This is a genomic window from Pseudomonas sp. FP2294, assembly GCF_030687625.1.
Taxonomy (GTDB): domain Bacteria; phylum Pseudomonadota; class Gammaproteobacteria; order Pseudomonadales; family Pseudomonadaceae; genus Aquipseudomonas; species Aquipseudomonas shahriarae.
In genome coordinates this window covers 1,769,784-1,885,126 of record NZ_CP117441.1, presented here as the reverse complement: position 1 = coordinate 1,885,126, position 115,343 = coordinate 1,769,784, and the positions used below count along the sequence as shown (strand labels likewise).

102 protein-coding genes (2 of these 102 cut by a window edge) are annotated in these 115,343 nt (G+C 61.1%); 49 read left to right on the top strand and 53 right to left on the bottom strand.

Going from position 1 to position 115,343, the window contains the following annotated elements; translation table 11 throughout:
- The 13 genes from rfbA to mtnA form a co-directional block, all read right to left on the bottom strand.
- A protein-coding gene (gene rfbA / locus PSH73_RS08490) for a glucose-1-phosphate thymidylyltransferase RfbA (protein ID WP_120732343.1) crosses the window boundary here: on the bottom strand, window positions 1-392 show its start. The gene continues 502 nt to the left of window position 1, outside the view; the window shows 392 of its 894 coding nt (coding positions 1-392); it begins with the start codon at window positions 390-392; its stop codon lies off the left edge, out of view.
- 506 nt (window positions 393-898) lie between these two features.
- Window positions 899-1,069 carry a hypothetical protein gene (locus PSH73_RS26995; RefSeq protein WP_198792383.1) on the bottom strand — a complete coding sequence of 57 codons (171 nt, stop codon included), beginning with the start codon at window positions 1,067-1,069 and terminating at the stop codon, window positions 899-901.
- 680 nt (window positions 1,070-1,749) lie between these two features.
- Entirely contained in the window at window positions 1,750-1,983 is a 234-nt protein-coding gene (locus PSH73_RS08480; RefSeq protein WP_120732339.1) for a lipopolysaccharide assembly protein LapA domain-containing protein, read from the bottom strand.
- 25 nt (window positions 1,984-2,008) lie between these two features.
- Window positions 2,009-2,305: an integration host factor subunit beta gene (ihfB, locus tag PSH73_RS08475; protein WP_032888918.1), complete on the bottom strand. Its 297-nt coding sequence runs from the start codon at window positions 2,303-2,305 to the stop codon at window positions 2,009-2,011.
- Window positions 2,306-2,634: 329 nt separating this feature from the next.
- Window positions 2,635-4,329: a 30S ribosomal protein S1 gene (gene rpsA / locus PSH73_RS08470; RefSeq protein ID WP_029298694.1), complete on the bottom strand. Its 1,695-nt coding sequence runs from the start codon at window positions 4,327-4,329 to the stop codon at window positions 2,635-2,637.
- Window positions 4,330-4,450: 121 nt separating this feature from the next.
- Window positions 4,451-5,140 (bottom strand): (d)CMP kinase, encoded by a 690-nt coding sequence (cmk, locus tag PSH73_RS08465; RefSeq protein WP_029298696.1) that lies wholly within the window; start codon window positions 5,138-5,140, stop codon window positions 4,451-4,453.
- Complete coding sequence (locus PSH73_RS08460) at window positions 5,137-7,347, bottom strand: bifunctional prephenate dehydrogenase/3-phosphoshikimate 1-carboxyvinyltransferase (RefSeq protein ID WP_264083209.1); 2,211 nt, start codon at window positions 7,345-7,347, stop codon at window positions 5,137-5,139. Before PSH73_RS08460 ends, cmk begins: the two co-directional genes overlap by 4 nt.
- Before the next feature lie 28 nt (window positions 7,348-7,375).
- A complete protein-coding gene (hisC, locus tag PSH73_RS08455; RefSeq protein WP_120732337.1) occupies window positions 7,376-8,488 on the bottom strand; it encodes a histidinol-phosphate transaminase in 1,113 nt (370 codons plus the stop codon).
- 9 nt (window positions 8,489-8,497) lie between these two features.
- A complete protein-coding gene (gene pheA / locus PSH73_RS08450) occupies window positions 8,498-9,592 on the bottom strand; it encodes a prephenate dehydratase (protein ID WP_025113086.1) in 1,095 nt (364 codons plus the stop codon).
- A complete protein-coding gene (serC, locus tag PSH73_RS08445; protein WP_305462224.1) occupies window positions 9,592-10,677 on the bottom strand; it encodes a 3-phosphoserine/phosphohydroxythreonine transaminase in 1,086 nt (361 codons plus the stop codon). Before serC ends, pheA begins: the two co-directional genes overlap by 1 nt.
- A gap of 227 nt (window positions 10,678-10,904) precedes the next feature.
- Window positions 10,905-13,559, bottom strand: coding sequence for a DNA gyrase subunit A (gyrA, locus tag PSH73_RS08440; RefSeq protein WP_057439222.1), 2,655 nt, complete (start codon window positions 13,557-13,559; stop codon window positions 10,905-10,907).
- A gap of 332 nt (window positions 13,560-13,891) precedes the next feature.
- A complete protein-coding gene (locus PSH73_RS08435; RefSeq protein WP_305462222.1) occupies window positions 13,892-18,823 on the bottom strand; it encodes a membrane-targeted effector domain-containing toxin in 4,932 nt (1,643 codons plus the stop codon).
- A gap of 149 nt (window positions 18,824-18,972) precedes the next feature.
- Window positions 18,973-20,049: an S-methyl-5-thioribose-1-phosphate isomerase gene (mtnA, locus tag PSH73_RS08430; protein WP_057439224.1), complete on the bottom strand. Its 1,077-nt coding sequence runs from the start codon at window positions 20,047-20,049 to the stop codon at window positions 18,973-18,975.
- A 109-nt stretch (window positions 20,050-20,158) separates the two neighbouring features.
- Between mtnA and PSH73_RS08425 the strand changes: the two genes are divergently transcribed.
- From PSH73_RS08425 to PSH73_RS08405, 5 genes are all read left to right on the top strand, one after another.
- Complete coding sequence (locus PSH73_RS08425) at window positions 20,159-21,490, top strand: TRZ/ATZ family hydrolase (protein WP_057958895.1); 1,332 nt, start codon at window positions 20,159-20,161, stop codon at window positions 21,488-21,490.
- Window positions 21,491-21,553: 63 nt separating this feature from the next.
- Window positions 21,554-22,252 (top strand): bifunctional 2-polyprenyl-6-hydroxyphenol methylase/3-demethylubiquinol 3-O-methyltransferase UbiG, encoded by a 699-nt coding sequence (gene ubiG, locus PSH73_RS08420; RefSeq protein WP_003172645.1) that lies wholly within the window; start codon window positions 21,554-21,556, stop codon window positions 22,250-22,252.
- Between the two features lie 4 nt (window positions 22,253-22,256).
- Window positions 22,257-22,928, top strand: coding sequence for an N-acetylmuramic acid 6-phosphate phosphatase MupP (gene mupP / locus PSH73_RS08415; RefSeq protein WP_057439225.1), 672 nt, complete (start codon window positions 22,257-22,259; stop codon window positions 22,926-22,928).
- 137 nt (window positions 22,929-23,065) lie between these two features.
- The gene (locus tag PSH73_RS08410; RefSeq protein ID WP_032863166.1) at window positions 23,066-23,806 is read left to right on the top strand and encodes a YciK family oxidoreductase; all 741 of its coding nucleotides are present in this window, start codon (window positions 23,066-23,068) and stop codon (window positions 23,804-23,806) included.
- Between the two features lie 1,218 nt (window positions 23,807-25,024).
- Window positions 25,025-25,951, top strand: a complete 927-nt coding sequence (locus PSH73_RS08405; protein ID WP_057445202.1) for a GGDEF domain-containing protein — start codon at window positions 25,025-25,027, stop codon at window positions 25,949-25,951.
- A 22-nt stretch (window positions 25,952-25,973) separates the two neighbouring features.
- On the opposite strand, the gene PSH73_RS08400 is transcribed toward PSH73_RS08405, so the two are convergent.
- From PSH73_RS08400 to PSH73_RS08370, 7 genes are all read right to left on the bottom strand, one after another.
- Window positions 25,974-26,732 (bottom strand): TenA family transcriptional regulator, encoded by a 759-nt coding sequence (locus PSH73_RS08400; RefSeq protein WP_178112260.1) that lies wholly within the window; start codon window positions 26,730-26,732, stop codon window positions 25,974-25,976.
- Window positions 26,733-26,811: 79 nt separating this feature from the next.
- A complete protein-coding gene (locus tag PSH73_RS08395) occupies window positions 26,812-29,271 on the bottom strand; it encodes an EAL domain-containing protein (RefSeq protein WP_057958893.1) in 2,460 nt (819 codons plus the stop codon).
- A gap of 95 nt (window positions 29,272-29,366) precedes the next feature.
- On the bottom strand, window positions 29,367-31,172 hold the full coding sequence (locus PSH73_RS08390; RefSeq protein WP_120732334.1) for an ABC transporter ATP-binding protein: 1,806 nt from the start codon (window positions 31,170-31,172) through the stop codon (window positions 29,367-29,369).
- Window positions 31,165-31,767, bottom strand: a complete 603-nt coding sequence (locus PSH73_RS08385; RefSeq protein ID WP_169961215.1) for a DsbA family protein — start codon at window positions 31,765-31,767, stop codon at window positions 31,165-31,167. The genes PSH73_RS08390 and PSH73_RS08385 overlap by 8 nt, the downstream gene beginning before the upstream one ends.
- Before the next feature lie 36 nt (window positions 31,768-31,803).
- Window positions 31,804-32,745, bottom strand: coding sequence for a rhodanese-related sulfurtransferase (locus PSH73_RS08380; protein ID WP_057440777.1), 942 nt, complete (start codon window positions 32,743-32,745; stop codon window positions 31,804-31,806).
- Between the two features lie 118 nt (window positions 32,746-32,863).
- A complete protein-coding gene (locus PSH73_RS08375; RefSeq protein ID WP_057958890.1) occupies window positions 32,864-33,163 on the bottom strand; it encodes a BolA family transcriptional regulator in 300 nt (99 codons plus the stop codon).
- Window positions 33,164-33,166: 3 nt separating this feature from the next.
- Window positions 33,167-33,682, bottom strand: coding sequence for a DUF2059 domain-containing protein (locus PSH73_RS08370; RefSeq protein ID WP_057958889.1), 516 nt, complete (start codon window positions 33,680-33,682; stop codon window positions 33,167-33,169).
- A gap of 193 nt (window positions 33,683-33,875) precedes the next feature.
- On the opposite strand from PSH73_RS08370, the gene PSH73_RS08365 reads away from it, so the two are divergent.
- Window positions 33,876-35,264, top strand: coding sequence for a class II fumarate hydratase (locus PSH73_RS08365; protein WP_057440775.1), 1,389 nt, complete (start codon window positions 33,876-33,878; stop codon window positions 35,262-35,264).
- A 1-nt stretch (window position 35,265) separates the two neighbouring features.
- On the opposite strand, the gene PSH73_RS08360 is transcribed toward PSH73_RS08365, so the two are convergent.
- From PSH73_RS08360 to PSH73_RS08345, 4 genes are all read right to left on the bottom strand, one after another.
- Window positions 35,266-36,225 (bottom strand): DMT family transporter, encoded by a 960-nt coding sequence (locus tag PSH73_RS08360; RefSeq protein WP_057958888.1) that lies wholly within the window; start codon window positions 36,223-36,225, stop codon window positions 35,266-35,268.
- Window positions 36,226-36,803: 578 nt separating this feature from the next.
- On the bottom strand, window positions 36,804-37,988 hold the full coding sequence (locus PSH73_RS08355) for a thiolase family protein (RefSeq protein ID WP_057958887.1): 1,185 nt from the start codon (window positions 37,986-37,988) through the stop codon (window positions 36,804-36,806).
- Window positions 37,989-38,089: 101 nt separating this feature from the next.
- Window positions 38,090-39,607: a polyphosphate:AMP phosphotransferase gene (gene pap / locus PSH73_RS08350; protein ID WP_305462218.1), complete on the bottom strand. Its 1,518-nt coding sequence runs from the start codon at window positions 39,605-39,607 to the stop codon at window positions 38,090-38,092.
- A gap of 102 nt (window positions 39,608-39,709) precedes the next feature.
- Complete coding sequence (locus PSH73_RS08345; RefSeq protein ID WP_057958885.1) at window positions 39,710-40,126, bottom strand: NEL-type E3 ubiquitin ligase domain-containing protein; 417 nt, start codon at window positions 40,124-40,126, stop codon at window positions 39,710-39,712.
- A gap of 197 nt (window positions 40,127-40,323) precedes the next feature.
- On the opposite strand from PSH73_RS08345, the gene mnmC reads away from it, so the two are divergent.
- The gene (gene mnmC / locus PSH73_RS08340) at window positions 40,324-42,321 is read left to right on the top strand and encodes a bifunctional tRNA (5-methylaminomethyl-2-thiouridine)(34)-methyltransferase MnmD/FAD-dependent 5-carboxymethylaminomethyl-2-thiouridine(34) oxidoreductase MnmC (protein WP_057958884.1); all 1,998 of its coding nucleotides are present in this window, start codon (window positions 40,324-40,326) and stop codon (window positions 42,319-42,321) included.
- An 8-nt stretch (window positions 42,322-42,329) separates the two neighbouring features.
- On the opposite strand, the gene PSH73_RS08335 is transcribed toward mnmC, so the two are convergent.
- Both PSH73_RS08335 and PSH73_RS08330 read right to left on the bottom strand, forming a co-directional pair.
- Complete coding sequence (locus PSH73_RS08335) at window positions 42,330-45,122, bottom strand: NEL-type E3 ubiquitin ligase domain-containing protein (protein WP_305462217.1); 2,793 nt, start codon at window positions 45,120-45,122, stop codon at window positions 42,330-42,332.
- A 33-nt stretch (window positions 45,123-45,155) separates the two neighbouring features.
- Complete coding sequence (locus PSH73_RS08330) at window positions 45,156-47,150, bottom strand: dermonecrotic toxin domain-containing protein (RefSeq protein WP_305462215.1); 1,995 nt, start codon at window positions 47,148-47,150, stop codon at window positions 45,156-45,158.
- A gap of 309 nt (window positions 47,151-47,459) precedes the next feature.
- On the opposite strand from PSH73_RS08330, the gene PSH73_RS08325 reads away from it, so the two are divergent.
- From PSH73_RS08325 to PSH73_RS08310, 4 genes are all read left to right on the top strand, one after another.
- Window positions 47,460-49,232, top strand: a complete 1,773-nt coding sequence (locus tag PSH73_RS08325; protein ID WP_115127813.1) for an N-acetylglutaminylglutamine amidotransferase — start codon at window positions 47,460-47,462, stop codon at window positions 49,230-49,232.
- Window positions 49,233-49,235: 3 nt separating this feature from the next.
- The gene (gene ngg, locus PSH73_RS08320) at window positions 49,236-50,981 is read left to right on the top strand and encodes an N-acetylglutaminylglutamine synthetase (RefSeq protein ID WP_128593835.1); all 1,746 of its coding nucleotides are present in this window, start codon (window positions 49,236-49,238) and stop codon (window positions 50,979-50,981) included.
- Window positions 50,982-51,134: 153 nt separating this feature from the next.
- The gene (locus PSH73_RS08315) at window positions 51,135-52,319 is read left to right on the top strand and encodes an osmoprotectant NAGGN system M42 family peptidase (protein WP_120732323.1); all 1,185 of its coding nucleotides are present in this window, start codon (window positions 51,135-51,137) and stop codon (window positions 52,317-52,319) included.
- A gap of 59 nt (window positions 52,320-52,378) precedes the next feature.
- Window positions 52,379-52,606, top strand: coding sequence for a YheU family protein (locus PSH73_RS08310; RefSeq protein WP_003192759.1), 228 nt, complete (start codon window positions 52,379-52,381; stop codon window positions 52,604-52,606).
- On the opposite strand, the gene csrA is transcribed toward PSH73_RS08310, so the two are convergent.
- Window positions 52,603-52,797, bottom strand: coding sequence for a carbon storage regulator CsrA (csrA, locus tag PSH73_RS08305; RefSeq protein WP_057440758.1), 195 nt, complete (start codon window positions 52,795-52,797; stop codon window positions 52,603-52,605). The genes PSH73_RS08310 and csrA overlap by 4 nt on opposite strands.
- A 174-nt stretch (window positions 52,798-52,971) precedes the next feature.
- Window positions 52,972-53,787, bottom strand: coding sequence for an SDR family oxidoreductase (locus PSH73_RS08300; protein ID WP_057440755.1), 816 nt, complete (start codon window positions 53,785-53,787; stop codon window positions 52,972-52,974).
- A 330-nt stretch (window positions 53,788-54,117) separates the two neighbouring features.
- On the opposite strand from PSH73_RS08300, the gene PSH73_RS08295 reads away from it, so the two are divergent.
- On the top strand, window positions 54,118-54,270 hold the full coding sequence (locus PSH73_RS08295; RefSeq protein WP_032863216.1) for a DUF3309 family protein: 153 nt from the start codon (window positions 54,118-54,120) through the stop codon (window positions 54,268-54,270).
- Window positions 54,271-54,339: 69 nt separating this feature from the next.
- Here the strand turns inward: PSH73_RS08295 and PSH73_RS08290 are convergent, their stop codons facing one another.
- The 5 genes from PSH73_RS08290 to PSH73_RS08270 form a co-directional block, all read right to left on the bottom strand.
- Window positions 54,340-56,427 (bottom strand): LTA synthase family protein, encoded by a 2,088-nt coding sequence (locus tag PSH73_RS08290; RefSeq protein WP_120732321.1) that lies wholly within the window; start codon window positions 56,425-56,427, stop codon window positions 54,340-54,342.
- Window positions 56,428-56,821: 394 nt separating this feature from the next.
- A complete protein-coding gene (locus PSH73_RS08285) occupies window positions 56,822-57,013 on the bottom strand; it encodes a PLDc N-terminal domain-containing protein (protein ID WP_015885097.1) in 192 nt (63 codons plus the stop codon).
- A 67-nt stretch (window positions 57,014-57,080) separates the two neighbouring features.
- The gene (locus tag PSH73_RS08280; protein WP_057440752.1) at window positions 57,081-57,611 is read right to left on the bottom strand and encodes a hypothetical protein; all 531 of its coding nucleotides are present in this window, start codon (window positions 57,609-57,611) and stop codon (window positions 57,081-57,083) included.
- 41 nt (window positions 57,612-57,652) lie between these two features.
- Entirely contained in the window at window positions 57,653-58,168 is a 516-nt protein-coding gene (locus PSH73_RS08275) for an ankyrin repeat domain-containing protein (protein WP_057440749.1), read from the bottom strand.
- 110 nt (window positions 58,169-58,278) lie between these two features.
- Window positions 58,279-60,105, bottom strand: a complete 1,827-nt coding sequence (locus PSH73_RS08270) for a long-chain-acyl-CoA synthetase (protein WP_169989370.1) — start codon at window positions 60,103-60,105, stop codon at window positions 58,279-58,281.
- A 350-nt stretch (window positions 60,106-60,455) separates the two neighbouring features.
- Between PSH73_RS08270 and PSH73_RS08265 the strand changes: the two genes are divergently transcribed.
- Complete coding sequence (locus PSH73_RS08265) at window positions 60,456-60,734, top strand: DUF3509 domain-containing protein (RefSeq protein WP_029300345.1); 279 nt, start codon at window positions 60,456-60,458, stop codon at window positions 60,732-60,734.
- 52 nt (window positions 60,735-60,786) lie between these two features.
- Here PSH73_RS08265 and PSH73_RS08260 read toward each other — a convergent pair whose 3' ends face one another.
- The 4 genes from PSH73_RS08260 to aroC form a co-directional block, all read right to left on the bottom strand.
- Complete coding sequence (locus PSH73_RS08260) at window positions 60,787-61,098, bottom strand: response regulator transcription factor (RefSeq protein WP_081044200.1); 312 nt, start codon at window positions 61,096-61,098, stop codon at window positions 60,787-60,789.
- A gap of 212 nt (window positions 61,099-61,310) precedes the next feature.
- The gene (locus PSH73_RS08255) at window positions 61,311-61,856 is read right to left on the bottom strand and encodes an acireductone dioxygenase (RefSeq protein WP_057440742.1); all 546 of its coding nucleotides are present in this window, start codon (window positions 61,854-61,856) and stop codon (window positions 61,311-61,313) included.
- A 46-nt stretch (window positions 61,857-61,902) separates the two neighbouring features.
- Window positions 61,903-63,051, bottom strand: a complete 1,149-nt coding sequence (locus PSH73_RS08250) for an MFS transporter (protein ID WP_115127808.1) — start codon at window positions 63,049-63,051, stop codon at window positions 61,903-61,905.
- A 10-nt stretch (window positions 63,052-63,061) separates the two neighbouring features.
- The gene (aroC, locus tag PSH73_RS08245; RefSeq protein WP_057440738.1) at window positions 63,062-64,153 is read right to left on the bottom strand and encodes a chorismate synthase; all 1,092 of its coding nucleotides are present in this window, start codon (window positions 64,151-64,153) and stop codon (window positions 63,062-63,064) included.
- Window positions 64,154-64,295: 142 nt separating this feature from the next.
- Between aroC and PSH73_RS08240 the strand changes: the two genes are divergently transcribed.
- Window positions 64,296-65,258, top strand: coding sequence for an alpha/beta hydrolase (locus tag PSH73_RS08240; RefSeq protein ID WP_305462211.1), 963 nt, complete (start codon window positions 64,296-64,298; stop codon window positions 65,256-65,258).
- 100 nt (window positions 65,259-65,358) lie between these two features.
- Complete coding sequence (locus PSH73_RS08235) at window positions 65,359-66,162, top strand: hypothetical protein (RefSeq protein WP_057958876.1); 804 nt, start codon at window positions 65,359-65,361, stop codon at window positions 66,160-66,162.
- A 137-nt stretch (window positions 66,163-66,299) separates the two neighbouring features.
- Here the strand turns inward: PSH73_RS08235 and prmB are convergent, their stop codons facing one another.
- Window positions 66,300-67,208 carry a 50S ribosomal protein L3 N(5)-glutamine methyltransferase gene (prmB, locus tag PSH73_RS08230; protein WP_057440732.1) on the bottom strand — a complete coding sequence of 303 codons (909 nt, stop codon included), beginning with the start codon at window positions 67,206-67,208 and terminating at the stop codon, window positions 66,300-66,302.
- 239 nt (window positions 67,209-67,447) lie between these two features.
- Here prmB and PSH73_RS08225 point away from each other — a divergent pair, with 239 nt between their 5' ends.
- The 5 genes from PSH73_RS08225 to PSH73_RS08205 all read left to right on the top strand — a co-directional run bounded on the left by PSH73_RS08225 (window position 67,448) and on the right by PSH73_RS08205 (window position 70,220).
- Window positions 67,448-68,038 (top strand): cysteine hydrolase family protein, encoded by a 591-nt coding sequence (locus PSH73_RS08225; protein ID WP_057440730.1) that lies wholly within the window; start codon window positions 67,448-67,450, stop codon window positions 68,036-68,038.
- A 140-nt stretch (window positions 68,039-68,178) separates the two neighbouring features.
- Window positions 68,179-68,499: a hypothetical protein gene (locus PSH73_RS08220; protein ID WP_057440727.1), complete on the top strand. Its 321-nt coding sequence runs from the start codon at window positions 68,179-68,181 to the stop codon at window positions 68,497-68,499.
- A gap of 76 nt (window positions 68,500-68,575) precedes the next feature.
- Window positions 68,576-69,133: a Smr/MutS family protein gene (locus tag PSH73_RS08215; protein WP_057959044.1), complete on the top strand. Its 558-nt coding sequence runs from the start codon at window positions 68,576-68,578 to the stop codon at window positions 69,131-69,133.
- 67 nt (window positions 69,134-69,200) lie between these two features.
- The gene (folE, locus tag PSH73_RS08210) at window positions 69,201-69,746 is read left to right on the top strand and encodes a GTP cyclohydrolase I FolE (protein WP_057440723.1); all 546 of its coding nucleotides are present in this window, start codon (window positions 69,201-69,203) and stop codon (window positions 69,744-69,746) included.
- Between the two features lie 102 nt (window positions 69,747-69,848).
- Window positions 69,849-70,220, top strand: coding sequence for a glutathione S-transferase N-terminal domain-containing protein (locus PSH73_RS08205; protein ID WP_057959043.1), 372 nt, complete (start codon window positions 69,849-69,851; stop codon window positions 70,218-70,220).
- Window positions 70,221-70,342: 122 nt separating this feature from the next.
- On the opposite strand, the gene PSH73_RS08200 is transcribed toward PSH73_RS08205, so the two are convergent.
- Both PSH73_RS08200 and PSH73_RS08195 read right to left on the bottom strand, forming a co-directional pair.
- Window positions 70,343-70,945 carry a glutathione S-transferase family protein gene (locus tag PSH73_RS08200; protein ID WP_057440718.1) on the bottom strand — a complete coding sequence of 201 codons (603 nt, stop codon included), beginning with the start codon at window positions 70,943-70,945 and terminating at the stop codon, window positions 70,343-70,345.
- A gap of 10 nt (window positions 70,946-70,955) precedes the next feature.
- On the bottom strand, window positions 70,956-72,122 hold the full coding sequence (locus PSH73_RS08195; protein WP_057959042.1) for a PLP-dependent aminotransferase family protein: 1,167 nt from the start codon (window positions 72,120-72,122) through the stop codon (window positions 70,956-70,958).
- An 81-nt stretch (window positions 72,123-72,203) separates the two neighbouring features.
- On the opposite strand from PSH73_RS08195, the gene PSH73_RS08190 reads away from it, so the two are divergent.
- From PSH73_RS08190 to PSH73_RS08180, 3 genes are all read left to right on the top strand, one after another.
- On the top strand, window positions 72,204-72,635 hold the full coding sequence (locus tag PSH73_RS08190) for a MarR family winged helix-turn-helix transcriptional regulator (RefSeq protein ID WP_115127729.1): 432 nt from the start codon (window positions 72,204-72,206) through the stop codon (window positions 72,633-72,635).
- Window positions 72,636-72,858: 223 nt separating this feature from the next.
- A complete protein-coding gene (locus PSH73_RS08185; RefSeq protein WP_178112265.1) occupies window positions 72,859-74,190 on the top strand; it encodes an NCS2 family permease in 1,332 nt (443 codons plus the stop codon).
- 63 nt (window positions 74,191-74,253) lie between these two features.
- Window positions 74,254-74,880, top strand: a complete 627-nt coding sequence (locus tag PSH73_RS08180) for a LysE family translocator (protein ID WP_057440711.1) — start codon at window positions 74,254-74,256, stop codon at window positions 74,878-74,880.
- A 170-nt stretch (window positions 74,881-75,050) separates the two neighbouring features.
- On the opposite strand, the gene uraH is transcribed toward PSH73_RS08180, so the two are convergent.
- Window positions 75,051-75,404, bottom strand: a complete 354-nt coding sequence (gene uraH / locus PSH73_RS08175; protein ID WP_057440709.1) for a hydroxyisourate hydrolase — start codon at window positions 75,402-75,404, stop codon at window positions 75,051-75,053.
- A 418-nt stretch (window positions 75,405-75,822) separates the two neighbouring features.
- Between uraH and puuE the strand changes: the two genes are divergently transcribed.
- The 8 genes from puuE (at window position 75,823) to PSH73_RS08135 (ending at window position 82,977) form a co-directional block, all read left to right on the top strand.
- Entirely contained in the window at window positions 75,823-76,749 is a 927-nt protein-coding gene (puuE, locus tag PSH73_RS08170) for an allantoinase PuuE (protein WP_057440707.1), read from the top strand.
- Window positions 76,746-77,261 carry a 2-oxo-4-hydroxy-4-carboxy-5-ureidoimidazoline decarboxylase gene (gene uraD, locus PSH73_RS08165; RefSeq protein WP_057440705.1) on the top strand — a complete coding sequence of 172 codons (516 nt, stop codon included), beginning with the start codon at window positions 76,746-76,748 and terminating at the stop codon, window positions 77,259-77,261. Before puuE ends, uraD begins: the two co-directional genes overlap by 4 nt.
- 41 nt (window positions 77,262-77,302) lie before the next feature.
- The gene (gene alc / locus PSH73_RS08160; RefSeq protein ID WP_200660198.1) at window positions 77,303-78,298 is read left to right on the top strand and encodes an allantoicase; all 996 of its coding nucleotides are present in this window, start codon (window positions 77,303-77,305) and stop codon (window positions 78,296-78,298) included.
- A 120-nt stretch (window positions 78,299-78,418) separates the two neighbouring features.
- Window positions 78,419-78,922 carry an ureidoglycolate lyase gene (locus PSH73_RS08155; RefSeq protein ID WP_169989419.1) on the top strand — a complete coding sequence of 168 codons (504 nt, stop codon included), beginning with the start codon at window positions 78,419-78,421 and terminating at the stop codon, window positions 78,920-78,922.
- Between the two features lie 51 nt (window positions 78,923-78,973).
- Entirely contained in the window at window positions 78,974-80,272 is a 1,299-nt protein-coding gene (locus PSH73_RS08150) for a urate hydroxylase PuuD (RefSeq protein ID WP_057959037.1), read from the top strand.
- A gap of 136 nt (window positions 80,273-80,408) precedes the next feature.
- Window positions 80,409-81,755, top strand: coding sequence for a nucleobase:cation symporter-2 family protein (locus PSH73_RS08145; protein ID WP_057440700.1), 1,347 nt, complete (start codon window positions 80,409-80,411; stop codon window positions 81,753-81,755).
- Between the two features lie 44 nt (window positions 81,756-81,799).
- Complete coding sequence (locus PSH73_RS08140; RefSeq protein ID WP_147283328.1) at window positions 81,800-82,195, top strand: hypothetical protein; 396 nt, start codon at window positions 81,800-81,802, stop codon at window positions 82,193-82,195.
- On the top strand, window positions 82,192-82,977 hold the full coding sequence (locus PSH73_RS08135) for an outer membrane protein OmpK (protein WP_057440698.1): 786 nt from the start codon (window positions 82,192-82,194) through the stop codon (window positions 82,975-82,977). The genes PSH73_RS08140 and PSH73_RS08135 overlap by 4 nt, the downstream gene beginning before the upstream one ends.
- 116 nt (window positions 82,978-83,093) lie before the next feature.
- On the opposite strand, the gene PSH73_RS08130 is transcribed toward PSH73_RS08135, so the two are convergent.
- The gene (locus PSH73_RS08130) at window positions 83,094-84,248 is read right to left on the bottom strand and encodes a patatin-like phospholipase family protein (RefSeq protein ID WP_120732315.1); all 1,155 of its coding nucleotides are present in this window, start codon (window positions 84,246-84,248) and stop codon (window positions 83,094-83,096) included.
- 35 nt (window positions 84,249-84,283) lie between these two features.
- A complete protein-coding gene (locus PSH73_RS08125) occupies window positions 84,284-85,216 on the bottom strand; it encodes a lipid A biosynthesis lauroyl acyltransferase (RefSeq protein WP_057440694.1) in 933 nt (310 codons plus the stop codon).
- A 117-nt stretch (window positions 85,217-85,333) separates the two neighbouring features.
- Between PSH73_RS08125 and minC the strand changes: the two genes are divergently transcribed.
- From minC to PSH73_RS08090, 7 genes are all read left to right on the top strand, one after another.
- On the top strand, window positions 85,334-86,071 hold the full coding sequence (gene minC / locus PSH73_RS08120; RefSeq protein WP_115127724.1) for a septum site-determining protein MinC: 738 nt from the start codon (window positions 85,334-85,336) through the stop codon (window positions 86,069-86,071).
- Window positions 86,072-86,272: 201 nt separating this feature from the next.
- A complete protein-coding gene (minD, locus tag PSH73_RS08115; RefSeq protein ID WP_057440689.1) occupies window positions 86,273-87,085 on the top strand; it encodes a septum site-determining protein MinD in 813 nt (270 codons plus the stop codon).
- Window positions 87,086-87,088: 3 nt separating this feature from the next.
- Window positions 87,089-87,343, top strand: coding sequence for a cell division topological specificity factor MinE (minE, locus tag PSH73_RS08110; RefSeq protein ID WP_003175252.1), 255 nt, complete (start codon window positions 87,089-87,091; stop codon window positions 87,341-87,343).
- Between the two features lie 96 nt (window positions 87,344-87,439).
- Window positions 87,440-88,075: an RluA family pseudouridine synthase gene (locus PSH73_RS08105; RefSeq protein ID WP_057440687.1), complete on the top strand. Its 636-nt coding sequence runs from the start codon at window positions 87,440-87,442 to the stop codon at window positions 88,073-88,075.
- 135 nt (window positions 88,076-88,210) lie between these two features.
- Window positions 88,211-89,500 carry a M18 family aminopeptidase gene (locus PSH73_RS08100; RefSeq protein WP_029300406.1) on the top strand — a complete coding sequence of 430 codons (1,290 nt, stop codon included), beginning with the start codon at window positions 88,211-88,213 and terminating at the stop codon, window positions 89,498-89,500.
- A 307-nt stretch (window positions 89,501-89,807) separates the two neighbouring features.
- A complete protein-coding gene (locus PSH73_RS08095) occupies window positions 89,808-89,984 on the top strand; it encodes a hypothetical protein (RefSeq protein WP_162947716.1) in 177 nt (58 codons plus the stop codon).
- 72 nt (window positions 89,985-90,056) lie between these two features.
- On the top strand, window positions 90,057-92,234 hold the full coding sequence (locus tag PSH73_RS08090) for a mechanosensitive ion channel family protein (protein ID WP_057959033.1): 2,178 nt from the start codon (window positions 90,057-90,059) through the stop codon (window positions 92,232-92,234).
- Here PSH73_RS08090 and PSH73_RS08085 read toward each other — a convergent pair.
- On the bottom strand, window positions 92,210-92,923 hold the full coding sequence (locus PSH73_RS08085) for a UTRA domain-containing protein (RefSeq protein ID WP_057959032.1): 714 nt from the start codon (window positions 92,921-92,923) through the stop codon (window positions 92,210-92,212). The two genes, PSH73_RS08090 and PSH73_RS08085, sit on opposite strands and share 25 nt — an antisense overlap.
- A 349-nt stretch (window positions 92,924-93,272) precedes the next feature.
- Between PSH73_RS08085 and PSH73_RS08080 the strand changes: the two genes are divergently transcribed.
- The 6 genes from PSH73_RS08080 (at window position 93,273) to PSH73_RS08055 (ending at window position 98,605) form a co-directional block, all read left to right on the top strand.
- Window positions 93,273-94,340, top strand: coding sequence for an ABC transporter substrate-binding protein (locus PSH73_RS08080; protein ID WP_057440683.1), 1,068 nt, complete (start codon window positions 93,273-93,275; stop codon window positions 94,338-94,340).
- Between the two features lie 158 nt (window positions 94,341-94,498).
- Window positions 94,499-95,305: an alkaline phosphatase family protein gene (locus PSH73_RS08075; RefSeq protein ID WP_057959031.1), complete on the top strand. Its 807-nt coding sequence runs from the start codon at window positions 94,499-94,501 to the stop codon at window positions 95,303-95,305.
- Window positions 95,302-96,147 carry an ABC transporter permease subunit gene (locus PSH73_RS08070; protein ID WP_057959030.1) on the top strand — a complete coding sequence of 282 codons (846 nt, stop codon included), beginning with the start codon at window positions 95,302-95,304 and terminating at the stop codon, window positions 96,145-96,147. Before PSH73_RS08075 ends, PSH73_RS08070 begins: the two co-directional genes overlap by 4 nt.
- Complete coding sequence (locus PSH73_RS08065) at window positions 96,134-96,934, top strand: ABC transporter permease (RefSeq protein WP_057440678.1); 801 nt, start codon at window positions 96,134-96,136, stop codon at window positions 96,932-96,934. Before PSH73_RS08070 ends, PSH73_RS08065 begins: the two co-directional genes overlap by 14 nt.
- A complete protein-coding gene (locus PSH73_RS08060; protein WP_057445233.1) occupies window positions 96,931-97,920 on the top strand; it encodes an ABC transporter ATP-binding protein in 990 nt (329 codons plus the stop codon). The genes PSH73_RS08065 and PSH73_RS08060 overlap by 4 nt, the downstream gene beginning before the upstream one ends.
- 31 nt (window positions 97,921-97,951) lie before the next feature.
- Window positions 97,952-98,605 (top strand): HAD family phosphatase, encoded by a 654-nt coding sequence (locus PSH73_RS08055; protein ID WP_120732310.1) that lies wholly within the window; start codon window positions 97,952-97,954, stop codon window positions 98,603-98,605.
- 149 nt (window positions 98,606-98,754) lie between these two features.
- Here PSH73_RS08055 and PSH73_RS08050 read toward each other — a convergent pair whose 3' ends face one another.
- Window positions 98,755-99,717, bottom strand: a complete 963-nt coding sequence (locus PSH73_RS08050) for a zinc-binding dehydrogenase (RefSeq protein ID WP_198792477.1) — start codon at window positions 99,715-99,717, stop codon at window positions 98,755-98,757.
- Between the two features lie 138 nt (window positions 99,718-99,855).
- Here PSH73_RS08050 and PSH73_RS08045 point away from each other — a divergent pair, with 138 nt between their 5' ends.
- Together PSH73_RS08045 and PSH73_RS08040 are read left to right on the top strand one after the other, a co-directional pair.
- Complete coding sequence (locus PSH73_RS08045) at window positions 99,856-101,937, top strand: carboxy terminal-processing peptidase (protein WP_169989423.1); 2,082 nt, start codon at window positions 99,856-99,858, stop codon at window positions 101,935-101,937.
- A gap of 118 nt (window positions 101,938-102,055) precedes the next feature.
- Window positions 102,056-103,813, top strand: coding sequence for a bifunctional diguanylate cyclase/phosphodiesterase (locus PSH73_RS08040; RefSeq protein ID WP_057440674.1), 1,758 nt, complete (start codon window positions 102,056-102,058; stop codon window positions 103,811-103,813).
- A gap of 9 nt (window positions 103,814-103,822) precedes the next feature.
- On the opposite strand, the gene PSH73_RS08035 is transcribed toward PSH73_RS08040, so the two are convergent.
- The 5 genes from PSH73_RS08035 to PSH73_RS08015 all read right to left on the bottom strand — a co-directional run bounded on the left by PSH73_RS08035 (window position 103,823) and on the right by PSH73_RS08015 (window position 106,627).
- On the bottom strand, window positions 103,823-104,209 hold the full coding sequence (locus PSH73_RS08035; RefSeq protein WP_057440672.1) for a tetratricopeptide repeat protein: 387 nt from the start codon (window positions 104,207-104,209) through the stop codon (window positions 103,823-103,825).
- Window positions 104,210-104,581, bottom strand: a complete 372-nt coding sequence (locus PSH73_RS08030) for a hypothetical protein (protein WP_057440671.1) — start codon at window positions 104,579-104,581, stop codon at window positions 104,210-104,212.
- Window positions 104,578-104,916 (bottom strand): helix-turn-helix transcriptional regulator, encoded by a 339-nt coding sequence (locus PSH73_RS08025; RefSeq protein WP_115127719.1) that lies wholly within the window; start codon window positions 104,914-104,916, stop codon window positions 104,578-104,580. Before PSH73_RS08025 ends, PSH73_RS08030 begins: the two co-directional genes overlap by 4 nt.
- Window positions 104,917-105,013: 97 nt before the next feature.
- Entirely contained in the window at window positions 105,014-105,469 is a 456-nt protein-coding gene (locus PSH73_RS08020) for a YkvA family protein (RefSeq protein ID WP_032863275.1), read from the bottom strand.
- A gap of 429 nt (window positions 105,470-105,898) precedes the next feature.
- The gene (locus PSH73_RS08015; RefSeq protein ID WP_057959025.1) at window positions 105,899-106,627 is read right to left on the bottom strand and encodes an FKBP-type peptidyl-prolyl cis-trans isomerase; all 729 of its coding nucleotides are present in this window, start codon (window positions 106,625-106,627) and stop codon (window positions 105,899-105,901) included.
- Between the two features lie 258 nt (window positions 106,628-106,885).
- Here PSH73_RS08015 and PSH73_RS08010 point away from each other — a divergent pair, with 258 nt between their 5' ends.
- Both PSH73_RS08010 and PSH73_RS08005 read left to right on the top strand, forming a co-directional pair.
- On the top strand, window positions 106,886-108,694 hold the full coding sequence (locus PSH73_RS08010; protein WP_120732306.1) for a di-heme-cytochrome C peroxidase: 1,809 nt from the start codon (window positions 106,886-106,888) through the stop codon (window positions 108,692-108,694).
- 29 nt (window positions 108,695-108,723) lie between these two features.
- Window positions 108,724-109,857, top strand: a complete 1,134-nt coding sequence (locus tag PSH73_RS08005) for a catalase family protein (protein WP_120732304.1) — start codon at window positions 108,724-108,726, stop codon at window positions 109,855-109,857.
- A gap of 46 nt (window positions 109,858-109,903) precedes the next feature.
- Here the strand turns inward: PSH73_RS08005 and PSH73_RS08000 are convergent, their stop codons facing one another.
- From PSH73_RS08000 to PSH73_RS07990, 3 genes are read right to left on the bottom strand one after another with little or no spacing between them, the layout of a single operon-like run.
- Window positions 109,904-110,872: a LysR substrate-binding domain-containing protein gene (locus tag PSH73_RS08000; RefSeq protein ID WP_169989425.1), complete on the bottom strand. Its 969-nt coding sequence runs from the start codon at window positions 110,870-110,872 to the stop codon at window positions 109,904-109,906.
- A 50-nt stretch (window positions 110,873-110,922) separates the two neighbouring features.
- Window positions 110,923-112,932 (bottom strand): CocE/NonD family hydrolase, encoded by a 2,010-nt coding sequence (locus tag PSH73_RS07995; RefSeq protein WP_305462204.1) that lies wholly within the window; start codon window positions 112,930-112,932, stop codon window positions 110,923-110,925.
- A gap of 27 nt (window positions 112,933-112,959) precedes the next feature.
- Entirely contained in the window at window positions 112,960-114,543 is a 1,584-nt protein-coding gene (locus PSH73_RS07990) for a BCCT family transporter (RefSeq protein ID WP_305462202.1), read from the bottom strand.
- A 646-nt stretch (window positions 114,544-115,189) separates the two neighbouring features.
- Here PSH73_RS07990 and PSH73_RS07985 point away from each other — a divergent pair.
- Window positions 115,190-115,343, top strand: the 5' portion of a protein-coding gene (locus tag PSH73_RS07985) for a hypothetical protein (RefSeq protein ID WP_198800033.1). The gene runs 41 nt beyond the window's last position; the window shows 154 of its 195 coding nt (coding positions 1-154); its start codon is at window positions 115,190-115,192; its stop codon lies beyond the right edge, outside the window.

Sequence of the window (115,343 nt, the reverse complement as noted above, 5' to 3'; positions counted from 1 at the left end):
TGGGACATGGCAGATCGCAAGTTATCGGAAAAGTGCTGGCCGTAGAAAATATTGTCGCCAAGGATCAGGCAGCAAGGATCCTCACCAATAAACTCCTCGCCAATCAGGAAGGCCTGGGCCAATCCGTCAGGGCTGGGTTGCTCGGCATAGCTGAGCTGGATGCCGTACTGGCTACCGTCTCCCAGGAGCTTTTTAAAGCAAGGCAGATCTTCCGGGGTAGAGATGATCAAAATTTCGCGCATGCCAGCCAGCATCAACACGGACAGCGGATAGAAAATCATCGGCTTGTCGAAAATAGGCAACATTTGCTTGGATACACCCAGTGTCAGCGGGTGCAAACGCGTCCCGGAGCCGCCAGCGAGGATGATGCCTTTACGCTTGATGTCCGTCATATTTGTAAGACTTCCTTAAATATCTGCATTACACCAAGCCACACATGTTTGAGCAGGTGAAAAATAGAGCGTAGCTTCTCGGTATTGAGCTGCAATTTCAATGTCTGTGGCCGGCAATTCGAAGTCACCAATATAAAAATTTAATCTCTTCGGGGGAGAACTCTCACCTGCAACTGCTTCCTGCACGCCGCAGACAACCCTCTGCGCCAAGAATGACCGAATGAGCCAGGCTGATCGAATCGCGTAATTATGATCCATCCACTGCCGGTGGCTGCCGTTTTTTTATGAATCAGATGCCAGCAGCAACGGCTGACCCTGGACATCAGCCGAGATGTGAGGGCGAAAACTGCTTATCCCGCTGGGCTATAGACAACAAGTTGCAGGCTAGTTTCCTTATAAAATAAAATCCTGCATTGCCTGGGGAAGACATTGCGGATCGACGGCTTGTTCAAACCTGCATCGCTACCCACCTGGGTTGGCGAGCCGGGCTCCTTCGCACGAGCCGGCTACACCCCCGTCTGGAACAGGTCCGCGTTTTCACGACGATCGGAACGCTCCGTGGCAATCGCGTAATAGGTGAAACCATTCAGAATGGCGACGCCATCAACGCCTCTCGAATAAATCATCACAAGCTTGATATAAGCACTGAGGAAGTCGACCTTCTTGGGATCGGGCAAAATGAGCTCAATAGGGTCACGATTAAACTCCTCGAAACTCTGCCTCAAGGTCCGGCCAGGCTGCTCAAAGGCCTCGAACAGCTTCTGGTTTGAGCGGAAAACCCCAAGTGAGTATCGGAGGATTTCAATGAAGCCCCCACTCTGACGAGAGCGTCACCAGAAGGAAGCGTATAAATCTCGGAGCGATTCAAAACATTCAGTCCGTTAATTGCAGCCGGGCGCAACATACTACTGACTTCGTATTGAGGAGGCGCAGCAAGACCATGACTCACTCTTTCCGCTTCCAGATAGCCTGAGAACGTGCAACAAGGTCAATCTCTCCGGACCAAAAAATCGGGGGCGCGCGGAAGCTCCTACGCACAACAAAACCCTACCCTCAAAGAGAAACTGCGGGCTCGTTATGCAGACGACCTTGTGGTTTTTTATATTTATGAGGGGCGACCAAATAGCCCAGCTTCGCTGCCAGGCAGATGCCACACAAAATGACCGCAATCTCGTCGTAGATTGCAAAACTAGACATGCCTGCAGGCAATTCCTATTTCGCGACTCAATTGCACGATAAATGATTATAGGGAGCCCTAAAGCCATTACTTCCCGACGGCACAGCAGCGCTCAACGCATCGCAGCCCGTAGCACCAGCGCGCTACAGGCGACAGACGGTCTCCACCACGAGATCAACCCTACAACGCTGGGGTCTGACGTTTTCTGGGTCGAATCAGCAAGCCGAGGACCGGCCCCACCAACATCCCAACAATCAACGCCAACGTCACAAACACCGACACCGGCAGCTCCGGCGTAGACCACCCCAAGAACGCCAGGGCGACGTCTTGCTGGTTTTCCAGTACGAATGCCAGGATCGCCAAGGCGACGATCAGCACTATCAGTACCAGGGCGACGCGCTTAACACCGCGCATAAACTTCTCCTATCCCCAAAAAAGCTCAGACGCCGTCTTCTTCGTCTTCGTTCACTCGATCACGCAATTCCTTGCCCGGCTTGAAATGGGGCACGAATTTGCCGTCAAGGCTGACCGACTGGCCGGTTTTTGGGTTGCGGCCCACGCGTGGTGCGCGGTAGTGCAGCGAAAAGCTACCAAAGCCGCGGATCTCTATTCGGTCACCCGTGGCCAGGCACTGGGACATTTGTTCAAGCATGGTCTTGATGGCCAACTCCACATCCTTGGATGAGAGCAGCCCTTGATGGGTGACAATTCGTTCGATCAACTCCGACTTCGTCATATTTTTCCCTTCTTTTTCAAGCAGCTAGGAAAAGCGCTCCGAAGGTTTTAGCATGACCAGATGAATTTGAACAGCCTGTGGCTTGACTTATCTTGCGTAAACTATGGCAGCCCTCACAGAATCCGCGATAACAGCAGATAGCCCCCAGGAAGCCACAGCAGACGTCTTACCGACAAACCGCTGTCAGTGCCGGAATCAGCAACCCTAAGCCCGTACGCAGCCTCAGCCCGCCCCCATTGCATAGACCAATCGCACCCAAGGGCAAAACCCAAATTCCAGACACAAAAAAGGGCGACCGAAGTCGCCCTTTTTCTATGGTCTGACAGAACTTAGTTCTGTTTTTCCATCTGTGCACGCAACAGGTCGCCCAGAGTGGTCGGACCCGAAGCAATGTCAGAGGTAGCTGGCTTGTCGCGCAGGCTCTGGATTGCTTCTTTCTCTTCGATCTCGTCTTTCGACTTGATGGAGAGTTGGATTACGCGGCTCTTGCGGTCAACGCTGATGATCTTGGCTTCTACTTCCTGGCCTTCTTTCAGAACGTTACGCGCGTCTTCAACGCGATCACGGCTGATTTCGGAGGCTTTCAGAGTCGCTTCGATATCGTCACCCAAAGTGATGATGGCGCCTTTAGCGTCAACTTCCTTCACGATGCCTTTAACGATTGCACCCTTGTCGTTCTCTTGAACGTACTCGGAGAACGGATCGCTTTCCAGTTGCTTGATACCCAGGGAGATGCGCTCGCGCTCTGGGTCAACCGACAGGATAACGGTGTCCAGCTCGTCGCCCTTCTTGAAACGACGAACAGCTTCTTCGCCAACTTCGTTCCAGGAGATGTCGGACAGGTGAACCAGGCCGTCGATACCGCCGTCCAGACCAATGAAGATACCGAAATCGGTGATCGACTTGATGGTGCCGGAGATTTTATCGCCCTTGTTGAACTGGCCAGAGAAATCTTCCCATGGGTTAGATTTGCACTGCTTGATGCCCAGGGAGATACGACGACGCTCTTCGTCGATGTCCAGAACCATAACTTCCACTTCGTCGCCGACTTGTACGACTTTCGAAGGGTGGATGTTCTTGTTGGTCCAGTCCATTTCGGAAACGTGTACCAGGCCTTCCACGCCTTCTTCCAGCTCTGCGAAGCAGCCGTAGTCGGTCAGGTTGGTAACACGCGCGGTTACGCGAGTGCTTTCTGGGTAACGGGCTTTGATAGCAACCCATGGATCTTCACCCAGTTGCTTCAGGCCCAGGGAAACACGGTTGCGCTCGCGATCGTATTTCAGAACCTTGACATCGATCTCGTCGCCAACGTTGACGATTTCGGAAGGATGCTTGATGCGCTTCCAAGCCATGTCGGTAATGTGCAGCAGGCCATCGACGCCACCCAGATCGACGAATGCGCCGTAATCGGTGAGGTTCTTGACGATACCTTTGACTTGTTGGCCTTCCTGCAGGGATTCCAGCAGAGCTTCACGCTCGGCGGAGTTCTCTGCTTCCAGGACGCTGCGACGGGAAACGACAACGTTGTTGCGCTTCTGGTCGAGCTTGATGACCTTGAATTCGAGCTCTTTGCCTTCCAGGTGCGTGGTGTCGCGCACTGGACGAACGTCAACCAAAGAACCTGGCAGGAACGCACGGATGCCGTTAACGTCGACTGTGAAGCCGCCTTTAACCTTACCGTTGATAACGCCCTTGACCACTTCTTCAGCTGCGAAGGCTGCTTCCAGAACAATCCAGCATTCAGCGCGCTTGGCTTTTTCACGGGAGAGCTTGGTTTCACCGAAGCCGTCTTCAACCGAGTCCAGAGCAACGTGAACTTCGTCACCGACATTGATAGTCAGGTCGCCAGCGTCGTTGTAGAACTGCTCAAGCGGGATGAGTGCTTCAGACTTCAGACCAGCGTGAACGGTTACCCAGCGAGCTTGGTAATCGATATCAACGATAACACCGGTGATGATGGAGCCAGCCTGAAGATTCAGGGTTTTTAGGCTTTCTTCAAAGAGTTCCGCAAAGCTTTCGCTCATTTTAATTCCTGTTGATAAGGGCGAAGAATACGCCCATCTGCCACACCCCAGACGGTGTGGGTTACGTTCATATAAGAGAAGAAGCGCAGGTCTAGGACTGGTCCCCTGCACTTCCTCTAAGTCATCCGGCGATATCGCGCAGGGCGATTTCACTCAAGATGCGTTCCAGCACCTGCTCGATGGACAATTCCGTGGAGTCCAGCTGTATGGCGTCAGCCGCCGGTTTGAGCGGGGCTACCGCACGCTGGGTGTCACGCTCATCGCGCGCACGAATCTCATCTAGCAGACTCGACAGACTAACACCATCCACCTTGCCCTTCAACTGCAAGTAACGGCGGCGTGCCCGTTCCTCGGCGCTGGCCGTCAGGAAAATCTTCAGCGGCGCCTCGGGAAACACCACGGTGCCCATGTCGCGACCATCGGCCACCAGGCCCGGCGGCTCCTGGAAAGCCCGCTGGCGCTGGAGCAATGCATCACGCACGGCAGGCAACGCAGCAACCTGGGACGCCCAGGAGCCGACCTGCTCGTTGCGCAGATCATCCGTCACATCATCCCCTTCCAGGATAATGCGCAGGGAGTGACCTTCGGTCGCACCGACGAACTGCACATCCAGGTGCGCCGCCAGCAGCACCAACGAGGCTTCGTTGGTCAGGTCGACGCCGTGATTGCGCGCCGCGAAAGCCAGCAGGCGATACAACGCCCCGGAATCCAGCAGGCACCAACCCAGGCGCTTGGCCAACAGGCCCGCGACAGTGCCTTTGCCAGAGCCGCTTGGCCCGTCGATGGTAATCACCGGTGCTTTGATATTCACAATTGAGCCTCTTGGGCAACACGCATGCCGACTTGGGCAGACAGTGTAAGAAAATTCGGAAAAGATGTAGCTACGTTGGCACAGTCATGGATACGAATCGGCGCAGTGGCGCGCAGGGATGCCACGCTGAATGCCATGGCAATCCGATGATCGCCGTGGGCATGCACCTCACCACCGGTCATGCCGCCGCCATCAATGATAATCCCATCAGGGGTCGGCACACACTTCACCCCCAGCGCCAGCAGACCGTCGGCCATCACCTGGATGCGATCGGACTCCTTGACCCGCAACTCTTCGGCGCCACGCAATACCGTGCGCCCTTCGGCGCAGGCAGCGGCGACAAACAACACCGGAAACTCGTCGATAGCCAGGGGCACCAGGGCCAGGGGAATCTCGATACCCTTGAGCCGTGCGGCGCGCACACGCAGGTCTGCAACCGGCTCGCCGCCCACTTCACGGGGGTTTTCCAGGGTAATGTCTGCCCCCATCAGGCGCAGGATATCGATCACCCCGGTGCGGGTCGGATTGATCCCCACATGCTCCAACAACAACTCGGAACCCTCGGCAATCGAAGCCGCCACAAGGAAAAACGCCGAAGAGGAAATATCGCCCGGCACCTCAATGCGGGTTGCCACCAACCCATGACCTGACTCAACCGCTGCCGTCGCCCCCTTAACCTCCACCGGGCAACCAAAACCGCGCAACATGCGCTCAGTATGATCGCGGGTGGGCGCAGGCTCGGTCACCGCCGTCCGGCCTTCGGCGTATAGCCCCGCCAGCAACAGGCTGGATTTGACCTGGGCACTGGCCATCGGCAGCGTGTAATTCATACCCTTGAGCACCTGCCCGCCACGAATAGTCAGCGGCGGCTGCCCCTGGGGCCCGGTCTCGATCACCGCACCCATTTCTCGCAACGGCTTGGCCACACGATTCATCGGGCGCCTGGACAGCGAGGCATCACCGGTCAGGACGCTGTCAAAACGCTGCGCCGCCAATAAACCGGACAACAGACGCATGGACGTACCCGAGTTACCGAGATAAATCGGACCCGGCGCAGGCTTCAAGCCGTGCAGGCCAACGCCATGGATAGTCACCCGCCCATGGTGCGGGCCCTCGATCACCACGCCCATGTCGCGGAACGCCTGCAGGGTCGCCAGGGCATCTTCACCCTCGAGAAACCCTTCGACCTCGGTAATACCCTCCGCCAGCGACCCGAGCATGATCGAGCGATGGGAAATGGATTTATCCCCCGGCACCCGGATATTGCCGCTCAACTGCCCGCCCGGATTGGCGACAAACACCACATCATCCGCATTGGCGGCAGCATCCATATACGCCCGGCGCGCGAGAATCTTGCTGAAGTGCTCCCGCGCCACTCGCGCCCGGGTAAAGACGCCCAGCAACTGGTGCCCATCTCCCGCATCGACCGCGTCGCGCAAGGCGTCGAGGTCACTGCGAAAGGTGTCCAGGGTGCGCAACACGGCCTCGCGGTTGGCGAGAAAGATGTCGTGCCACATCACCGGATCGCTCCCGGCAATTCGCGTGAAATCGCGAAAACCGCCGGCGGCGTAACGGAAAATCTCCAGGTTCTCGTTGCGCTTGGCCAGAGAATCCACCAGGCCAAAAGCCAGCAGATGCGGCAGATGGCTGGTCGCCGCCAGCACTTCATCATGGCGCTCGACCTGCATATGCTCGACATCCGCGCCCAGTTCGCGCCACAGCCGATCCACCACGGCCAGGGCCGCCGGGTCGGTTTCTGCCAGCGGCGTGAGGATCACCTTGTGCCGCCGGAACAGCTGGGAGTTGGACGCTTCCACCCCACTCTGCTCGGAACCGGCAATCGGATGCCCCGGCACGAACCGCGCCGGCATGCCGCCAAACGCCAGGCGCGCCGCGCGCACTACATTGCCCTTGGCGCTGCCGACATCCGTGAGGATCGCCTGCCCCAGATCCATGCCGGCCAACAACGCCAACAGTTTTTCCATGGCCAGGATCGGCACCGCCAACTGAATGACATCAGCGCCCTGGCAGGCAACGGCCAAGTCCGCCTCACAGCGGTCCACCACCCCCAGCTCTACCGCCAACTGGCGCGATTGCGGGTCCAGGTCCACACCGACCACTTCGCCACACAGGCCGCTTTCGCGCAGGCCCTTGGCAAAGGAGCCGCCAATCAATCCCAGACCGACCACCACCAGGCGACCGATCACAGGCACAGCAGGTTGCATTGCAATCACATCAACCACGGGCCAGGACCTTGGCCAACGCCTCAAGGAAGCGACTGTTTTCAGCCGGCAAACCGATGGTGATGCGCAAGTGGTTCGGCATGCCGTAATTGGCCACCGGACGCACGATCACGCCTTCGCGCAGCAGACCCTGGAAGACCGGGGCGGCCTCTTGGGCGAGATCCACGCAGACAAAGTTGCCCTTGGACGCAATCCAGCTCAGACCCAGTTCGCGGAAGCCTTGCTGCAGCTGCTGCATGCCGCTTTCGTTGATCCGTCGCCCCTCTTCCAGGTACTCGGCATCCTTGAGCGCCGCACAAGCCGCCGCCAATGCCAGGCTGTTGACGTTGAACGGCTGGCGCACGCGATTCAGCACATCCGCGACGACGGCTGTGGATAACCCGTAGCCGACCCGCAGCGACGCCAGGCCGTAGGCCTTGGAGAAGGTGCGCGATACCAGCAGGTTCGGGTAGGCCGCAAGAAAGTCCAGGCCGTCGGGCAGGTCGCCGCCCTCGGCATACTCGATGTAAGCCTCGTCCAACACCACCAGCACATGCTCAGGCACATCCTGCAGGAACTCGTTCAGCGCGTCGGCACCGAACCAGGTACCGGTCGGGTTGTTCGGGTTGGCGATAAACACCACGCGGGTCTGGGCATCGATGGCCGCCAGCATGGCCGGCAGGTCATGCCCCCAGTCCTTGGCCGCAATCACCCGCGCCTCGGCACCGACCGCCTGGGTGACAATCGGATACACCGCAAACGCGTGCTCACTGAATACCGCGTTCAGGCCAGGGGCCAGATAGGCACGCGCCACCAGCTCCAGGATGTCGTTGGAACCGTTGCCCAGGGTGACCTGGCTCAACTCGACCCGGCAGCGCTCGGCCAACAGGGACTTGAGCGCAAAGCCGTTACCGTCGGGGTAACGCGTCAGCTCCGCCAGTTCTTCACGGATCGCCGCCAGCACCTTGGGGCTTGGGCCCAACGGGTTTTCATTACTCGCCAGCTTGACGATCTTCGCCGGATCCAGATTCAACTCGCGCGCCAACTCGTCCACAGGCTTGCCCGGAACGTAAGGCGAGAGTTGTTGCACGCCCGGCTGCGCCAGGGCGAGGAAGTTGCCACTCATGTCAAAGCCTCACAAAACCGCTTTCGGGTAAGAGCCCAGCACCTTGAGTGCCACGGCTTCCTGACTGATTTTCTCCAGCACACTCTTGACCAGCGGATCACGGTGGTGGCCGACGAAGTCGATAAAGAACACATAGGTCCATTTACCGCTGCGCGAAGGACGCGTCTCGATGCGTGTCAGGTCTATCCCGTTGTCGTGGAACGGCACCAGCAGTTCATGCAGCGCGCCAGGCTTGTTGCTCATGGAGACAATGATCGAGGTCTTGTCGTCGCCGGTTGGAGGCACTTCCTGGTTGCCGATCATCAAAAAGCGCGTGGAGTTATCCGGGCGATCCTCGATTTTCTCGGCCAGGCGCGTCAGGCCGTACAGGCCAGCCGCCATATCCCCGGCAATCGCCGCCGAGTTCCACTCACCCTTGACCCGCTTGGCCGCTTCGGCGTTGCTGGACACCGCCACGCGCTCGACATTCGGGTAATGGGCATCCAGCCACTTGCGGCACTGGGCCAGGGACTGGGCGTGGGAGTAAATGCGGCTGATGCTGTCGGTCTTGGTGTTTTCACCCACCAGCAAATGATGGTGAATACGCAGCTCGACTTCGCCACAGATCACCATGTCGTGTTCAAGGAAGCTGTCGAGGGTGTGGTTGACTGCGCCCTCGGTGGAGTTTTCCACCGGCACCACACCAAAATTCACTGCGCCAGCGGCCACTTCACGGAACACTTCGTCGATGGCGGCCATCGGCTTGCTGATCACTGCGTGACCGAAGTGCTTCATGGCCGCCGCCTGGGTGAAGGTCCCCTCGGGGCCGAGGTAAGCCACTTTCAAGGGCTGCTCAAGGGCCAGGCACGAAGACATGATCTCGCGAAACAAGCGCGCCATTTCTTCATTGCCCAGCGGCCCCTGGTTACGCTCCATCACGCGCTTGAGCACCTGGGCTTCGCGCTCCGGACGGTAAAATACCGGCACTTCGCCTTCAGCCAGGGAGGCCATCTTGACCCGCGCCACTTCCTGGGCACACCGCGCCCGCTCACTGATCAGCTCCAGGACTTTGGTGTCCAGGGCGTCAATGCGCACACGCAGGGCCTTGAGTTCTTGCTCAGACATTAGCCGTGTTCCTTTTCGAACTCTGCCATGTAGGCCACCAGCGCCTTGATGGCATTGATGTCGACGGCGTTGTAGATCGAGGCGCGCATGCCGCCTACCGAACGATGGCCCTTGAGGTTCAACAGGCCACGCTCGTCGGCACCGGCCAAAAATGGCTTGTCCAGGCGGTCGTCGGCCAGGCGGAACGGCACGTTCATCCACGAGCGGGCGCTCAGGCTGATCGGGTTGCTGTACAGGCCGCTGGCGTCGATGAAGTCGTACAGGGTGCGCTTCTTCTCTTCGTTGAGCTTGCCCATGGCAGCCACACCGCCCTGCTCCTTGAGCCACTCGAACACCAGGCCCGAGAGGTACCAGGCAAAGGCCGGCGGGGTGTTGTACATCGAGCCATTGTCGGCCGCGACCTTGTAGTTGAGCATGGTCGGGCACACCGAGCGGGCACGCCCGAGCAGGTCTTCACGGATGATGTTGACCAGGATGCCGCTTGGACCGATGTTCTTCTGTGCGCCGGCGTAGATCATGCCGTAGCGCGACACATCCATCGGGCGCGAGAGAATGTCCGAGGACATGTCGCACACCAACGGGACATCACCCACTTCAGGCACCCAGTCGAATTCCAGGCCGCCGATGGTTTCGTTCTGCACGTAGTGAACGTAGGACGCGTCCTTGGACAGCTTCCACTCGTTCTGGCCTGGAATAGCAAAATAATCGTAAGGCTTGGCCGTACCGGCCACGTTGATATTGCCGTAGCGCGAGGCTTCTTCAATGGCCTTCTGCGACCAGATACCGGTGTCGATATAGTCGGCAGTCCCGTCTTCGGGCAACAGGTTCAGCGGCAATTGGGCAAATTGCTGGCTGGCGCCGCCCTGCAGGAACAGCACCTTGTAGTCCGACGGAATGCCCAGCAGGTCACGCAGATCCTGCTCGGCCTTGGTGGCAATGGACACGAACTCATCGCTGCGATGGCTCATTTCCATGACCGAGAGGCCTTTGCCATGCCAGTCGAGGAGTTCACCCTGCGCACGCTGCAGGACTGCTTCAGGAAGTGCCGCGGGACCAGCACAGAAGTTATAGGCTCTCTTGCTCACATCCAATCTCGCTCTGATCTGGTGGTCACATAATTCGTGTTCGACACATAACCCCATGTGGGAGCGGGCGTGCTCGCGAAGGCGGCGTGTCAGGCCACACATGCGCTGACTGATACACCGCCTTCGCGAGCAAGCCCGCTCCCACAAGGGAATGCGCAGTATTGCAAATTTTCAAAGGGGACAAATAACAAGGGGGCGAATCTTCATCCGCCCCCTTGGTTGCCCGCTTATTCCTGCGGTTCTTCTTCGTCTGCGGCAGCATCGAGGGTTGGCTCGTCGACGCTGTCATCGCCGGCTGCGATCACCTCGCCATCGAATTCCTCGCCTTCCAGCTCCTCGCCTTCGACTTCCGATGGCTCCTGGACACGCTCCAGACCCACCAGGGTCTCGTCGCTGGCCAGCTTGATCAAGGTCACGCCCTGGGTGTTACGGCCCAGGCTCGATACTTCATCAACACGGGTACGTACCAGGGTGCCCTGGTCGGAAATCAGCATGATTTCCTCGCCATCGAGCACCTGGACCGCGCCGACCAGACGGCCGTTGCGATCGTTGCTGACCATGGCGATAACACCCTGGCCGCCACGCTTGTACTCGGGGAACTCGCCGATGGCGGTACGCTTGCCATAACCACGGGCCGAAGCGGTGAGGATCTGGCTGCCTTCTTCCGGGATCAGCATGGAAATCAGCTTCTGCCCTTCCGGCAGACGCATGCCGCGCACACCACGGGCGGTACGGCCCATGGCACGCACGTCGGATTCCTTGAAGCGTGTCACCTTGCCGCCGTCGGAGAACAGCATGACTTCACGCTCGCCATCGGTAATGGCTGCGGAAATCAGTACGTCGCCTTCGTCCAGCTCCAGGGCGATCAGGCCCACGCTGCGCTGGCGGCTGAAGGATTCCAGCGGGGTCTTCTTCACAGTACCCTTGGCGGTGGCCATGAAGATGAAGTGACCTTCGGTGTATTCCTCGACCGGCAGCATGGTGGTGATGTATTCATCAGTGTCCAGCGGCAACAGGTTGACCAGCGGACGACCACGGGCGGCGCGGGACGCTTCCGGGATCTCGTAGGTCTTGAGCCAGTACACCTTGCCCTTGCTGGAGAACAGCAGCAGCGTGGTGTGGCTGTTGGCTACCAGCAGGTGAGCGATGTAGTCCTCATCCTTGACGCCCGTCGCCGACTTGCCTTTACCACCACGACGCTGGGCCTGGTATGCAGCCAACGGCTGGGTCTTGGCGTAGCCACCGTGGGAAATGGTCACCACGCGCTCTTCTTCCGGGATCATGTCACCCAGGGTCAGGTCGAGGCGCGCATCAAGGATTTCAGTGCGGCGCACGTCGCCGTATTCGGCGCGGATCACTTCCAGCTCTTCGCGGATCACTTCCATCAGGCGCACGGCGCTGTTGAGGATGCGGATCAGCTCGCCGATCTGGTTGAGGATTTCCTGGTACTCGGCCAGCAGCTTTTCGTGCTCGAGGCCGGTCAGGCGGTGCAGGCGCAGTTCCAGGATAGCCTGGGCCTGTTCCGGCGACAGGAAGTACTTGCCATCGCGCAGGCCGTATTGCGGGTCCAGGGTCTCCGGACGGCACGAATCGGCACCGGCACGTTCAACCATCGCTACTACCGCGCTGGATTCCCATGGCATCTTGATCAGTGCTTCCTTGGCTTCCGACGGCGTCGGCGAAGCCTTGATCAGGGCGATGACCGGGTCGATGTTCGACAGTGCAACCGCCTGGCCTTCCAGGATGTGCCCACGTTCACGGGCCTTGCGCAGTTCGAACACGGTACGGCGAGTAACCACTTCGCGACGGTGACGGACGAAGGCTTCCAGCAGATCCTTGAGGTTCAGGATGCGCGGGCGACCGTCGATCAGGGCCACGACGTTGATACCAAACACGCTTTGCAGCTGGGTCTGGGCGTAGAGGTTGTTGAGGATCACCTCAGGCACTTCGCCACGACGCAGCTCGATCACCACGCGCATACCGTCTTTGTCAGACTCGTCGCGCAGTTCAGTGATGCCTTCGAGTTTCTTCTCTTTAACCAGCTCGGCGATCTTCTCGATCAGACGCGCCTTGTTCAACTGGTAAGGCAGCTCGGTGATGACGATCTGCTGGCGGCCACCGACCTTGTCGATGTCTTCGATCATCGAACGGGCGCGCATATAGATGCGGCCACGACCGGTACGATAGGCTTCGATGATGCCGGCGCGACCGTTGATGATTGCGGCGGTCGGGAAGTCCGGGCCGGGGATGTACTGCATCAGCTCATCGACGGTCAGCTCAGGGTTGTCGATAAGCGCCAGGCAACCGTCGATGACTTCACCGAGGTTGTGTGGCGGGATGTTGGTGGCCATGCCCACGGCGATACCGCTGGAGCCGTTGACCAACAGGTTGGGAATACGGGTCGGCATGACCGCCGGGATCATTTCGGTGCCGTCGTAGTTCGGCACCCAGTCCACGGTTTCTTTATGCAGGTCGGCTAGCAGCTCGTGCGCCAGCTTGGTCATGCGTACTTCGGTGTATCGCATGGCTGCGGCGTTGTCGCCGTCCACCGAACCGAAGTTGCCCTGGCCGTCTACCAGCAGGTAGCGCAGGGAGAATGGCTGGGCCATCCGTACGATGGTGTCGTACACCGCAGTGTCGCCGTGAGGGTGATACTTACCGATCACGTCACCGACAACACGGGCAGATTTCTTGTACGGCTTGTTCCAGTCGTTACCCAGCTCGCTCATCGCGAACAGCACACGCCGGTGCACGGGCTTCAAGCCATCGCGCGCATCAGGCAGTGCCCGCCCGACAATTACGCTCATTGCGTAGTCGAGGTAGGACTGTTTCAGCTCGTCTTCGATATTGACCGGGAGGATTTCTTTGGCCAGTTCGCCCATGAGAAGCCTGATTCCTTTTTCGGGTGAAACCTCGTCGCGTCCATATGAGACGAACGAAGCTCGCCGCTGCCGGCAAAGTGCCTGACAACGACTTACGACAAATCAACGAGTTATGACACGGATCTGCACGTTATAGGTAGCCCCTCGGGGCGACCCTGGAAACCGCCGAATGTTATCACAATCGCCGCCACGCACCTATCCCCCTGATGCGCATGGAGTGTAGTTAGTTGACCAGTGACAGGCTGAATGGAGCCGAGAGGCGCTCAGAGACCCAACGGCCTCGCAATTGAGCCCGCAATTGGCTGTATTTCGCCGCGCAAACGCCAATAGGCCTATAAATTGTCAGGCCCTTCAGGCCGACGCGCAGGAGAATGGGTGACATCCAACTCAATTTCCACATCCGGCGCAGCCGCCCCTGAAAACCATCCGCGCCTGCCCGGCGCCCTGAGAACCGTGGGCTGCCCGGCCCTGGCGTCGCTGATGCGCACGCCAATCCCCCCGGTAAGCTCGGCAATTCCCGGCACGCCGTCGGTGGTATTCATGTGGGCTGCTCCAACCCACGCGATCCATCTGCCGCCGTCTTCTGGGTGATAAGCCTGAATCTGACGAACAGCGAAGTAATTCATGTCTTCAATCCGGCTCGACATATCAATCGAAGGCCTGCCGGTGTAGCGATCCCTGCGCAGCGTCAAATAGTCATCATCCAGCCCACGCACCCTCAGGCCACAGGCCTGGGCCCTCCTTGACACCACGCTGCGCGCACTCACCGAACCGGGCGAAACCAATAGCATGGGCGACCCGGTGGCATGGCTACCCTCGATGTACAGCGTGCGAAAGCCGCGATCATAAAGCGCCTGCATCTTATCGGTCAGAAACGTGACACTGGCTTTTTCCGCATGGTTTTCCCCCAGCACCAAACCTTGCACCGATTCCGGCCACCCGCGAATCAGATCATCCACCGTGGCCGACGCCCCCAGAGAAAGCGCCTCGGGCCGAGGAGGTATCTGCACCGTCTCGAAGAATCGCCGACGATCCCGAACAAACCAGGCGTCATAGTAATCGACCGTTGAAGCAGGTAAACCGTGGAAACCGTGGCTGTTGAATCTGTATTGATCTGTTGTCAGATACTCCTCCACAGGCAATTCCATCGAGAGTTTCGAGCCGGATTTCCCCGCGCCCCTGACCCCGATCGAGTGCCAGTGCCCAGACCTGCCGGAGCGCAGAAAACCCACCTCGGTGCGCCGCTGGGCATCAATGACCTGTACGGTCAAACCGCCTTCGCCGTAGAGCTTGAAATCGCTTTTTATGCGCAATACCACTGCATTGCCCTGCCTATCCACCGGGCGAATCAAATACTCACCCGCCTGGGTGCGGTAAATACCCTTGGCATTAGGTTCCAAACCTCGGAGCAACACGACCGCTTCGTCGCGAGGCACGGCACTGGCCTTCCACGCCTCGGGGATGAGCGAGGCTGGCGTTGGCGGGCGCGACGCCTGTAGAAGGGACCGCGCAGGCACTGCCGGCGGGCTGAAAAACGGACTGCGGATCGCCAGGGGCCTGACACCGAGCACCTCGCCCCCCTCAATTACAGCATCCATACTCAGACGCCATCCACCAGGCCCATCACGCAGAACCAGCCCCGGAATAGCCTGACCGCGCGCCCGAAAATTACCCACCGCAGAGTGCGCCAACCGGCTCCAGAGCCGCGGGATCGAAGAGCCCCAATGAAGCCCCCAGGGCAGCATATCCAGCAGCATCCCTGCCACCTCTACCCCAAACATCAACTTATTGAAGGTCGATTGACGACTGACTTGCGCATTCGTATTGGCACCGCGCTGCGCAAGCTCTACCAAGCGAAAAACCTGCAAGTAGTACAGGGCTTGCAGCAGGGACGATCGACAAGGCACCAACTGCACATTCAAGGGCGGCAGACGCTCCAGTGGCTTCACGCCACTGAGGAAAAAAGTCGCCAGGCCCTCAGCGAAAAGCTGATATTTCAAACCCGACGAGACCAGGCTTTCAATCACTTGCTGGGACTTTACGCACAGTCGCTCCAGGAGATAGGCCCGCCACTGCGGCCTGCCGATCAATGCTATCAGCTCGCTATCTCCGGCCAACTCCCGCAAGTCCAGGCCGTCGGGCGCATTGGGTGCATAAAGCACCCGCTCGGCATCTTCTGCGGTCGAGATCACGACCAACCCCTGCACCCACTGGCTCCCCCCGCGCTCAGGCTCGGCGTCAGGCACCCCTAACATCAGGATATTTGCCACGACCGCCCGCCCCTCCACCCGAGGCCGAGCAGCGGGTGCCCATGCCGCCAGCACCGCCTCCACCCATTGCTGCGCACGTTTTTTCGCAGGGTCAGCCGTTAATACCGTTTTATAGATGGCTGGATTGAGCCGTGCCGACTGGGCTGCATACTCCAACGTGGCAGCCTGGCCCGCCATCCATGCCTGTGCCAGCCGCTCGGCCGCCGCCGAGGTGGCAGGCGGCGCGAATGTTTTCTTTAGAACATCCTCGCAATAATGATGACCGGCATCGATTTCTTTTACCCAGCGCTCAATCGTCTCGCGCGACAGCTTAAGCGCCTCGCCACGCACGTCGAACACGCGTCGCCCGTCGGCATACGTCAGGGACGCCTCGATACTGACCCTCGACGTCCAGGCGATGCTCCCTTCCCACGGTTTGAGGTTCTTGAGGGTCAGCTCAGTCAAGCCCATACGTTCGACGTACACGCTTTCAACAGGCGGCGTCACGCCCGGCTGGGACACATAGGTAACCCGAACAGCCTCGGTGCGCACGACGATGATCTTGTCCGGATCGATCTGCTCCACTGCAGAACCGGGCAAACCACGCGCCTCCAAAAAATCTCGCAGCCTGCCTCTGAGCTTCTGCCTGGCATATCCGTGCAACGACTCAAGGCCCTCAAGCAACGCTGCCAGAGCCTGGTTTTTTTCCTGCGCGACCAGCGCCGCCTCCTGCAAGCGCTCCCGATCCGTTGCCGCCAACGCCTTTTGCCAACCCGGCGCCGCCTGTTCTTCCAACAACTGGTTACGCACTACAAAAGCTGGCGCCGTATCCAACTGGGGCGCCAGGTCAATGACTCTGTCCACCGTTCCAGGGCGCAGGCGATTATCAGCCTCAAGCACCAGGCGCAGATCTCGCTGCTGTTTGCTCAGCAAGGCTTCAACCCCGTGGGCGACAAAATCGCCTTCTATTACCTCCGGGACGAGTGCAAGCCGCCCCGTCCAACGGCCGGTTTGCTGGCCACGCACATCGGCTGGCAGGCCACCGGCCAACTGGAGACCTTCAGGTGCACCCTCGTCAAGGCGCCGCCCCACCTCGGCATTAAGGCTGCCCAGGCTCGAAAATGCCTCAAATCCCTGGGCAACCGTCCACAACACCAGCGGCCCGCTGGGCGGGCTGACACTGTCCGGGCTAAGCATAAACGCCGTGGCAAATCGCTCCCCGCCGGTCAAGGTCAGACTGTAGATTCGGGGGCGTTGCGCAAGGGGAAACGCCAGCTCGCGGGCGACAGCAGTGGGGTATTTCAATACCTTGTCGATCAGTTGCCGATGGGACGAGGTCAAAGTGCCATCCATCGTGCGCAAGGCCGATTCGGTCGCCAGTATTTGCTTGCGCACCCGCGTCAGCAAATCGACGGGCGCGCCCTGGTCGCGCTGAGCCGTACTCCAAAATTCGCCCAGCAGCCCGGCAAATTGTTGTTTCAGTGTCGTCACCAGGCTGCTCGGCGTGCCGACCTGCTGCAGCCTGTAACCTTCATCCAGGGTATTGGGTTCTACGTAAAACGCGCCGTCCGCATAGTCTTCAGTACCACCGCCCTCCCATAGCGTATCGAGCAGCGATTCCAGCGTCTGGGACGCATATGGCTGCCCATCGGGTCGAGAACGGGTGAAAAAGATCTGCAGGGGGCTGATCTTCCCGCTGAAGCTGGGGAACAGTGTTTTCAACTGCTGTTGGAAAAACCCATCAAACCCGGGCGCGCCCGCAAGCAATTGCCCCGTCAAACGGTTTAGCTTGTTTATCTGCCGTATCAGGTTCTGTTGCTGGTCGCCCACGGCAATGCCAGCAGAGGGCACCACCGGCAACGTATCAGGGCGAAGCGGGCGCCGGAGCAGGTCCCCCGGCAAGCCTGTGGGCAGCGCCAGCACCTGCGCAACCCGGGTATCAATCCCCGACCGGAGGGGCAAAAAAGCGGCGCGCGCATTGACCCGTTGCTGGGCCAGTTGCTCGTCCAGGACCTGCCCCAACAGAGAACCCCGGGCATCCGGGAGCATCCCCACCAGCCCCCAATACGCGCGCCGCTCCCGGCGCAAGGCAAGCACTTGCTCGCGCTCAGGCTGCGCAACGTTTACGAGGATTTCATCGCGCTCCCCCGCGATTGCCTGCCGCAAGCTGAGAGCGGCCAATATCGCAGAGTCGCTGGCAAACTCCTCCAGGCCGCGCTGCGGGGTATAAAGCAGCACCGGCCGACTTTTGGTCAGCCCTCCCCGCCACGCCAACACAAACGCAGCCGACAGATTGATATCCTGGCCCGCGCCTCTGAGCACCAGGCGAAACATTGCCACCTTGGGCGGGTCGCTCGCGGGTTGGGACTGCTCGGCAAGCAGGCTGCGCGCCAGGGCCCAGCCATCGGCCGTGAGCCCAACCGTCGGATCCGCCAGGTTATCGGCCCTGCGTAACGCCGCTTCTGCCGCCAGTTCACCCTGGCGATAACGCAGCCAGGTGTCACGCGAGGTCAACTCATTGCCTTGGCGAACAGGGTTGTACCAGAACCGGTCCAGGTGCTGGCGGAAATGCTCGAACAGCCCCTTAAGATGCTGATTGAGCACCTCGACGAACGTTTCAGGATCAATATCGAGCAGGCTCTGATGGCCCGCTGCAGGGTTGATCGCAGAAAAACCGTTTATGGAGGAGTCGAGCGGGGCCGCGCCTGACACCAGGGCCTCCTGCATCGCCTGGGTCATTGAACGCGGCGTGACACCGGATGGCAGTTCCTCCAGCAGCCACACCGTATCAGGGTCGATTTCCAGCGCGGGAAATTGGCGATCAAGCGCCTGCTGGAACGCTTCGCCACTGATGCGCGCCAGCGACGGCTGGTGCCGCACCAGGCGTTCGCAGAATGCACTCTCGGCTTGCAGCTGTTGCAGATGCCAGGCCCGGCTGGGCACTGGAAGGACGCCCATCAACTCACGGTCGTCAATGAGCGGGTCAGGCGTGGAAGCAGATGTAACGGTAGACATGAATAGGTGCCCCGAAGGTGATCATGGGCCACGGCCACATCGTCATGCTCGCGGGCGCTGACGCCCACACTCAGAAATGCCGTGACATTGATCACCATCCTGCGAGAACCCCTCGCCCAGACGGCCTTACACTTGTACTACTGACCGCCTCAATGCAGACGCTTGCGGCACATCAACTTTGCCAATTTGGCCGTATCCGGGCGCTCGACGATACCTTTTTCAGTCACGATCACGTCAATCAAGTCGGCCGGGGTCACGTCAAATACCGGGTTAAAAGCCGCTACATCGGCGGCAAAGCGCTGCCCGGCGACTTCCAGCAACTCGCCGGCATCCCGCTCTTCGAGGGCGACGTCATCGCCAGTAGCCATCATCAAGTCCAGGGTAGAGCTGGATGCCACCACCATAAAGCGCACGCCGTGGTGCATGGCACACACCGCCAACTGGTAGGTGCCGATCTTGCTGATCACGTCGCCATTGGCCGCGATGCAGTCGGCGCCGACAATCACCCAGGTCACGCCCTTGGTCTTGAGGATATGCGCACCGGCCGAGTCGGCATTCACCGTGACCGGGATACCCTCGCCCGCCAATTCCCAGGCGGTCAGCCGCGAGCCTTGCAGCCAGGGGCGGGTTTCGTTGGCATAGACCTGCTCGACCATGCCTTCCAGAAACGCCGCACGGATTACCCCGAGCGCAGTACCAACACCGCCGGTGGCCAATGCCCCCGCGTTGCCATGGGTCAGGATGGCCTGGGCATTGCCCTGGTGCTTGCGGATCAACTCGACGCCCAGTTGCGCCATGGTCAGGTTGGCTTCGCGGTCACTTTCATGGATCGCGATGGCTTCGGCCTCCAGCACCGCCAATGGGTCGGCGTGGTTCTTGAGGCGGTCGAGGCGGTCGCGCATGCGCTTGAGGGCCCAGAACAGGTTCGACGCGGTGGGCCGGGAGTCGGCCAGCAGCGCGTAGTCTTCTTCCCACGACGCCTGCCAGTCACCGCCCTCGGCGATGCGCTCGCGGGCGGCGAGCACCAGGCCGTAGGCGGCACTGATGCCGATCGCCGGCGCGCCACGCACCACCATCGCGCGAATGGCTGCAGCCACCTCGTCGACCGTCGCGCATGTCACCCAGCTTTCCCGGGATGGCAGCGCACGCTGATCGAGCAGGTGCAGTGCGCCATCACGCCACTCTATGGCCTTCACTTTCTCTGCTGCCAACAGTCGATCGCGCATCCATCACCCCGTACTCATCAACAAAAGCCGCCGATTATAGCGATCCGCCCGCCAGGGCGCTCGGGTATACTTCGCCCTCTTTATATAACCGCCCCGGACGATGCTCGCTATGACACCACCCGCCGCCCCGCTCGACTTATTGCTGCTGCCAAGCTGGCTGGTACCGGTCGAACCTGCGGGCGTGGTGCTCAAGGCACATGGCCTGGGCATTCGCGATGGGCGCATCGCGTTTATCGGCCCGCGCGACCAGGCGCTGAAGCTGGCGGCCCATGAAGTGCGCGAGCTGCCGGGGGTGCTACTCAGCCCGGGCCTGGTGAATGCCCACGGCCACGCGGCCATGAGCCTGTTTCGCGGCCTGGCCGACGACCTGCCGCTGATGACCTGGCTGCAACAGCATATCTGGCCGGCCGAAGCCAAGTGGGTCGACGAGGCCTTCGTGCGCGACGGCACCGACCTGGCAATTGCCGAGCAAATCAAAGGCGGCATCAGTTGCTTCTCGGACATGTACTTCTTCCCCAAGGTCGCCAGCGAGCGCGTGCATAACAGCGGCATGCGTGCGCAGATTGCGATTCCGATCCTCGACTTCCCGATCCCCGGCGCGGCCACTGCCGACGAGGCAATCCGCCAGGGCGTGGAGCTGTTTGGCGACCTCAAGCATCACCCGCGGATCAAAATCGCCTTTGGCCCCCATGCGCCCTACACCGTCAGCGATGCAAACCTGGAAAAAGTCCGGGTCATCGCCGAGGAGCTGGACGCCGCGATTCATATGCACGTCCACGAAACCGCCGGTGAAGTGCAGCAGTCCGTCGAACAGTACGGCGAGCGGCCCCTGGCCCGCCTTGCACGCCTGGGCTTGCTCGGCCCGCGCTTGCAGGCCGTTCATATGACCCAAATCAGCGAAGAAGACCTGGCGTTGCTGGTAGAAAGCAACAGCAGTGTGATCCATTGCCCGGAATCCAACCTGAAACTGGCCAGTGGCTTCTGCCCGGTGGAACGCCTGTGGCAGGCCGGCGTCAATGTGGCAGTAGGCACCGACGGCGCGGCAAGCAACAATGACCTCGACCTGCTGGGCGAAACCCGCACCGCCGCGCTACTGGCCAAGGCCGTCGCCGGCTCGGCCAGCGCCCTGGATGCCCATCGCGCGCTGCGCATGGCCACCCTCAACGGCGCACGGGCCATGGGCCTGGAAACGGAAATCGGCTCGCTGGAAGTGGGCAAGGCTGCAGATATCGTGGCCTTCGACCTCTCGGGCCTGGCCCAGCAACCGATCTACGATCCGGTGTCACAGCTTATATATGCCACTGGGCGCGATTGTGTGAAACACCTTTGGGTCGGCGGCAAGCAACTGCTCGACGACCGGCAACTGACGCGCATGGATGAACAACAGCTGAGCGCCACGGCCATTGCCTGGGGCCGGCGCATCAGCGGACACCACGAATAACGCCGGCCCCGGATCGAAATTCCTGGCCAGGCAAAACGTTTTATCGGATTTAGAGGACTACCCATGAGTAACGTCGACCACGCCGAAATCGCCAAATTCGAAGCCCTGGCCCATCGCTGGTGGGACCGCGAAAGCGAGTTCAAGCCCCTGCACGACATCAACCCGCTGCGGGTCAACTGGATCGACGAGCGGGTCAACCTGGCCGGCAAGAAAGTCCTCGACGTGGGCTGCGGTGGCGGCATTCTCAGCGAAGCCATGGCCCAGCGCGGCGCCACGGTGATGGGTATCGACATGGGCGAAGCGCCCCTGGCCGTGGCCCAACTGCATCAATTGGAGTCGGGCGTGAGCGTCGAATACCGGCAGATCACCGCCGAAGCCCTGGCCGAAGAAATGCCCGAGCAGTTCGACGTGGTGACCTGCCTGGAGATGCTGGAGCACGTGCCCGACCCATCGTCGGTGATCCGTGCCTGCTTCCGAATGGTCAAGCCCGGCGGCCAGGTGTTCTTCTCCACCATCAACCGCAACCCGAAGGCCTACCTGTTCGCGATCATCGGTGCCGAATACATCATGAAGCTGCTGCCGCGCGGCACCCATGACTTCAAGAAGTTTATCCGTCCTTCCGAGCTGGGTGCCTGGAGCCGTCAGGCCGGGCTGACCGTCAAGGACATCATCGGCCTGACCTACAACCCCCTGACCAAGCACTACAAGCTGGCCAGCGACGTCGACGTCAACTACATGATCCAGACCCTGCGAGAGGAATAAGCCTGTGAAGTTGAAAGCGGTTCTTTTCGACATGGACGGTACGCTGCTCGATACCGCGCCGGACTTTATCGCCATCTGCCAGGCCATGCGCACCGAGCGCGGGCTTGCACCGATCAACGACCAGCATATCCGCGATGAAATTTCCGGCGGCGCCCGGGCCATGGTCGCCGTGACATTTTCCATGGACCCGGAGTCCCCAGGCTTTGAAGAGCTGCGCCTGGAGTTCCTCGAACGCTACGTCAAGGGCTGCGCGATCCATAGCAAGCTGTTTGATGGCATGGCCGAACTGCTGGAAGACATCGAGCGCTCCAAGCTGATCTGGGGCGTGGTGACCAACAAGCCATTGCGCTTTGCCGAGCCGATCATGGAGCAACTGGGCCTGGCCCAGCGCTCGGCGCTGCTGATCTGCCCGGACCACGTAAAGAACAGCAAACCCGACCCGGAGCCGCTGATCCTGGCCTGCAAGATGCTCGACCTGGACCCGGCCAGCGTGCTGTTCGTGGGTGACGACCTGCGGGATATCGAATCGGGCCGCGACGCCGGGACCCGTACCGCCGCCGTCACCTATGGTTATATCCACCCCGACGACAACGCCCGCAACTGGGGCGCCGACGTTGTGGTCGATCACCCGCTGGAGCTGCGCAAGGTGCTCGATAGCGCACTCTGCAGCTGCTGACACTGAAACACTGAGATCAATGTGGGAGCTGGCTTGCCAGCGATAGCGGTGAGTCAGCTGCCGCTTTATTGACTGACACTGCGCTATCGCGAGCGAGCCCGCCCCACATTCAGACTGAATTTTTGTTGAGGTCGATTATGTTTGATTACTCCGCACGCCCAGAATTGCTCAAGGACCGGGTCATCCTGGTCACCGGCGCCGGCCGCGGGATTGGTGCAGCGGCGGCCAAGACCTACGCCGCCCACGGTGCCACCGTGCTGTTGCTGGGCAAGACCGAGGCCAACCTGGCCCAGGTCTACGATGAAATAGAAGCCGCCGGCCACCCGCAGCCGGTGGTGATCCCGTTCAACCTGGAAACCGCCCTGCCCCATCAATACGACGAGCTGGCGGCGATGATCGAAAAAGAATTCGGCCATCTCGACGGGCTGCTGCACAACGCCTCGATCATTGGTCCGCGCACGCCGATCGAACAGCTGTCGGGCGAGAACTTCATGCGCGTCATGCATATCAACGTCAACGCCATGTTTATGCTGACCGCCACCCTGCTGCCCCTGCTCAAGCTGTCCCAGGATGCTTCGGTGGTGTTCACCTCCAGCAGCGTCGGGCGCAAGGGCCGGGCCTACTGGGGCGCCTATGGCGTGTCGAAGTTCGCCACCGAAGGCCTGATGCAGACCCTGGCCGACGAACTCGACACCGTGGCGGCAGTGCGCGCCAACAGCATCAACCCCGGCGCTACCCGGACCAGCATGCGTGCCCAGGCTTACCCTGGGGAAAACCCGGCCAACAACCCGCTGCCGGAAGAGATCATGCCGGTGTACCTGTACCTGATGGGCCCGGATAGCTCGGGGATCAATGGGCAGGCGTTCGACGCGCAATAATCTTCGGACATGACACTACGCCATTGTGGGGCTTGTGTGGGAGTGGGCTTGCCCGCGATGGCCATAGGTACAGGGATCTACACAACTCTTTTCTGGGGTTGTGTACATATCCGTTGCTGCGGTCATGGCGGCTATTGGTTCCGCTCTTACAGCGGGTCACTTTTGGAAAAGAGCCCCAAAAGTAACCAAAAGGGCTCCTGCCCCACCACTCGGCACCTCGCCCAGGCTCGGTGTGCCCGTCATCCGACATTGATTTGGGGGGCCGCCGCGATGGGCCATCCATGGCCCAGCGCGGCTAACCCGGCGTCCTGCCGGGCTACCCCCCAAATCAATATCGGATGACGGCCAGCGTGGTTTAACGGGGCGCCTCAGATCAAAAGCAAAGCGAGGCGGCCTGACAGCCGACCTGATCGTCGAAGCGTGCGCGTACCCCTGTGGGAGCTGGCTTGCCTGCGATGGCGCTGTATCAGTCGATAAATGTATTGGCTGATGTACCGCCATCGCAGGCAAGCCAGCTCCCACAGGGGGGGGAATGCAGCTTCGCGCTCTGGCATTGCTGTTGCTGTTGCTCTGCTTTTGATCTGGCTTTTGATCTTGATCTTAGGCGCCCCGTTAAACCACGATGGCCGCAGGCAGGTATTGCGCAGTGGGCACCCCGGCATGGATGCCGGGGTAGCCGCGACACGGCCAGGGATGGCCGATCGCGGCGGGCCCACGGAGCAATGCCTGACTGCGGGCATGCCGAGCCTAGGCGAGGCACCGAGTGGTGGGGCAAGAGCGCTTTGCTTACTTTGGCGCTCTTCCAAAGTGAGCCGCCGTAAGGGCGGAACCCTAAGTGGCCGTGACCGCAGCAACGGATATGTACACATACCCAGAAAAAAGTTGTGTGATACCTACCGCCATCGCAAGCAAGCCCACCCGCCAAAATGGGCCTGCGCCAAATTTCCACCACGCCTTTTCCTCAATAAACCCCATCCCCTTGTTTTATAAGAACAAAAAACTAATTGCACTAAATGGCACGCTTTTCGCTCCAATTTGCTTAAGCAGGCAGCGCGACATCAAGACGTGCGGCATGGGATCAGGGGTTATAACCCCCGGCAAAGCGGACTAGACTGTTACCCAAGTTTTACGGAACTGAAGGAACAGTAAGGCGCCCGCCAGTAACCGCTCCCATCGAGCCTGTAAGACAGCATTCTGTGCTTAGAGGCCTGCCCGTTTATGAAAACACCGACCCAGACCAACGCAATTGACTTCGACAGTGCCAAATTGCAACGCCTGGGCTTTGGCCAGCCTTCCATCGTCGCCCGCCGCCCCATCAGCCTTGCGCAACTGCGCCAGCAACTGAATCTGCAATTGCAGACCAGCCTGGAAGCGGAGCGGATCCTCGGCCTGTTTTTTCGCGAAGTGCAGCGCCTGGTCCCCCTGGACGCCCTGCAATACCGCCATGAAACCAGCGACCTGCGTCTGGAATATGGCCAGCGCGGTCATCACTCCGTGAGTTACAGCCTCAGCCATCAGGGCGAGCACCTGGGGGAGTTGGTGTTTCGCCGCAACCAGCGCTTCAGCGAAGAGGAACAGGGCAACCTGGAATCACTGCTGGCCAGCCTGCTGTACCCCATGCGCAATGCCTTGCTGTATCGCGCCGCGACCCGCAGCGCCCTGCGCGATCCATTGACCGAGACCGGCAACCGCGTCGCCATGGACCAGACCCTGGGCCGGGAGATCGAGATGGCCAAGCGGCATCTGCATCCGCTGTCCTTGCTGATGCTCGACATCGATCACTTCAAGCGCATCAACGACAGCCACGGCCACGCCACCGGCGACAAAGTGCTCAAGGCCGTCGCAGCCTCGATCAAAAGCCAGTTGCGCAATGTGGATATGGTGTTTCGGTTTGGCGGGGACGAGTTCCTGATCCTGCTTTCCAACACCAGCCGCGATGCCGCCACCATGGTCGGCGAACGCTTGCGCCAGGCAGCACAGGCCCAGGACTACTGGGCGGACACCACGCGTATCGAATTGACGGTGAGCCTGGGTTGCGCGACCTTGCTGGTAGGCGAGTCGGCCGAAAGCTTGCTGCGCCGGGCCGACAGCGCCTTGTACGTGGCCAAGCGCGAAGGCCGCAACCGCCTGGCAATGGCGGGGTAACCCCTACCCCGCCCTGCCGGGGTCAGGCTTCGCTGGCCGCCAGTACCTGGCGTTCGCGGATCACCGGGGTTTTCTCCAACTGCATGCAACGCTCCAGGAACAGGTACATGTAGTCGTAGCTCTTGCACACGGCCTGGCGCAACTCCACTTGCAACGCCTTGCTCGGGTTCATCCCCGCCAGGGTGCAGATGATTTCCAGTGCTTCCCACGGGTGGGCGTCGTCGTACTGGGCATGCATCTTCAGCCACTTCATGGCGCGCTTGCGATCTTCTTCGGGGAACGCTGCGGCATACACGCCCGTCGAACACACCAGCGCAGACCACTCCCCAGTGGCCCCCTCGATGGCGTAGTTGGTAGCGGCAATCGCAACAATCAACGAATCGGCCGAACTGGTGTGCCAGCACCAATGACTCAGTGCGTGCAACTCGGGCGGCACGTTCTGCGCTTGCAGTTCTTCCAGGCCCACGCCATGGGCGCGTGCCCAATGCATCCAATAGTCGGCATGGTTCAGTTCCACGCGAATATTGCGCATCAACCAACGTCGCGCCATATCCTCGCCAGGATGACGGGCAAACTTGGTCTTGGTCAGGTTTTGTGCCATGTACAACGCGAACTGTTCCACCACTGGCCAGCCACCAATCAGGTATTGGCGCATGGTCTTGGCACTGAGCTTGTTATCGCGCATGCGCTGGTACAGTTCGTGTTCGACAACTCGGCGCTTGCTCTCGCTACAGTCCTGGATCAATTGCTGAGCCCAGGTGGGGTAACTTGAGGCTTCCATAAGCGGGCCGGTTCTGCTGAATGTGTCGATCACTGTCGGGCTCCTTTTGATGTGTGATGTGTACAGACCAGCAGATGTTTCAGCGGAACGTGCCGGGCGCCCGGAATAACAGAGGCTGCGGGCGCGCAGGTCGACACTGCAAACTATCGAAGGTAAACAATTGCGGGCGCTCAATCAGGTAGCCCTGAGCGTAGTCCACGCCGATCTCAAGCAATGCCTGCTCGATGTGCGGCGTTTCGACAAACTCGGCAATAGTGCGTTTACCCATGACATGGCCGATGTGGTTGATCACTTCGACCATGGCGCGGTTAATCGGGTCGTCCAGCATATCCTTTACGAAACTTCCATCGATCTTCAGGAAGTCTACAGGTAAATGTTTGAGGTAGGCGAATGAGGACATTCCGGCGCAAAAGTCGTCCAGGGAGAAGAAACAGCCTAAGGCCTTGAGCTCATTGATAAAACGAATCGCACTGCCAAGGTTGGAAATGGCGCTGGTTTCGGTGATTTCAAAACAGATCATGCTCGGCGGAATGCCATAGGCGTTGAATTTCTCCCGCAGGAAGCTCAGGAAGTCGTCATCGCCGATGGTGATGCCCGACAGGTTGATCGCACACATCGCCATGGGCCTGCCCGGTCGCTCGATCATGCAACGGGCAATCAGCTTGAATACGTTCTCCACCACCCAGCGGTCCAGCGAAGTCATCAACCCATAACGCTCGGCAGCCGGGATAAAGCTGTCGGGCAAAATGATCCGCCCCGCTTCGTCGTGCAGGCGCAACAGGATCTCGATATGCCCGGCACCCGCCTCGGTATGGCCCAAGGCCGCGATTTCCTGGGCATACAGGCAGAAGCGGTTCTCCTCCAAAGCCATGTGCAGGCGCTGGATCCAGGCCATCTCGCCAAAGCGCAAGGACAACTCGGAGTCATCGGCGTGATAGACCTGCACCCGGTTACGCCCCTTTTCCTTGGCCATGTAGCAGGCCATATCCGCGGCGCGCAAAGAAGTTTCAAGAGTGGTCGGGATGTGCGAGATATGGACCAGGCCGATACTGACCGTGGTGACAAACGGCCGGCCTTTCCAGACAAAGTGCAGGTTTTGCACGGTGCGACGCAGACTTTCGGCGATTTTCTCGGCCACCAGTGGCGGACAGTTCTCGAGCAGAATGCCAAACTCATCGCCCCCGAGGCGAGCCAGCGTATCGCCTTCGCGCAGGTCCGATTGCAGCAGCGCGCAGATATGCCGCAACAACTCATCGCCCGCCGCGTGACCACAGGTGTCGTTGACCAGCTTGAACTGGTCCAGGTCGAGGAACATCAAGGCATGCCCCGACTGCTGGCGCCCGATGCCATGCAACACCTGCTCCAGGCGGAATTCAAATTCACGGCGGTTGGCCAGCCCGGTCAAGGCATCATGGGTCGCCTGCCAAGACAGGTTGGCAATGTATTGGCGCTCTTGGGTCATGTCGTGCAACACCAACACTGCCCCGCTGACCTTTCCGGCACTGCGGATCGGGGCACCTACCAGGGTCACGGAGACCGTGCTGCCATCCAGACGCTGGATCAGCTTGGAGTGTTCGCTGCCGCCGGTGAGTTGACCGCCAAGAATATGCTCGATCAGGGCAAACCCTTCGGCCTGGGCGTTTTCATCCAGCAGATTGAACAACGCCGCCAGGGGCAGGCCCTGGGCCTGGGCAGCCTTCCAGTGGGTCAGGGACTCCGCCGCCGGGTTCATATAGGCGATAGCCCCGTCGACATCGGTGGTAATCACTCCGTCGCCGATGGACTCCAGGGTGATCTGCGCCCGCTCCTTCTCCACTTGCAAGGCATCGGCAAACGCATGGCGCTGGGCCAATAGCTTGCGGGTGCGCAACAAGGCCAGGGCAATCAGGCCGAGGGCGGTGGCCAGGTTAGTGATCAGCAGCAGGCGCAGAATCATCCTTGAGCCTTCACCCAGGGCATCGCTGAAAGCCTTGGCCGCCGGCGTCACGCTATCGTTGATGGCGATGATGCGTTCTTTCCAGGCATGGATGTCGGCGCTGGTGGCTTGGTTGGCAAGGATGTCCCGGTGCATTTCCTGCGCCAGGTCGTCGAGTTGCACTAGGTAGCCATCGCCCACGGTCCACAGCTCGATGGCTTTTTCCAGGTAACTGAAATGGCGGAAATTAAGGTACAGCCAGATCACGCTCGACACGTCATCCGGATGGTTGCCGCCCTTGAGGATCCCCTGGCGCGCGGCCGCCAGGTCAGGGTTGGGGCGGTCCAGGGCGATGCGCAGCTCGTGCCCGCCCTGGGGCACGGCAATCGCGTTCTGGTATTTGAGAAAGGTCTTCTGGTCGCGGTTATCGGCGTACAGGGTCAGGTAATAGATGGCATCTTTCTGGCCCTTGGACCACAGGCTTTCGCCCGCCACATAACCGCGCACGGCCGAGAGCATATAGAGGCTGACGCAGCCCAGTAATGCCTGGAACAGTACAACCGCAATAAAAGGCCAGACAATGCCCAGCAAACGGGGTGTTCCGAAAGTTCGCTTCTGCTTCATGAGATCCCTTGCATCAGCACAGGCGAGTAAAAACTGCTCCTGACAGCACAGCCGAGGCCAAACACGATCCCTCCAGGATCGGTACCGGGATCGTTTCAGCGAACTTGTTGCAAGTGTCCGTAAAGCTTGGCGTACAAACCGCCGTCGGCTATCAGCTGCTGGTGGTCGCCGTCTTCGGCTATATGCCCACCGTCAAACACCAATACCCTATCAGCCTGCTTCACCGCCGACAAACGGTGAGCAACGATCAGTGTAGTACGCCCACTGAGAAACCGCGCCAGTGCCTGGTGCAGGTTGTATTCGGTGGCCGCATCCAGGGCCGAGGTGGCTTCGTCGAGGATCACCACTTTCGGCTCGGCCAGCACCATCCGGGCAATCGCCAGGCGTTGGCGCTGGCCGCCGGACAAACGTACGCCCGAGCGCCCGACAATACTGTCCAGGCCCTGGGGTAACCCCTTGACCGTAGCATCCAACTGGGCAATTTCAAGGGCCTGCCAGCAGGCTTGATCACTGCGCTCGCGGCCCATGGTCAGGTTGGCGCGCACCGTGTCGTTGAACAGTGCCGGATGCTGCAGCACCACCGCGACATGCTCGCGGATGGTTTCCAGGCCAATCGCCTGCTGGGTTGCGCCGCCGAAGCGGATCGTGCCCGCCTGCGGGGTGTAGAGCCCCAGCAGTAATTGCACCAGGGTACTTTTACCGCCGCCACTGGCGCCGACAATCGCCACCTTCTCGCCGGGGGCGATGACCAGGTTCAACTGATTGAGCACCAGGTCTTCGCCATAGCCAAAGTCCAGGCCCTGCACCTCGATACCCACGGTTTCGCGCCCGGTAAACGGATCTTCGCCCCCTGCGTATTGCGGTTCGTCGGCGCGGGCCAACAGTTCGTTGATCCGCGTCAGCGCGCCACCGGCTGCGTAGTAGGCGTATTGCAGGTTCAGCAGTTGCTCCACCGGGCCGATCATGAACCACAGGTAGCTGAACACCGCGAGCATCTGGCCGATGGACAAGTCGGAAAACAGCACCGTGAGCATCGCCGCCGCGCGGAAGATATCAATGCCGAACTGGAACAGCAGGCCACTGGCGCGGCTGGAGGCGTCGCTTTTCCACTGGGAGTTGATGGCAAAGTCGCGCACTTCCTGGGCACGCTGCCCCAGGCGCCCGAGGAAAAACCCCTGGCGATTGCCGGCGCGCACTTCCTGGATGGCATCCAGGGTTTCTGTCAGGGCCTGGGTAAACCGCGAGGTACTGTCGTTTTCGAGCTTTTTCAGGTGTTTGACCCGCTTGCCCAACTGCACCGTGGCGTAGATCACCAGGGGGTTGAACAGCAGGATCAACAGGGCCAGCTTCCAGTGCATCCACATCAGGATCCCGGAGGTGCCGACCAGGGTCAGGGTGGCCACCAGGAACCGGCTCAAGGTTTCCCCGACAAACTTGTCCACCGTGTCCAGGTCGGTGACCAGGTGTGTGGTCACGGTGCCACCGCCCAGGCTTTCGTATTCACTCAGGGAAATACGCTTGAGCCGCTCGATCAGACGCACGCGGATGCGGTAGACAATGTCCTTGGCCAGCCCCGCAAACAGGCGGGCCTGGACCACGTTGAACACCAACGCCGCGCAGCGCAATACCAGGGTAATCAGCAGCATCAGGCCGATATACCCGGCAGCCTGCTGCCAGGCCGTCGGCAACGCGTGGTTCATCACCTGCAACGCCGCATCGCCATTGCCCAGCAGCACTTCGTCCACCAGCAACGGCAGGAGCAAGGGAATCGGTACGCTGCACAGGGTCGCCAGTACGGCGACACCGTTGGCAATCCACAGGGATTTTTTATGGCGCAGGGCCAGGCGACGGATTTCTGCCCAGGTCAGCCGATCAACCCGTGGTGTTGGCTGATCATGCACAGGCAGCTCGCTCCAGCCAGCGACCGAGCAGCGGCGACAGCTCGGACAGCGGCTGGTAGCCATTGGTCAACAACGCCAACTGGCCATTGCGTTCGGCCAGCAAGGTCGGGAAACCGGCGATGCCCAGGTCCTGGACCCAAGTGAAGTCGGCGGCCGTGGCGGCATGTTGTTCGGCGCGGTCAAAGGCCTCGGCAAACTCGATACGCGGCACCCCGGCGGTCTCGGCCAGCTCCACCAGCACACTGGCGCGGGTCACATCGCGACCCTCGACATAAAAGGCCTGCTGGATCAGCCCGAGCAAGGTCCAGGCGCAATCCGGCGCCAGGCCACGCGCAGTGACCAGGGCCCGGCAGGCCGGCTCGGTGTCATACACAAACCCTTCAGGCAAGGCGCCCTCCAGGCGGAACGGCTGGCCCGTGGCCTCGGTCACCGCCTGCCAGTGCTCCAGGATATAGCGCCGAGTAGTCGGTTCCAGCGCCGCACCACTGCCGGTACGCAAGCCGCCCACCACCAGGTGCAATTCCACGCCAGCCGCCTGGGCCTGCTCAACCAGGGCCTTGGCCACCGGGGCAAAACCCCAGCACCAGGAACACATCGGGTCCATTACATAGAGCAGGCGCGCAGACATGGTTCAAGCCTCGGTGGATGATTGCTTGTAGTTGTAACCAATCGGGTGCGGCATATTGCGGGCCTTGGCCAGCTCGATCTGCTTCTGGCGGTCGATCGCACTGCGACGGGTCTTCTCGGACAGCTTATCCCAGCAGTGCGGGCAACTGATGCCGGCCACGTAGTGCTCGGATGCGCGGTCCTCTACGCTAACCGGTGTACGGCAGGCATGACATTGATCGTAGTCACCTTCGCTCAAATCGTGGCGCACGGTCACGCGGTTATCGAAGACAAAGCAGTCGCCCTGCCATTTGGTCTCTGCCTGGGGCACCTCTTCGAGGTATTTGAGGATGCCGCCCTTGAGGTGATACACCTCGTCAAAGCCTTCGCTGAGCATGTAGCTCGAGGCCTTTTCACAACGAATCCCGCCGGTGCAGAACATCGCGACCTTCTTGTGCTTGGCCGGATCGAAGTTGGCTTTGATATAGTCGGGAAATTCGCGAAAACTCGTGGTTTTCGGGTCGATTGCGCCTTCAAAGGTGCCGATCGACACTTCATAGTCGTTACGGGTGTCGATCAACAGCACTTCTGGATCGCTGATCAACGCGTTCCAGTCTTGTGGATCAACGTAGGTACCGACTTTCTTGTTCGGGTCGACGCCTTCGACACCCAGGGTCACGATCTCTTTTTTCAGCTTGACCTTGGTGCGGTAGAACGGCTGCTCATCGCAGTACGACTCTTTGTGGTCGATATCGACCATGCGTGGGTCGTTCTTCAACCAGGCCATCAGGCCATCAATGCCTTCGCGGCTACCGGAAACGGTGCCGTTGATGCCTTCTTCGGCGATCAGCAAGGTGCCCTTGATGCCATTGTCGACCATGGCCTGCAACAGGGGCTCACGCAGGGCGACGTAATCTTCGAGGGTGACGAACTTATACAGTGCCGCCACGACGATGGGGTGTGTCATGGGTGTTCTCTCCAGGTGGCTACCCTCGTAAAGGGTGAACCGGATGCAAAAAAAACGCGCCGACTAAGCGGCGCGTTGCGGATTCTAGCAAAACATAGGCCCTTGTAGCAGCCGGATATCAGTGTTTGCTACCGCCAGCGCAGGTCGGCGAGGCCGGGGCTGCGTCGGTTTTTGCCCATTCTTCAGGCGTGTAGGTATGCAGCGCCAGCGCATGGAACTCGCTCATCAGGTCGCCCAACGTGGCGTAGACCTTCTGGTGGCGCTTGACGCGGTTGAGCCCCTCGAACTGCTGGCTGACCAGCACGGCCTTGAAATGCGTCTGCAATCCACGGCTGTGCATGTGGCTTTCGTCCAGCACACTCATGTGTTCCGGGCTCAGGGCGGCAAGTGCCGATTCGATACGCTGCTGCATGGTCATTGCTTACTTCTTCTTGGCGGGTGCGGCTTTGGGGGTCAGCTCGTTGGTCATGTCTTCCAACAGCTTGTTCACGACAGGTACCGCGCTTTCCAGCTTGGCCTGGGTCAACTGGGCCGATTGCTGGGTCAGTTGCGGCATTTTCTCCAGGACTTTCTTGCCCAGTGGCGATTTGTAGAAGGCAACCAGGTCTTTGAGTTCGGACTCGCTGAAGTTGCTGGTGTAGAGCTTGACCATGTCCGGCTTGAGCTTGTTCCAGCCAATGGCCTGGTCCAGGGCGGCGTTGGCCTTGGCCTGGTAGGTGTCGAGCACGGTTTGCTTGGCGGCAGGCGCCTTGGTCTGCTCGAAACGCTGGGCGAACATTTGCTGCACTTGCATGTACACCGGGGTGCCCAGCTTGTCCGCGTGAGCCAGGGTCAGGAAGGCTTCGGCACTGGCGTTGTGGCTGGCGGTATCGGCAAAAACCTGGCCGCTGGCACAGACCAGAGCAACCGCGGTACAGATGGCACGAAGACGAGTCATCGAGTTTCCTTTCTAGCAGGCGAGGTAATACCCCAAGGGCGACCATTCTGCGCCTAAAAAACGCTGGCACTCAACCCCACGCCTTATAGCGCCTGGTTTTGCGGGGGGTTGGCCGATGAAATGGCTTTTATGGAACCCAATCGCCCCCCCAGGGCCTAAACTGCGCAAACCGACTACAAGGAGAGTCCCTGCGATGAGCCGTATCGAAACCGACAGCCTGGGCGAAGTACAAGTCCCGGATGACGCTTACTGGGGCGCACAGACCCAGCGTTCACTGGTCAATTTCGCCATCGGCGAACAACGCATGCCACTGGCGGTCCTGCACGCCCTGGTCCTGATCAAGAAAGCGGCGGCGCGGGTCAACGACCGCAATGGCGACCTGCCCGCCGATATTGCCCGGCTGATCGAACAGGCCGCCGACGAAGTGCTCGACGGCCAGCACGATGACCAGTTCCCCTTGGTGGTCTGGCAGACCGGCAGTGGCACCCAGAGCAATATGAACGCCAACGAAGTGCTCGCCGGCCGCGCCAACGAGCTGTCGGGCGGGCCCCGTGGCGGCAAGAGCCCGGTACACCCCAACGATCACGTCAACCGCTCCCAGAGCTCCAACGACTGCTTCCCCACCGCCATGAGCATCGCCACGGTACAGGCGGTGCACGAGCAGTTGCTGCCGGCGTTGCGCGAACTGTCTGGCGGGCTGGCGGAGTTGTCGGCGCGCCATATGAAGCTGGTCAAGACCGGCCGCACCCATATGATGGACGCCACGCCGATCACCTTCGGCCAGGAAGTCTCCGCGTTCATCGCCCAACTGGACTATGCCGAGCGCGCCATTCGCAGCGCCCTGCCCGCCGTGTGCGAGCTGGCCCAGGGCGGCACGGCGGTAGGCACCGGCCTGAACTCGCCCCACGGCTTTGGCGAGGCGATTGCCGCAGAAATCGCTGCGTTGTCCGGGCTGCCGTTTGTCACTGCGCCCAACAAGTTCGCCGCATTGTCGGGCCATGAGCCGCTGACCACCCTGTCCGGCGCCCTGAAAACCCTGGCCGTGGCCTTGATGAAAATCGCCAACGACCTGCGCCTGCTGGGCTCGGGGCCACGCGCTGGGCTGGCCGAAGTGCGCCTGCCGGCCAATGAGCCGGGCAGTTCGATCATGCCCGGCAAGGTCAACCCGACCCAGTGCGAGGCGCTGTCGATGCTGGCGTGCCAGGTGCTGGGCAACGACGTGACCATCGGCATTGCCGCCAGCCAAGGGCATTTGCAGTTGAACGTGTACAAGCCGGTGATTATCCACAACCTGCTGGAGTCGATCCGCTTGCTGGCCGATGGCTGCCGCAACTTCCAGGAACATTGCATCGCGGGCCTTGAGCCCGACGCCGAGCAAATGGCCGCGCACCTGGAACGGGGTTTGATGCTGGTGACCGCGCTGAACCCGCATATCGGCTATGACAAGTCGGCGCAGATTGCCAAGAAAGCCTATGCCGAAGGGCTGACGCTACGTGAAGCAGCGCTGGAGCTGGGCTACCTCACCGATGCCGAATTCGACCAGTGGGTACGCCCGGAGAATATGCTCGAAGCCGGGCATTGACCTAAAGGTGGGCCAACCTTGCGCGCCGGGCCTTGAGCCCGGCGATCAAGGACGGCGCCAACGCCACCGACGCCGACCCCAATACCACCAGCACCGCACCGCCGTAACCCAGGCCATTGATCTGCTCGGCATGCACATAGTCAGGCCACAACCAGGCGGCAATCGCCACCGCCACAAAGGTCACCAGCGGTGTAATCGCCAACGTCGCACTGACCCGCGACGCTTCCCAGTGAGCCAAGGCTTCGGCAAAGGCGCCATAGGCAATCAGCGTATTGAAACAGCACGCCAGCAACAGCCAGCCTTGCAATGGGCTCAGTTGCAGCGCCTCCATGGGATGTACCCAGGGCAACAGGAGAAATGCGCAAGACAGGTAAATCACCATCATCACCTGCAGTGAATTCCACACCGTCAGCAATTGCTTCTGGCCCAGGGCGTAGAACACCCAGATGGTGGTCGCCAGCAGAATCGTCAGCACCCCGGCGGTGTAAGTGCCCAGGGATGTCAGCAGCTCCGCCAGGCGCTGGTTGAAGAACAGTGCAAAGCCGATGATCAGCACCAACAGGCCTACCCCCTGCCCCAGGCTGAAACGCTCCTTGAACAGAAACACACTGGCGATCATCAAAAAGATCGGCCCCATCTGCACCACCAGTTGCGCCGTGCCGGGGCTCAACATCTTCAGCCCCACCAGATAGAGCACGTAGTTGCCCAGCAGCCCACACACCGCCATCGCCACCAGCCAGCCACCGCGCTTGCCCAAGACTTTCGGGCTGGGCAGACGCTTGACGGCGGCCAGATAAACGAACAGGCAACTGCCGGACACCATCAGGCGAAACCAGGTCACTGTGATCGGGTCCATCACCTGCAGCACCTGTTTGAGCTTGATCGGCAGAATGCCCCAGAGCAGCGCGGTCAGCAGGGTCAGGGATAAACCGTAGACCCAGCGGCCGGAAGAGATGTGCATGAGTGCCCCAAGAGCCAGAGGTAGAGGAAGCCGCATTCTAGGGGGATGTGGGTGGACCTTGGCGAAGTTTTTTATCAGGCATACCGCAAATCAACTGTGGGAGCTGGCTTGTGTGGGAGCTGGCTTGCCTGCGATGCAAGCACTTCGGTACATCAGTTGCATCGCGGTGACGCTATCGCAGCATGGGTATCTACACAGCTATCCTCTGGGTATGTGTACATATCCATTGCTGCGGTCACGGCCGCTATTGGTTCCGCTCTTACAGCGGGTCACTTTTGGAAAAGAGCCCGGAGTGCCGGCCCAGCCAAAAGTAACCAAAAGGGCTCCTGCCCCACCACTCGGTGCCTCGCCTAGGCTCGGCATGCCCGCAGTCAGGCATTGCTCCGTGGGCCCGCCGCGATCGGCCATCCATGGCCGTGTCGCGGCTACCCCAGCATCCATGCCGGGGTGCCCACTGCGCAATGCCTGCCTGCGGCCATCGTGGTTTAACGGGGCGCCTAAGATCAAGATCAAAAGCCAGATCAAAAGCAGAGCCAGAGCACGAAGCTGCATTTAATAATTGGGCCCCCAGGGCCAGATCAGCGCACAGCTTCAAACAGCCCGGTTGCCCCCATCCCGCCGCCCACGCACATGGTGACGATGCCATAACGCAAATTGCGCCGTTGCAGCTCCCGCACCAGGTGCCCGACCTGCCGTGACCCGGTCATGCCGAACGGGTGACCAATGGAGATCGAACCACCGTTGACGTTGTACCTGGCATTGTCGATCTCCAGACGATTGCGCGCATACAGGCACTGGGACGCAAACGCCTCGTTGAGCTCCCACAGGTCGATGTCCGCCACTTGCAGGCCACGGGCCTTGAGCAATTTGGGCACCGAGAACACCGGGCCGATGCCCATCTCGTCCGGCTCGCAGCCGGCCACGGTAAAGCCACGGAAAAACGCCTTGGGCTTGAGCCCCAGTTCCAGGGCTTTTTCCAGGCTCATCACCAGGGTCATCGACGCGCCGTCGGACAGTTGCGATGAGTTACCCGCGGTCACCGAACCATCCTCGGCAAACACCGGCTTGAGCCCACTCAGGCTGGCCAGGGTGGTGTCCGGGCGGTTGCAGTCGTCGCGATCGACCACGCCGTCGAGGATCTGCACCTCGCCGGTGTGCTTGTCCTCGACCTTGTACTTGACCGCCATGGCCACGATTTCATCGTCGAACAGCCCCTCGGCCTGGGCCTGGGCGGTGCGCTGCTGGCTTTGCAGGGCGTACAGGTCCTGCTCTTCGCGGCTGACGTTATAGCGGCGGGCAACTATTTCGGCGGTCTGGCCCATGGGGAAGTAGATGCCCGGCACCTGCTCCTTGAGCAATGGGTTGATCAGGTTGTCGGTATTCACGCTCTTCATGGTCAGACTGATGGACTCGACACCACCGGCGACAATGATGTCGCTGCACCCCGAGGCGATCTGGTTGGCCGCGATGGCAATCGCCTGCAGCCCCGATGAACAGAAACGGTTGAGGGTCATGCCGGCGGTGCCGGTGCCCAGGCGCGACAGCACTGCCACGTTGCGGCCGATGTTGTAGCCCTGGGCGCCTTCGTTGGAGCCGGCGCCGACAATGCAATCCTCGACACTGGCCGGGTCGATGCCACTGCGTGCCAGCAAGGCGTTGACGCAATGCGCGGCCATGTCATCAGGGCGGGTCTGGTTGAACTTGCCGCGAAAGGACTTGGCCAGGCCGGTTCGCACGCTGTCGACGATCACTACTTCACGCATGGGCTACCTCGATCTTGTCGTTATTGGGAGACAGATCGAGGATAGATCCGGGGCCTGGCGATCGCGACGATCATTCACCTGGCGTATGCAAAAGCATGGCGCTATTTGTGCTTCTTCTTTTTGTCGTGCTTGTCGGACTTGGCGAACGCCTCTTCCAGCGCCAGGTTGATGGTGCGCAATACCTTGACCCGTGCCCAGCGCTTGTCGTTGGCCTCCACCAGGGTCCAGGGCGCGATCTCGGTGCTGGTGCGGTCCACCATGTCGCCCACCGCGGCCCGGTAGACATCCCACTTGTCGCGGTTGCGCCAGTCGTCTTCGGTGATTTTGAAGCGCTTGAACGGGATCTCTTCCCGGGCCTGAAAACGCTCCAGCTGGGTCTGTTTATCAATCGCCAGCCAGAACTTGACCACGATCACCCCGGCGTCGCGCAATTGCTCCTCGAAATCATTGATCTCGGCGTAGGCGCGCATCCAGTCGGCCGTGGTGCAAAAGCCTTCGACCCGCTCCACCAGCACCCGGCCATACCAGGAGCGGTCAAACACGGTAAACATGCCCCGCGCCGGGATCTGCCGCCAGAACCGCCACAAGTACGGCTGGGCGCGCTCGTCTTCGGTGGGCGCGGCAATCGGCACGATGCGGTACTGGCGCGGGTCCAGTGCCGCCGCCACGCGGCGGATCGCCCCGCCCTTGCCCGCCGCGTCATTACCTTCAAAAACCGTGACCAGCGCGTGTTTGCGCATGCGTTTGTCGCGCATCAGGCCCGAGAGCCGCGCCTGTTCGGTAATCAGTTGCTCTTCGTAGTCGTCCTTTTCCAGGCGCTGGGTCATGTCCAGGCTGTCCAGCAGGCTCATCTGGTCCACCGAGGATGGCAAGGGCGCCGGATGGATGCCGCTGGCCCTGGCCTTGGACAGCTTCAGGGCATTTTGCAGGCCCTCCAGAAGGATCCTGGCCACGGTCAGCCCGCGGTAGTTGGCATCCACGCCTTCGATCACATGCCAGGGTGCATAGTCACGGCTGGTGCGGCGCAGCACGCGCTCGCCGAAATGCACAAACTTGTCGTAGGTCTCGGACTGCTGCCAATCCAGCGGGCTGATACGCCAGCTGTGCAGCGGGTCGTCCTGCAGGGCCTTGAGCCGCGCCTTCATTTGTTTCTTGGAGAGGTGGAACCAGAACTTGAAGATCAGCGCCCCTTCATCGCACAGCATTTGCTCCAGGCGCTCGGCCCCGGCAATGGCCTGGTCCAGGCGTGCGTCCTTGATCTGGCCATGGACCCGCGCCTGCAGCATCTGGCTGTACCAGTTGCCGAAGAACACGCCCATGCGCCCCTTGGCCGGCAGTTGTCGCCAGTAGCGCCAGGCCGGCGGGCGGGCCAGTTCTTCGTCGGTCTGCTGGTCAAAGGTGCGCACCTCGATCAGGCGCGGATCCATCCATTCATTGAGCAGCTTGACGGTTTCGCCCTTGCCGGCGCCTTCGATGCCATTGATCAGCACGATCACCGGGAAGCGTCCCTGCTGGTGCAACTCGAACTGCGCTTCCAGCAAGGCCTCACGCAAGGTCGGGACTTCAGCGTCGTAAGTGTCCTTATCGACGGCGTGACCAATTTCGGCGGATTCAAACATGGGCGACTCCCTTCCAAGATGGATCAAGACTAGCGGATTGGGCAGCACGGCGGGCAAGCAATTCCACGCCACTTGCCGTGGATCAATTGACCGGGCTGCGGCTCAGACCTCGGGCACGTAACAAATATCCAAGTCATGGTGCTTCATTACTTCCTCGGTCAATCGCTCCACCACCTCGTCGACGGCTTGCCGGCGCGGCGCGCGCAGGGCTTCCATCTGCGCGAGGTATTCCCCGTCGGTGAGGCTCTGGCTGCTCTCGAAAAGTTGTTGCTGGCGCGCATCGAAGGGTTGCGTCGCCGCGAGGAATGTCGCGGGAAATTGCTGCTTGAGGTGAGCTTGCCAGAACGACAACTGCGTCAGGAAACGCAAGAGTGCCGGCGACAACTCTGCCGTGCGCACCTGGGAATGCGCGGCGTCCAGCCCCTCACGGGTCACATTGGCAAACGAGACATACTGCGCAAACTTGGGCTGCCCCGGCAGCTGCGTGAATGTGTGGGTTAAATCGTCCTGTACCGACATCAGCAATGTCCCTTATTGCCTAGGGTTGAACGCCTAACGATACCCTGCGCCAACCCGCCGGATTAACGCTGATTGTTGATCGAATCGGGGGCTATCGCCGGGAGTTTTTCCATGTATGAAGTAGCCGGCTAACACCCGGTTCAACCCTGCCCCCCGTGATCGACTAGAATGGCCGCCTTGTCTTTGCCGAGTTGCCCATGAACCCCGTACAGCCCAATGCCCAGCTCGACTGGGACGACCAGGGACGCCCACGCTCGCGGGTGTTCGACGACGTGTATTTCTCCGACAAGTCGGGCCTGGATGAAACCCGCTACGTGTTCCTCGAGCAGAACCGCCTGCAGGAGCGGTTTGCCGCGCTGCCCGTGGGCGGGCGCCTGGTAATCGGGGAAACGGGGTTTGGCACCGGGCTGAACTTCCTGTGTGCCTGGCAGCTGTTTGAGGAGCACGCGGTACCGGGCGCGCGCCTGCATTTTGTCAGCGTGGAAAAGTACCCGCTGCGCCACGCCGACCTGCAACGCGCCCTCGCCCTCTGGCCAGCGCTCAAGCCATTGGCTGACCAATTGCTGGCGCAGTACGTCGCCATTCATCAGGGCTTCCAGCGCCTGATCCTGGCGAACGGGCGCGTGACGCTGACCCTGCTGATCGGCGATGCCCTGGAGCAACTGCCGCAACTGGATGCGCAGATCGACGCCTGGTTTCTCGACGGTTTTGCCCCGGCGAAAAACCCCGACATGTGGACCGCCGAACTGTTCGCCGAGCTGGCACGGCTGGCGGCCCCGGGCTCGACCATCAGCACCTTTACCAGCACCGGCTGGGTGCGACGCCTGCTCAACAGCGCCGGGTTCAAGATGAAGCGCACACCGGGCATTGGTCACAAGTGGGAAATCCTGCGCGGCGAGTTTCTCGGTTGGCCGGCCGACGCGCCGCTACCGGCCCCGATCAAGCCCTGGTTCGCCAGGCCGACGGCCCTCAAGGGAGAGCGCCGCGCCCTGGTGATCGGCGGCGGCATGGCCGGCTGTACCAGTGCTGCGAGCCTGGCCGCACGGGGCTGGCAGGTGAGCCTGCTGGAACGCCATGAAGGCCTGGCCCAGGAGGCCTCGGGTAATCCGCAAGGGGTGCTCTACCTCAAGCTGTCAGCCCACGGCACCGCCTTGTCGCAGATGATTGTCAGCGGCTTCGGGCATACCCGGCGCCTGCTGGAACACCTGCAACGAGGGGTGGATTGGGACGCTTGTGGCGTGCTGCAACTGGCGTTCAACGCCAAGGAGGCCGAACGCCAGGCCCAATTGGCCCAGGCATTTGCTCCGGACTTGCTGCACCTGCTGGACAGGGATCAGGCCCAGGCCCGAGCCGGGGTCGGCCTGGCGTATGGCGGGCTGTTTTTCCCCGAGGGTGGCTGGGTGCATCCGCCCGCCCTCTGCCAGTGGCAGGCACGCCAGCCGGGCATCACCGTGCACGTGCTGCATGAAGCCCTGGAACTGCGCAAGGTAGACGAGCAATGGCAGGCCTGGGACGGTGACAGGTTGCTGGCCAGCGCCCCCGTGGTGGTGCTGGCCGGGGCGGCCGAGGTCAAGCGTTTTGCCGCCAGTGCCGAGCTGCCCCTTAAACGTATTCGCGGGCAAATCACCCGGTTGCCGCAGACCGCCGACAGCCAGGCGCTGGCCACGGTGGTCTGTGCCGAAGGCTATGTCGCGCCGGTCCGCCTGGGCGAACACACCCTGGGCGCCAGCTTTGATTTCAAGAGTGATGACCTGGCGCCGACCGCTGCCGAGCATGCCGGTAACCTGGCGCTGCTGCAGGAGATTTCCCCGGACCTGGCCCAGCGCCTGCGCGCCGACAGCCTGCCCCCACACACCCTGGAGGGGCGCGCCGCGTTTCGTTGCACCAGCCCGGACTATCTGCCGATTGTCGGGCCGCTGGTCGATCCCCAGGCGTTTGCCCAGGCCTATGACGCCCTGCGCAAGGACGCCCGGCATACGCCGGACATCGCCTGCCCATGGCTGGACGGCCTGTACGTCAACAGCGGCCACGGCTCACGGGGCCTGATCACCGCCCCCCTGTGCGCCGAACTGTTGGCCGCGTGGCTGGACAACGAACCGCTGCCCCTGCCCCGCAGTGTCGCCGAGGCCTGTCATCCGAGTCGCTTCGCCCTACGCGCGTTAATTCGCAGCAACGTGACGAAAAAACCTCAGTGAGCACTCCCTCAAACGGCCGGCGTTAGCTCGCAGGTGCCCAGGTCGTCGAGTTTCAACGCCTCATGGGTCAGGCGTTCAAGCTCGGCGAGCTCCGCCTTTTCCTGCTCATCCTGTATCTGGCTCATCTGACTCCGGTAGTCGGCGTCAGCCAGCGTCTCTCGCTGCGCCCACACCGCCTCGACGCGCTCACCGAAGGGCCGGTTCAGGGTGTCGAATGAACCGCTATGGATGCGCCGCAGATAACTGCTCCAAAACGGCAGCTTCACCACATACTTCAACAACTGCGGAGAAAGCTCAGCCATCTTCAACTGCATTTCAGCGAGCGTCAGCATATGCTCGGTCACCCCACCGAGACTGGCATAGCGCATATGGCGGGGTTGCCCGGGCAGATGAAAGCGCCCGGCCAACCCGGTGCGATAAGCCAGGCTGACCTCCAGCGGATCCAGCATCGGGTGCTCGGCGCTATGGCTGCGGGCCATATGCTCCAGTCGGTCGAGGCGAAACAACCCCTTGGCCAGCCTCAAGAGCGGCTTGGCCGTGACCTGACCGCCCACCACCCGCTGCGAAGCCTGGTGGATTTCAACCAGCACTTCCAGGTTACTGAAACTCACTGCAGCAGCATCATCACAGTTCAGGGGCGTGGCCGCCCGTTCAAAGATCTCTTCGCGCAGCCGGGCATCCATCGCCGCGGCGTCCAGCACGCGCCAGACACGGCGGCCCATGTCCTCCTGCACGTGGGAGGTATCTGCGACACTGCCCAGGCCGGCCAGCAGCTTGAACAGAGCGTCGGAGCCCAGCTCATCCTTGAGTCCGGTCCAGGTCTCGACCCGCTCGGCGTAGCGCGCCATGCGCTCATCCCCCAACCATAAGTCCCGGGCGGTCTGCTCATTGAGCCGGGCGATATCGTCCTCCATAAAGCCCATGCCCACGCCAAGGGTGTCCCGGTAGTTCTGCAACAGCAGGCGGCTGGGGGAGTCCAGCGGGTTATGGCGCAGGTTGATGATTTCAGCGTGCTGGCGTGGCACCTCGAACAACCACTGCGGCAAGGTGGCGAGATCATTTTCCCGCAGGTCCAGGTGCTCCAGATAAGGCAGACGCATAAAGCCGGAGGGCAAGCGCTGAAGCCGGCAATTGCGCAAGACTAGGTGACGCAACTCAAACATGTTGCTGACCAGCGGCGGGTCTACCAGGGGGTTGTTGCTCAGGTCCAATACCGTCAACCCTCGCAGGTCACCGAGTTTGGTCCGCGTATATTCCGTCAGTTGCAGTTGGTTATTGGCCAGGTACAGCCGACGAAGGTGCTTCATCTGCTGCAGCACTTCCGGCAGTCGTGTCACCTGGTTGTCCGTCAACTCCAGAGTATTCAAGCCTTTGAAATGCTTGAGGAAGTAACCAACATCATCGTTGAGCCCCATGTTCCTTAACGACAACTGGCGAACATGCTCGAACTTGACTTCGGGCGGCAAGGTCGGCAATGCCCCGATCACCATGCCATCGAGGGAAAGATTCGGGACTTGCCGATGGGACTCATCCGGGATCAGCGAGGCATATTGCCAACTGCGCTCGATGAGCTGGACGGCCTGGTGACGGGCCAGGCGGTAGTCCCGCAGGGCAACGTCCGAGCGCCCCTGCCCGCCCCCCTCCCTGGCCCACACCTTGAGCGTTCGATGCAGTGCTTCATATTGCTGCTCAAGAGCACGCACGGCTTTGGCCCGGGACAGCGGATCGTGACCCAATTCCTGCAAAAAGGTCGCTATGCGCCGCTCATCAAACAAGGGGTAGAGCTTGCGGACCTTGCGCACCAGGCCGGCGGGTTGTCGCGGCGGCTCCACGGGCATTGCTTGCACGCACGACACAGGCGGATCTTCGGGCACCGGCCGTTCCGGCCATAGATAACGGCTAATCCGGCGCCGCTCATCCTGGGCCTTGCCAATCAGGCTATTGCGCAAATGGCTGGCCCTGCCGCTCGCGGGCAACTGCAGCTGGTCGAGCTCAGCGGGGGGCAAACTGTTAAGCAACGCCTCATAGAACCCCTCCGGGCCCTCGGCCATCGGCCCCAGCGGCGCACCTTGTCCGTTGTAGGCGCGCCACCCCAGGTTCGACTGGACCAGCGTGCGAGTGGTGGCGGCAGATGCGTTGCCCACCTGCCCCATGACACTGCCGTCCAAGCTCTCCTGGCGTATTTGCATCAACACATCTTCGGGCCAGCCCGGAACCCGCGGCAGTAACCCCAGCGCTATACGCCGAGTGGCGTCGGTGGCCAGTTCCGGCAGGTACAGACCGCTCAGGGCATCGTCTTCGTTAAGTATTTCCAAGGTCTCCCGCACCCATTGGGCGATCCGCAAAGGCACCCGCCCGGTATCGCGCAGCCGCCAACGCTCGGCCGTGGAGGCCTGGGTCATGATTTCCCAGGCAAGCCGAATGGGCAGTTGCGGATAGCGATGCTTGAGCACGCCGTGATCGGTCTGGTCGGGAAAGTCGACATCGGCACGCAGCCTTTCGTAAACCGCCTGGTGATTGTCCTTGAGTGAAGCGGTCAGCCGCCGCGCCAGCACCTCTTGCGCCTCTTCTGGAGGGAAGGTGCCGCCGAGCAGGCGCGCGGTCTCCTCGGGGTCGAGGGCCTCCAGTAGGCTGGACAGGACTTGCCCGTGTTTCAGATGCCCCGTGGTGATGTGGATGCTCAGGTCTTCGTAGTCGAAAGGCGCGGTGTCGGGATGACGCTCCAGCAGGTACCCCTGCTCGTCCAGCAGTTCGAAAAACCGCCCCTGGGGCCAGCCTTCCATCAGCGGCAGGGCCAGCATCTGCACACGCGTGGTCGCCGCGTCGAGCGGTGCCTAATGCTCCATCTGCCAGATCAGGTCGCGAACCTCCTGATTCTGCCTGAAGCGCAGCGCACGTTCGCGCAAGCGCTCCGGCAATGGCAGGTTTTGCCTGGCTATTTGCTGCAGGCGGGGCAAGGTCGCGTCAGTGATGGCGGCGATATCCCGTAGATGCCCGGCTGGAAGGGTACCGAGGCTGGGGTCCAGTCGGCCCAGGACATAGTCCGGGTTCTGCCATTCTTGCGGTTGTTCGAACGAGAACTGCCAACCGCCCTGGTAGTTGTGGACCAGGGGCGGTCGATACGCTGAATCACGCTGCGGATGTCGGGCCCGCCAGCGGCCGGTACCGGAGTCAAAGACAACCGAGTAGGTCGAACCGTCGACATTGACGTAGGACTGGCCGTGAGCCTGGTAGACCCCACGGGGACTGGCAACCGTCCCTTCGAGCGAAACGGTGTGGCGGTACGGCTCGGTGCGGCTGCGCCACAAGCGCGTGGTTCTATCCGGCATGCGCACCGCCTCGAACCGTTCGTAAAACCCCGAAGCCGGCGGCGTGGTTCTCCAGAGCCGGCCGGCCACTTTTGCACCCGCCGCGAACAACGCCATGGCCGCGAGGTTCTCAGCAATGTTCGTCAGGTGCCGAAGGGCACCGAGTTTGTCCTGGTGTACCCAGTCATCCACCCCTTCGAACACTTCCCCAAGCAGTTGCCCGACCGCCACGCCCGTCATCAACTGGCCCAGTACCGGCACCACAAACGCGGCGACGTTGAGTACCGTCAAGCCCGCATCCAGGTAATCCTGGGTGCGCTGGCGGCGTGCGTCGTCATCGGCCTGGGCATTGGGAACGGCGAGCACACGGGCATCAATCTGGATTTTGCCGACACCGGCATTAAAAAAGAACGTCGAAAAATTATCCGTTACAGGTAGCGGTTCTACGCGCACCAGGAGGTTGTACTGCTCAAACCGCTGAAAAAAACCGAAACGCTCGGACTCGTCCAGGTAGCCCATGAAGAAGTGTCGATAACGACTCACGTGGAGCTTGAGGCTGAGGTAAAGCTTGAACTGCTCCAGGGACACGTAGCGGTACCACGGCCGCACGGGCTCATTGGGCATGTACACCACGATCGGGCCGTTGGAAAACCCATCGGGGGAGGCGCCGGAAAACACCAGCACGCCCCACAGGCACGCCCCGTCGATGTTCAAGCCTTGCCAGGTCAGCGGTTGGTTGTTGAACCACAGCTGCCGGGTGCTGCTGGCGGGCATGTCCGCCTTGACCAGGCCCAGCAACAGCTCACGGGTCGGTTGATCAATATCGCCTTTGGCATAGGCTATCTGCAGGTCGATCAGCATATCCATGCACCGGGACTGACCCATCGTCCTCACCGCCGGGCTATAACCGCCGTCCGGGTCCGTCAGGTTGAACACCTCGCGCACATGGGTTTGATAGGCCTCCCCCAGATTCAGCTCGCGGCAGTAGCCGATAAATGTCTGGGCGCTGATATCTTGCGCAACCCTGCGCTTTGCCCCAACGCGGACCACGGCATTGATCGGTATGCCTCCCGGTTCGGCCCCGGCCTGGGAAAAATTCTGCATCGCCGCTTGCAGCAGGCTGTGTTTCTCCAGGGTAACGGTCTGCACCAGCATGCCGCCCAGGTCCGGATTGACTCCCCTGAAGGTACGCCTGGGGAGCTCCAGCGAGTCGTTCTCGATATCCAGCTGAGTGTGGCCTTTGGCGGCCAGAAACGCCGTGAGGCGTTCGGTACAGAACGCGTCCAGAGGGGTCAGACGGCTCAGCAGCCGTTGCAGGTTTGCCTTGGGCCGCTCGCTGTCGGCATACGCCTGCTCAATGGCCTGGAGTGCCTGGGGATCGGCCTTGACCAGCCAGGCGGGCAACGTGTCATGCAAGACCTGCGCTTTATCCAGGTCGCCGGTGCTGTCCAGCAGCGCCTTCATCAATTCGTCCGAGGTCACAGGCTGCACAGCCTGGCTCAGCTTTGCTGTTTGCGTCATTCGCAACGGTCCTTAATCGCGTTGAACATGACGCATCACCATAAGCTCCCCTGCACCGCAGAAGGGTTCAAATAGCTGGGGGGTTGCCCTTGGAAACGCGCCACTATTTGCATCCGAGCCAGACCTAATTACCTCCACTTTGCCCCGCGCCCCACGGGCCGCAGAACGGCGTGCGCGGGGGAGCGGCCGTTTGCCATATAACTTATTGATCTAAAACTCCAGGTATAGCCTCGGGTCAGTCCTTGGGTACCCGCCGTTTTGGCGCGTGCCTTTTGCCCCCTCCCCAACGGAAAAACCGGTAAGGACTTTATGTGCGGATTAGCTGGAGAACTGCGTTTCGATCATCAACCTGCCGACCTGGCAGCGGTGGAGCGAATCACCCATCACCTGGCACCACGCGGACCTGACGCGTGGGGCTTCCATGCCCAAGGGCCGATTGCCCTGGGCCATCGCCGCCTGAAAATCATGGACCTGTCGGACGGCTCGGCCCAACCGATGGTCGACGCCCAACTGGGCCTGTCCCTGGCGTTCAACGGCGCGATCTACAACTTCCCGGAACTGCGCACCGAGCTTGAAGCCCTGGGCTACGCCTTCTATTCCGGCGGCGACACCGAAGTGCTGCTCAAGGGCTACCACGCCTGGGGCGAAGCCTTGCTGCCCAAGCTCAACGGCATGTTTGCCTTTGCCATCTGGGAGCGCGACAGCCAGCGCCTGTTCATCGCCCGCGACCGCCTGGGCGTCAAGCCGTTGTACCTGTCGCGCACCGGCCAGCGCTTGCGCTTTGCCTCGGCGTTGCCGGCGTTGCTCAAGGGCGGCGATATCAACCCGATCCTCGACCCGGTGGCGCTCAATCACTACCTGAATTTCCACGCCGTGGTGCCGGCTCCGCGCACCTTGTTGGCGGGCATCGAAAAGCTGCCACCGGCCACCTGGATGCGGATCGAGGCCAACGGCAAGACCGAGCAGAAAACCTGGTGGACCCTGCCCTACGGCCCCCATGACGATGAAAAACACCTGACCCTGGAAGACTGGACCGACCGCGTGCTCGACAGCACCCGCGAAGCCGTGGCGATTCGCCAACGCGCGGCGGTGGATGTCGGCGTGCTGCTGTCGGGCGGTGTGGATTCGAGCATGCTGGTGGGCCTGTTGCGCGAAGTCGGCGTGCAGGATCTGTCGACCTTCTCCATCGGCTTCGAAGATGCCGGCGGCGAGCGTGGCGATGAGTTCCAGTACTCCGACCTGATCGCCAAGCACTACGGCACGCGGCACCACCAACTGCGTATCGCCGAAAGCGAAATCATCGAGCAACTGCCGGCCGCGTTCCGCGCCATGAGCGAGCCGATGGTCAGCCATGACTGCATTGCCTTCTATTTGCTGTCGCGGGAAGTGGCCAAGCATTGCAAGGTGGTGCAAAGCGGCCAGGGCGCCGATGAGCTGTTCGCCGGTTACCACTGGTACCCACAAGTGGACGGCGCCAGCGACCCGTATGCGGCCTATCGCGAGGCCTTCTTCGACCGCAGCTACGACGACTACGCGGCCACCGTCGCCCCGCAATGGCTGACCGCCAATGACGCCGCCGGCGACTTTGTGCGCGAGCATTTCGCCCAGCCCGGCGCCGAGGCGGCTGTGGATAAGGCCCTGCGCCTGGACAGCACGGTGATGCTGGTGGACGACCCGGTCAAGCGTGTGGATAACATGACCATGGCCTGGGGCCTGGAAGCGCGCACGCCGTTTCTCGACTACCGCCTGGTGGAGTTGTCGGCGCGGGTGCCGGGCCAATTCAAGCTGCCGGACGGTGGCAAGCAAGTGCTCAAGGAAGCTGCGCGCCGGGTGATCCCCAGTGCGGTGATCGACCGTAAGAAAGGCTACTTCCCGGTGCCCGGCCTCAAGCATTTGCAGGGCGACACCCTGAACTGGGTGCGTGACCTGTTGCTGGACCCGAGCCAGGATCGTGGCCTGTTCAACCCGGCGATGCTCGACCGTCTGCTCACTGACCCACAAGGGCAATTGACCCCGCTGCGCGGCTCCAAGCTGTGGCAATTGGCGGCGCTGAACCTGTGGCTCAGCGAACAAGGAATCTGATTGATGAAACCTCACGCCACGGCCTACAGCCAACGCCTGCTGCGCGGCCAGGCGCCGTCCTACGAGCGCCTGCAAGCGCGCCTGGCCGAAGACGGCAGCGAACCCAGCGCCCAGCCCATCGCCGTGCATTGCGGATGGGGCCGCTTATTGATTGGCCATACCTTCCCCGACCCGGCGAGCCTGGCCCTGGAGCTGCTCAACGAGCAGCCCGGGGAACGGGATATCGCCCTGTATGTGGCCGCGCCCCAGCAGATCCTCGGGATTGATCCGCAACAGTTGTTCCTCGACCCCTCCGATACCTTGCGCCTGTGGTTCACCGACTACCGGCCGGCGACCCGGGTGTTCCGTGGCTTTCGCATTCGCCGGGTACAGAGCGAAGCCGACTGGCAGGCAGTCAATCGCCTGTACCAGGGGCGCGGCATGTTGCCGGTGGATGCCAACCTGTTGACCCCGCGCCATCAAGGCGGCCCGGTGTACTGGCTGGCCGAGGATGAAGACAGCGGCGCGATAATCGGCAGCGTCATGGGCCTCAATCACCATAAAGCCTTCCATGACCCGGAACACGGCAGCAGCCTCTGGTGCCTGGCCGTCGACCCGCAATGCTCGCGGCCCGGCGTCGGCGAAGTGCTGGTGCGCCACCTGATCGAGCACTTTATGAGCCGGGGCCTGAGTTACCTGGACCTGTCGGTGCTGCACGACAATCGCCAGGCCAAGAGCCTGTACGCCAAGCTCGGTTTTCGCGCCCTCACCACCTTTGCCATCAAGCGCAAGAACGGTATCAACCAGCCGCTGTTCCTTGGGCCGGGGCCGCAGGCGGGGTTCAATCCCTATGCACGGATCATTGTCGAAGAGGCGCACCGGCGCGGTATTGATGTGCAGGTGGACGATGCCGCAGCCGGGCTGTTCACCCTCAGCCATGGCGGGCGCCGGGTGCGCTGCCGGGAGTCATTGAGCGACCTGACCAGTGCGATCAGCATGAGCCTGTGCCAGGACAAGAGCCTGACCCACAAGGTCTTGAGCGCCGCCGGCTTGAAATTGCCAGCGCAACAACTGGCAGCCAACGCCGACGACAACCTGGAGTTTCTCGACGAACACCAGCGCATCGTGGTCAAGCCGCTGGACGGAGAACAGGGCCAGGGCGTGGCCGTGGACTTGCAGACCATCGAAGAAGTGCAAGGCGCCATCGAAGCGGCGCGCCAGTTCGACTCCCGGGTTTTGCTGGAGAGTTTCCACGAGGGCCTGGACCTGCGCATCCTGGTGATTGGTTTTGAAGTAGTAGCTGCCGCGATCCGGCGCCCGGCGCAGGTGATCGGCGACGGCAAGCACCGCGTCGGCGCCTTGATCGAAGTGCAGAGCCGACGCCGCCAGGCGGCCACAGACGGCGAGAGCAAGATCCCGATGGATGACGAAACCCTGCGCACCCTGAAGGCGGCAGGATATGACTACGACAGCATCCTGCCTTCGGGTGAAGTGCTGGCGGTACGGCGCACTGCCAACCTGCACACTGGGGGCTGCCTGGAAGATGTCACGGCGATTCTGCACCCGACGCTGGCGGATGCTGCCGTGCGTGCGGCGCGTGCCCTGGATATTCCGGTGGTCGGCCTCGACTTGATGGTGCCGGCCGCTGACCAGCCGGAGTACGTATTTATCGAAGCCAATGAACGGGCCGGCCTGGCCAACCATGAACCACAGCCCACGGCAGAACGGTTTGTGGATTTGTTGTTCCCCCACAGTCAAACCACGGCTTGAGACATGAGCTGACTGGACGGGCCTCATCGCGGGCAAGCCCGCTCCCACAGGTTGCTGTGTGAGCTGGCTTGCCTGCGATGAGGCCAGCCCGGCCAACAAATCCCCAAGCCCCTCATCGAAACCATCGATGCCCTCAACTCATCAGGAGTTTCCATGACCCGAGCCATCCCCGAACCGGATCTCAACTACCTGCAAAAAGTGCTGCTGGAAATGCTCGCCATCCCCAGCCCTACCGGGTTTACCGACACCATCGTGCGCTACGTCGCCGAACGCCTGGAAGAACTGGGCATCCCGTTTGAAATGACCCGGCGCGGTACGATCCGCGCCACCCTCAAGGGCCAGAAAAACAGCCCGGACCGTGCCGTCTCCGCGCACCTGGACACCATTGGCGCCGCCGTACGGGCGATCAAGGACAATGGCCGCCTGACCCTGGCCCCGGTGGGTTGCTGGTCCAGCCGCTTTGCCGAAGGCAGCCGCGTCAGCCTGTTCACCGACAATGGCGTGATCCGTGGCAGCGTGCTGCCGCTGATGGCCTCCGGGCATGCCTTCAACACCGCCGTGGATGAAATGCCGATCAGTTGGGACCATATCGAACTGCGCCTGGACGCCTACTGCGCCACCCGCGCCGATTGCGACTCCCTGGGGATCAGCGTCGGTGACTTCGTGGCGTTCGACCCGCTGCCGGAATTCACCGAAAGCGGCCATATCAGCGCCCGCCACCTGGACGACAAAGCCGGGGTCGCAGCCTTGCTGGCGGCGCTCAAGGCCATCGTCGACAGCGGCGAACCGTTGCTGATCGACTGTCATCCGCTGTTCACTATCACTGAAGAAACCGGCAGCGGCGCGGCGGCGGCCCTACCCTGGGATGTCAGCGAGTTCGTCGGCATCGACATTGCCCCGGTCGCCCCCGGCCAGCACTCCAGCGAACATGCGGTGAGCGTGGCGATGCAGGATTCCGGCGGCCCTTACGACTATCACCTGTCCCGGCACCTGCTGCACCTGGCGGCGGAAAACGACCTGCCAGTACGCCGTGACCTGTTTCGCTACTACTTCAGCGACGCGCACTCGGCGGTCACCGCCGGCCACGATATCCGCACCGCGTTGCTGGCCTTTGGCTGCGATGCGACCCATGGTTACGAGCGCACCCATATCGACAGCCTGGCGGCCTTGAGCCGCCTGCTGGGCGCCTACATCCTCAGCCCGCCGGTATTTGCCAGCGATGCGCAACCGGCCCAGGGTTCCCTGGACCGCTTCAGTCATCAACTGGAACACGAAACGCAAATGGAGAGTGACACCCGCGTGCCCTCGGTGGACAGCCTGATCGGGCAGAAATCCTGAGGCTGGCAACTATGATCCCGGCACAGTAGGATCGCCGGGATCCACCATTTGAGGCTTGTATGCTGATTCCCTACGATGCACTTGAAGTCGACACCCTGACCCGCCTCATTGAAGACTTCGTGACCCGCGACGGCACCGACAACGGCGACGACACGCCCCTGGAAACCCGCGTACTGCGCGTGCGCCAGGCGTTGACCAAGGGTCAGGCGCTGATTGTTTTCGACCCTGAAAGCGAGCAGTGCCAGTTGATGCTCAAGCACGACGTGCCCAAGCACCTGTTCGACTAAGGGTTGGGCACCGCCACCGCCTGCCCCTGCAGGCGGCGGATCTTTTCGTAGACCTCCGCCCGGTGCACATTGACCCCTGCGGGCGCTTGCACACCGAGTTTCACCTGGAGGCTGTTGACCTCCAGGATCCGCAGGGTGATGTGATCGCCGATGGAAATGATTTCGCCTACCGCGCGGCTAAGTACCAGCATGGCGTGTGTCCTTTGGAAAGTTACCGGACCGCGACCATGCGCCCTCCCCTACGAGCCATCAATGACCTGCCAGATAAACAGATCCTCCCTACAACCCAGGGTTGGATTTACTGACAGACGAATATCAAACAGCCCAGTAGGACCGCAAAAATATAAACGTATTGTTTATATCCCTCAGCCTTTGACCGACTGAGCCTTGGCGCGCATTTTTTCCGACATGCTGGTCATCTCGTCATACAGCAATTGCGGGTTTTTCTGTTTCAGCGCCCAGGCCATGCGTCCCTGTTCGTGGGGCAGGATCATGAACTCACCGGCGGCCACCCGCTGGTAGATGTAATCGGCAATGTCTGCCGCACTGATCGGCGAGCTTTCCAGCAGTTTGCCGACCTGGGCCTTCATCGCCGGGGTGGGGCCGCGGAACGAGTCCAGCAGGTTGGTCTGGAAGAACGACGGGCACACCACGTGCACCCCGACTTCCTGCTGCTTGAGCTCCACCAGCAGGCTTTCCGAAAGCGCCACCACACCGGCCTTGGCCACGTTGTAGTTACTCATGGCCGGGCCTTGCATCAGGGCCGCCATGGAGGCGATGTTGATGATCCGGCCCTTGCTCTTTTCCAGCAGCGGCAGGAAGGCCTTGCAGCCCTTGACCACCCCCATCAGGTTGATTGCGATCTGCCAGTCCCAATCCTCCAGGGACAGCTCGCTGAAGAACCCACCGGAGGCGACCCCGGCGTTGTTGACGATCACGTCGATGCCGCCCAGCTTGACCTCGCAGGCCTGGGCAAAGGCGGTGAGCTGGCTGTAGTCACGCACGTCACAGCGCTGGATAAACCCGTCGCCACCGGCCTGGCGCACCCGCGCGAGGGTTTCCTGCAAGCCCGGCTCGCTGACATCCGACAAGGCCAGCTGCCAGCCCTCGCGGGCCCAGCGCAGAGCGATTTCGCGACCCAGGCCGGATCCGGCGCCGGTGATCATCATGCGATTTTGCATAGGAAGTAGCCTTGTGATTCAGGGAAGAAGTACGCGCCAGTGTAGCGAAGGTTATTCACCGCCCCATGCACCATCAAGTTGCTGAATGCCCGGGGCAAACCAAAGGCCCGGTCGGATGCCGGGGCATGGGGTAAGTTCAATCTATTTAAACTAAGTGCGCAACAACACAACAATTAAAAACGAAATAAGCCAGCGGCCAAATCGGATTAAAAAAACAGGGAATTTTCTGCAAAGTGCAGGAGTCGGATTGATTAAGGCGGCCGTTTTAAAGGTGCGGCTCTGACAATTAACAATCAGGTCTTTTCAGAAGACGAATAAGGAAAACAAACTATGAGCCTCATTCTTATCATTGTTCTGATCCTCCTGCTGGTCGGCGGCCTGCCGGTATTCCCGCACTCGCGTAACTGGGGTTATGGGCCGTCGGGTATTCTCGGTACGGTGCTGGTGGTGCTGTTGATTCTGTTGTTGCTGGGCAAGATATAACCCCCCAGCGTTAAAAAAGATGCAAAAAAAAGAGGCCTTGAAGAAGGCCTCTTTTTTATTGCCGGGCGATTAGTCCGGCTTGCCGTCTACCACGCCTGCGGTGTTATCCAGCAGGCTCTTGGTCGCGGTTTGCAGGAACGACTCAAGTTTCTGCTTGAGTTGCGCCTCATCCGCCGACTCGGGAATCACCTTGCCGGTCGGGTTGGCGCCCAGTTCGTATTGCCACAGTTTCGGTGGCATTTCCTTGGGCAGTACCAACACACGGTCGGCAGTGAGCAACGCCACGGTCTGGTCGCTGCCCGAGGGCTTGATCACGCCAAAGCCCTTGTCGCCTTCCGGCAAGTTGAGCAGGTCGCGGCCCCAGCACTGGTGGCGGGTTTCACCGCCCAGGCGGCCCATGATGGTCGGCACGATGTCGATCTGCGTTCCCACGGTGTGGTCACGCACGCCGAACTTGTCCTGCACGCCCGGTGCGATCAACAGCAGCGGCACGTTGAAGCGCCCCAGGTCCATTTCGGTGATCTGTTGCTCGTTACCGAAACCATGGTCGCCGACGATCACAAACAGGGTGTCCTTGAAGTACGGCTCCTTACGGGCCTTCTCGAAGAACTGGCCCAGGGCCCAGTCGGAGTAGCGCATGGCCGTCAAATGCTCGTTGAGACGGCCACGATCAGTCACCGGCGCGACCGGCAACGGCGTCGGCAAGGCATACGGCGTGTGGTTGGACAGGGTTTGCAGCAGGGCATAGAACGGCTTGCCGCCTTCGCGCGCCTTCAGCTCCTGCAGGCCCCGGTCGAACATGTCCTGGTCGGACACGCCCCAGGTCGGATCGGAGAACACCGGGTCGACGAAATCCTTGCGGCCAATGAAGTTGGTCATGCCCTGGTTGCTGAAGAAGCCCGACTGGTTGTCCCAGGCGAAGTCGCCGTTGTAGACATACACGTCGTCAAAATCACGGGCGCTGAGCAACTGCGGCAAGCCCGACAGCTTGTGGCTGCCTTCCGGGGTCTGCATCAGGTATTCGAAGCCTGGCAGGTTCGGGAAGCAGGCCATGGTGGCGAACATGCCCTGGTGGGTATGGGTGCCATTGGAGAAGAAACGGTCGAACAGCAGGCCTTCCTTGGTCAACTCGTCGAAGTACGGCGTGATTTTGCCGCCACTGCCCAGGGCGCCCACCGAGTGACCGGCGAAGCTTTCCATCAGGATCACCACGACGTTCTTGATCGGCAGGGTCTTCTCGGCCGGCGGCGTGAAGTCACGGCGCACGGCGGCGGTGTCGGTATCCACCAGTTTTTCGTCAGGCAGCACCAGCATGTCACGCACGGTCTGGGTCGCCAGCGGCTGCTCCAGGGTGGCTTTCCAGACGTTCTCGCGATGCTCGGAGAAGCGCGCCTTGGCTGCACCGATCAGCGACAACGTACCGTTGAGGCCCAGGTGGTTGGCGAAGTTCGAGTCGGTGGTGTACACGTCACCCCAACGCAGTGGCGGACCCTGGCGCAGGGTGCCACGCGCGGCGACCACGGCAATCAGCAGGCACACCACGAACACCGCGATGCGGCTGTACCACGGCGCGACCTGGCGGGTGCCGACGGTGCCACCGCTGAACGGGCCACGGGGGCGCGTCGCACGGTCGGCGCCCTTGAAGGCGATGCTCAGGATAAAGGTACCGACGGCCCAGCCCAGCAGGTAGCGCACCACCGGGAAACCGTACCAGAGCATGCTCATCACGGTTTTCGGGTCTTCCTTGACGTACTGGAAGACCAGGCCGTTAAGGCGCTGGTGGAACTCGCGGTAGAAGTCCATCTCCATCAGGCCAAGGAACAGCGCGCTGCTGGAGACCACGGTCAGCCACAACCGGAAGAACCCACGGGCGGCCATGGCGCGCACGCTGAACAGGGCCAGGATCAGCGGGATGCTCAGGTACACCACCAGGCGCAAGTCCAGGCGCAGGCCATTGACGAACGCTTCAAGGAAGGTCGAGGCCGGGGTGTCGAGCATCATGTCGCTGTTGTACACCAACAGTCCCAGGCGCAGCAGGGAGAGCATCACCATCATGACCAGGGCGCAAAGCAGCGTGTAGGCCAGGTGGGACTTGACGGTCGGTTGCAGCAGACGAGTAGAAGCTCGCTGCTGATTCAGGGCGTCCGGGTTTGCCATGTTGTTTGAGGACCCATTGGAGGTTTAAGTGACGAAAGAATGCAGCGGCGTCCTGCCCCGGCCAGTAAAGGCACAGGGGTCCAGGGTATTACGCAGTGGGCAGATGCTGCCCGATCAACGTCGTCAACGCTATCGATTACTCATCGCGCAGCGCTCCTGTCGGCACAGACTGACCGAGGCAGGAAAATAAAGCGGGGGAATTGTCTTGGATGAAGTGTGAAAATTTTGTGCAGCGAATAGATGGACACAAAAATCTACAGGACACGCCGCAGACAAATGTGGGAGCGAGCTTGCTCGCGACAGCGGTGTGTCAGCCAATCAATCTGGTACTGATACACCGCTGTCGCGGGTAAGCGCGCTCCCACATTATTTACATGCTTGTGCCCGCAGAGGATCAGAGCCGCACGTTGCCCCGTGGCCCGGCGATGGCCCAGATAATCAGGCCCAATACCGGCAACAGCAGGATCAACAGGATCCACAACACTTTGGCCCCGGTGCTGGCGCCGCTTTTGAACACGTTGATGATCGCCCAGATATCCAGTGCCAGGATGATCAACCCGATCAGACCATTAAATGTGGAACCCATGGTGTCGCTCCTAAGTGAGGGCTTGCCTGTTTAGGATAGCCAGCCCTGGCCAGGGTTCCGTTTTATTTCAGACGTGGACGGCAATGCGCAGGGCTTCCAGGGACGGTTCGCCCTTGATCCCGACTTCGGCACACAATTCCAGCACCCGCGGCACGTCATTGCCATAGACCAGCACGGCCTGGATTTCGTCATCGAGCAACTGGCTGAAATTCATCAGGGTGTAGCCGCCGTTTTCCGGGTTCATGGCGCCGAGCTGGATCTGGATGCGATTAAGGGCCGTCAGCGCCTCGGTCTTGGCCAACTGCTTGGGCTTGAGGTTGAACGCAACGTCGGGACCAAAGGAAGCAACGATCTGGGCGAACAGATCCTGGTAGGTGTCGGCCTGGAACAGCACCGTTTCCGGCAGGCTGCCGACCACAATCCACTCGCCCAGCGGGATGGGGAAGGTGTCGTCGTAGTTGATATCAGGGTTGGCCGCCAGGAACCCATCGGCATCGGCGTAGGCCTGGCTGGCCTCATCGGCGATCCGCACGATCTCGGCGTCGCCCAGGCAACCGGAACTGATTTTAGTGATGAGTTCGACGAGCGCGGTGTTCATGGGCGAATCCTGTGGCAAGGCTGATTTTGAGGGCGCAAAGCCTACACCAGTTTTTGCAACTGCGCCGTCGTATCCGCTGCCCCCATGGTCTGGGCCGCCACCAGGGCCGTTACCCCCTGGGCATCCGTGGCCTTGGGGTTGGCCCCTACGCTGATCAGGTACTCGACCATTTCGGTGCGATTGAACATCGCCGCCATCATCAGCGCCGTGCGGCCATCGGCAGAGGCGCCGTCAACCGGGGTGCCGCCTTCAATCAACGCCTTGACCACCGCCAGGTTGCCCTTGAACGCTGCACCGGCAATCGGCAGTTGGTTCTTGTCGTTGGCGATCTGCGGATCGGCCTTGAACTCCAGCAGCACTTTCACCGCCTCGGCGTGCCCGTGATAGGCGGACAACATCAACAAGGTATCGCCATTGTGATTGCGCAGATTCACCGGCAAGCCCTTGGCCAGCAGCGCAGCCAGCATGGCGGCATCACCGCGGCGGGCCACGTCGAAGACCTGCTCGGCAAATTCGGCGGCTTCTTCTTCGGTCATTTGTTTGGCTTGATCAGACATCTGCGGCTCCCTGTGAGGTGTGGCGTAAGGCCGTCAGTTTCCCGAGCAGCGCCGCGCCTGTCACCCCTTTTTTGCCGAAAGCCACAATAGCCAGGTTCTATCGAGCCGCCCTAGTAGCGATATTTTCCGCTCTGGATATCCGCCAGCACCTGCACGGTCACGGGCACATAGGTATCGCTGCCCGGTAACCAGGCGTAGAGCGGATCGTCCCCCACCTTGTGCGGGTCGAAGGCCTCTTCCTTAAGACGGACCTTCTGGTACTTAAAGGTGCCGGTGGTTTCCATCTTCACCTTGACCCGCAGGAACAGCGGCACCGCATAGGCCGGCATCTGGCTCTGGGCGAATTGCAGCAACGCCTGCATATCCAGGGTGGCCAGGGATTCGGACGGGGTAATCGCCGCCATCCCGGCGCGGCCATTGGTGTTGGCGATTTCCACGCCGTAGGCCACCGCCTCGGTGATCTGCGGGTGCTGCATAAAGATGTTTTCCACCTCGGTGGTGGAGACGTTCTCGCCCTTCCAGCGATAGGTGTCGCCCAGGCGGTCCACGAACTGCGCATGGCCAAAGCCAATGCTGCGCAACAGATCGCCGGTGTTGAAGTAGCGGTCGCCCTTTTCGAACACGTCGCTCAAGACCACCTTGCGGTTCTTTTCCGGGTCGGTGTAGCCATCGAACGGCGCCTTGTCGTCGATCCTGGCCAGCAGCAGGCCCTGGCCGCCCTTCTGCACTTCACGCATAAAACCATTGCTGCCACGGATCGGCTCGCAAGTGTCGTGGGCGTAGTCCACCAGCGCCCAGTGCATCAGGGAAAAGCCGATGGTGTTGTCGAAATTCAGCACGTTGGTGAAGCCGATATTGCCGTCACTGGCGGCGTACAGCTCGCAGATATGCCCCACACCAAAACGCTCCTTGAACGGCCCCCACACTCCCGGACGCAAGCCGTTGCCGATCATCTTCACCACTCGGTTGTCGCGGTCGCGTTCGCTGGGCGGCTGGTCCATCAGGTAGCGGCATAATTCGCCGACATAGCCCAGGGTGGTCGCGTTGAATTTGCGCACATCGTCCCAGAACTGGCTGGCGCTGAATTTGCGGCGGATGGCAAACCCCGACGCGCCGGCAATCGCCGAGCCCCAGCACACACAGAGCCCGGTGGCGTGGTACAGCGGCAGAGTGCAATAGACGACGTCCTCCGGCCCCATATCCAGGGCGATGGTGCCGAAGCTGGCCGAGGATTTCATCCAGCGCCCATGCTTGAAGATACCTGCCTTGGGCAAACCGGTGGTGCCGGAGGTGTAGATATAGAAGCACGGGTCGTTGAAGTAGATCTGTTGGCTGCTGGCCGGGTTATCCGTGGAACAGTCTGCGCTGGCGGCCATCAGGTCGATATAGCCCTGGGGCACAGGCGCCACCTGTTGATCGGCGACATACCAGGTGCGCTGCGGATCAATCGCCACCTGCTCACGTACCGCGTCGTAGGCGTCGACCAGTTCGGCGCCGACCACAATTGCCACCGGGTTGACCAGGGTCAGGCTATGCACCAGCACCGCCTGGGTCTGCGCGGTATTGAGCATGGCGCAGATGCCGCCGACCTTGGCCACCGCCAGCACGGTCAACAGCAGTTCGGGACGGTTTTCAATAAACAGCGCGACCACATCACCCTTGCCAATGCCTTGGGCCTGCAGATGATGGGCGATGCGATTGGCGTGCTGGTTGGCCTGGCGGTAGCTGAGCACCTGGTCGCCAAACAACAGCGCGGCGCCTTCGGGGTTGCGCTGGGTGGCCTGTTCGAAGGTCCAGCCCAGGCCGCACGGCTGGTCGGGGTCAGTGATATTGGCGACACGGATACCGCGCACCAACCGTGGCAGGGCCCGGACAATGGTCGGCACCTTACGCAACATCATGCCGAGGGTAATCATCTCGCTATGGGGATTGCTCATGCACAGAAGTCCTTTTTCTTATTATTCGTAGGGTCCACGGGCCTTCATGCGGTGTAGGACCATTCCTGAATGCCTTGCAGGAAAATACGCCAGCCATTCCTTGGCTGTACACGCGGGATTTGCAATGTTTTGTATCCCAGGCACCGGTGACGCACGATACCGTTCGTCATCGCCCAATAGCGCAAAATGCAGGATGCACGATGGCCATTCATGCATATTGCACGAAAGTGAAAAGTTCTATTTTTTGTAAGTCACTGACTTATAAGGTTTTTGTATAAGTCGCGATACTGGCACAATCACTGCACCTATCACTCCATGCCGCACAACACGAGCCAATGGAGCCGATAGACATGAGCCTGATCCAAGATAAATTCGCTTCTGTATTCTCCAACTACGACGTCACCACCCAGGCGCGCCCTGACGGTGGGATCCTGCTGACCCTGCGCAACACCGAAGGCAAGCAGATCAAACGCTCGATCTCGTACCAGCAGCTGCACACTGCCGACCAACTGACCTGGGTCATCAGCGCTATCCGCCGCGACCTGGCAGAACAAGCCAGCGAGTTGCCGCAGATTTCGATGTTGCAAAGCCAGCACCGCTTTGCCCTGCCGACCTACCATTCGGCATAAGTACCACTGCGTTTCCCAGGGCCGTGAAGCCATTGCGCTTCACGGCCCTTTTTTATCCGCACAACCCGCGCCTGATCGCTTCACTCACCGCCTGGACCCGGTTATTGACGTGCAACTTGCCGTAGATATTGCGCAGGTGAAACTTCACCGTGGCCTGTGAGACACAGCGGATCCGGCTGATCTCCCACACTGTCTTGCCCTCCGTGGCCCAGCGCAGTATTTCCAACTCCTTGGCCGTCAGCGGCTTATCCGGCAACGACTGTGCGTCGCCTGCCCTGTCGTCGCACGCCTGCTCACAAACATCTGTTGCCACACTGACCGCCGGCCCAGGTACGGATGGGGTGGGCTCCTCTGGACTGCTCATGCTGCCTCTCCCTTTCGTAGTGGTTTGCACTGTCAATATTCGGACAACTCCTATTGACAGATAGGTACACAGCGACGGGAGAGTTACATAAAGCCAAGGGTTAACACATCGACCCTCAGACAAATAGCTGGAACTTACAAACTATAGAGTTCATTCCCACAAACTTATCCAACTTGAGCATATTGAATAAGTTTGCGGATAGTGAACTAAGGTCAATCATCCAGCCCCGGGAAACCTTGGGCGATCCCGCTGCCGGTCACTTGCGCCTCAGCCCCGGACGCCGTCTGGAACAGACTGATCGCGACCACACGCGGCTCCTCCCCCAGGTCAAACCAGCGTGGCATGCCGGCCGGTATGCGCAGCAGGTCGTGTTTTTCGCAGAGCACCGTGTAGACATAGTCGCCGATATGCAGGCCGAGCAAACCACGGCCGGCGGCGAACAAGCGGATCTCATCAGCCCCGTGGTAATGCTCATCGCGCAAACCTGCGGCAAGGGCAACCTTTTGCGGGTGCTCGCGGTTCACGCTCAACACTTGCACCTGCGCGTAGCCCTGTGCCGTCATCCAGCTGTCAATTTGCTCCTGGTACGCCGCCGTCACTTCGGCAGCACTGGCGCCGGCCTCGACACGGGTGCTGGCCTGCCAGCGTTCGAAGCCCACGCCCTGCTCGGCCAGGGTCGAGGCAATATCGTCAGCGTGGGTCAAGACCTTGTTCGGGGTGTCCGGGGTAGAAAGGTGATAAACGCAAAGAATGCTCATAAAAGGGGTCCTCGGGCGGTAAGAGTCTGCAGATGATGGGCCGGGCTCACGGCTGCTCCTCGGGCAAGCGCAGCGCCATGATCAACGCGGCGGCCAGGGCCGCGAGGCTGGCGATACTGAAGGTCAGGGTCGGCCCCAACTGGTTCCAGCTGTACCCGGAATACAAGGCGCCGAGCGCGCCGCCGGTGCCGGCCAGCGCCGCATACAGGGCCTGGCCCTGGCCTTGCTGGCGCGCACCGAAGCTGCGCTGCACAAATTGAATGGCCGCCGCATGAAAGCTGCCAAAGGTCGCGGCATGCAGCACCTGGGCGAGCAACAGTACCCACAGGAATTCGGCGAACGACCCCAGCAACAGCCAGCGTAACGCGGCCAACAGGAAACTGGCCACCAGCACCCGGCGCACCGAGAAGCGCGTGAGAATCCGGCTCATGGCCATGAACATCAACACTTCCGCCACCACACCCAAGGCCCACAGCAGGCCGATCACACCGCGGCTGTAACCGAGGTTTTCCAGGTGCAGGGTGAGGAAGGTGTAGTACGGGCCGTGACTCATTTGCATCAACGCGACACAGGCATAAAACGCCAGCACGCCAGGGCTGCGCAGTTGCCGCAGGAAGCCGTCGCCGGCACCGCGACCACCGGTGGCAACCGGCTGGGCATTGGGCACCCACATGCTGGCCCCGATGATGCCGGCCATGATCAACACGATCGCCACCGGGTAGATATCCAGGCTCAGGGCCTCGAACAGGCGCCCCAGGGCGACGACCGCGAGGATAAACCCGACGGAGCCCCACAAGCGAACCTGGCTGTAGCGCGAGGTCTGACCTTGCAGGTGCGCCAGGGTGATGACCTCGAACTGCGGCAGCACCGCATGCCAGAAGAACGCGTGCAGGGCCATCACCAACGCCAGCCAGGCATAGCTCTGGCTGACAAAGATCAGCGAAAAACTGAGCAGCGTGCACACCGCGCCAAACCGCACGATGGCCAGGCGCCGCCCGGTGTAGTCACCCAGCCAGCCCCAGATATTGGGGGCCACGCAGCGCATCAGCATCGGGATTGCGACCAACTCGCCAATGCGCGCGCTGGAGAACCCCAGATGATGAAAGTACAGCGCCAGGAACGGCGCCGTCGCCCCCAGCAGGGCGAAATAGAACAGATAGAAGCTGGAAAGTCGCCAGTACGGGAGCGCTGTCACGGTCAGACCGTCACAGCTGGCCCAGCACCGGAGTAGTCACGCGCACATCGGCATTCTGCCCACGGTGCCGCAGCAGATGGTCCATCAGCACAATGGCCATCATTGCTTCGGCAATCGGCGTGGCGCGGATGCCGACGCACGGGTCATGGCGGCCCTTGGTAATCACATCCACCGGGTTGCCATGCACATCAATCGAACGCCCCGGCGTGGTGATGCTCGAGGTCGGCTTGAGTGCCAGGTGCGCCACAATCGGCTGGCCGGACGAGATACCGCCGAGAATGCCGCCCGCATTGTTGCTGACAAAACCTTCGGGGGTCAGCTCATCGCGGTGCTCGGTGCCACGCTGGGCGACACAGGCGAAGCCGGCGCCGATTTCCACGCCCTTGACCGCGTTGATGCTCATCAGCGCGTGGGCCAGTTCGGCGTCCAGGCGGTCGAAAATCGGCTCGCCCAGGCCCGGCATCACCCCTTCGGCGACCACGGTGATCTTCGCGCCCACCGAATCCTGGTCGCGGCGCAACTGGTCCATATAGGCTTCCAGTTCCGGCACCTTGTCCGGGTCGGGGCTGAAGAAAGCATTGTCTTGCACGCTGTCCCAGGTCTTGAACGGGATTTCGATCGGGCCCAGTTGGCTCATATAGCCACGAATCAGGATGCCCTGGGTTGCCAGGTACTTCTTGGCAATGGCTCCGGCGGCCACGCGCATCGCGGTTTCCCGCGCCGAACTGCGGCCACCGCCACGGTAATCGCGCTCACCGTATTTATGGTGGTAGGTGTAGTCGGCGTGGGCCGGGCGGAACAGATCCTTGATCGCCGAGTAGTCCTTGGACTTCTGGTCAGTGTTGCGGATCAGCAGGCCGATGGCGCAACCGGTAGTGCGACCCTCGAACACGCCGGAGAGGATCTCGACTTCGTCGGGCTCCTGGCGCTGGGTGGTGTGGCGGCTAGTGCCGGGCTTGCGGCGGTCGAGGTCGCGCTGCAGGTCGTCCAGGGACAGCTCAAGGCCGGGCGGGCAGCCGTCGACAATGGCGACCAACGCCGGACCATGGCTTTCGCCCGCGGTGGTGACAGTGAACAGCTTGCCGTAGGTATTGCCGGACATGCAGAGCGCTCCGTGAAATCAGTTGAATCAACTCAACCGTGATAACTAAGCGCGCCAGTATACGCAGGCTCACCCAGTAGTTCATCCTCGAAACCTTCCCGGTAGACGTTGGTCCAACCGGCACCTTCCTCATGATGGCGCGATGATGCTGCGAGTTTTGCTGTTTACCCTCACCCTGTTCTGTAGCGTCGCCCACGCCGCCAGCCCTGTCGTACTGCAACGGCCCATCAGCCTGGACACCGGCAGCGGCGAGCTGTTTGGCTCATTACTGCTGCCCCAATCCGACAAACCCGTGCCTGTAGTGCTGATCATTGCGGGCTCCGGCCCCACCGACCGCAACGGCAACAGTGCCGAAGGCGCGCGCAATGACAGCCTCAAGCGCCTGGCCTGGGTGCTGGCGCGCCATAACATTGCCAGCGTGCGCTACGACAAACGCGGCGTGGCCGCCAGCCTCAAGGCCACGCCAGACGAGCGCAACCTGACGCTGGACGCCTATGTGGCCGACGCCGTGGCCTGGGGCAAATCGCTCAAGGCCGATCCGCGCTTCGGGCGCCTGGTGGTGTTGGGGCACAGTGAAGGCGCGTTGGTGGCTGCCCTCGCCGCCCCTGAACTCAACCCCGACGGGGTGATTTCCCTGTCCGGCAGCGCCCGCCCGGTGGACCAGGTGATTCGCCAGCAATTGGCGGATCACCTGCCGCCGGCCCTGCTGCTGCGCAGCAACCAGATCCTCGACCGGCTCAAGGCCGGCCAGGTGGATGCCGATGTGCCGGGCCCGCTGCAGGGTATTTTCCGTCCCAGCGTGCAGCCGTACCTGATCAGCCTGTTTCGTGCGGACCCCGCAGCGGCGTTCGCCCGCCTGACGATGCCAGCCCTGATTGTCCAGGGCACCACCGACCTGCAAGTAGGGGTCGCCGATGCCCAGAAGCTCAAGCAGGCCAAACCCGACGCCGAACTGGCGGTGATTCCCGGCATGAACCACGTCATGCGCATCGTGCCCAACGATGTGAAGCAGCAGTTGAGCTCCTACAACAATCCACAATTGCCCCTCGCCGATGCGCTGGGTAGGCGTCTGGTTGGCTTTATCGACGGACTTCGCCACCGATAACCCACTATTTACCCTCCAGTCCTGGAAAGAACGGCCGATAAGCACAAGGTCGACAGCAAAAAGCCTGTCGACTAGCTGGGCTTGGACAGGATCGCGCCGAATGACGAACACCGAAGCAGTACCACAACCTCCCGCCGAAACCACCGCCGACACCGAAGCGGCGGCTGCGGCTGCGCTGCCGTGGGCAGAGGTTGAGGCCGAACACTTCAAAATGCTGCGCCTGGCGCCCTTGGCCACCGATCGCGCAACCGGCGCCCGGCCCTTGCGCTTTGTGCAGTTTGGCTACGCCGAGCGCAACAACAAGGACCACAGCCTGCTGCGCATGGTCATCCAGTTGCCTGCCCAACGGGTGCGGCGCGAACAGAATCACCTGGATGTGTGGGTCGATCATGCCACCCACCGCGTGCACTTCGGCCCAAACAACAGCCTGGAAATCGAACCCGCGAACCGAGGCCTTGGCCGCTTCCTGGTAGCCCAGGGCGCTGCGTGGGCAAAAAAGAAGTGGTCGCACTATCGCGTCGACGGCGTCGACCTGGCGAACAAGGACGCGCTGAACGAAGCCACGCGCCTGCGTCGCGACCACTTTTTGCGGATCCAGGGTTTTGATGTGGCCTATGCCGATGTCCAGCACCTGAAAGGCCATGTGCAGCCGGGCAAGGTCAGCGAAGTGCTGGACAGCTGGAACACCGAGAAGGTGCAGTTCGTGGAAATCCTCGAAGCGGCGCAGATGCTGCAACAGGCCGAACAAAACCTGGCCGAGCAGGAAGTGAAGCTGCGCCACGAGGAAGAAAAGGTCATCAAGTTCAAGCGCGAGGACAGCGGCTTGCGCTTCACCATCACCTGCCTGGTGGCGTTTACCGTGTTCCAGGCGGGATTATTGATCTGGATTGCGACGCATCGCTGACCACTCGATTTCACTGAACAATACAAATCAAATGTGGGAGCGGGCTTGCTCGCGAAAGCGGCGGATCAGTCGGTACATGTATTGACTGATCCATCGCTTTCGCGAGCAAGCCCGCTCCCACATTCAGTTCCGCCTGATCAGACGCGAGAGGCAAACACCGCCTGATGGGCCCGGCACTGCTCCGCCGTCAGCATGAATACGCCATGCCCGCCGTTCTGGAACTCCAGCCAGGCAAAATCCACTTCCGGGTACAGCGCTTCAACGTGCACCTGGCTGTTGCCCACCTCGACAATCAGCAAGCCCTTCTCGGTCAGATGATCGGCCGCCTCGGCCAACATCCGGCGCACCAGGTTCAAGCCATCGTCACCGCAGGCCAGGCCCAATTCGGGTTCGTGCTGGTATTCATCGGGCATGTCGGCAAAGTCTTCGGCATCGACATACGGCGGGTTGGACACAATCAGGTCAAAACGCTGGCCGGGCAAACCGTCGAAGCCATCACCCTGCACGGTGTACACGCGCTCGTCGGCGCCATGGCGCTCGATGTTCTGGTTGGCGACTTCCAGCGCTTCGAAGGACAAGTCCCCCAGCACCACTTCGGCTTCCTGGAACTCGTAGGCACAGGCGATGCCGATGCAACCGGAGCCGGTGCACAGGTCAAGGATGCGCGCCGGCGGCTGGGCCAGCCAGGGTTCAAAGCGGTTTTCGATCAACTCGCCAATCGGTGAGCGCGGGATCAGCACGCGCTCGTCGACGATAAACGACATGCCGCAGAACCAGGCTTCTTTCAACAGGTAGGCCGTGGGCACGCGCTCGTGGATACGGCGATGCAGCAGACGCTGTACGTGGGAAATCTCTTCTTCTTCGAGGTTGCAGTCCAGGTAGCTGTCGGCAATTTCCCAAGGCAGGTGCAGTGCACCCAGTACCAATTGCCGGGCTTCGTCCCAGGCATTGTCCGTACCATGGCCAAAAAACAGGTCTTCCCCATGGAAACGGCTGACAGCCCAACGGATATGGTCGCGCAAGGTGCGCAGGCGGGAAGTGATCACGGGGGCAAGCTCCAGGAAAAAACGACTGGCAATTCTAACAGCCTTAAGCTGTACGGACGATGTATGAAAAACTGCGACGGCGGGTCAGACTCAACCTGATTCAAGGTTTTTCTGCTATACCGCTGTCCCTCTTGACATGGCTGTAGGCCAACAACGGCGCACCTTACGTTAGTAGCGATTCACAGAACCGCTCAGCCAGAGGACAATGTCGCAAAAGCCCCACTCACAGGAGCCCCAGAATGTCCGTTCCAAAGACGATGTTTCAACTCAGCGGTCGCGGTTACGCACCGGCCAATTTGAGCCACGCGACCCTTGTGATCATCGATGCCCAGAAAGAATATTTGAGCGGCCCGCTCGCCCTGTCGGGCATGGACGCCGCCGTGGAAAACATCAAGCAACTGAGTGCTGCCGCCCGCAAGGCCGGGCGCCCGATCGTGCATGTCCGTCACCTGGGCACCGTCGGCGGCCTGTTCGACCCCCAGGGCGAGCGTGGCGAATTCATCCCCGGCCTGGAGCCGCACGATGACGAAACCATCATCGGCAAGCTGCTGCCCAGCGCTTTCCACGGCACGCAGCTGGAAAAAACCCTGCAGGAGCTGGGCTCTCTGGACTTGATCGTCTGTGGTTTCATGAGCCACTCCAGCGTCAGCACCACGGTGCGCGCAGCGAAGAACCTGGGCTTTCGTTGCACCCTGGTGGAAGACGCCTGCGCCACCCGCGACCTGCCTTACAAGGGCGGCATCCTCAGCGCCGAACATGTGCAGCAAACGGAAATGGCCATCATGGCCGACAACTTCGCCACCCTCGCCTTGACCCAAGATCTGATCTGATCGCCCTGTTGATGAGCGGCGCGGCCACCTCAGGCCCCGCTCATCCGCTAAAGCCTGTCATTTACCGCAATTGCCTCCCAGCCCGGAACAAGTTGTTTATCTTCCGGTCGAAGGGCCGATACCCTGGAGGAAAGGTCGGAATGAAGATATCCGATGGTTTTGACGCTCGTCGCTTGCGCCCCAAGGGCCCGAGCAACTGGCGTCTGCGCCTGGGCGTGGCGTTTGCTGCGTTGCTCGCGCTGTTTGGCTTGCTGCTTTCGTTGGCGGGTGCAGCCGCGCTGCTGGGCCATTCGCCCGCGCTCGGCGAGCTCAATACCAGCCCCGGCGGCGCGGCGCTGCTGTTGGCCGGCGGGCTGTTGATCCTGTGGCTGGGAATTTGGTGGTGGCGCCGTTGCCGGCGCCGTATGCACCAGCCGCTGTCGCTGAACATCGCCTCGCACCTGATGAAAAAGCACGATTGAGGGAACACTGATAGCGTTTTGTCCCGCATCAACCGCCTCGATTTGGGTAAACTGCCCGCCCTTCGCGGAGGCTGACATGCAAGACGACGATTTTTCCCTGTTCAAAAACGAGCTGCGCGGTGTCAAGCCGATCAAGCACGACCGTGCCGACACCGGCAAACCCAAGACCGACCGCGCACAGATCGCCAAACTGCGCCAGGCGGCCACGGTGCGTACGGATGCCACCACGGTGGACGGTCTGTCGGACCAGTTCGTGATTGACGTCAGCCCCGAGGACGAGTTGATGTGGTCCCGCGACGGGGTCCAGGAAAGCCAGGTGCGCAAGCTCAAGGCCGGACAGATCCCCTTCGAAGGCAGCCTCGACCTGCACGGCATGACTGTGGAAAAGGCCCGGGAAACCCTCTGGGCCTTCCTGGCCGAAGCCACCAAGTTCGAAATCCGCTGCGTGCGCGTGACCCACGGCAAGGCCGTGCGCCTGGACGGCAAGCGCCCGATGATCAAAAGCCACGTCAACACCTGGTTGCGCCAGCACACCCAAGTGCTCGGTTTCACCTCCTGCCAACCGCGCCATGGCGGTGCCGGGGCGGTGTATGTGATGCTCAAGCGCACGATGCTCGAAGGGCGTGACGAGTAACCCACGCTTGCAGCGATCTGCCGGCCACCGTACCCTTGCACTTTGCGAAAATCCCACAGGTAGTTTCATGTCCCTGGAACAGAATTACACAGCGATCCTCGGCCAAATCGGCGAGGACGTTTCCCGCGAGGGCCTGCTCGACACGCCAAAACGTGCCGCCAAGGCCATGCAGTACCTTTGCCGCGGCTACGAGCAAACCCTGGAAGAGGTCACCAACGGTGCCCTGTTCAGCTCCGATAACAGCGAAATGGTGCTGGTCAAGGACATCGAGTTGTACTCGCTGTGCGAACACCACCTGCTGCCGTTCATCGGCAAGGCCCATGTCGCCTATATCCCTAGCGGCAAGGTCCTGGGCCTGTCGAAGGTCGCGCGGATTGTCGATATGTATGCCCGTCGCCTGCAGATCCAGGAAAACCTCAGCCGCCAGATCGCCGAAGCGGTCCAGCAGGTGACCGGTGCCCTGGGCGTTGCCGTGGTGATCGAGGCCAAGCACATGTGCATGATGATGCGCGGTGTGGAGAAACAGAATTCGTCGATGATCACCTCGGTGATGCTGGGTGAGTTCCGCGAAAACGCGGCGACCCGCAGCGAGTTCCTCAGTCTGATCAAGTAACAGGCTGCGTCAGAAAAAACCGGCATTCATCGCCGGTTTTTTTTCGCCTGTAAAAATCAGGTAAGCTGCGGCCCCTTCTGTCCTGGGCAAGAGGTTTCAGCCATGTTCGTCAAAGCACTTCGAGTGGGCCTCGGCCACGTCATCATCGCGGGCGACTTACTTACCCGCCCGCGTAAAAAGCAGCGCCCCGCCGAGCAACAGGCACAGGTCAATGAAGCGGCCAAGGGCCTGACCCTGTACCAATTCCACGCCTGCCCGTTCTGCGTGAAAACCCGCCGCACCCTGCACCGCCTGAATGTGCCGGTGGCGCTCAAGGATGCGAAGAACAACGAGCAAGACCGCCAAACATTGCTTACCCAAGGCGGCAAGATCAAGGTGCCGTGCCTGCGCATCGAAGAAAATGGCCAGACCACCTGGATGTATGACTCCAAGGTAATCATCGACTACCTGGACAAGCGCTTCGCCGCGATCTGACAGAAAACGCAGTGCACATGTGGGAACGGGCGTGCTCGCGATGGCAGTGTGTCAGTCAATTATTCGACAACTGACCCTCCGCCATCGCGGGCAAGCCCGCTCCCACATTTAGGTCGCGCCTATCAGTCGAGCATCGGCACATGCCGGGGATGGCTGGCCACGCGCGCAAGCCAGGCTTGTACGGCCGGATAAGGGCTCAGGTCAAAACCACCCTCATGGGCCACATGGGTGTAGGCATACAGCGCAATGTCGGCGATCGAATACTGGTCGCCCACCAGGTATGGCGTGGCTTGCAGCTGTTTTTCCATGACCCTCAGCGCCTTGTAGCCGCCTTTATGGGTGGTCTTGTACTCCTCCAGCCGATCCTCCGGCAGCCCCAGGTAAAGCTGGATAAACCGCGCCACGGCAATGTACGGTTCATGGCTGTACTGCTCGAAAAACTGCCACTGCAACACCTGGGTGCGCAGGCGCGGTTCGCTGGGCAGGAACTCGCTGCCGTCGGCGAGGAAGTTGAGGATGGCGTTGGATTCCCACAGGCAGGTGCCGTCTTCGAGCTCCAGGACCGGGATCTTGCCGTTGGGGTTCTTCGCCAGGAACTCGGCGGTCTGGGTGTCGCCGTTCAAAATATCGACATTCACCCACTCGTATGCGATGCCGAGCAGGTTGAGCATCAACTTGACCTTGTAGCAGTTGCCCGAGCGGTAATCGCCATAAACCTTGTACATGAAGCTCCCCTTATGCCGCTTGCGCGAGCTGTGCTTGACGGATCACCGCCGCGAGACGCTTGAGACCTTCGTCCAGGCGCGTCGGGTCGATGTGGCTGAAATTGAGCCGCAGGTGCCCGTGGTGCTGGTCCGGCTCGGAAAAGAACGGTTCACCGGGCATGAACGCCACGTCCTGGTCGAGCGCTGGTGCCAATAAAGTGCGGGTATCGAGGGGTTGTTTCAAGGTCAGCCAGAAGAATAATCCACCCTGGGGCACTTGCCAGTCCGCCAGTTCCTCGAAATGTCGCGTCAGTGCCAGCTGGAATCCATCGCGCCGCTCACGGTAAAAACTGCGCAATTGCCCCAGGTGTTGCTGGTAGCGCTCGGTGCCGATCCACTGCATGGCCTGCCACTGGCCGACGCGGTTGGTGTGCAGGTCCGCCGACTGCTTGAGCTTGAGCAGGTAGGGAAACAGGTCGGGGCTGGCGATCAGGTAGCCGACCCGTAAACCGGGGAGCAAGGTCTTGGATACGGTGCCGGTGTAGATCCAGCTGGCCTTGCGTAACCGGCTGACAATCGGCCGCGCACTGCCGCCGTCGAAGGTCAGTTCACGGTAGGGCTCGTCTTCGATCAGGGTCACGCCGAACTCATCCAGCAGCGCCGCTACCGCATCGCGCTTGGCTTCGCTGTAGCGCACCGCCGAGGGGTTCTGGAAGGTCGGGATCAGGTAGATGAACGCCGGGCGATGGCGTTCCAGGCGGCTGCGCAGTGCCGTCAAGTCCGGGCCATCGGCTTCCAGCTCCACGGTCAGGCAATCGGCGCCGAACAGTTGGAAGATCTGCAGGGCCGCCAGGTAGGTCGGGCCCTCCAGCAGGATCTGCGTGCCTTGGTCGATATACAGCTTGGCCGCCAGGTCCAGGGTTTGCTGCGAGCCGCTGACCACCAGGACCTGGCTGGCATTGCAGGCTACCCCCAGCGCCCGCGCTTCGGCCGCCAGCAACTCGCGCAATTGCGGCTCGCCTTCACTCATGCCGTACTGGCCCATGGCCGGTGGCATAGCTTGCCAATCCAGCGCCGGCAGCATGGCTTCGGCTGGCAGGCCACCGGCAAATGACATGACCTGCGGGCGCTGGGCCGCCGCGAGGATTTCACGGATCAAGGAGCTTTTAAGGCGCGAAACACGTTCTGAGAAAGCCATAGGGTCACCGGTAGCAAAGCCTGGGGAAAATACGTCAAACTGGTTGACCAAAATTACGACGACCCAGGTAGATACGTCAATATGCTTGACCTTAAAAACCAGACCTCGCAGCAAGCCGCCATGGAAGCGTTCTTCTTCGGCTACCAGGCCTTTACCGCCAAGGCCGATGAAATGCTGGAGCGCCGAGGCTTGAGCCGGGTGCATCAGCGCATTGTGTTTTTTATCGCACGCTACCCGGCCTTGAGCGTCAAACAACTGCTGGAACTGCTGGGGGTGAGCAAGCAGGCGCTGAATATGCCGCTGCGCCAATTGCAGGAAATGCACCTGGTCGACAGCGTGGCCTCGGACACCGACAAACGTAAGCGCCTGCTGCACTTGACCGAGGAAGGCCAGCGCTTCGAACACGCCCTGCGCCGCGAGCAAGTCAAGTTGCTGCAGCGCGCCTTTGCCGAAGCCGGCGAGGACGCGGTGAATGGTTGGCTGGCGGTGAACAAGGCGCTGACCCTGCCTTGAAATTGGCCTTTCATCTTTTTTGCACACATAATCGCAAACATTATTTGCTTTATTTGTATACAAAAGCATAATTCGCTTCGTGCGAGTTCCTGACCTACTGGTCAACAAAGCCCGCTGGTACCTCAAAGCGCCGCTGCCCCACTCATGTGTCCGGCGCTGGAAATAACAATAAAACTCTTGAGGAGTACTTGCTGTGGAAAGCCATAAATCCGACGCCCCGACCCTGGACCTCAGTCCGCCGCATCTTGCGACCACAAAGCAGGGTTGGCTGGAACGCCTGTTCAAACTCAGCCTGCATGGCACCACAGTGAAGACCGAACTGATCGCCGGCCTCACCACGTTTATCACCATGGCCTACATCATTTTCGTCAACCCCAACATCATGGCCGACGCCGGCATCGACCACGGCGCCGCCTTTGTCGCGACCTGTATCGCCGCCGCGCTAGGCTGCCTGTTGATGGGCCTGTACGCCAACTGGCCGGTCGGCCTGGCGCCGGGCATGGGCTTGAATGCGTTTTTTACCTACACCGTGGTCGGCACCATGGGCTACACCTGGGAGACCGCGCTGGGTGCGGTGTTTATCTCCGGCGTGCTGTTCATGATCCTGACGCTGTCGCGCATCCGCGAATGGCTGCTCAACAGCATCCCGGTGAGCCTGCGCCATGCCATGGGCGCCGGGGTGGGTCTGTTCCTGGGGGTGATCGGCCTGAAAACCGCCGGCATCATCGTGGCCAGCCCCGCCACCCTGATCAAGCTCGGTTCCCTGCATGAGCCGGCGCCGCTGCTGGCGGCCGTGTGCTTCCTGCTGATCGCGATCCTCAGCTATCACCGGGTGTTCGGCGCGATCCTGATCAGCATCATCGCCGTCACCCTGGCCGGCTGGGGCCTGGGCCTGGTGCAGTACCAGGGTATCGTTGCCGCACCGCCGAGCCTGGCGCCCACCTGGATGGCGATGGATGTGATGGGCGTGTTCAACGTGAGCATGATCAGCGTGGTATTCGCCTTCCTGTTTGTACACATGTTCGACACCGCCGGCACCTTGATGGGCGTCGCCCAGCGTGCAGGCCTGGTGAAGGCCGATGGCAAGATCGAAAACCTCTCGCGGGCCTTGAAAGCCGACAGTGCCTCCAGCGTGTTTGGCGCGGTGGTCGGTGTGCCGCCGGTCACCAGTTACGTGGAAAGCGCTGCGGGTGTGGCGGCCGGTGGGCGCACCGGGCTGACGGCCGTGACCGTGGGCGTGCTGTTTGTGGCGGCGATGTTTTTCGCCCCGCTGGCGGGCATGATTCCTGCGTATGCCACGGCCGGCGCGCTGATTTATGTAGCGATGCTGATGATGAGCGGCATGGCCCATATCGAATGGGACGACGCCACCGACAGCATTCCGGCGATTGTCACGGCAATCATGATGCCCCTGACCTTCTCGGTCGCCGACGGCATCGCTCTGGGCTTTATCACCTACGTGGCGCTCAAGGCCGGTACGGGCAAGTACAAACAGATTTCCATCAGCCTGTGGGTGCTGTGCGCGATTTTCATCGCCAAGTTTGTGTTCCTGTAACGCGTAAGCTGGCGAAAACCGCCTCACCTCCGGGTGGGGCTTTTGCATGTATGGAGGAATGTAATGAGCGTGGAAACCTGGCTGCTGTTCAGCGGCGCTGCTTTGATCGTGATCCTGATTCCAGGGCCGCTGTCGCTGCTGATGATCAGCAACAGCCTGAACTACGGCCTGCGCCGTTCGTATCCGGCGTTTCTGGGCGGGGTGTTCGCCTCGATCTGCCTGTTGAGCGCCTCGGCCCTGGGCCTGGGCGCGCTGTTGCTGGCATCGGAGCAGTTGTTCAGCGCCCTGAAGATCGTCGGTGCGCTGTACTTGTTCTACCTCGCCTGGCAGAGCTGGCAACAATCGCGCCTGCCGTCCAAGGGCGCCGTGGTACCGGACGCAGCGCCTGTGCCGCGTTTTCGTGCACTGTTTGGCCGGGCGTTTGTGTTGGGCGCCAGCAACCCCAAGGACATTCTGTTTTTCGCCGCCTTCCTGCCGCAGTTTCTCAGCAGCCAGCAACCGTTCCTGCCACAACTGCTGATCATGATCGCCACCTGGACCGTACTGGACCTGCTGTGCAAGCTGGCCTACGGCCTGGGTGCCCACGGTGCCGCGCGCTACCTGCGCACCGGCAAGGGCCAGAGCTGGTTCAATCGCTTCAGTGCCGGACTGTTTGGCAGCGCTGGGGCGGCGTCGCTGCTCAGGGGCTAACACACAACCCTGTGGGAGCTGTCGAGCCCCGGCGAGGCAGCTCCCACAAGGGTTCCTCTGGTTCGCTGGCATTGGCTCATGACCCGCCTTTTTGCGGGCAAAAAAAAGCCCGCAGTGTGCGCGGGCGAAACCAACGAAGAGCATTTGGGGGTGTGAAGCCAGGTGACGACTCAGCTACCGCGATAGGTGGAGTAGCTGTAGGGCGAAATCAGCAGGGGCACATGGTAGTGATCCTGTTCGGCGCTGATGCCAAAGCGCAGCACCACCACATCGAGAAACGCCGGCTGGGGCAATTGCACACCACGGGCGCGGTAGTAATCCCCGGCACTGAACTGCAACTGGTAGACGCCACTGCGGTAGTCATCACCTTGCAGCAGCGGGGCGTCGCAACGGCCATCGCTGTTGGTCAGGGTGCTGGCGACCAGTTCCAGCTGGGCGCCTTCGACGCGATACAGTTCAACCTTGATGGCGCTGCCTGGGCAGCCGTGCGCGGCGTCCAGTACGTGTGTGGTCAGTCGTCCCATGGATCGGAGCTCCCAAGTCATCAGTTAATAAGCGGCCGCACCTTTGCGGGGCACTGAAAAGCCGGCGATGGCTGATTAAGACACTTTTAAAAAAAATTGTACACAATAAATTCAACAAATCCCCTTCCCTCCTGCAGCAGCAGGCTTGTCGACCGTGCCGGTGTATCCCTCAGCAATGCCGTCACTCGACGCTGGCCATCGTCGGCAAGCCAGGGCCTACAGTAAAGCTGCGTCGTAGGTTTGCATATTTTAGTTGACCAGTCGGGCAAGTTTCTTGCAAGGATAGGTCGAGGCGACCGCCTGGAAAAAATGCAAAAATACAGGCTTACAAAGTGAGCATTAAGTTGTATACAATCAGTCCATCGCTGTGACGCAACAGCCGCCACACCCTTGATCACGAACAAGAAGGAAGACTGCAGTGAGCGCTGACTACCCACGCGACCTGATCGGTTACGGCAGTAACCCTGCGCACCCACACTGGCCTGGCAAGGCGCGTATCGCCCTGTCGTTCGTACTCAATTACGAAGAAGGCGGTGAGCGCAATATCCTGCATGGCGACAAAGAGTCCGAAGCCTTCCTCTCGGAAATGGTCTCGGCCCAACCGCTGCAAGGCGCGCGCAACATGAGCATGGAGTCGCTGTACGAATACGGCAGCCGTGCCGGCGTGTGGCGCATCCTCAAGCTGTTCAAGGAATTCGACATTCCGCTGACCATCTTCGCCGTGGCCATGGCCGCCCAGCGCCACCCCGAGGTGATCCGCGCGATGGTCGCCGCCGGCCACGAGATCTGCAGCCACGGCTACCGCTGGATCGACTACCAGTACATGGACGAGGCCCAGGAGCGTGAGCACATGCTCGAGGCCATCCGCATCCTCACCGAGCTGACCGGCGAGCGCCCGCTGGGCTGGTACACCGGGCGCACCGGCCCCAATACGCGGCGGCTGGTGATGGAGGAAGGTGGCTTTCTGTATGACTGCGACACCTATGACGACGACCTGCCCTACTGGGAACCCAACAACCCCACTGGCAAGCCGCACCTGGTGATCCCCTACACCCTGGACACCAACGACATGCGCTTTACCCAGGTCCAGGGGTTCAACAAGGGCGATGACTTTTTCGAGTACCTCAAAGACGCGTTCGACGTGCTGTATGCCGAAGGGGCAGAGGCGCCGAAGATGCTGTCCATTGGCCTGCATTGCCGCCTGATCGGCCGCCCGGCGCGCCTGGCTGCACTCAAGCGCTTTATCGAATACGCCAAGGGCCATGATCAGGTGTGGTTCGCCCGCCGCGTCGATATTGCCCGCCACTGGCATGACGTCCACCCTTTCCAGGGAGCCGCCAAATGACTGCTTTCCAGACCTTGAAACCATCGGCCCTCAGCCGCGACGCATTCGTCGCAGCTTTTGCCGATATCTACGAACACTCGCCATGGGTGGCCGAAAAGGCCTTCGACCTGGGCCAGGACGCCTCGATCGACGAGATCGAAACCCTGCACCAGCGCATGAGCGATATCCTATTGAGCGCCGATCACACCAGGCAACTGGCCCTGATCAACGCTCACCCGGACCTGGCGGGCAAAGCTGCCGTCCAGGGCCAACTGACCGAAGCCAGCACGAATGAACAAGCTGGCGCCGGTATCCACCAATGCACGGCCGAAGAGTTTTCTCGCTTCACCGAGCTGAACGACGCCTACAAGGCCAAGTTCAAGTTTCCCTTCATCATGGCGGTAAAAGGCAGCAACCGGCATCAGATCCTCGCCGCGTTTGAAACGCGCATCCACAACCCGGTCGACACCGAGTTCAAGTGCGCGCTGGCAGAGATCAACAAGATCGCGTTGTTCCGTTTATTGACCCTCTAAACGACCATCCCCAGCCACTCTATCTAAGGCAGACAAGAAGAATGAAAGCTTACGCCGTACCTTTCGAAAAGTTCGTCAACCTGGCCGACGCCCGCCTGGGCACCAAGATCATCTCGGTGACCGATGACTGGTTCGCCGACGCCAACCGACTGTTCCAGCCGACCCCGGCCGTATGGAAGGAGGGCGTTTTCGATGATAACGGCAAGTGGATGGACGGCTGGGAGTCACGCCGCAAGCGCTTCGAAGGCTTCGACAGCGCAGTGATCCGCCTGGGCGTACCGGGTTCGATCAAGGGCGTGGACATCGACACTTCATTCTTCACCGGCAACTTCCCGCCATCGGCGTCCCTGGAAGGCTGCTTCCTGACTACCGGCGAGCCCGATGACAACACCCAGTGGGTCGAAGTGCTGTCTGCCGTGGAGTTGCAGGGCAACAGCCATCACTTCCACGAGATCAACAACGACCAGGCGTTCAGCCACCTGCGCTTCAACATCTACCCGGATGGTGGCGTTGCCCGTCTGCGCGTGTACGGCATTCCGTTCCGCGACTGGTCGGCCGTGGGCGACAACGAACAAGTGGACCTGGCCTCCTCCCTCAATGGCGGGCGTGCCCTGGCGTGCTCCGACGAGCACTTCGGGCGCATGGGCAACATCCTCAACCCGGGCCGTGGCATCAACATGGGCGATGGCTGGGAAACCGCGCGCCGTCGCACGCCAGGCAATGACTGGGTAATCGTCGCGCTGGGGCATGCCGGCGAGATCGACAAAGTAGTGGTCGACACTCTGCACTTCAAGGGCAACTACCCGGACACGTGCTCGATCCAGGGCGCGTTCGTCAAGGGCGGTACCGACAGCCAGATCGAAACCCAATCGCTGTTCTGGCGTGAACTGCTGCCAGCACAGAAGCTGGAAATGCACGCCGAACACACCTTCGCCGAGCAGATCAAGGCGCTGGGTCCGATCACCCACATCCGCCTCAACGTGTTCCCGGACGGTGGTGTAAGCCGCCTGCGGGTGTTCGGCAAGGTCGCTAAGTAAGCAGTGAACCCAATCGCGGGCAAGCCCGCTCCCACAGGGGAATGCATTCCAAATGTGGGAGCGGGCTTGCCCGCGATAGCAACAGCCCCAACAACACAGCATTCGGATAAGAAGACAGCCATGCGCACACTGATGATCGAACCCTTGACCAAAGAAGCCTTCGCCCCTTTCGGAGACGTTATCGAAACCGATGGCAGCGATCACTTCATGATCAACAACGGCTCGACCATGCGCTTTCATAAACTGGCGACGGTTGAAACCGCCACGCCAGAAGATCACGCCATCATCAGCATCTTCCGCGCCGACGCGCAGGACATGCCGCTGACCGTGTGCATGCTGGAAAGACACCCGCTGGGCAGCCAGGCCTTTATTCCGCTGCTCGGCAACCCCTTTCTGATCGTGGTCGCGCCCATTGGCGATGCACCTGTATCAGGCTTGGCCCGCGCCTTCGTCACCAACGGCAGGCAGGGCATTAATTACCATCGCGGCGTCTGGCACCACCCGGTGCTGACGATCGAAAAGCGGGATGACTTCCTGGTGGTTGATCGCAGTGGCACAGGCAATAACTGCGATGAGCATTTTTTCAAAGAGGATGAGCGGTTGATCCTTGCCCCCCACCAATAAGAGAAGGTCCGATCACCCGACAACAAGGGTGACGGGCGAGAGGTAAAGACTGTGGAAGCACATCTGTTGGAATGGCTGAACCTGAGCGTGCGCTGGGTTCATATGATCACTGGCGTGGCCTGGATCGGTGCGTCTTTCTATTTTGTATGGCTGGAAAACAACCTTAACCGCGTCAACCCAAAAAGCGGCCTGGCTGGCGATTTATGGGCGATCCACGGTGGCGGTATCTACCACCTGGAAAAATACAAACTGGCCCCGCCGACCATGCCGGACAACCTGCACTGGTTTAAATGGGAAGCCTATTTCACCTGGATGTCGGGCGTCGCGCTGCTGTGCGTGGTGTTCTACCTCAACCCGACGCTGTACCTGCTCGCCCCCGGCAGCAGCCTCAGTGGTACCGAAGGCGTGTTGCTGGGCATTGGCTCACTGTTCGCTGGCTGGTTCATCTACTCCTTTCTTTGCGACTCGGCCCTGGGCAAACGCCCTGCCCTGCTCGGTTTTATCCTGTTCGTCCTGTTGATCGGCGCGGCCTACGGCTTCAGCAAGGTGTTCAGCGGTCGCGGTGCATACCTGCATGTGGGTGCGATCATCGGCACCATCATGGTCGGCAACGTGTTCCGCATCATCATGCCGGCCCAGCGTGCGCTGGTGGCAGCGATTGCAGAAAACCGCACGCCAGACCCGGCACTGCCGGCCAAGGGCCTGCTGCGTTCGCGACACAACAACTACTTCACCCTGCCCGTGCTGTTCATCATGATCAGCAACCACTTCCCGAGCACCTACGGCAGCCAGTACAACTGGTTGATCCTGGCCGGGATCGCGGTGGCGGCGGTGTTGGTGCGCCACTACTTCAACACCCGTCATGACAGCCAGAAATACGCATGGACCCTGCCGGTCGGCGCCCTGGCGATGATCTGCCTGGCCTATGTCACCGGGCCAAAACCTGTGGCGACTGCACCGGATGTGGCCAAGGCGCCAGCGGCCATCGAGTATCAGCCGTTGCCGGAAACCGCAGTGGGCGGTGGTCTCAAGCCAGCCGCCCCTGCCGCTCCCGCCCCGGCCGCCGAACCGGCTCCAGCCCAGGCTTCGACGGACTTTGGCAAGGTCCACAGCGTGATTGAACAACGCTGCACCGTGTGCCATTCGGCCAAGCCCACCAGCCCGCTGTTCAGTGCCGCGCCAGCCGGGGTGATGTTCGATACCCCGGCGCAGATCCAGCAGCAGGCGGCGCGTATCCAGGCGCAGGCGGTTGCCAGCCAGATCATGCCACTGGGCAACATCACCCAGATGACCCAGCAGGAGCGGGAGTTGATTGGTAGTTGGATCAATCAAGGAGCGCGCACCAATTAACTGATCAGCGCAGATCACACTGTAGGAGCTGGCAAGCCCGCTCCTACAGTTGAGAGGTGCTGTGTTTTGAAGATTGGGTTTCACCTGGCAATTGACTGCCAAACAACACAAAAATAAAAAAGATCCGAGGTGTTGCATGTCCGAGTTAGCCGAGCCGCAGATTCCTGCCGCACCCGCCATGGTGCGGCTGCCCCTTTTGCAACTGATCCTGGTAGGCCTGCAACATGTACTGCTGATGTACGGCGGCGCAGTGGCCGTGCCGCTGATCATCGGACAAGCCGCGGGCTTGAGTCGTGAAGAAATCGCCTTTTTGATCAACGCCGACCTGCTGGTGGCGGGGATCGCGACCATGGTCCAATCCTTCGGGATAGGCCCGCTGGGCATCCGTATGCCGGTGATGATGGGCGCCAGTTTCGCCGCTGTCGGCAGCATGGTCGCCATGGCGGGCATGCCGGGCATCGGCCTGCAAGGGATCTTCGGCGCAACCATCGCCGCCGGGTTCTTTGGCATGCTCATCGCGCCATTCATGTCCAAGGTGGTGCGCTTCTTCCCACCGCTGGTGACCGGCACGGTGATCACGGCCATCGGTCTTTCGTTGTTTCCAGTGGCGGTGAACTGGGCTGGCGGTGGTGCTACCGCCGTGCAGTTCGGCTCGCCGATCTACCTGGCCATCGCCGGCCTGGTGCTGGCCACCATTCTGTTGATCAACCGTTTCATGCGTGGGTTCTGGGTCAATATCTCGGTACTGATCGGCATGGCCCTGGGCTACGCCTTGTGCGGACTGCTCGGCATGGTCGACCTCGGCGGCCTGGAGCAGGCGCCGTGGGTGCAAGTGGTCACGCCCTTGCACTTCGGCATGCCCACATTCGAATTGGCACCGATCCTGTCGATGTGCCTGGTGGTGGTGATTATCTTCGTCGAATCCACCGGCATGTTCCTCGCGCTGGGCAAGATCACCGGCCAGGAAGTCACCCCGAAAATGCTGCGACGCGGCCTGCTGTGCGATGCCGGCGCGTCGTTCTTTGCCGGGTTCTTCAATACCTTCACCCATTCTTCTTTCGCCCAGAACATCGGCCTGGTGCAGATGACCGGGGTGCGTTGCCGCTCGGTGACGATCATGGCCGGGGCCTTTTTGATTGTCCTCAGCCTGCTGCCCAAGGCGGCGTTTTTGGTGGCTTCGATTCCTCCTGCGGTGCTGGGCGGCGCGGCCATCGCGATGTTCGGCATGGTGGCCGCAACCGGGATCAAGATCCTCCAGGAAGCCGACATTGCCGACCGGCGCAACCAGTTGCTGGTGGCGGTCAGCATCGGCATGGGCCTGATCCCGGTGGTACGCCCGGAGTTCTTTGCCCAGTTACCGTTGTGGATGAGCCCGATTACCCATAGCGGCATTGCCATGGCCACGCTTAGCGCGTTGTCGCTGAACGTGCTGTTCAACATCCTGGGCGGCTCAGAACGCCCCGCAGTTGCCCATACGCATTGATTCCTTCGTTACGACAAAAATAACAACGAACAGGGAACATCCACATGCACACCCTAGACCTGGGGCCGGCCACACGCCGTGCCCCATTCTCGCCCCCCGCGCTCTTTTACAGCGCACTTGAGCACAGGCTCTGGAGCCAGTATTCTCCGCGCCCGCTCGAATCGACTCAAAAAAAAACAGCGAATGTAAAAGCTGACTTAAAGGCCAACTTATCCCGGCCTTATGTTGGCTGCCAAAGTGCGCAAAAGTCCTCTGTATCCGACTGCATCCCATGTAGCCGGCGGGGATTTTTTGGCTTTTCAAACACTTTGGCGCAGCTCTTGCTAAAAGCATTAAAGCTGACCGAACAGACGATTTTTGCAGCGAACCAAAAGGCGCCACACCAGAGCGCCTGCGTAGAAGAAAAACCACAAAACTTTAGCTCGGGAGCAACCGAATGAAACGTACCGTGAACAGCCTGATGTTGGCCGGATCCCTGCTGGCCGGGGGCCAGGCAATGGCGGGTGACTTGCTGCAGTGGCAGAACAACAGCCTGACTTACCTGTGGGGCAAGAACTTCAAGGTCAACCCAGAGATCCAGCAAACCGTCACCTTTGAACACGCCGATGCGTGGAAGTACGGCGACAACTTCTTCTTCCTCGACCGTATCTTTTACAACGGCAAGGAAGACGGCAACGTCGGCCCCAATACTTACTACGGCGAGTTCAGCCCACGGCTGTCGTTTGGCAAGATCCTGGATAAGGACTTGTCCTTCGGCCCGATCAAAGATGTATTGCTGGCGTTCACTTACGAGTTCGGCGAAGGCGACAACGAGTCCTACCTGGTAGGCCCGGCATTCGACCTGAACATCCCCGGCTTCGACTACTTCCAGTTGAACTTCTACCAGCGCCAGACCGAAGGCAATCGCCCGGGTGATGGTGTCTGGCAGATCACGCCGGTATGGTCTTACACCATTCCCGTGGGCAACTCCGACGTACTGATCGACGGCTTCATGGACTGGGTGGTGGATAACGACAAGAACGCCCGTGGTACTTACCACGCCAACTTGCACTTCAACCCGCAGGTCAAGTATGACCTGGGCAAAGCCATGAACTGGGGCGCCAAGCAGTTGTATGTCGGTTTTGAATACGACTACTGGAAGAACAAGTACGGGATCCAGGACAGCGGCGCGTTCGAGACCAACCAGGACACGGCCAGCCTGTTGGTCAAGTACCACTTCTAAGGCCTCCCCTGTGGGAGCGGGCTTGCCCGCGATAGCGGAGTGTCAGCCAGCCCAAGTATTGGCTGATTCACCGCCATCGCGGGCAAGCCCGCTCCCACACAAGCCCGCGCCCCGATTCAGTTCGGGGTCAGGCCCAGGAACCGCTGCAACTCCTCGCGCTTGGCCAATGCATCGCGCCGCCCCAACTCGATCAACTCGCTGCAATACCCTGCCTCGAACAACAGATAGCTGAGCACCCCTGCCCCGCTGGTCTTGGTCGCCCCTGGCCCACGCAAGAACAACCGCAATGCCGCCGGCAGTTCCTGGCGATGGCGGGCCGCTATCTCGTCGATCGGCTGGCTGGGCGCAATCACCAACACATCGACCGGTGAAAGCCCCCGCGCGGCGCTGTTGGCCGGTTGCAGATGGCTGAACTGGTTAAGACGCTCCAGCAACTCGATGTCACTCTCGAGGCTGTCAATAAAGGTGCTGTTGAGCATATGCCCACCAATCTGCGCGAGGGTGGGCTGCTGGCCGGTGTAGCTGCGCTCCTGCGGCACCGAAGGGTCAGGGGAACGCGGGTTGCCACTGACCCCCACCACCAGCACCCGGGTGGCCCCCAGGTGCAGCGCAGGACTGATGGGCGCTGATTGCCGGACGGCACCATCGCCAAAATATTCCTGGTCCAGTTTGACCGGCGCAAACAGCAATGGGATCGCCGAACTGGCCAGCAGGTGCTCCACCGTCAACTGCGTGGGCAGGCCGATGCGCCGGTGGCGCAGCCAGGCGTCGATGGTGCCGCCGCCCTGATAGAACGTCACCGCCTGCCCCGACTCATAGCCGAACGCCGTCACCGCTACGGCATGCAGGTGCTTGTGGCGGATCGCCTCATTGATACCTTCAAAATGCAGCTTGTCTTGCAGCAACTCCCGCAACGGCGAGCTGTCGAGCAGCGCCACTGGCACCGGCGAGCCCAGGCCCAGCAGGCTGCGGGAGAGGAAACGGCTGGCCTGGTGAATCACCCCCGGCCAGTCGCTGCGCAGCACCAGATGGCTGCGAAAGCCCTGCCAGAATGCGGTGAGGCGCGCGATGGCGGCAGTAAAGTCCATGGCGCCACTGGCCAGGCTCACCGCGTTGATCGCCCCGGCCGAGGTGCCGACAATCACCGGGAAGGGATTGGCGGCCCCCGGAGGCAGCAACTCGGCAATCGCCGCCAGCACCCCGACCTGATACGCCGCACGCGCCCCGCCGCCGGAAAGAATCAAGCCTGTGACCGGTTCAGTGGGGCGCATTGCATAACTCCATGGGCGAGGGACAATCCGTTTGTTCAGCGGCGCTTTTCGTACAACTTGGGTTCGCCCGGTGGCCGGCTCTTGAAGCGGCGATGGGCCCACAGGTATTGCTCGGGGCACTCGCGCACCGCAGTTTCCACCCATTGGTTGATGCGCAGGCAATCGACTTCGTCGGATTCACCGGGGAAGTCGCGCAACGGCGGATGAATCACCATGCGGTAGCCGCTGCCATCGGCCAGGCGCTGCTGGGTAAAGGGCACCACCAACGCCTTGCCCAGGCGCGCAAACTTGCTGGTAGCGGTGACAGTGGCGGCCTGGATGCCGAACAACGGCACGAAAATGCTTTGCTTGGCGCCATAGTCCTGGTCCGGCGCGTACCAGATCGCCCGGCCGGCGCGCAGCAGCTTGAGCATGCCGCGCACGTCTTCACGCTCTACCGCCAGGGAGTCGAGGTTGTGGCGCTCGCGGCCACGGCGCTGGATAAAATCGAACAACGGGTTGCCGTGCTCGCGGTACATGCCGTCGATGGTGTGCTTCTGGCCGAGCAAAGCCGCGCCGATCTCCAGGGTGGTGAAATGCAGGGCCATGAGGATCACGCCCTTGCCTTCCAGTTGTGCCTGCTTGAGGTGCTCCAGCCCTTCAACATGGGCCAGGCGCGCCAGACGCTGTTTGGACCACCACCAGCTCATGGCCATCTCGAAAAAGGCGATGCCGGTGGAGGCAAAGTTTTCCTTGAGCAAATGTTTACGCTCTTGCGCGGACATCTGCGGGAAGCACAGTTCCAGGTTTCGCGCGGCAATGCGTCGACGTTCGCCGGCCACCCGGTACATAAACGCACCCAGTACACGACCAATGCCCAGCAGCGCCCGGTATGGCAGTTGGGTAATCAGCCACAACAGGCCGAGCCCCAGCCATAGCAGCCAGAAACGCGGGTGAAAAAATACAGCTCGAAAACGCGGGCGATCCATTACAGATTCCGGTAAAGACAGGGCCGCGCATTCTACAACGGTTCGACCCGGCTTGCGGCTAGCGGTTGTTCTCGTTATAAGTCTCGACACTTTTCGTGACAAGCCGCTTTGCCGACCATGAGCCAAACTGAATCGCTAGACCAAGATCCCGTATTCCAGCTCAAGGGCAGCATGCTCGCCATTACTGTGCTGGAACTGGCCCGTAACGACCTTGACGCCCTGGACCGCCAGCTCGCCGCCAAGGTCGCCCTGGCGCCGAATTTCTTCAACAATGCGCCGCTGGTGCTGGCCCTGGATAAATTGCCGGCCGGCCAGGGCGCGGTTGACCTGCCCGGGCTGATGCGCGTTTGCCGCCAACATGGCCTGCGCACCCTGGCCATCCGTGCCAACCGTATTGAAGACATCGCGGCGGCCATCGCTATTGAATTGCCAGTATTGCCACCGTCCGGTGCCCGCGAGCGTGTGCTCGACCCGGTAGAAGCTGAAGTGAAGAAAAAACCGGAAAAACCGGCAGAGCCGACGGTCAAGCCTACAAGGATCATCACCTCTCCCGTACGCGGTGGGCAGCAGATTTACGCCCAGGGCGGCGACCTGGTGGTGGTCGCTCCGGTCAGTCCCGGCGCGGAACTTCTCGCCGATGGCAACATCCATGTATACGGCCCAATGCGCGGTCGGGCACTGGCTGGGGTCAAGGGCGATACCAAGGCACGGATTTTCTGCCAGCAATTGAGCGCTGAGCTGGTGTCGATCGCCGGCCAGTACAAGGTTTCGGAAGATTTGCGCCGTGATCCGCTGTGGGGGGCCGGGGTACAAGTCAGCCTGTCGGGCGATGTGTTGAACATCATCCGTCTTTAACGGATACTGCCGCATTTTCCAAGCATCTCTGGACTCTGATAGCACAGCGAAACCGGCAAGACTTGTGTAGGAATAATTGAAAGCTGGCGTTTCCCTTACGGGAGGCACATCTTTTTCCTACGAAGGCTGTCCGCCTGCAGCGAGTTTCAAGAGATGTTTTTCAGGGACTGAGAGGTCCTTTTTCCTTAGGGGTGAAACACCTTGGCCAAGATTCTCGTGGTTACATCCGGCAAGGGTGGTGTGGGTAAGACCACCACCAGCGCCGCTATCGGTACCGGTCTCGCTCTGCGCGGCCACAAGACAGTCATCGTCGACTTCGACGTCGGTTTGCGTAACCTCGACCTGATCATGGGCTGCGAACGCCGCGTGGTGTATGACTTCGTCAACGTGGTCAACGGCGAAGCCAACCTGCAACAGGCCCTGATCAAGGACAAGCGCCTTGAAAACCTGTATGTACTGGCCGCCAGCCAGACCCGCGACAAAGACGCGCTGACCAAAGAAGGCGTGGAAAAAGTCCTGATGGAACTCAAGGAAACCTTTGAGTACGTGGTCTGCGACTCCCCGGCTGGTATCGAGACCGGTGCTCACCTGGCGATGTATTTCGCCGATGAAGCCATCGTCGTGACCAACCCGGAAGTGTCCTCGGTACGTGACTCGGACCGTATGCTGGGCCTGCTGGCCAGCAAATCCCGGCGCGCCGAGAAGGGCGAAGACCCGATCAAGGAACACCTGCTGCTGACCCGCTACAACCCTGACCGTGTCAGCAAGGGCGAAATGCTCGGCGTTGAAGACGTCAAGGAAATCCTGGCCGTGGCTCTGCTGGGTGTGATCCCGGAATCCCAGGCGGTGCTGAAAGCATCCAACCAGGGCGTACCGGTCATCCTCGACGACCAGAGCGACGCCGGCCAGGCGTACAGCGATGCCGTTGACCGCCTGTTGGGAAAAACCGTGGAACACCGCTTCCTCGATGTCGCGAAGAAGGGATTCTTCGAGCGCCTGTTTGGAGGCAACTAAACAATGAAATTTCTCGACTTCTTTCGCGCCAACAAAAAGCCAAGCACCGCATCGGTAGCGAAAGAGCGTCTACAGATCATCGTGGCGCACGAACGCGGCCAACGCAGCACGCCGGACTACCTGCCAGCCTTGCAGAAGGAACTGGTCGAGGTGATCCGCAAGTACGTCAATATCGGCAACGATGACGTGCATGTCGCCCTGGAAAACGACGGCAGCTGCTCGATTCTGGAACTCAATATCACCCTGCCTGATCGTTGATCGAACAGGCGGTCGCCACGGCGGCTCCGTCACCTTGATCCCCTTTGGGGAACCGGGTGGCCGAGCCGCCGTTGGCGTTTGTTACGAGGCTGTTTAATGCCGTTGTCCAATATCCATATCCTTCACCAGGATGACGCTGTCCTGGTGGTGAACAAGCCTACCCTGCTGCTGTCGGTGCCAGGTCGCGCCGACGACAACAAGGACTGCCTGATCACCCGCCTGCAGGAAAACGGTTACCCAGAGGCGCGTATCGTTCATCGCCTGGACTGGGAAACGTCGGGAATCATCCTGCTGGCCAGGGATGCCGACACCCACCGCGAACTGTCCCGCCAGTTTCACGACCGCGAAACAGAAAAGGCCTACACCGCCTTGTGCTGGGGCCAGCCGGAACTGGACAGCGGCAGCATCGACCTGCCGCTGCGCTATGACCCGCCGACCAAGCCGCGGCATGTGGTGGACCATGAGTTCGGCAAGCATGCGCTGACCTTCTGGAAAGTCCTGGAGCGTTGCGGGGATTGGTGCCGGGTCGAGCTGACGCCGATTACCGGGCGTTCGCACCAACTGCGGGTACACATGCTGTCCATCGGGCACCCGCTGCTCGGTGATGGCCTGTATGCCCATGAACAGGCCCTGGCCGCCTGGCCGCGCCTGTGCCTGCACGCGAGCATGTTGAGCTTTACCCACCCGCAAAGCGGCGAGCGCCTGCGCTTCGAGTGCCCTGCGCCTTTTTGAAGTGGTAACCCGATCCTCTGTGGGAGCTGGCGTGCCTGCTCCCACAGAGGTCTTGTGTTGCACTTAAGAAAGTAGCTTCAAGCCAAATCCTGAGCCAATACGGTAAACTCCGCGCATTGCTGTCTGGAGCTACTTATGCGCGAAGCGTTGAATCAAGGCCTGATCGACTTCCTCAAGGCCTCTCCCACTCCCTTTCATGCCACTGCGGCCCTCGCCCAGCGCCTGGAAGCTGCCGGTTTCCAGCGCCTCGACGAGCGCGAAACGTGGACCACCGAGGCCAACGGTCGCTACTACGTGACCCGCAACGACTCCTCGATCATCGCCTTCAAGATGGGCCGCCAGTCGCCCCTGCACGACGGCATCCGCCTGGTCGGCGCCCATACCGACAGCCCGTGCCTGCGGGTCAAGCCGCAACCTGAACTGCAACGCCAGGGCTTCTGGCAGTTGGGTGTGGAAGTCTATGGCGGTGCGCTGCTGGCACCGTGGTTCGACCGCGACCTTTCCCTCGCCGGCCGCGTGACGTTCCGGCGTGACGGCAAGGTCGAAAGCCAGTTGATCGACTTCAAACTGCCGATTGCCATCATCCCCAACCTGGCCATCCACCTGAACCGTGAAGCCAACCAGGGCTGGGCGATCAATGCCCAGACCGAGCTGCCGCCGATCCTCGCGCAGTTTGCCGGTGATGAGCGCGTGGACTTCCGCGCCGTGCTCACCGACCAACTGGCCCGCGAACATGGGCTGAACGCTGATGTGGTGCTCGACTACGAGTTGAGCTTCTACGACACCCAGGGCGCAGCGGTGATTGGCCTGCATGGCGACTTTATCGCCGGTGCCCGCCTGGACAACCTGCTGTCGTGCTATGCCGGCCTGCAAGCCCTGCTCACCAGCGAGACCGACGAAACCTGCGTGCTGGTATGTACCGACCACGAAGAAGTCGGCTCCTGCTCGGCCTGCGGTGCCGACGGCCCGATGCTGGAACAGACCCTGCGTCGCCTGCTGCCTGAAGGTGATGAGTTCGTACGGGCGATTCAGAAGTCGCTGCTGGTGTCTGCCGACAATGCCCACGGCATCCACCCCAACTATGCCGACAAGCATGACGCCAACCATGGCCCGAAACTCAATGCCGGCCCGGTAATCAAGGTCAACAGCAACCAGCGCTACGCCACCAACAGCGAAACCGCCGGGTTCTTCCGCCACCTGTGCATGGCTGAAGAAGTGCCGGTGCAGAGCTTCGTGGTGCGCAGTGACATGGGCTGTGGCTCGACCATCGGCCCGATTACCGCCAGCCACCTGGGCGTGCGCACCGTGGATATCGGCTTGCCGACATTCGCCATGCACTCGATCCGCGAGTTGTGCGGCAGCCACGATTTGGCGCACCTGGTAAAGGTGCTGAGTGCGTTTTACGCAAGTCGCGACCTGCCCTGAAAGGGGCGGCGCTTGCCCTCAAGCCGATCAGTTAAGCGAACGCAATACTCAAAGCAGCGAAGATCAAATGTGGGAGCGGGCTTGCTCGCGAAGACGTCCGCCCAGCAAACATTGATGTTGACTGCCCCACCGCTTTCGCGAGCAAGCCCGCTCCCACCGGGGATCTGCGCTTAACTGAACGGCATTAGGACTTGCCCGCGATGGCGATTCCCACCGCACTGCGGCGCTATCTGACACACATCAAGGCACCCCGCGCCAATCCCGCCTAGACTGACACTCATCCCTCAACGACAAGGCCGTCCCCACCATGATCCCGATGTCCGCCTTCCACGCCATGCTCATCCCCATCCTCACGGGCATGATCCTGCTGGCCGTTGGCTTCAACTTCCGCGACAAAAACCTCGGTGTATTTGGCATGTGGATCGGCATGCTGCTGATCCTCGCCACCATCGTCTACCGGATCCTGGCGAAACTGGCCGAATAATAAATGCACTCGCATTGGGCATAGCGCCCTCGTACACTCGGGCGATCCATCGTATTCAAGGTTGACCGCCTCGTGCTTGCCCGTCTGTTTGCTCTGCCACACTGCCTGCTCCTTTGCCTGCTGATCCTGTTGCCCATCGCCCCTGCCCAGGCGGTCGGCCTGCCCGGCATGCTGGGCAGCACCACCAAAGCCCAGCCACAGGCCGACGTGCCGCTGGGGCAGTCTTTGGACGAGGTGATCAAGACCCTGGAAAACGACCAGCAGCGCACCAAGCTGCTGGCCGACCTGAAAAAGCTGCGCGAAGCCACGAAAAAAGCCCAGCCGGCTGCCGAGCAAGGGGTGCTGAGCCTGATCGGCGGCACCCTGGCCAGCCTGGAGCAACAGCTGTCCGGCGCCGACAGCCCACTCAATCGCTGGTCCGTCGAATTCGCCCAGGCCAGGACCGAGCTGGGCGCGCTGATGCTGCCCGCCAGCGAATGGCTGCCGATTATCTTTGGCTTTGCCGTGGTGCTGATGCTCTGGAGCCTGCTCGCGGCCGCGCTGATCTGGCTCAGCCATCGGGTGCGCCTGCGCTTTGGCCTCAGTGAAGAATTGCCGCAACACCCCAAGACCTGGGACATGCTGCGCTTTGCCCTGCGCAAGCTCGGCCCCTGGCTGATTGCCCTGGTGATCACCGTCTACCTCAGCTACGCCCTGCCCTCGTCCCTGGGCAAATCCCTGGCGATGGTGCTGGCGTACGCGCTGGTGGTCGGCACGTGTTTTTCAGCGATCTGCGTCATCGCCTTTTCCGTGCTCGACGGCCCGCACCGTCACCGGGCGCTGTATATCCTGCGCCACCAGGCGTTTCGCCCGCTGTGGCTGATCGGCAGCTTCGCCGCTTTCGGCGAGGCCTTGAGTGATCCGCGCCTGACCGAAGCCCTGGGTACCCACCTGGCCCACAGCGCCGCGACCGTCGCCAATGTCCTCGCGGCACTGTCCACCGGCGTGTTTATCCTGCGTTTCCGCCGGCCCATCGCCCACCTGATCCGCAACCAGCCACTGTCCCGGCGCCTGACCCGCCGCGCATTGAGCGATACGATCGAGATCGTCGGCACCTTCTGGTACCTGCCCGCGCTGCTGCTGGTGGGCATTTCGCTGTTTGCCACCTTCGTGTCGGCCGGCGATACCAGCACCGCCTTGCGCCAATCATTGCTGTGCACGGTGTTGCTGGTGCTGTGCATGGTGATCAACGGCCTGGTGCGCCGCCACGCCCTCAAGCCCCAGCGCGGGCACAAGCGCCATGCGCTGTATTCCGAGCGCCTGAAAAGCTTTGTCTACACCCTGGCCCATCTGATGGTGTGGCTGGTGTTTATCGAACTCGGCCTGCGGGTCTGGGGCTGGTCGCTGATCCGCTTTACCGAAGGCGACGGACATGAAATCAGCGTCAAGCTGTTCGGCCTTGCCGGTACCCTGCTGTTTGCCTGGCTGATCTGGATCCTCAGCGACACCGCGATCCACCACGCCCTCACCCGCTCGCGCAAAGGCCTGGCCAATGCGCGGGCGCAGACCATGATGCCGTTGATCCGCAACGTGCTGTTCGTGACCATCTTCATCATCGCCGCCATTGTCGCCCTGGCGAACATGGGCATGAACGTCACGCCCCTGCTGGCCGGTGCCGGTGTGATCGGCCTGGCCATCGGTTTTGGTGCGCAGTCACTGGTGGCGGACTTGATCACCGGCCTGTTCATCATCATCGAAGACTCCCTGGCCATTGATGACTATGTGGATGTCGGCGGCCACCTTGGCACCGTCGAGGGCCTGACCATCCGTACCGTGCGCCTGCGCGATATCGACGGCATCGTCCACACCATCCCGTTCAGCGAGATCAAGAGCATCAAGAACTACTCGCGGGAATTCGGCTACGCGATTTTCCGCGTAGCGGTGCCAGCCAGCATGGACATCGACACCGCGATCAAGCTGATGCGCGACGTCGGCCAGAAAATGCGCGCCGACCCGCTGCAACGCCGCAATATCTGGTCGCCCCTGGAGTTCCAGGGTGTGGAAAGCTTCGAGTCCGGCAACGCCATCCTGCGTGCGCGCTTCAAGACCGCGCCGATCAAGCAGTGGGAAGTGTCGCGGGCGTTCAACCTGTCGCTCAAGCGCCACCTCGATGAGGCCGGGATGGACCTGGCGATGCCGCGCTTGAGCGTGCAAGTGGTGACGGCGGCGAGTGGGCCGCAGGAAGCTCAGGTCACATCCACCCCGACATGAATCGCATCATGGCGCCAGAACTCCAGATCGCAGTCGATCAGGCGCTGATGCTGATCGTAATTGACCCGGGCGATCCGCAGCCCGGGGCTGCCCGCCGAGACTTTCAAGGCGGCTGCCGCTTCTACCTGTAGAGAAGTCGGCACAATCTCAAAGCGCACGCGCCCGTAGTGCAGGTCGTACTTGCGGGCGTACAACTCGGTCATCGACTCGTTCAGGTCACACGCCAGGATCCCCGGAAAATACTGGGGGTTGAGGTAGTGCTCCACATACAGCACCAGCCGCCCATCAATACGCCGCCGCCGGCAGATCTGGATCACGCTGGACAGTGCCGGCAGTTGCAGCCACGCGCAGACCGCGGCCGAAGCCGGTTGCAGGCGTGCCGAGATGACTTCGGTAGAAGGCACTCGCCCCTGGGCGCTGACCATGGCGTGGAAGTGGCTGCGCTGCATCAGGTTGTAGGCCAACCGGGGCGGCGAGACAAACCAGCCACGGCGCTCCTCGCGGTAGATCTGGCCCTGAGCCTCCAGTTGCAGCAAGGCCTCGCGCACCGTAATGCGGGTGGTACTAAACAACTCACTGAGTTTGCGCTCGGCGGGCAGCTTGCTCGTCGGGCTCAACAAACCGTGGCTGATCTGCTCTTGCAGCGCCAGGCCAATGGCTGTCACCGCTTTGGTTGCCTCATCACGCATCAACGTTACCTATCTGGACTAGGCCAGCACTGTTTGGGTGCGCCAAATGCCCCTGGAATGAGCGGCGGCTGTTGCATGCCAGCCTAGGCATCACACATGACCGACAGATGACAGCGCCTCGTGACACTGCCCCACACGCCCTGCAATACATCGGCCAAGTCCAAGAATTACGGGGGCCTGGCCTTGGTCTACGCTTACCCGGCAAGTACCTGCCCAGGCGCTTTAAAAACGACACCGACATAAAACTGTCATCCATCGCGCCTAAATTGGCTCGTGTATTGCTGACCTAGACCAAACCCACCGCGCCATCAAAAAATCGCAGCGTTGAAAACGCCCAAAGGAGCTTCGGATGAAACAGCTTTTCCTGGCATCACTGTTAGGCTCGACCATTGCCATGTGCACCGCCGCCATGGCCGCTGACACCGATTTGAAAACCCTGGAAGCTGCCGCCAAGGCAGAAGGCGCTGTGAACAGCGTCGGCATGCCCGATAACTGGGCCAACTGGAAAGGCACCTGGGAAGACCTGGCGGCCAAGTACGGCCTCAAGCACATGGACACCGATATGAGCTCGGCCCAGGAAATCGCCAAGTTCGCCGCAGAAAAAGACAATGCCAGCGCCGATATCGGCGACGTGGGCGCAGCCTTCGGGCCGATTGCGGTCAAGCAGGGCGTGACCCAACCCTACAAGCCAAGCACCTGGGAACAGATCCCGGACTGGGCCAAGGACAAGGACGGCAACTGGGCCCTGGCCTACACCGGCACCATTGCGTTTATCGTCAACAAAAAGCTGTTGCACGGCTCCGAAGTGCCGACCAAATGGTCTGACCTGAAAACCGGCAAATACAAGGTTTCGATTGGTGACGTGAGCACCGCCGCCCAGGCCGCCAACGGTGTACTGGCCGCCGCCCTGGCCACTGGCGGCGACGAGAAGAACATCCAGCCGGCGCTGCTGATGTTTGCCGAAATCGCCAAGCAGGGCCGTATCTCCCTGGCCAACCCGACCATCGCCACCATGGAAAAGGGCGAAGTGGAAGTGGGCGTGGTCTGGGACTTCAACGGCCTGAGCTACAAGGCCAAGATGGCCAACCCGGATGACTACGTGGTGCTGATCCCCTCGGATGGCTCGGTGATTTCCGGCTACACCACCATCATCAATAAATACGCCAAGCACCCCAACGCGGCCAAGCTGACCCGCGAATACATCTTCAGTGATGCCGGGCAAATCAACCTGGCCAAGGGCAATGCGCGGCCGATCCGTGCCGAACACCTGACCCTGCCACCTGAAGTGAAAGCCAAGCTGCTGCCTGACGAGCAATACAAAGGCGTGACTCCGATCAAGGACGCCGATGCCTGGGAGAAGACCTCCAAGGCGCTGCCGCAGAAGTGGCAGGAAGAAGTCATCATCAACATGCAATAAGCCCCGGGTGGGAGCTGGCTTGCCGGCGATAGCGGTATGACATTCAGCACGTGTATCGGCTGATGCACCGTTATCGCCGGCAAGCCAGCTCCCACAGTTGATCCGTTTCCGGAAGATCCACCGAATCAAGCCCAATTTGTCGCGGAGCCCCTGCCCCTATGAAGCACAACGTCATCCTTGTGGTGCTCGACGGCCTCAATTACGAGGTTGCCCGGCATGCCATGGGGCATCTCCAGGCCTACGTCGGCGCCGGGCGCGCAGCGCTGTACAAGCTGGAATGCGAATTGCCCGCCCTGTCGCGCCCGCTGTACGAATGCATCCTGACCGGCGTAACGCCGATCGACAGTGGCATTGTCCACAACAACGTCTCGCGCCTGTCCAACCAGCGCAGCATTTTCCATTACGCCACCGACGCCGGCTTGACCACTGCGGCGGCGGCCTACCATTGGGTCAGCGAGCTGTATAACCGCTCGCCGTTTATCGCCGCCCGCGACCGGCATACCGACGACCCGGCGCTGGCAATCCAGCACGGGCACTTCTACTGGAGCGATCATTACCCCGACGCTCACCTGTTTGCCGATGCCGAGAGCCTGCGCCTCAAGCACGCGCCGAACTTTTTGCTGGTACACCCGATGAACATCGACGACGCCGGCCACAGGCACGGCCTCGACACCGCGCAATACCGCAACAGCGCCCGCTCGGCGGACGTCATCCTCGCCGACTACCTGCAAGGCTGGCTCGACACCGGCTACCAGGTGCTGGTCACCGCCGACCACGGCATGAACAACGACCGCTCCCACAACGGCCTGCTGCCGGAAGAGCGCGAAGTGCCGCTGTTTGTGTTCGGTGATGCCTTCAGCCTCGAGCCCGAGGCCCAACCCAGGCAAACCGATATCTGCGGCACCGTCTGCGCCCTGCTTGGCGTTGCCCACGACAAACCTGTCTGCCAGGAGCTGTTGAAGTGAGTTCAGTGATCCGTGGTAAGTGGCTGGCCGCCTTGTGCCTGGTGCCTTTCGCCCTGTTTTTTATCGTGTTCCAGATCGCGCCGCTGTTCTGGGTGATGGTCAACAGCCTGCAATCGGAAGAATTCGGCTGGGGCCTGGCCAACTTCAGCAAGATCTTCAGCTCGAAGTTCTACTTGCAGGCGATCCAGTACAGCCTGGAGCTGAGTTTCTACTCCAGCGTCTTCGGCATCATCATTGCCGTGCTCGGCAGTTACTCGTTGCGCAAGGTGGATTCGCCGCTGCGCAACTTCGTCACTGCCTTCGCCAACATGACCAGCAACTTCTCCGGCGTGCCCCTGGCCTTTGCCTTCATCATCCTGCTGGGGTTCAACGGCAGCATCACCATCATGCTCAAGCAGGCCGGGATCATTCAGGACTTCAACCTGTACTCCAAGACCGGCCTGATCATCCTGTACACCTATTTCCAGATCCCCCTGGGCGTGTTGCTGCTGTACCCGGCCTTCGATGCCCTGCGTGAAGACTGGCGCGAGTCCGCAGCACTCCTGGGCGCCAATGGCTGGCAGTACTGGCGGCATATCGGCCTGCCGGTGCTGACGCCGGCGTTGCTGGGCACCTTCGTGATCCTGGTGGCCAATGCCCTGGGCGCCTATGCCACGGTGTATGCGTTGACCACCGGCAACTTCAACGTGCTGCCGATCCGCATTGCGGCGATGGTCTCCGGCGATATTTCCCTGGACCCGAACATGGCCAGCGCCCTGGCCGTCATCCTGGTGGCGCTGATGACCGTGGTCACCGTGGTCCATCAACTGCTGCTCAAGAGGAGCTACCATGTCTCGCGCTGAAGCCAGCCCCGTCGCCCTCTATCATCGCGTGGTGGTGTACCTGCTGTTCGCGATCCTGGTGCTGCCGCTGATTGGCACCCTGGTGTACTCCCTTGCCAGCAGTTGGTCGGCCACCATCCTGCCCGCCGGTTTTACCTTTGAATGGTATGTACAGCTGTGGAGCGACCCGCGCTTTTTGCATGCCTTTGGCCAATCGCTGCTGGTGTGTGTCGGCGCACTGATCCTGTCGGTGGTGCTGATCCTGCCGCTGCTGTTCGTGGTGCACTACCACTTCCCCAGGCTCGACGCGCTGATGAATATCCTGATCCTGCTGCCTTTCGCGGTGCCACCGGTGGTGTCCTCGGTGGGCCTGTTACAGCTGTATGGCTCGGGGCCGCTGGCGATGGTCGGCACACCGTGGATCCTGATTGGCTGCTACTTCACCGTGGCACTGCCGTTCATGTACCGCGCGATCACCAACAACCTGCAGGCGATCAACCTGCGTGACCTGATGGACGCCGCCCAACTGCTCGGCGCCAGCACCTGGCAGGCGGCGATCCTGGTGGTGCTGCCAAACCTGCGCAAGGGCTTGATGGTGGCGTTGCTGCTGTCGTTCTCGTTCCTGTTCGGCGAGTTTGTGTTCGCCAACATCCTTGTCGGCACGCGCTACGAGACCTTGCAGGTGTACCTCAACAACATGCGTAACAGCAGCGGCCACTTCACCAGCGCCGTGGTCATCTCCTATTTCCTTTTCGTGCTGCTGCTCACCTGGGCCGCCAACTTCTTGAACAAGGACAAAAGCCAATGAGCTTCGTCAGCGTCCAGCACCTGCAAAAAAGCTACGCCGCCACCCCGGTGTTCAGTGATATCAACTGCCAGATCGCCAAGGGCGAATTCGTCACCCTGCTTGGCCCGTCCGGTTGCGGCAAATCCACGCTGCTGCGCTGCATCGCCGGGCTGACGCCGGTGGACAGTGGGCAGATCCTCCTGGACGGCCAGGATATCGTGCCGCTGAGCCCGCAGAAGCGCCATATCGGCATGGTGTTCCAGAGCTACGCGCTGTTCCCCAACATGACCGTGGAACAGAACGTCGCCTTCGGCCTGCGTATGCAGAAGGTCAACGCCGATGACAGCCACCAGCGGGTGCAGGAAGTGCTGCAACTGGTCGAGCTCAAGGACCTGGCCGGGCGCTATCCGCACCAGATGTCCGGCGGCCAGTGCCAGCGCGTCGCCCTCGCCCGCTCCCTGGTCACCCGCCCGCGCCTGCTGCTGCTCGATGAGCCGCTGTCGGCACTGGATGCGCGGATTCGCAAACACCTGCGCGAGCAGATCCGTCAGATCCAGCGCGAACTGGGGCTGACCACGATTTTTGTGACCCATGACCAGGAAGAAGCCCTGGTCATGTCCGACCGCATCTTCCTGATGAACCAGGGCAAGATCGTACAAAGCGGCGACGCTGAAACCCTGTACACCGCCCCCGTGGACGCCTTCGCCGCCGGTTTTATCGGCAACTACAACCTGCTGGACGCCGAGCAGGCCAGCAAGCTATTGCAGCGTCCGGTCAGCAGCCGTATTGCGATCCGTCCCGAGTCCATCGAACTGAACCGCAACGGTGAGCTGGACGCTCTGGTGCGCAGCCACAGCCTGCTGGGTAATGTGATTCGCTATCGCGTCGAAGCCCGGGGCGTTGAATTGGTGGTGGACGTACTCAACCGCTCGGCCCAGGATCTTCACCCAGACGGGCAACGCCTGGCACTTTCCATCGATCCCAGCGCACTGTGTGAGGTAGCCTGAGGATGCAGTGTTTATTGAGGAAGCATGACTGATGGCTTTGGTAATTTTTGATCTGGACGACACCCTGATCCACGGCGACTGCGCCACCTTGTGGAGCGAACAAATGGGCCGCCTGGGCTGGGTGGACCCCGATTCGTTCATGCGCAAGAACAACGAACTGATGGCCGCCTACAGCCGCGGCGAGCTGGCCATGGAAGAGTTCATGGACTTCAGCCTGGAACCGATGATCGGGCGCACCCCGGAAGAAGTCGCGCACCTGGTCGAGCCGTGGGTGGAAGATATTATCGAGCCGCTGATCTACAGCGACGCCACCAAGACCATCGCCCGCCACCGGCAGAACGGGGACCGGATCCTGGTGATCTCGGCCTCGGGCACGCACCTGGTCACGCCGATTGCCGCACGCATTGGCATTGATGAAGTACTGGGGATTGAACTGGACGTAGCCCACGGGGTGTACAGCGGCAAGACCGTGGGTGTACTGACGTACCGTGAAGGCAAGGTCGCCCGCTTGACGCAATGGCTGGAGCAGGAAGGTGAAAGCCTGGAGGGTGCGTATTTCTATTCGGATTCGCGCAATGACTTGCCGCTGTTGAGCAAGGTCGATTTCCCGCAGGTGGTGAACCCGGACCCGGTGCTGCAGGCCCACGCAGAACAGGCCGGATGGCCGATCCACCAGTGGGCCTGAAGGCCCATTTTGGGCATTGAAACCCAATCAAATGTGGGAGCTGGCTTGCCTGCGATAGCGGTGTATCAAGTTAAGGTCTGTTACTGACACACCGCTATCGCAAGCAGCCCCGCTCCCACCTTGGGCTGCATTTCAACCCTGGACTGGCCTCAAACCAGGCTCTCGTCGATCACCAGCACCAGCTTCCCGGAAATCTGGTTGGTCGCCAGCTCCGCAAACGCTGCTTCCGCGTCCTTGATCGGGAAGGTCTTGGCCAACTGCGGGCTCAGCCGCCCTTCGCCAAACAACGGCCACACTTGCTGGCCCAGATCGCTCAACAGATCCGCTTTGAATTGATCATCACGGCTGCGCAAGGTCGAGCCCAGCACCTGCACGCGCTTGGCCAGCACCTGCGCCAGGTCCAACTGGGCCTCGCGCCCGCCCATCAAGCCGATCAATACCCAACGCCCATCGCGGGCCAGGAGTTTGAGGTTAATGGCCGCATAGTTGCCGCCCACCGGGTCGAGAATCACGTCGAACGGGCCAAAATCCCCCAGGCTCTCGATGCCGTCGGTACGTACCACACCGCCCTGGGCGCCGAGGTCTTCGCAATAGGCCAGGCGGTCCGCCGAGCCGACGCTGACCCAACACGGGCTGCCAAAGGCCTTGCACAGCTGGATCGCTGCCGAGCCAACACCACTGGCACCAGCGTGCAACAGCACCTTTTCCCCGGGCTTGAGCGCCGCCAGTTGGAACAGGTTGAGCCAGGCGGTGCTGTACACCTCGGGCAGCGCAGCGGCTTCGGCCAGGGACAGACCTTCCGGCACCGGCAGCACGTGGCGCGCATCCACCACCACTTCATGGGCCATGCCGCCGCCCGCCAGCAGCGCACAGACCCGGTCCCCCACTTGCCAGGACGAGCCGGCGCCAACCTCGCTGATTACCCCGGAACACTCCAGGCCCAGCACCTCGCTGGCCCCGGGCGGTGGCGGATAGAGCCCTGCACGCTGTAATAAATCCGCCCGATTCAGGCCGGCTGCCGCCACCTGAATGCGAACTTGCCCTACATCGCACGTAGGACTCGGGGTCTCAACCCACTCCACATGACCTTCAACGCCTTGCAATGCTTTCACAGTGCCTCCATAGTGAGTCTGGACTGAGCCCGTTGCTGTAGCGCCGGGCTTTTTGCATTATGCGACCGGCCCAAATGGAACCGGCGACTTCAAAGACGGCCTAATATGCGTTATCAATTGCCCCCGCGTCGAATCAGCATGAAGCATTTGTTCCCCAGTACCGCCCTCGCTCTTTTCATTGGTCTCGGCCTGTTGCCGCTGTCGACCAATACGTTCGCAGCCAACAGCTGGGACAAACTTCAGCCTGATCGCGATGAGGTGATTGCCAGCCTTAACGTCGTTGAGTTGCTCAAGCGCCACCATTACAGCAAACCGCCGTTGGACGATGCGCGCTCGGTGATTATCTATGACAGCTATCTCAAGCTGCTGGATCCCTCGCGCAGCTACTTCCTGGCCAGCGATGTGGCCGAGTTCGACAAATGGAAGACCCAGTTCGACGACTTCCTCAAGAGCGGCGACCTGCAACCTGGCTTCACCATCTATAAGCGTTACCTGGACCGTGTCAAAGCGCGTCTGGACTTCGCTCTGGGTGAGTTGAACAAAGGCGTCGACAAGCTCGACTTCACCCAGAAGGAAACCCTGCTGGTGGATCGCAAGGAGGCCCCATGGCTGACCAGCACCGCCGCCCTGGATGACCTGTGGCGCAAGCGCGTCAAAGATGAAGTCCTGCGCCTGAAGATCGCCGGCAAAGAGCCCAAGGCGATCCAGGAGCTGCTGACCAAGCGCTACAAGAATCAATTGAGCCGCCTGGACCAGACCCGCGCCGAGGATATCTTCCAGGCGTATATCAACACCTTCGCGATGTCCTACGATCCGCACACCAATTATCTGTCGCCAGATAACGCGGAAAATTTTGATATCAACATGAGTCTGTCCCTCGAAGGCATCGGGGCCGTGCTGCAGAGCGACAACGATCAGGTGAAGATCGTGCGCCTGGTGCCGGCAGGCCCTGCGGACAAGACCAAGCAGGTCGCCCCGGCCGACAAGATCATCGGCGTGGCCCAGGCTGACAAAGAGATGGTCGACGTGGTCGGCTGGCGCCTGGACGAAGTGGTCAAGCTGATCCGCGGGCCCAAGGGCAGCGTGGTGCGCCTGGAAGTGATTCCCCACACCAATGCGCCAAATGACCAGACCAGCAAGATCGTGTCGATCACCCGCGAAGCGGTGAAGCTCGAAGACCAGGCTGTGCAGAAGAAAGTCCTCAACCTCAAGCAGGATGGCAAGGACTACAAGCTGGGCATCATTGAGATCCCGGCGTTCTATCTGGACTTCAAGGCCTTCCGTGCCGGCGATCCGGACTACAAGAGCACCACCCGCGATGTGAAAAAAATCCTCACCGAGCTGACCAAAGAGAAGGTCGACGGCGTGGTCATCGACCTGCGCAACAACGGCGGCGGCTCGTTGCAGGAAGCCACCGAGCTGACCAGCCTGTTCATCGACAAGGGTCCGACCGTGTTGGTGCGCAACGCTGACGGCCGCGTGGATGTGCTCGAAGACGAAAACCCGGGTGCCTTCTACAAGGGCCCGCTGGCACTGCTGGTCAACCGTCTCTCGGCCTCGGCCTCGGAGATTTTTGCCGGCGCGATGCAGGACTACCACCGCGCGCTGATCATCGGTGGCCAGACCTTCGGCAAAGGCACAGTGCAGACAATCCAGCCGCTTAACCATGGCGAACTGAAGCTGACCCTGGCCAAGTTCTACCGGGTTTCCGGCCAGAGCACCCAGCACCAGGGCGTACTGCCGGACATTGATTTCCCGTCGCTCATCGACACCAAGGAAATCGGCGAAAGCGCCCTGCCTGAAGCCATGCCGTGGGACACCATCCGCCCGGCTATCAAGCCGGCGTCCGATCCCTTCAAGCCGTACCTGGCCCAGCTCAAGGCCGAACATGACCTGCGCTCCGCCAAGGATGCCGAGTTTGTGTTTATCCGCGACAAGCTGGCCCTGGCCAAGAAGCTGATGGCCGAGAAGACCGTCAGCCTCAATGAAGTGGACCGTCGCGCGCAGCACACTGCGATCGAGAACCAGCAACTGGCCCTGGAAAACATCCGTCGCAAGGCCAAGGGTGAAGACCCGCTCAAGGAGCTGAAGAAAGAAGACGAAGACGCGCTGCCGACCGAACCTGAAAAGACCAAGCCGGAAGACGACGCCTACCTGAGCGAGACCGGGCGGATTCTGCTGGACTACCTGAAAACCAGTAAGGCAGTCGCCAAGCAGTAGATGATGGCAATTTAATGTCTCCGCTCCACTGAGCGTCATCAAACAGACATCATTCTGTCGTGAAATAAAGGACCGGGTGCCCCAGGCACCCGGTCCTTTTTTTTCGACCGAGATCATCATGACCATGACCGAACAGCTGCATGCCCTGGGCTCCATCCTGGCTCAAGGCAGTCTGCACAGTCTGTTCCAACCGATTATCAGCCTCAGCGAACGCCGTATCCTTGGCTACGAAGCCCTGAGCCGCGGCCCGTCCAACAGCCCGCTGCACTCGCCCCTTGCGTTGTTTTGCGTGGCGCGCCAGGCCGGACGCCTGAATGAACTGGAGATAGCCTGCAGGCAAAGTGCCTGCAAGCGCTTCAGCGAGCAGGCGCTGCCAGGCAAGCTGTTTCTCAACGTCTCACCCGAGTCCCTGCTGGAAACCACCCATCAACCGGGGCGCACCCTGCAGATGCTGCGCGAGTACGGAATCGCGCCCAGCCAGATCGTGATCGAACTCACGGAGCAAGCGCCGACCGACGACTTCCAACTGCTGCAGACCGCCCTGCACCACTACCGCGACATGGGTTTTTCGATTGCCCTGGATGACTTGGGCGCCGGTTACTCCAGCCTGCGCCTGTGGTCTGAGTTACGCCCGGACTACGTGAAAATCGACCGGCACTTTATCGACGGCATTCATCAGGATGCGCTCAAGCGCGAGTTCGTCGGCTCGATCCTACAGATCGCCAAGGCCTCCCGCGCACAGGTGATTGCCGAAGGCATCGAGTTGCCGGAGGAACTGGCGGTGCTCACGGAAATGGGCGTGGACCTGATCCAGGGCTACCTGCTGTGCCGTCCCCAGGAACATCCGCCGATCGAAGCAAGGTTGATGCTGGCCAAGCCTGACAGCACCAGCGTCTCGCTCAATGAAGACGCCAGTGACCTCAGCGCCCTGCTCAACGAGCAACCGGCCGTGGCCCAGGACACCGCCACAGCAAAAGTCCTGGAAGCGTTTCGCAGCCAGGCCAATCTCAACTCCCTGGCGGTCCTGGATGGGCGCGGCCAGCCCATCGGCATCGTGCATCGGCACTCGTTGTCCGACGTCCTGCTCAAGCCATTTGCCACCGACCTGTTTGCGCGCAAGCCGATCAGCCGCCTGATGAGCGACGACTTCCTGGCCGTGGAGTTGAGCCAGTCGTTGCAACAGGTCAGCCGCCTGCTGACCAGCCGCGCGCGGCAGCGCATCGAAGAAGATTTCATCATCACCCAGAACGGCAACTACCTGGGCCTGGGACGAGTGATCGACGTGCTCAAGCTGATTACCGAACTGAAAATCCAGCAGGCGCGCTACGCCAACCCACTGACCCTGCTACCGGGCAACGTGCCGATCCAGCAGTGCCTGACGCGACTGTTGCAGCAGCAGCGCGAATCGGTGATTTGCTATGTGGATATCGACAGTTTCAAGCCGTTCAATGACATCTACGGCTATGGCCGAGGCGATGAGGTATTGCTGTGCCTGGCACAGTGCCTGAACGACCGGGTGGACCCCAGCCGCGATTTTGTCGGGCATATCGGCGGCGATGATTTTCTCCTGGTACTGGGTGCCCAGGACTGGCGCAAGCGTCTCAACCAATTGGTGGACGATTTCCAGACCCAATGCCGGCGCTTCTACCGCAGCGAGCATTTGGACGCGGGCTGTTTTATCGCCCTGAATCGCCAGGGGGTGCGCCAGGAGTTTGCCTTGCTGTCGCTGTCCATTGGCGTGGTGCACCTGCATCCGCTGAGCTGTGGATATCTGGATGCCAGCCAGTTGGCGGAACTGGCCTCGCAGGCCAAGCATCACGCCAAGAACGTGGCCGGCTACAGCATCCACGTCCTCGACAGCCGCGAACTTCTGTAAGGCCGGCCCTTACAACTGCTCCAGGCGTATCTGCGCCAGCGGATGCCCGGCCTTGGCGGCAATGGTCCACCAGCGTGCGGCTTCGGCCGGGTCTGGGGCCTTGCCCAGGCTGCCCGCCAGGCTCAACACCCCCACCTGATAAGCGGCCTTGCCATCACCGGCCTGGCCCGCCAGGCGCAGCAAGCGCACGCCCTCTTCCCGCGCGCCAAGCCCTTGGCCGCGAAAGGTCAGGATATGCCCATAGAAACTTTGGGCCTCGACATTACCCAGGTTGGCCATGCGCGCAAACTGACCCTCCAGCCAGTGCCAGCCACGGGGCTGACGCACAAACCATGACCAATGAAACAACCTGCGGGCCAACCAATAGCTGGCGTACGCTTTAAGCTTCCAGAACACTCAGGCCTCCGCTGACTCAGGATATTCGTACTCGAACACACGCACCACTTCCGAGGCATGCCACGACGCCGCAGCAACGCCATCGGACGGTCCGCAAAAGCGCCCGAGGCGCTCGACACATTCAAAAAAACCGGTGCGCGGCAAGCGGCTGGCGCCCTGGCTGATCACCAGTGAACTGCGCAGCGGTTGATCAGCCTTGGCATCCAGAGCCGCCAGGTGCTCCAGGGCGGCGGTCAGGGTTTGCATGGCTGGCGTGGGGAATTGCAGACGCTCCAGCAACGCACGGTAGGTCAAAAGATGTCGCTGGCGACGGGCCTGATCGAGTTCATTGAGCAACCCATCCCAATGTTGACGACTGATGCGCACACTCACACTTCATCCCTCCAACCCGCAATCCCCAACTCCCAGGCCAGGCTGCGACGAATCGCAGCATCCGGCTGGCGCTCACCACTTTCAATCAACCCCAGGTAGGACGGGCTGATGCCCACGGTGCGGGCCAAGGTCTCGATGGCCAGGCCTTTGGCTTCGCGCAGGCTGCGCAATTGTGCCAGGGGACGCAAGTCCTGCTCGGTAGCGACGGGAGGGGTCTGTGCGGAAGAAGTGGCGGGTTGCGGCACACCGGCGGCTTTTAGCAGCGCCTGGTACTGAGCCCATGGCAGAACCGCGTATTCGGGTTCGCCATCCCGTGAAATGATTTGTATATCCATGACTGCCCCGTAGGATCACAACACTTACGAAGTAAGTACTTTCCTTAGGAGTGTAATCCTAACAGCCCCAAAGAGCGCAGGGGGATAATCCGCGCCTTCAGTTTTTTTTCGGGTTTTCCTGCTCCAGAAGCTGCGGCGTTGCGGGCAGACGCTCCACCACCACCAGCTTCTCCGGGCGCTGGCGTTCACGCCAGGCGCGGAAGGCACTCAACTCGCCGTCCAGGCTCTTCATGACCCAGGCCAGTACCGCAATGTCATCGAGCATGCCGAACATGGGCAAGAAGTCCGGGATCGCATCAATCGGGCTGAGGAAGTACATCAGCCCCGCCACCACCGAGATCAGCGCCTTGGGGCTAATAGCCCGGTACTCGCCACGCCAGTAGGCCAGGCACAGCGCCTGAAGCAGCTTCAGGTCGTCCTTGAGCTTACCCAGGCGATTGCCCTGGCTTGAGCCTTTGGCAGCCACAGCGAACAACAGGGTGGGCAGGCGCCCACGCCCGATCAGGCGGGCGGCCAACGGCAGGAAGCGGGTGAAATTCCAGGGTGCTTTCATCGTCACTCCAGTTCCAGGCAAGAGAAAAGGTTATCCACACAACTTGTGGATAACCTTGTGAACAGAGCCCATTTTCGCGGCTGAAAGCCACGTAATACAAGGCCCTGAGTCAGATCGGGCGTTTTTTGCGCACATAAAAAAAACCCAAGAATTCATTGACTTGAAGCGCGCCTGCGGCTAGCCGTGCCGAGGTATTGCATCAGACTGCTCTAAGTCGCAGGTGTTCGTTTTGATTTGCCCCACGGTCAACTGTGGGAGCTATCGAGCCCCAGCGAGGCTGCGATGGCGGCGGCATGGCCAACAGGAGTGTTGCCTGCACCGCTATCGCAGCCTCGCCAGCGCTCGACAGCTTCCATACGGATTGGATCAAGCCCCACACCAGAAACAACAACGCCCCGTAAAACGGGGCGTTGGGTGTTTTGCAGCGGCTTACTTGGCAGCCGGTGCCTCAGGCGCATCGGCCTTGGCCGGGTCCTTGATTGCCAGCAGCTCCAGGTCGAAGACCAGTACGGAGTTGGCTGGAATTGCCGGGCTCGGGCTCTGGGCGCCATAGGCCAGGTCGGACGGGATGTACAACTCGACCTTCTCACCCACGTGCATCAGTTGCAGGCCTTCGACCCAACCCGGGATCACGCCGCTGACCGGCAGGTCAATCGGGCTACCGCGATCCACGGAGCTGTCAAAGGTGGTGCCGTTGGTCAGCTTGCCGGTGTAGTGAACAGTCACTACGTCGGTTGGCTTGGGCTGGGCGCCTTCGGCTTTCTTCACGATCTTGTACTGCAGACCGGAAGCGGTGGTGACTACACCGTCTTTCTTGGCATTTTCTTCGAGGTATTTCTTGCCGGCAGCTGCCGACTCTTCACTCATCTTGGTCATGCGTTCTTCAGCACGCTTCTGCAGTGCGGAAAACGCTTCCACCAGTTCTTCGTCTTTCAGCTTCTGTTCTTTCTTGCCGACGGCATCTTCGATGCCTTGGGCCACGGCCTTGGAGTCCAGGTCGTCCATACCTTCCTGAGCCAGGCTTTTGCCCATGTTCAGGCCGATACCGTAGGAAGCTTTCTGCGCCGGGGTTTTCAGCTCTACGCTGGTTTGCGAATCACAACCCGCAAGTACCAGGCTAACCAGGGCCACCGCCGCCGCCAACCGATGCTGTTTCATGCTATTTCCTTGTTCATGCGCCAAAAGGGCATTCGAATAAAGTCGCGAGCTTATCAGGCGGCCACGACCAATGGCTACCGGCATGTGAGCAGGAAACTTCTGATAAGTTCACGTGTTTAAAAGCATTTTCATCTGCCCCAAAGCCCGGCGAAGGACAGCAGGCAAGCCGAAAACCGCCGCAACAGACCGATCATGGCTACTTGCCGCCTGCTACGCTCGGTGGCATAAGGACGCAACAACTCGACAAGGATAGTTATCTTGCGCATTTTTTCCCGTGTTTTACTCCTGATCCTGTCATTTATGGGACTGGCCCTGGCCGTGGTCCTCTATTACGTGGTCAACCCCAAGCTGCCGGATTACGTGCCGGTGCAGCAGGTGCACTACCAGGACCAATGGACCGCCACCGACCGCCAGGTCTACTACTTCACGCCCCAGGGCACCCAGGTCAAGGGCCTGCGCTATAACTGGTTCACCGCGCTGGAGCTGCCGTTTTCCCAGCAGCGTTTTGCCGAACCGGCCAACCTGGCGCGTTTCGGTTTCCTCGTGGACCCGCGACAACAGGCCACAGCCCAGAACCCTGGCAACCTGCCCGTCGGCTTCGCCCGGCACAAGAATGCCGGCAGCGACGACGAGTTTCTCGATATCACTTGTGCCGCCTGCCACACCGGCGAATTGCACTTCAATGGCCAGGCCCTGCGCATCGACGGCGGCGCTGCACAGCATGTGCTGCCCTCCAGCGTGCCGACCCTGCGCGGTGGCAGCTTCGGCCAGGCGTTGGTGGCCAGTCTCGCCTCCACCTATTACAACCCGCTGAAGTTCAGGCGCTTCGCCCACAGCGTGCTGGGGGATCAATACGACGCCCAGTACGATCAGTTGCGCCAGGACTTCAAAAAGTCCCTGGACAACTTCCTCAAGGTGGCCTGGAACGATACCCACCGTGGTCTCTACCCCACCGAAGAAGGCCCGGGGCGCACCGATGCGTTCGGCCGCATCGCCAACGCGAGCTTTGGTGATGCGATTTCGCCGGACAACTACCGCATCGCCAACGCGCCGGTGGACTACCCGCAACTGTGGGACATGTGGACCTTCGACTGGGTGCAATGGAACGGCTCGGCCCAGCAACCCATGGCGCGCAATATCGGCGAAGCCTTGGGCGTAGGCGCGACCCTGGCGTTCTTCGACAACGCCGGCCAGCCGCTCAAGGGCGATGCACGCTACCCTTCCAGCGTACGCGTGCGTGACCTGAACCGCATCGAAGAAACCCTGCAACGGCTCAAGCCGCCGACCTGGCCTGAAGCGCTGTTCGGCACCATCGACAAACCCCTGGCCGCCCGTGGCCGCGCGCTGTTCGCAGAGAACTGCGCAGCTTGCCATGTGCCCAGCGTGAGCGAAGTCAACGGGCGCCCGGTGCAGCAGTTGAAGATGCTGCCAGTGGACTACATCGGCACCGACCCAGGCACCGCCAGCAACATTGCCGACCAGCGCTACGACCTCAGCGCCCTGCAATGGGACCCGGCCGAACTGGCGCAGTTGAATGTGGAGTTGCACCCGACGCCGACCGAACCGCTGGACTTGCGCAGCCTGTCCGTGGCCAAGGGCCTGGCCTATGTCACGGCGTTTGTCGAAGAGCACGCCTACCGCGCCGCCGGCATCACCCCGGCCGAACGCCCGCGCCTGGACGGCTACGGCCTGCCTATCGGCGTGCGCGAACTGCGCGCCTACAAGGCCCGCCCCCTGGCTGGCGTGTGGGCCACGCCGCCGTTCCTGCACAATGGTTCGGTGCCGACGATCTACCAGTTGCTTTCGCCCCAGTACGAGCGCAGCCGCACCTTCTATAAAGGCACCTTCGATTACAACCCGCGTCACCTGGGTTATCGCACCGAAGCCTTTAAAAATGCGTTCCTGTTCGATACCCGCATCACCGGCAACCACAACAGCGGCCACGAATTCCGCGCCGGCAAGCGTGGCAATGGGGTAATTGGCCGGGGCCTGGAGCCTGAGGAGCGCTGGGCGCTGCTGGAATACCTCAAAGTACTGGGCGGCCCCCTGGAGCAACAACTGCCATGACTTCCCCATTTCGATACAAGGACCGTTCCATGCTCGCTCGACTGTGGCTGCGCCTCGGCGCGTTTCTCGGCAAGACGCTGTTATGGCTGGTGGGCCTGGGCTTGCTCGGCTGGTTGCTGGCGACCCTGTGGTTTGCCTGGCACCACCGCGGCCCGGTGTCGGCCGATGAACAGATTCCACCCGGCGAAGCCGCCATGACCCAAGGCATCATTCAGACGGCCGTGCGTATCGTCGACCAGCACCGCGAAGGCACCCGCTACCTGCGTGATGCCCATGCCAAGGCCCATGGCTGCGTGAAGGCCGAAGTCAGTGTGCTGCCAGGTCTCGACCCGGCGCTGCGCCAGGGCGTGTTCGCCGAGCCGGGCAAGACCTGGCAGGCGATGATGCGCCTGTCCAACGGCAACGCTTATCCACAGTTCGATAGCATCCGCGACGCCCGCGGCTTGGCGATCAAACTGCTGGACGTGCCGGGCAAGCAACTGCTGTCCGATCAGCAGGCGCGCACCGAGCAGGACTTTGTGATGTTCAGCCACCCCAACTTCTTTGTCAGCGACGTGGCGGAATACGCGCAGAACGTCGGGGCCCAGGCCGATGGCAAGAAGGCCATGGCGTTTTTCCCCAGCCTCGACCCGCGCAGTTGGCAGGTGCGCCATCTGTTCATCGCCCTGGCGACGTTGGCGCCGGCCCCCGCCAGCCCGACCGAGGCGACATACTTTTCGGTATCGCCCTACAAATTTGGCACGGCCAACGCCAAGTTCCGCGTCGCCCCGGACCCGCAAAGCTGCCCGGAGTACAGCTTGCCCAAGCAGAACCAGGACTTGCCGAACTTCCTGCGCAGCGCCTTGAGCCAGCAGTTGTCCACCGACCGGGTCGACGCGTGTTTTGTGTTGCAGATCCAGCGCCAGAACCCACAGAAATACATGCCCATCGAAGACACCAGCATCGAATGGAAGGAAAGCGACGCGCCCTACGAGAGCGTGGCAAAAATCCGCATTCCGGCGCAGGACTTTGATACCCCAGCCTTGAACCTGGCCTGCGACAACCAGTCGTTCAACCCATGGTTTGGTGTGGAAGAGCACCGGCCGATTGGGGGGATCAATCGGCTGCGCAAGGCGGTGTATGAAGCGGTGAGTGATTATCGGCATAGCCGCAACGCCCCGTGAACAACGCCCGCGCTGACGTCAGCAAGAACGCCTCACCGCGTCATCGTTAACGATCATCGCGGGCAAGCCCGCTCCCACCGAACAGCCCCTGCGGCGTTGTATCGGACGCCGTCAGCAACCATTGCTGAAAACTACGCGCTGCCGAAGGCGGGTTGCGATGCTGTGGTTGCATCAGTTGCAGGCGGCCACGGCTGTGCATGTGGTGCGCCAAGGCCAGTTGCAGGCGCCCGGCAGCCAGCTCGCCTTCGAGCAAGCGCTTCCAGCCCAGGGCCACGCCATGCCCCATCACCGCCGACTGCATCAGCAACTGATAGCTGTTGGTGCGCAAAGCGTGCCGGGGCGTGTGGTATTGCGCGCCGATATCGGCGAACCAGTCGGTCCAGGTCAACCAATCGTGATAGTGGTCCTCGACGATCAACAAGGTATGGCTGTGCAACAGGTGTTGGGCGTCGCGTATCGCGCCATAACGCTCGATGTAGGCGGGGCTGCACACGGCGATGACCTGCTCGCTGGCAAACACCGGGGTCAGTTCCAGGCCAAGGGGCGCCGGCAGTTCGTCGAGGTGGTAGAACAGGCCCAGGTCATATTCGCTGACATCCAGGTGGCTCGGGCTTTCACTGCACAGGATGCGGATATCCAGGTCCGGGTGCGCATGCTGGAACGCCGGCAGCAGCGCGGCGAGCCAGATCGAGCTGATGGTCGGCGTGCTGGCCAGGGTCAGTTGGCGATCGGCACCGCGTCGGCGCAGCTCCGCCGACTCACGGTCGAGCTCGCGCAGCAGGCGCTGGATGGTGCGAAAGTAACGCACCCCGGCCGGGGTCAGGCTCAGCCCCAACGCCAACCGATAAAACAGCGGCCGTGCCAGGTCCTCTTCGAGGCGCTTGATCTGCCGGCTCACCGCGCTTTGGGTCAGGTTCAGTTCGTGGGCCGCCTGGGTAAAGCTCAGATGACGGGCGGCCGCTTCAAACGTCTGCAAACAATTGAGCGGTGGAAGGTCGACATTTCGGCGCGACATGCAGGGATCCGTGGCTGATCAGATGAGCAGGCATCCTGCCATTTGCCCGCTCACAACGCGACCCGCGCGACCCGTTTGCTCCAGGTGCGGTGATGCACCTGCACCCCGTTTTCCAGGGCCTGCTGCTGCGCCTCAATGTAGAACCACTGGGCGTCGGCGCGCACCTGCAGGCGGCTGTCGACCGCCACCGACCACGGCGCTCGCTCGACGCGGTACTGCCAGTGGATATCGGCCTGGGTCGACAACGGGTCCCAGGGCAAGGTGCGATATTGCTCGGTACAGCGCTGGTCCACCGCCAGGCCATGCTCGGTGAAACGCACGGCGCCCAGGTCGTCCTCGATGGTGACGCAGACTTCGCCACTGCCCACATCCTCGCTCAAGGTGCGTTTAGGCGCTGCCGCCCGCAGCATCTCCAGCGCAACCGGGCTAGCCGCTTGCGGGGCCTCGAACGGGCACGGCACGGCCGCGCCGCTGAAGATCGGCAATTGCACACGCTGCACGGCGGGCAGCACAGTCAGGGTGGTCAACTCGCGACTGGGCCACAGCAACGGGAAGCTCGCGGTACTCAGGGCCAGACGCAGGCGGTGGCCGGCCGGCACGCGCACGCCGACGTGATCCAGGTTCAATTGCACGTCCATGGGCTCGCCCGGCACAGGCGGCGTCAGACGGGAGAAATCTTCACGTAGGACAAGGTTAAGCACGCCGTAGGTGATCTGCGTGACTTGGCCGTCGGGCGCCACCGCATTCAGACGTGCCACCAGTTGCCCGCAGGGGGTATCGCTGGCCAGGCGCAGGTGCAAGCGCACATCCCCCAGCAGCGCCAGGGGTTCAGCCAACGGCGGCGAGTCGAAACACAGCGACTGCGCATCGTCGCGACGCTGATCGGTGGGGCCATCGGGGCCGAACCAGATGGCGCAGTACTCGCCCTGGTGCAGACCGGTGGTCAGTGGCGAACAGATACTGCGCGGGCCGCCCAGTGCCTGCTGGCCGGGGCTGAGGCCATGGTCGTTGAGGCTGTAGTCGGTCCATTGCACCTGGGGATCGGGCCAGCCCGAGGTCTGCACCCAGATCCCTGGGCGCTCGGCATAACTGCCCTTGGGTGCCAGCACATCCTGTAGGTAAAAGGTGCAGGCAGCGTCGTCCATCACCCGATTGTCGATACCTTTAAGCCAGTGGTCCCACCAGCGCCTGGCCTCCTGCAGGAAGCCAATGGCCGGGTTGGGCACGGCGAAGTGCGGGTACTTGTGAATCCACGGGCCGATCATGGCTTTCTTCGGTCCCGGCAGATGTTGCATCAGGCGCGGCACCGCATTCTTGTAGGCATCGCCCCAACCGCCCACGGCATACACCGCCGCCTTGATCGCCGAGTAGTCCTCGCAGACCGAACCGTGACGCCAATAGGCATCGCGGGTCTGGTGCTGCAGCCAGGTCTCGGCCAGCAGCGGCATGGCGTCGAGGCGTTGTTGCCACAGGCTTTTCCAGGCATCGCCGACCAGCAGCGGGTCGGGCGCCGCCGCGCTGAAGTTGAGCATGGTCGCGGCCCAGCCGAAGTTCTCCAGCAGCAGGTTGCCGCCCTTGTAATGGATGTCATCGGCATAGCGGTCATCGGTGGAGCACAGGGTGATGATCGCCTTCAATGCTTCGGGCTGGCGCGCGGCGACTTGCAGGCTGTTGAAGCCGCCCCAGGAGATGCCCATCATTCCCAGGTTGCCGTCGCACCAGGGCTGCTGGCACAGCCAGTCGATCACTTCGAGGGCGTCATCCTGCTCCTGCAACAGGTACTCATCGGCCATCAGGCCCTGGGATTCGCCATTACCGCGCATATCGACCCGCACGCAGACATAGCCCTGCCCCGCCATCCACGGATGGGTCAGCGCATCGCGTAGCGCCGTACCATCACGCTTGCGATAGGGCAGGTATTCGAGGATCGCCGGGAAGGCCTGCACACTGGCGGTGTCAGGCAGCCAGATACGCGCTGCCAGTTGCGTGCCGTCGCTCAGGGGGATCAGGCAGTGCTCGATTTCAAGGACCTTGTAGGCAAATTCGGTGACGATTTCCATCGGTAACTCCAGCAACAAAGAGGCAAGTCAGCGGGCAAAATCCGCCACGGGGCTGGCATCACGCAGGCCAGGTTCGACGTGGACCGCAGGGGCCTTTACGTCCAGCAGCGCGGGGTTCTTCAACCAGTAGAGCAACGACGTGCTGGCCAGCAGCACCAGGATCATTCCCGGCAGGCCGCCGAGGTTGGAGAGCATCTTCACCCCGTCGATGCCGACAAAGGCCACCATGACCCACGACACCGTGCCGATGATCACGCCCCAGACAATCTTCAGCAGCGGGTTGCCGTCCAGGTCCGAATCGGCGGTGACGCCTTTGCTGCACAGGTTGGCGATCACGTCGGTGCTGGAGTCGGCGGCGGTGACAAAGGAGATAAAGGCAACAAACAACAAAAACGCGATCATCAGGCCGCTGGCCGGCAACTGCTGGAACATCTGGTACAGCACATGCTCCACGCCTTGCTCGTTGAGCACGCGGTTCAAACTGCCATCGCCGAGGGCATCGAAGTACAGGCTGCTACCGGAGAAAATGCAGATCCACAGCGCGGTAAACAGCGCCGGGTACAGCATGTTGATCTGGATAAATTCGCGCACCCTGTAGCCCCGGCCGATCTTGCCGAGGAACAGCGCACTGACCGGGGCCCAGGCGAACCACACCGACCAGTAGAACACCGTCCAGCTCTGCGGCCAGCTGTCGCCACTGGCGGCACCGGTGGACAGGCTGCGGCTGAAGAAGGTGTCGAGGTACACCCCCAGGGACTCGACGCCCAGGCTGAAGATGTACAGGGTTGGCCCACACACCAACACGAACGCGCCCAGGGCCAGCATGATCCAGGTGTTGAACGACGACAGCATGACGATGCCGCGCTGCAGGCCGCTGGCGGCCGAGGCGACAAAGGTGAACACGATCACCGCGATGATCAGGCCCAGGCGCAACGGCGTGGTCTCACCGCCGATGTACTGGCTCAGGCCACCGGACAGGGTCAGCGCCCCGGTGCCCAGGGACGACGCCATGCCTGCGACCAGGGCGAACATCGCCAGGGTGTCGATCAACCCCGCATAGCGCTTGACCCGCTCGGCGCCGAGCAAGGGTTGCAACATGGCGCCAATCGAGAAGTGGCTGCGCAGGTTGTAGAACACCAGGGCAAACACCAGGGAGGGCACCAGGTAAATCGCGTAGGGCGTGAGGGTCCAGTGCAGGAACATCGTCGACAAGGCAAAGCTCTTGGCCGCCGCGCTGCCCGCCTCGATCGGCAGGCTGGAGGGTGGCGAGTACAGATGGTAGAGCGGTTCGGCCGTGGTCCAGAACAGCACGCCCACCGCCAGGGTGGTGCACAGCGCGACCATGAACCAGCGCCATTTGCTCAACAGCGGCGTGGCGCCCTCCCCGCCGATACGCACCTGGCCCAGGGGCGAAAAATACACAATGGCCGTGAGCACCAGCATGGCGAAAGAACCGGCACTGAATAGCCAGGAAAAGTTTTGCAGGATCACCGTATTGAGCTGTTTGCTCACGGCGAGGAATGCGGTGAGGTCGACGTAGCTGGCGATCACCGCCGCCAGCAAGATCAGAAAGGTTGGCCAGAAGACCAAAGGACGCAATGGGTATTTCATCTCGTGCGCTTCCCCAGACAGACTATTTTTATTGCCTTTGCAGGCCATTGTTAGAAGCGGGCACTGTGCCGCCTTGAAGTCTTCGCGTGGCTATAGATAAGCGTGGGTGCCGGCCGCGGTGCAATCGACCAATGGGTATGGGGGTATTCCGTCAGGTCATGGCTGAGCAAGAGCAAAACCGCGATTGCTGTGGCGAGCGGGCTTGCCCGCGTTGGGCTGCGTAGCAGCCCCAAAACCATCCCACCGGGTCTATCTGGAACACTCGGTGGCGGCCCTACTGGGGCCGCTGCGCGACCCAACGCGGGCAAGCCCGCTCGCCACAATAAGCCCGCTCGCCACAATTGATTCTCAGGTTTTAGGGTTTTTATCCGCCCCCCTGTAAAGAGTTCATATAGTTTGCCTGTTCGCCATAACGTTTACGTCGCCGCTATTGAGTAACTAAGTCCAAACCCTCTACCGTCACCTCCTACCCCAACACCCGTAGGAAGTTATCGTGGAAAGTTCAACTTTAGGCATGGTCGTCCTGTCGATGATTGCGCTCTTCGGCACTGCCGCGTTTTGCTTCGAACACCTCGCCACCCGCAGCGAGAAGAAAAAGAAAACCAAATAAGCGGGTCGTCAACCTCAGCAGCACCCCAGCGTTTAAATGACGGGGCTCGCCGTACTGATGGGCAAATGGCTGACCCGGGGCTTCACCGGAACCCACCATGCCTTGCCGGAACGTTATACCTATCGCCTGCTGGGCATCGACCCACAGGAAACAATGGGCTGGGCCCGCTTCGGTTCGGCGCTGTTGTTAT

What these genes read in the sequence shown, in the direction of transcription:
- PSH73_RS08480 (WP_120732339.1), bottom strand. Translation starts at nt 1,983, where the DNA reads ATGCGCGGTGTTAAGCGCGTCGCCCTGGTACTGATAGTGCTGATCGTC.
- ihfB (WP_032888918.1), bottom strand. Translation starts at nt 2,305, where the DNA reads ATGACGAAGTCGGAGTTGATCGAACGAATTGTCACCCATCAAGGGCTG.
- rpsA (WP_029298694.1), bottom strand. Translation starts at nt 4,329, where the DNA reads ATGAGCGAAAGCTTTGCGGAACTCTTTGAAGAAAGCCTAAAAACCCTG.
- hisC (WP_120732337.1), bottom strand. Translation starts at nt 8,488, where the DNA reads ATGAGTGGCAACTTCCTCGCCCTGGCGCAGCCGGGCGTGCAACAACTC.
- pheA (WP_025113086.1), bottom strand. Translation starts at nt 9,592, where the DNA reads ATGTCTGAGCAAGAACTCAAGGCCCTGCGTGTGCGCATTGACGCCCTG.
- gyrA (WP_057439222.1), bottom strand. Translation starts at nt 13,559, where the DNA reads ATGGGCGAACTGGCCAAAGAAATCCTCCCGGTCAATATCGAAGACGAG.
- PSH73_RS08435 (WP_305462222.1), bottom strand. Translation starts at nt 18,823, where the DNA reads ATGTCTACCGTTACATCTGCTTCCACGCCTGACCCGCTCATTGACGAC.
- mtnA (WP_057439224.1), bottom strand. Translation starts at nt 20,049, where the DNA reads ATGCGCGATCGACTGTTGGCAGCAGAGAAAGTGAAGGCCATAGAGTGG.
- PSH73_RS08425 (WP_057958895.1), top strand. Translation starts at nt 20,159, where the DNA reads ATGACACCACCCGCCGCCCCGCTCGACTTATTGCTGCTGCCAAGCTGG.
- ubiG (WP_003172645.1), top strand. Translation starts at nt 21,554, where the DNA reads ATGAGTAACGTCGACCACGCCGAAATCGCCAAATTCGAAGCCCTGGCC.
- PSH73_RS08410 (WP_032863166.1), top strand. Translation starts at nt 23,066, where the DNA reads ATGTTTGATTACTCCGCACGCCCAGAATTGCTCAAGGACCGGGTCATC.
- PSH73_RS08405 (WP_057445202.1), top strand. Translation starts at nt 25,025, where the DNA reads ATGAAAACACCGACCCAGACCAACGCAATTGACTTCGACAGTGCCAAA.
- PSH73_RS08400 (WP_178112260.1), bottom strand. Translation starts at nt 26,732, where the DNA reads ATGGAAGCCTCAAGTTACCCCACCTGGGCTCAGCAATTGATCCAGGAC.
- PSH73_RS08395 (WP_057958893.1), bottom strand. Translation starts at nt 29,271, where the DNA reads ATGAAGCAGAAGCGAACTTTCGGAACACCCCGTTTGCTGGGCATTGTC.
- PSH73_RS08385 (WP_169961215.1), bottom strand. Translation starts at nt 31,767, where the DNA reads ATGTGTTCCTGGTGCTGGGGTTTTGCCCCGGTGGCCAAGGCCCTGGTT.
- PSH73_RS08380 (WP_057440777.1), bottom strand. Translation starts at nt 32,745, where the DNA reads ATGACACACCCCATCGTCGTGGCGGCACTGTATAAGTTCGTCACCCTC.
- PSH73_RS08375 (WP_057958890.1), bottom strand. Translation starts at nt 33,163, where the DNA reads ATGACCATGCAGCAGCGTATCGAATCGGCACTTGCCGCCCTGAGCCCG.
- PSH73_RS08370 (WP_057958889.1), bottom strand. Translation starts at nt 33,682, where the DNA reads ATGACTCGTCTTCGTGCCATCTGTACCGCGGTTGCTCTGGTCTGTGCC.
- PSH73_RS08365 (WP_057440775.1), top strand. Translation starts at nt 33,876, where the DNA reads ATGAGCCGTATCGAAACCGACAGCCTGGGCGAAGTACAAGTCCCGGAT.
- PSH73_RS08360 (WP_057958888.1), bottom strand. Translation starts at nt 36,225, where the DNA reads ATGCACATCTCTTCCGGCCGCTGGGTCTACGGTTTATCCCTGACCCTG.
- PSH73_RS08355 (WP_057958887.1), bottom strand. Translation starts at nt 37,988, where the DNA reads ATGCGTGAAGTAGTGATCGTCGACAGCGTGCGAACCGGCCTGGCCAAG.
- pap (WP_305462218.1), bottom strand. Translation starts at nt 39,607, where the DNA reads ATGTTTGAATCCGCCGAAATTGGTCACGCCGTCGATAAGGACACTTAC.
- PSH73_RS08345 (WP_057958885.1), bottom strand. Translation starts at nt 40,126, where the DNA reads ATGTCGGTACAGGACGATTTAACCCACACATTCACGCAGCTGCCGGGG.
- mnmC (WP_057958884.1), top strand. Translation starts at nt 40,324, where the DNA reads ATGAACCCCGTACAGCCCAATGCCCAGCTCGACTGGGACGACCAGGGA.
- PSH73_RS08335 (WP_305462217.1), bottom strand. Translation starts at nt 45,122, where the DNA reads ATGCTGGCCCTGCCGCTGATGGAAGGCTGGCCCCAGGGGCGGTTTTTC.
- PSH73_RS08330 (WP_305462215.1), bottom strand. Translation starts at nt 47,150, where the DNA reads ATGACGCAAACAGCAAAGCTGAGCCAGGCTGTGCAGCCTGTGACCTCG.
- PSH73_RS08325 (WP_115127813.1), top strand. Translation starts at nt 47,460, where the DNA reads ATGTGCGGATTAGCTGGAGAACTGCGTTTCGATCATCAACCTGCCGAC.
- ngg (WP_128593835.1), top strand. Translation starts at nt 49,236, where the DNA reads ATGAAACCTCACGCCACGGCCTACAGCCAACGCCTGCTGCGCGGCCAG.
- PSH73_RS08315 (WP_120732323.1), top strand. Translation starts at nt 51,135, where the DNA reads ATGACCCGAGCCATCCCCGAACCGGATCTCAACTACCTGCAAAAAGTG.
- PSH73_RS08310 (WP_003192759.1), top strand. Translation starts at nt 52,379, where the DNA reads ATGCTGATTCCCTACGATGCACTTGAAGTCGACACCCTGACCCGCCTC.
- csrA (WP_057440758.1), bottom strand. Translation starts at nt 52,797, where the DNA reads ATGCTGGTACTTAGCCGCGCGGTAGGCGAAATCATTTCCATCGGCGAT.
- PSH73_RS08300 (WP_057440755.1), bottom strand. Translation starts at nt 53,787, where the DNA reads ATGCAAAATCGCATGATGATCACCGGCGCCGGATCCGGCCTGGGTCGC.
- PSH73_RS08295 (WP_032863216.1), top strand. Translation starts at nt 54,118, where the DNA reads ATGAGCCTCATTCTTATCATTGTTCTGATCCTCCTGCTGGTCGGCGGC.
- PSH73_RS08290 (WP_120732321.1), bottom strand. Translation starts at nt 56,427, where the DNA reads ATGGCAAACCCGGACGCCCTGAATCAGCAGCGAGCTTCTACTCGTCTG.
- PSH73_RS08285 (WP_015885097.1), bottom strand. Translation starts at nt 57,013, where the DNA reads ATGGGTTCCACATTTAATGGTCTGATCGGGTTGATCATCCTGGCACTG.
- PSH73_RS08280 (WP_057440752.1), bottom strand. Translation starts at nt 57,611, where the DNA reads ATGAACACCGCGCTCGTCGAACTCATCACTAAAATCAGTTCCGGTTGC.
- PSH73_RS08275 (WP_057440749.1), bottom strand. Translation starts at nt 58,168, where the DNA reads ATGTCTGATCAAGCCAAACAAATGACCGAAGAAGAAGCCGCCGAATTT.
- PSH73_RS08270 (WP_169989370.1), bottom strand. Translation starts at nt 60,105, where the DNA reads ATGAGCAATCCCCATAGCGAGATGATTACCCTCGGCATGATGTTGCGT.
- PSH73_RS08265 (WP_029300345.1), top strand. Translation starts at nt 60,456, where the DNA reads ATGAGCCTGATCCAAGATAAATTCGCTTCTGTATTCTCCAACTACGAC.
- PSH73_RS08260 (WP_081044200.1), bottom strand. Translation starts at nt 61,098, where the DNA reads ATGAGCAGTCCAGAGGAGCCCACCCCATCCGTACCTGGGCCGGCGGTC.
- PSH73_RS08255 (WP_057440742.1), bottom strand. Translation starts at nt 61,856, where the DNA reads ATGAGCATTCTTTGCGTTTATCACCTTTCTACCCCGGACACCCCGAAC.
- aroC (WP_057440738.1), bottom strand. Translation starts at nt 64,153, where the DNA reads ATGTCCGGCAATACCTACGGCAAGCTGTTCACTGTCACCACCGCGGGC.
- PSH73_RS08240 (WP_305462211.1), top strand. Translation starts at nt 64,296, where the DNA reads ATGATGCTGCGAGTTTTGCTGTTTACCCTCACCCTGTTCTGTAGCGTC.
- PSH73_RS08235 (WP_057958876.1), top strand. Translation starts at nt 65,359, where the DNA reads ATGACGAACACCGAAGCAGTACCACAACCTCCCGCCGAAACCACCGCC.
- PSH73_RS08225 (WP_057440730.1), top strand. Translation starts at nt 67,448, where the DNA reads ATGTCCGTTCCAAAGACGATGTTTCAACTCAGCGGTCGCGGTTACGCA.
- PSH73_RS08220 (WP_057440727.1), top strand. Translation starts at nt 68,179, where the DNA reads ATGAAGATATCCGATGGTTTTGACGCTCGTCGCTTGCGCCCCAAGGGC.
- PSH73_RS08215 (WP_057959044.1), top strand. Translation starts at nt 68,576, where the DNA reads ATGCAAGACGACGATTTTTCCCTGTTCAAAAACGAGCTGCGCGGTGTC.
- folE (WP_057440723.1), top strand. Translation starts at nt 69,201, where the DNA reads ATGTCCCTGGAACAGAATTACACAGCGATCCTCGGCCAAATCGGCGAG.
- PSH73_RS08205 (WP_057959043.1), top strand. Translation starts at nt 69,849, where the DNA reads ATGTTCGTCAAAGCACTTCGAGTGGGCCTCGGCCACGTCATCATCGCG.
- PSH73_RS08200 (WP_057440718.1), bottom strand. Translation starts at nt 70,945, where the DNA reads ATGTACAAGGTTTATGGCGATTACCGCTCGGGCAACTGCTACAAGGTC.
- PSH73_RS08195 (WP_057959042.1), bottom strand. Translation starts at nt 72,122, where the DNA reads ATGGCTTTCTCAGAACGTGTTTCGCGCCTTAAAAGCTCCTTGATCCGT.
- PSH73_RS08190 (WP_115127729.1), top strand. Translation starts at nt 72,204, where the DNA reads ATGCTTGACCTTAAAAACCAGACCTCGCAGCAAGCCGCCATGGAAGCG.
- PSH73_RS08180 (WP_057440711.1), top strand. Translation starts at nt 74,254, where the DNA reads ATGAGCGTGGAAACCTGGCTGCTGTTCAGCGGCGCTGCTTTGATCGTG.
- uraH (WP_057440709.1), bottom strand. Translation starts at nt 75,404, where the DNA reads ATGGGACGACTGACCACACACGTACTGGACGCCGCGCACGGCTGCCCA.
- uraD (WP_057440705.1), top strand. Translation starts at nt 76,746, where the DNA reads ATGACTGCTTTCCAGACCTTGAAACCATCGGCCCTCAGCCGCGACGCA.
- alc (WP_200660198.1), top strand. Translation starts at nt 77,303, where the DNA reads ATGAAAGCTTACGCCGTACCTTTCGAAAAGTTCGTCAACCTGGCCGAC.
- PSH73_RS08155 (WP_169989419.1), top strand. Translation starts at nt 78,419, where the DNA reads ATGCGCACACTGATGATCGAACCCTTGACCAAAGAAGCCTTCGCCCCT.
- PSH73_RS08145 (WP_057440700.1), top strand. Translation starts at nt 80,409, where the DNA reads ATGTCCGAGTTAGCCGAGCCGCAGATTCCTGCCGCACCCGCCATGGTG.
- PSH73_RS08140 (WP_147283328.1), top strand. Translation starts at nt 81,800, where the DNA reads ATGCACACCCTAGACCTGGGGCCGGCCACACGCCGTGCCCCATTCTCG.
- PSH73_RS08135 (WP_057440698.1), top strand. Translation starts at nt 82,192, where the DNA reads ATGAAACGTACCGTGAACAGCCTGATGTTGGCCGGATCCCTGCTGGCC.
- PSH73_RS08130 (WP_120732315.1), bottom strand. Translation starts at nt 84,248, where the DNA reads ATGCGCCCCACTGAACCGGTCACAGGCTTGATTCTTTCCGGCGGCGGG.
- PSH73_RS08125 (WP_057440694.1), bottom strand. Translation starts at nt 85,216, where the DNA reads ATGGATCGCCCGCGTTTTCGAGCTGTATTTTTTCACCCGCGTTTCTGG.
- minC (WP_115127724.1), top strand. Translation starts at nt 85,334, where the DNA reads ATGAGCCAAACTGAATCGCTAGACCAAGATCCCGTATTCCAGCTCAAG.
- minE (WP_003175252.1), top strand. Translation starts at nt 87,089, where the DNA reads ATGAAATTTCTCGACTTCTTTCGCGCCAACAAAAAGCCAAGCACCGCA.
- PSH73_RS08105 (WP_057440687.1), top strand. Translation starts at nt 87,440, where the DNA reads ATGCCGTTGTCCAATATCCATATCCTTCACCAGGATGACGCTGTCCTG.
- PSH73_RS08100 (WP_029300406.1), top strand. Translation starts at nt 88,211, where the DNA reads ATGCGCGAAGCGTTGAATCAAGGCCTGATCGACTTCCTCAAGGCCTCT.
- PSH73_RS08095 (WP_162947716.1), top strand. Translation starts at nt 89,808, where the DNA reads ATGATCCCGATGTCCGCCTTCCACGCCATGCTCATCCCCATCCTCACG.
- PSH73_RS08085 (WP_057959032.1), bottom strand. Translation starts at nt 92,923, where the DNA reads ATGCGTGATGAGGCAACCAAAGCGGTGACAGCCATTGGCCTGGCGCTG.
- PSH73_RS08080 (WP_057440683.1), top strand. Translation starts at nt 93,273, where the DNA reads ATGAAACAGCTTTTCCTGGCATCACTGTTAGGCTCGACCATTGCCATG.
- PSH73_RS08075 (WP_057959031.1), top strand. Translation starts at nt 94,499, where the DNA reads ATGAAGCACAACGTCATCCTTGTGGTGCTCGACGGCCTCAATTACGAG.
- PSH73_RS08065 (WP_057440678.1), top strand. Translation starts at nt 96,134, where the DNA reads ATGTCTCGCGCTGAAGCCAGCCCCGTCGCCCTCTATCATCGCGTGGTG.
- PSH73_RS08060 (WP_057445233.1), top strand. Translation starts at nt 96,931, where the DNA reads ATGAGCTTCGTCAGCGTCCAGCACCTGCAAAAAAGCTACGCCGCCACC.
- PSH73_RS08055 (WP_120732310.1), top strand. Translation starts at nt 97,952, where the DNA reads ATGGCTTTGGTAATTTTTGATCTGGACGACACCCTGATCCACGGCGAC.
- PSH73_RS08045 (WP_169989423.1), top strand. Translation starts at nt 99,856, where the DNA reads ATGAAGCATTTGTTCCCCAGTACCGCCCTCGCTCTTTTCATTGGTCTC.
- PSH73_RS08040 (WP_057440674.1), top strand. Translation starts at nt 102,056, where the DNA reads ATGACCATGACCGAACAGCTGCATGCCCTGGGCTCCATCCTGGCTCAA.
- PSH73_RS08025 (WP_115127719.1), bottom strand. Translation starts at nt 104,916, where the DNA reads ATGGATATACAAATCATTTCACGGGATGGCGAACCCGAATACGCGGTT.
- PSH73_RS08020 (WP_032863275.1), bottom strand. Translation starts at nt 105,469, where the DNA reads ATGAAAGCACCCTGGAATTTCACCCGCTTCCTGCCGTTGGCCGCCCGC.
- PSH73_RS08015 (WP_057959025.1), bottom strand. Translation starts at nt 106,627, where the DNA reads ATGAAACAGCATCGGTTGGCGGCGGCGGTGGCCCTGGTTAGCCTGGTA.
- PSH73_RS08005 (WP_120732304.1), top strand. Translation starts at nt 108,724, where the DNA reads ATGCTCGCTCGACTGTGGCTGCGCCTCGGCGCGTTTCTCGGCAAGACG.
- PSH73_RS08000 (WP_169989425.1), bottom strand. Translation starts at nt 110,872, where the DNA reads ATGTCGCGCCGAAATGTCGACCTTCCACCGCTCAATTGTTTGCAGACG.
- PSH73_RS07995 (WP_305462204.1), bottom strand. Translation starts at nt 112,932, where the DNA reads ATGGAAATCGTCACCGAATTTGCCTACAAGGTCCTTGAAATCGAGCAC.
- PSH73_RS07990 (WP_305462202.1), bottom strand. Translation starts at nt 114,543, where the DNA reads ATGAAATACCCATTGCGTCCTTTGGTCTTCTGGCCAACCTTTCTGATC.